This window comes from Delftia sp. PE138 (assembly GCF_018320755.1).
Lineage (GTDB): Bacteria > Pseudomonadota > Gammaproteobacteria > Burkholderiales > Burkholderiaceae_C > Comamonas > Comamonas tsuruhatensis.
The window spans coordinates 170,066-264,300 of sequence record NZ_JABEPN010000009.1 but is presented as its reverse complement, the minus strand read 5'-3'; the positions used below and the strand labels follow the sequence as shown (position 1 = coordinate 264,300).

Annotated in this window: 76 protein-coding genes, 4 tRNA genes and 1 riboswitch (1 of these 81 cut by a window edge); of the genes, 34 read left to right on the top strand and 46 right to left on the bottom strand. The window is 66.0% G+C overall.

Translation table 11 applies throughout. The features are described from left to right. From HFGMBDPB_RS30100 to rpsB, 21 genes are all read right to left on the bottom strand, one after another. A partial coding sequence (locus HFGMBDPB_RS30100) for a helix-turn-helix domain-containing protein (protein WP_502757481.1) occupies positions 1-154 on the bottom strand: 154 nt, incomplete at its 3' end. 191 nt (positions 155-345) lie between these two features. After that, positions 346-789, bottom strand: a complete 444-nt coding sequence (locus tag HFGMBDPB_RS25775; RefSeq protein WP_016447472.1) for a DUF4149 domain-containing protein — start codon at positions 787-789, stop codon at positions 346-348. 44 nt (positions 790-833) lie between these two features. Next, positions 834-1,310 carry a transcription elongation factor GreA gene (gene greA, locus HFGMBDPB_RS25770; RefSeq protein ID WP_016447473.1) on the bottom strand — a complete coding sequence of 159 codons (477 nt, stop codon included), beginning with the start codon at positions 1,308-1,310 and terminating at the stop codon, positions 834-836. Between the two features lie 251 nt (positions 1,311-1,561). Next, the gene (gene carB, locus HFGMBDPB_RS25765) at positions 1,562-4,810 is read right to left on the bottom strand and encodes a carbamoyl-phosphate synthase large subunit (protein ID WP_016447474.1); all 3,249 of its coding nucleotides are present in this window, start codon (positions 4,808-4,810) and stop codon (positions 1,562-1,564) included. Next, positions 4,803-5,975 carry a glutamine-hydrolyzing carbamoyl-phosphate synthase small subunit gene (carA, locus tag HFGMBDPB_RS25760; RefSeq protein WP_016447475.1) on the bottom strand — a complete coding sequence of 391 codons (1,173 nt, stop codon included), beginning with the start codon at positions 5,973-5,975 and terminating at the stop codon, positions 4,803-4,805. Before carA ends, carB begins: the two co-directional genes overlap by 8 nt. Positions 5,976-6,149: 174 nt before the next feature. Then, positions 6,150-6,941 carry a TrmH family RNA methyltransferase gene (locus HFGMBDPB_RS25755; RefSeq protein ID WP_046238473.1) on the bottom strand — a complete coding sequence of 264 codons (792 nt, stop codon included), beginning with the start codon at positions 6,939-6,941 and terminating at the stop codon, positions 6,150-6,152. Positions 6,942-7,005: 64 nt separating this feature from the next. Then, entirely contained in the window at positions 7,006-7,713 is a 708-nt protein-coding gene (gene rnhB / locus HFGMBDPB_RS25750) for a ribonuclease HII (RefSeq protein WP_016447477.1), read from the bottom strand. After that, entirely contained in the window at positions 7,676-8,866 is a 1,191-nt protein-coding gene (gene lpxB, locus HFGMBDPB_RS25745) for a lipid-A-disaccharide synthase (protein WP_016447478.1), read from the bottom strand. The genes rnhB and lpxB overlap by 38 nt, the downstream gene beginning before the upstream one ends. 21 nt (positions 8,867-8,887) lie before the next feature. Continuing rightward, the gene (gene lpxA / locus HFGMBDPB_RS25740) at positions 8,888-9,685 is read right to left on the bottom strand and encodes an acyl-ACP--UDP-N-acetylglucosamine O-acyltransferase (RefSeq protein WP_016447479.1); all 798 of its coding nucleotides are present in this window, start codon (positions 9,683-9,685) and stop codon (positions 8,888-8,890) included. A 7-nt stretch (positions 9,686-9,692) separates the two neighbouring features. Next, on the bottom strand, positions 9,693-10,133 hold the full coding sequence (gene fabZ / locus HFGMBDPB_RS25735) for a 3-hydroxyacyl-ACP dehydratase FabZ (protein ID WP_012206736.1): 441 nt from the start codon (positions 10,131-10,133) through the stop codon (positions 9,693-9,695). Then, positions 10,130-11,137, bottom strand: a complete 1,008-nt coding sequence (gene lpxD / locus HFGMBDPB_RS25730) for a UDP-3-O-(3-hydroxymyristoyl)glucosamine N-acyltransferase (RefSeq protein WP_016451336.1) — start codon at positions 11,135-11,137, stop codon at positions 10,130-10,132. Before lpxD ends, fabZ begins: the two co-directional genes overlap by 4 nt. 24 nt (positions 11,138-11,161) lie before the next feature. Then, a complete protein-coding gene (locus HFGMBDPB_RS25725; RefSeq protein ID WP_016447481.1) occupies positions 11,162-11,671 on the bottom strand; it encodes an OmpH/Skp family outer membrane protein in 510 nt (169 codons plus the stop codon). Beyond that, positions 11,671-13,968, bottom strand: a complete 2,298-nt coding sequence (gene bamA, locus HFGMBDPB_RS25720; protein ID WP_016447482.1) for an outer membrane protein assembly factor BamA — start codon at positions 13,966-13,968, stop codon at positions 11,671-11,673. The genes HFGMBDPB_RS25725 and bamA overlap by 1 nt, the downstream gene beginning before the upstream one ends. 45 nt (positions 13,969-14,013) lie before the next feature. Next, positions 14,014-15,384: an RIP metalloprotease RseP gene (gene rseP, locus HFGMBDPB_RS25715; RefSeq protein ID WP_047470468.1), complete on the bottom strand. Its 1,371-nt coding sequence runs from the start codon at positions 15,382-15,384 to the stop codon at positions 14,014-14,016. An 82-nt stretch (positions 15,385-15,466) separates the two neighbouring features. Continuing rightward, positions 15,467-16,645 carry a 1-deoxy-D-xylulose-5-phosphate reductoisomerase gene (ispC, locus tag HFGMBDPB_RS25710; RefSeq protein ID WP_212646540.1) on the bottom strand — a complete coding sequence of 393 codons (1,179 nt, stop codon included), beginning with the start codon at positions 16,643-16,645 and terminating at the stop codon, positions 15,467-15,469. Then, on the bottom strand, positions 16,642-17,496 hold the full coding sequence (locus tag HFGMBDPB_RS25705) for a phosphatidate cytidylyltransferase (RefSeq protein WP_034365565.1): 855 nt from the start codon (positions 17,494-17,496) through the stop codon (positions 16,642-16,644). The genes ispC and HFGMBDPB_RS25705 overlap by 4 nt, the downstream gene beginning before the upstream one ends. 13 nt (positions 17,497-17,509) lie before the next feature. Beyond that, on the bottom strand, positions 17,510-18,256 hold the full coding sequence (gene uppS / locus HFGMBDPB_RS25700) for a polyprenyl diphosphate synthase (RefSeq protein WP_016447486.1): 747 nt from the start codon (positions 18,254-18,256) through the stop codon (positions 17,510-17,512). A 35-nt stretch (positions 18,257-18,291) separates the two neighbouring features. After that, on the bottom strand, positions 18,292-18,852 hold the full coding sequence (gene frr, locus HFGMBDPB_RS25695) for a ribosome recycling factor (RefSeq protein ID WP_016447487.1): 561 nt from the start codon (positions 18,850-18,852) through the stop codon (positions 18,292-18,294). Positions 18,853-18,895: 43 nt separating this feature from the next. Continuing rightward, complete coding sequence (gene pyrH, locus HFGMBDPB_RS25690) at positions 18,896-19,618, bottom strand: UMP kinase (RefSeq protein ID WP_016447488.1); 723 nt, start codon at positions 19,616-19,618, stop codon at positions 18,896-18,898. Between the two features lie 65 nt (positions 19,619-19,683). After that, positions 19,684-20,580 (bottom strand): translation elongation factor Ts, encoded by an 897-nt coding sequence (tsf, locus tag HFGMBDPB_RS25685; protein ID WP_016447489.1) that lies wholly within the window; start codon positions 20,578-20,580, stop codon positions 19,684-19,686. 114 nt (positions 20,581-20,694) lie between these two features. Beyond that, positions 20,695-21,447, bottom strand: coding sequence for a 30S ribosomal protein S2 (gene rpsB, locus HFGMBDPB_RS25680; protein WP_016447490.1), 753 nt, complete (start codon positions 21,445-21,447; stop codon positions 20,695-20,697). 367 nt (positions 21,448-21,814) lie between these two features. On the opposite strand from rpsB, the gene HFGMBDPB_RS25675 reads away from it, so the two are divergent. Beyond that, on the top strand, positions 21,815-23,086 hold the full coding sequence (locus HFGMBDPB_RS25675; protein WP_212646539.1) for an FAD-dependent oxidoreductase: 1,272 nt from the start codon (positions 21,815-21,817) through the stop codon (positions 23,084-23,086). A 45-nt stretch (positions 23,087-23,131) separates the two neighbouring features. Next, the gene (locus tag HFGMBDPB_RS25670) at positions 23,132-24,712 is read left to right on the top strand and encodes an NAD(P)H-hydrate dehydratase (protein WP_212646538.1); all 1,581 of its coding nucleotides are present in this window, start codon (positions 23,132-23,134) and stop codon (positions 24,710-24,712) included. Positions 24,713-24,718: 6 nt separating this feature from the next. Here HFGMBDPB_RS25670 and rnr read toward each other — a convergent pair whose 3' ends face one another. After that, positions 24,719-27,286, bottom strand: coding sequence for a ribonuclease R (gene rnr, locus HFGMBDPB_RS25665; protein WP_016451334.1), 2,568 nt, complete (start codon positions 27,284-27,286; stop codon positions 24,719-24,721). 34 nt (positions 27,287-27,320) lie between these two features. On the opposite strand from rnr, the gene HFGMBDPB_RS25660 reads away from it, so the two are divergent. From HFGMBDPB_RS25660 to HFGMBDPB_RS25645, 4 genes are all read left to right on the top strand, one after another. Continuing rightward, positions 27,321-27,405 (top strand) — tRNA-Leu (locus HFGMBDPB_RS25660). Between the two features lie 160 nt (positions 27,406-27,565). Then, positions 27,566-27,650: transfer RNA gene (locus tag HFGMBDPB_RS25655), tRNA-Leu, on the top strand. A 154-nt stretch (positions 27,651-27,804) separates the two neighbouring features. Next, positions 27,805-27,889 (top strand) — tRNA-Leu (locus HFGMBDPB_RS25650). A gap of 155 nt (positions 27,890-28,044) precedes the next feature. Beyond that, positions 28,045-28,129: transfer RNA gene (locus HFGMBDPB_RS25645), tRNA-Leu, on the top strand. A gap of 151 nt (positions 28,130-28,280) precedes the next feature. Here the strand turns inward: HFGMBDPB_RS25645 and HFGMBDPB_RS25640 are convergent. Continuing rightward, positions 28,281-30,905, bottom strand: coding sequence for a DUF349 domain-containing protein (locus tag HFGMBDPB_RS25640; protein WP_212646545.1), 2,625 nt, complete (start codon positions 30,903-30,905; stop codon positions 28,281-28,283). Positions 30,906-31,059: 154 nt separating this feature from the next. Further along, positions 31,060-34,878, bottom strand: coding sequence for a DUF748 domain-containing protein (locus tag HFGMBDPB_RS25635; RefSeq protein ID WP_212646537.1), 3,819 nt, complete (start codon positions 34,876-34,878; stop codon positions 31,060-31,062). A gap of 767 nt (positions 34,879-35,645) precedes the next feature. Between HFGMBDPB_RS25635 and HFGMBDPB_RS25630 the strand changes: the two genes are divergently transcribed. The 3 genes from HFGMBDPB_RS25630 to nrdR all read left to right on the top strand — a co-directional run bounded on the left by HFGMBDPB_RS25630 (position 35,646) and on the right by nrdR (position 38,638). Beyond that, positions 35,646-36,566 carry a lytic transglycosylase domain-containing protein gene (locus HFGMBDPB_RS25630; protein WP_016447496.1) on the top strand — a complete coding sequence of 307 codons (921 nt, stop codon included), beginning with the start codon at positions 35,646-35,648 and terminating at the stop codon, positions 36,564-36,566. A gap of 136 nt (positions 36,567-36,702) precedes the next feature. Further along, positions 36,703-36,878, top strand: a riboswitch (ZMP/ZTP riboswitch). 34 nt (positions 36,879-36,912) lie between these two features. Beyond that, positions 36,913-38,160: a serine hydroxymethyltransferase gene (glyA, locus tag HFGMBDPB_RS25625; protein WP_016447497.1), complete on the top strand. Its 1,248-nt coding sequence runs from the start codon at positions 36,913-36,915 to the stop codon at positions 38,158-38,160. Between the two features lie 22 nt (positions 38,161-38,182). Then, the gene (nrdR, locus tag HFGMBDPB_RS25620) at positions 38,183-38,638 is read left to right on the top strand and encodes a transcriptional regulator NrdR (protein ID WP_012206755.1); all 456 of its coding nucleotides are present in this window, start codon (positions 38,183-38,185) and stop codon (positions 38,636-38,638) included. 66 nt (positions 38,639-38,704) lie between these two features. Here nrdR and aroC read toward each other — a convergent pair whose 3' ends face one another. After that, on the bottom strand, positions 38,705-39,802 hold the full coding sequence (gene aroC / locus HFGMBDPB_RS25615; RefSeq protein WP_016447498.1) for a chorismate synthase: 1,098 nt from the start codon (positions 39,800-39,802) through the stop codon (positions 38,705-38,707). Between the two features lie 319 nt (positions 39,803-40,121). Between aroC and HFGMBDPB_RS25610 the strand changes: the two genes are divergently transcribed. After that, positions 40,122-40,499: a helix-turn-helix domain-containing protein gene (locus tag HFGMBDPB_RS25610; protein ID WP_223275132.1), complete on the top strand. Its 378-nt coding sequence runs from the start codon at positions 40,122-40,124 to the stop codon at positions 40,497-40,499. Positions 40,500-40,599: 100 nt separating this feature from the next. Here the strand turns inward: HFGMBDPB_RS25610 and HFGMBDPB_RS25605 are convergent, their stop codons facing one another. Next, positions 40,600-41,052 (bottom strand): CBS domain-containing protein, encoded by a 453-nt coding sequence (locus HFGMBDPB_RS25605; RefSeq protein WP_212646536.1) that lies wholly within the window; start codon positions 41,050-41,052, stop codon positions 40,600-40,602. 106 nt (positions 41,053-41,158) lie between these two features. On the opposite strand from HFGMBDPB_RS25605, the gene HFGMBDPB_RS25600 reads away from it, so the two are divergent. Continuing rightward, a complete protein-coding gene (locus HFGMBDPB_RS25600; RefSeq protein WP_017406117.1) occupies positions 41,159-42,457 on the top strand; it encodes an O-acetylhomoserine aminocarboxypropyltransferase in 1,299 nt (432 codons plus the stop codon). 22 nt (positions 42,458-42,479) lie between these two features. Then, complete coding sequence (locus tag HFGMBDPB_RS25595; RefSeq protein ID WP_126310643.1) at positions 42,480-43,289, top strand: alpha/beta fold hydrolase; 810 nt, start codon at positions 42,480-42,482, stop codon at positions 43,287-43,289. 48 nt (positions 43,290-43,337) lie between these two features. Here the strand turns inward: HFGMBDPB_RS25595 and HFGMBDPB_RS25590 are convergent, their stop codons facing one another. Continuing rightward, positions 43,338-44,813, bottom strand: a complete 1,476-nt coding sequence (locus tag HFGMBDPB_RS25590; protein WP_034367320.1) for an acetamidase/formamidase family protein — start codon at positions 44,811-44,813, stop codon at positions 43,338-43,340. Positions 44,814-44,973: 160 nt separating this feature from the next. On the opposite strand from HFGMBDPB_RS25590, the gene HFGMBDPB_RS25585 reads away from it, so the two are divergent. Next, the gene (locus HFGMBDPB_RS25585) at positions 44,974-47,406 is read left to right on the top strand and encodes an acetamidase/formamidase family protein (RefSeq protein WP_212646535.1); all 2,433 of its coding nucleotides are present in this window, start codon (positions 44,974-44,976) and stop codon (positions 47,404-47,406) included. Between the two features lie 13 nt (positions 47,407-47,419). Here HFGMBDPB_RS25585 and HFGMBDPB_RS25580 read toward each other — a convergent pair whose 3' ends face one another. Continuing rightward, positions 47,420-48,241 carry an alpha/beta fold hydrolase gene (locus HFGMBDPB_RS25580; protein WP_016451331.1) on the bottom strand — a complete coding sequence of 274 codons (822 nt, stop codon included), beginning with the start codon at positions 48,239-48,241 and terminating at the stop codon, positions 47,420-47,422. 216 nt (positions 48,242-48,457) lie between these two features. Between HFGMBDPB_RS25580 and HFGMBDPB_RS25575 the strand changes: the two genes are divergently transcribed. Beyond that, positions 48,458-48,811, top strand: a complete 354-nt coding sequence (locus tag HFGMBDPB_RS25575) for an Mpo1-like protein (protein WP_016447505.1) — start codon at positions 48,458-48,460, stop codon at positions 48,809-48,811. Here HFGMBDPB_RS25575 and HFGMBDPB_RS25570 read toward each other — a convergent pair. Then, complete coding sequence (locus HFGMBDPB_RS25570; protein ID WP_061287463.1) at positions 48,808-50,160, bottom strand: YihY family inner membrane protein; 1,353 nt, start codon at positions 50,158-50,160, stop codon at positions 48,808-48,810. The genes HFGMBDPB_RS25575 and HFGMBDPB_RS25570 overlap by 4 nt on opposite strands. A 101-nt stretch (positions 50,161-50,261) precedes the next feature. On the opposite strand from HFGMBDPB_RS25570, the gene HFGMBDPB_RS25565 reads away from it, so the two are divergent. Beyond that, a complete protein-coding gene (locus tag HFGMBDPB_RS25565; protein ID WP_016451330.1) occupies positions 50,262-50,660 on the top strand; it encodes a DUF2069 domain-containing protein in 399 nt (132 codons plus the stop codon). A gap of 44 nt (positions 50,661-50,704) precedes the next feature. Beyond that, positions 50,705-52,135 carry an FAD-binding oxidoreductase gene (locus tag HFGMBDPB_RS25560; protein ID WP_016447508.1) on the top strand — a complete coding sequence of 477 codons (1,431 nt, stop codon included), beginning with the start codon at positions 50,705-50,707 and terminating at the stop codon, positions 52,133-52,135. 78 nt (positions 52,136-52,213) lie between these two features. Here the strand turns inward: HFGMBDPB_RS25560 and HFGMBDPB_RS25555 are convergent, their stop codons facing one another. After that, on the bottom strand, positions 52,214-52,795 hold the full coding sequence (locus HFGMBDPB_RS25555) for an Ivy family c-type lysozyme inhibitor (protein ID WP_016447509.1): 582 nt from the start codon (positions 52,793-52,795) through the stop codon (positions 52,214-52,216). 176 nt (positions 52,796-52,971) lie between these two features. Here HFGMBDPB_RS25555 and HFGMBDPB_RS25550 point away from each other — a divergent pair, with 176 nt between their 5' ends. The 3 genes from HFGMBDPB_RS25550 to HFGMBDPB_RS25540 all read left to right on the top strand — a co-directional run bounded on the left by HFGMBDPB_RS25550 (position 52,972) and on the right by HFGMBDPB_RS25540 (position 55,496). Further along, on the top strand, positions 52,972-53,796 hold the full coding sequence (locus HFGMBDPB_RS25550; protein ID WP_034400291.1) for a thymidylate synthase: 825 nt from the start codon (positions 52,972-52,974) through the stop codon (positions 53,794-53,796). Between the two features lie 21 nt (positions 53,797-53,817). Next, positions 53,818-54,318, top strand: coding sequence for a dihydrofolate reductase (locus HFGMBDPB_RS25545; protein ID WP_016447511.1), 501 nt, complete (start codon positions 53,818-53,820; stop codon positions 54,316-54,318). 95 nt (positions 54,319-54,413) lie between these two features. Further along, complete coding sequence (locus HFGMBDPB_RS25540) at positions 54,414-55,496, top strand: metallophosphoesterase (protein ID WP_016447512.1); 1,083 nt, start codon at positions 54,414-54,416, stop codon at positions 55,494-55,496. 196 nt (positions 55,497-55,692) lie between these two features. Here the strand turns inward: HFGMBDPB_RS25540 and HFGMBDPB_RS25535 are convergent, their stop codons facing one another. The 4 genes from HFGMBDPB_RS25535 to hxpB form a co-directional block, all read right to left on the bottom strand. Continuing rightward, positions 55,693-58,308: a TonB-dependent siderophore receptor gene (locus HFGMBDPB_RS25535; protein ID WP_212646534.1), complete on the bottom strand. Its 2,616-nt coding sequence runs from the start codon at positions 58,306-58,308 to the stop codon at positions 55,693-55,695. A gap of 276 nt (positions 58,309-58,584) precedes the next feature. After that, the gene (locus HFGMBDPB_RS25530) at positions 58,585-59,619 is read right to left on the bottom strand and encodes a FecR family protein (RefSeq protein WP_212646533.1); all 1,035 of its coding nucleotides are present in this window, start codon (positions 59,617-59,619) and stop codon (positions 58,585-58,587) included. Further along, positions 59,616-60,236 carry an RNA polymerase sigma factor gene (locus HFGMBDPB_RS25525; RefSeq protein WP_016451324.1) on the bottom strand — a complete coding sequence of 207 codons (621 nt, stop codon included), beginning with the start codon at positions 60,234-60,236 and terminating at the stop codon, positions 59,616-59,618. The genes HFGMBDPB_RS25530 and HFGMBDPB_RS25525 overlap by 4 nt, the downstream gene beginning before the upstream one ends. Positions 60,237-60,398: 162 nt before the next feature. Continuing rightward, a complete protein-coding gene (gene hxpB / locus HFGMBDPB_RS25520; protein WP_249343692.1) occupies positions 60,399-61,094 on the bottom strand; it encodes a hexitol phosphatase HxpB in 696 nt (231 codons plus the stop codon). A gap of 116 nt (positions 61,095-61,210) precedes the next feature. Between hxpB and HFGMBDPB_RS25515 the strand changes: the two genes are divergently transcribed. After that, entirely contained in the window at positions 61,211-61,720 is a 510-nt protein-coding gene (locus tag HFGMBDPB_RS25515; RefSeq protein WP_016447516.1) for a DUF1993 domain-containing protein, read from the top strand. Between the two features lie 28 nt (positions 61,721-61,748). Here HFGMBDPB_RS25515 and HFGMBDPB_RS25510 read toward each other — a convergent pair whose 3' ends face one another. From HFGMBDPB_RS25510 to HFGMBDPB_RS25500, 3 genes are all read right to left on the bottom strand, one after another. Continuing rightward, entirely contained in the window at positions 61,749-63,038 is a 1,290-nt protein-coding gene (locus HFGMBDPB_RS25510; RefSeq protein WP_212646531.1) for an MFS transporter, read from the bottom strand. 124 nt (positions 63,039-63,162) lie between these two features. Then, positions 63,163-66,795, bottom strand: coding sequence for a hydantoinase B/oxoprolinase family protein (locus HFGMBDPB_RS25505; RefSeq protein WP_212646530.1), 3,633 nt, complete (start codon positions 66,793-66,795; stop codon positions 63,163-63,165). Positions 66,796-67,040: 245 nt separating this feature from the next. After that, positions 67,041-67,823, bottom strand: a complete 783-nt coding sequence (locus HFGMBDPB_RS25500) for a putative hydro-lyase (protein ID WP_034367286.1) — start codon at positions 67,821-67,823, stop codon at positions 67,041-67,043. A gap of 126 nt (positions 67,824-67,949) precedes the next feature. On the opposite strand from HFGMBDPB_RS25500, the gene HFGMBDPB_RS25495 reads away from it, so the two are divergent. Further along, positions 67,950-68,879 carry a LysR family transcriptional regulator gene (locus HFGMBDPB_RS25495; protein WP_016447520.1) on the top strand — a complete coding sequence of 310 codons (930 nt, stop codon included), beginning with the start codon at positions 67,950-67,952 and terminating at the stop codon, positions 68,877-68,879. Here the strand turns inward: HFGMBDPB_RS25495 and HFGMBDPB_RS25490 are convergent. Further along, positions 68,876-69,832, bottom strand: a complete 957-nt coding sequence (locus HFGMBDPB_RS25490) for a LysR family transcriptional regulator (protein ID WP_047473884.1) — start codon at positions 69,830-69,832, stop codon at positions 68,876-68,878. The genes HFGMBDPB_RS25495 and HFGMBDPB_RS25490 overlap by 4 nt on opposite strands. 114 nt (positions 69,833-69,946) lie before the next feature. Between HFGMBDPB_RS25490 and HFGMBDPB_RS25485 the strand changes: the two genes are divergently transcribed. The 6 genes from HFGMBDPB_RS25485 (at position 69,947) to HFGMBDPB_RS25460 (ending at position 75,064) form a co-directional block, all read left to right on the top strand. Continuing rightward, complete coding sequence (locus HFGMBDPB_RS25485) at positions 69,947-70,918, top strand: Bug family tripartite tricarboxylate transporter substrate binding protein (RefSeq protein WP_212646529.1); 972 nt, start codon at positions 69,947-69,949, stop codon at positions 70,916-70,918. Between the two features lie 7 nt (positions 70,919-70,925). Continuing rightward, a complete protein-coding gene (locus tag HFGMBDPB_RS25480; RefSeq protein WP_212646528.1) occupies positions 70,926-71,954 on the top strand; it encodes a 4-hydroxythreonine-4-phosphate dehydrogenase PdxA in 1,029 nt (342 codons plus the stop codon). Between the two features lie 28 nt (positions 71,955-71,982). After that, complete coding sequence (locus HFGMBDPB_RS25475; protein WP_123690827.1) at positions 71,983-73,155, top strand: L-rhamnonate dehydratase; 1,173 nt, start codon at positions 71,983-71,985, stop codon at positions 73,153-73,155. Positions 73,156-73,166: 11 nt separating this feature from the next. Continuing rightward, on the top strand, positions 73,167-74,096 hold the full coding sequence (locus HFGMBDPB_RS25470; protein ID WP_212646527.1) for a dihydrodipicolinate synthase family protein: 930 nt from the start codon (positions 73,167-73,169) through the stop codon (positions 74,094-74,096). A 94-nt stretch (positions 74,097-74,190) separates the two neighbouring features. Beyond that, positions 74,191-74,550, top strand: coding sequence for a DUF6916 family protein (locus HFGMBDPB_RS25465; RefSeq protein ID WP_212646526.1), 360 nt, complete (start codon positions 74,191-74,193; stop codon positions 74,548-74,550). After that, positions 74,540-75,064: a GNAT family N-acetyltransferase gene (locus HFGMBDPB_RS25460; protein WP_212646525.1), complete on the top strand. Its 525-nt coding sequence runs from the start codon at positions 74,540-74,542 to the stop codon at positions 75,062-75,064. Before HFGMBDPB_RS25465 ends, HFGMBDPB_RS25460 begins: the two co-directional genes overlap by 11 nt. On the opposite strand, the gene HFGMBDPB_RS25455 is transcribed toward HFGMBDPB_RS25460, so the two are convergent. Then, positions 75,051-75,422 (bottom strand): DUF6916 family protein, encoded by a 372-nt coding sequence (locus HFGMBDPB_RS25455; RefSeq protein ID WP_016447528.1) that lies wholly within the window; start codon positions 75,420-75,422, stop codon positions 75,051-75,053. The genes HFGMBDPB_RS25460 and HFGMBDPB_RS25455 overlap by 14 nt on opposite strands. Before the next feature lie 137 nt (positions 75,423-75,559). Between HFGMBDPB_RS25455 and HFGMBDPB_RS25450 the strand changes: the two genes are divergently transcribed. From HFGMBDPB_RS25450 to HFGMBDPB_RS25435, 4 genes are read left to right on the top strand one after another with little or no spacing between them, the layout of a single operon-like run. Next, a complete protein-coding gene (locus HFGMBDPB_RS25450) occupies positions 75,560-76,033 on the top strand; it encodes a phage tail protein (protein WP_016447529.1) in 474 nt (157 codons plus the stop codon). Then, positions 76,033-76,524 carry a phage tail protein gene (locus tag HFGMBDPB_RS25445; RefSeq protein WP_016447530.1) on the top strand — a complete coding sequence of 164 codons (492 nt, stop codon included), beginning with the start codon at positions 76,033-76,035 and terminating at the stop codon, positions 76,522-76,524. The genes HFGMBDPB_RS25450 and HFGMBDPB_RS25445 overlap by 1 nt, the downstream gene beginning before the upstream one ends. 5 nt (positions 76,525-76,529) lie before the next feature. Further along, positions 76,530-77,051, top strand: a complete 522-nt coding sequence (locus tag HFGMBDPB_RS25440; protein WP_043790765.1) for a phage tail protein — start codon at positions 76,530-76,532, stop codon at positions 77,049-77,051. Positions 77,052-77,059: 8 nt separating this feature from the next. Next, positions 77,060-81,658, top strand: a complete 4,599-nt coding sequence (locus tag HFGMBDPB_RS25435; protein ID WP_212646524.1) for an IPTL-CTERM sorting domain-containing protein — start codon at positions 77,060-77,062, stop codon at positions 81,656-81,658. A gap of 47 nt (positions 81,659-81,705) precedes the next feature. Here HFGMBDPB_RS25435 and HFGMBDPB_RS25430 read toward each other — a convergent pair whose 3' ends face one another. Beyond that, entirely contained in the window at positions 81,706-82,998 is a 1,293-nt protein-coding gene (locus HFGMBDPB_RS25430) for a hypothetical protein (protein ID WP_212646523.1), read from the bottom strand. After that, entirely contained in the window at positions 82,995-83,996 is a 1,002-nt protein-coding gene (locus HFGMBDPB_RS25425) for a Bug family tripartite tricarboxylate transporter substrate binding protein (RefSeq protein ID WP_016451306.1), read from the bottom strand. Before HFGMBDPB_RS25425 ends, HFGMBDPB_RS25430 begins: the two co-directional genes overlap by 4 nt. Before the next feature lie 151 nt (positions 83,997-84,147). Between HFGMBDPB_RS25425 and HFGMBDPB_RS25420 the strand changes: the two genes are divergently transcribed. After that, a complete protein-coding gene (locus HFGMBDPB_RS25420; protein ID WP_212646522.1) occupies positions 84,148-85,059 on the top strand; it encodes a LysR family transcriptional regulator in 912 nt (303 codons plus the stop codon). A gap of 51 nt (positions 85,060-85,110) precedes the next feature. Beyond that, positions 85,111-85,830, top strand: a complete 720-nt coding sequence (locus HFGMBDPB_RS25415; protein ID WP_016451304.1) for a Crp/Fnr family transcriptional regulator — start codon at positions 85,111-85,113, stop codon at positions 85,828-85,830. Between the two features lie 24 nt (positions 85,831-85,854). Here HFGMBDPB_RS25415 and HFGMBDPB_RS25410 read toward each other — a convergent pair whose 3' ends face one another. The 3 genes from HFGMBDPB_RS25410 to HFGMBDPB_RS25400 form a co-directional block, all read right to left on the bottom strand. Next, positions 85,855-87,126, bottom strand: a complete 1,272-nt coding sequence (locus tag HFGMBDPB_RS25410) for an amidohydrolase family protein (protein ID WP_012206794.1) — start codon at positions 87,124-87,126, stop codon at positions 85,855-85,857. A gap of 100 nt (positions 87,127-87,226) precedes the next feature. After that, entirely contained in the window at positions 87,227-88,312 is a 1,086-nt protein-coding gene (locus HFGMBDPB_RS25405) for a fimbrial protein (protein WP_212646521.1), read from the bottom strand. A gap of 256 nt (positions 88,313-88,568) precedes the next feature. Beyond that, positions 88,569-91,415, bottom strand: coding sequence for a site-2 protease family protein (locus HFGMBDPB_RS25400; RefSeq protein ID WP_249343690.1), 2,847 nt, complete (start codon positions 91,413-91,415; stop codon positions 88,569-88,571). A gap of 132 nt (positions 91,416-91,547) precedes the next feature. Between HFGMBDPB_RS25400 and xth the strand changes: the two genes are divergently transcribed. Further along, complete coding sequence (gene xth / locus HFGMBDPB_RS25395) at positions 91,548-92,324, top strand: exodeoxyribonuclease III (RefSeq protein WP_016451300.1); 777 nt, start codon at positions 91,548-91,550, stop codon at positions 92,322-92,324. 15 nt (positions 92,325-92,339) lie between these two features. Here xth and HFGMBDPB_RS25390 read toward each other — a convergent pair whose 3' ends face one another. Then, complete coding sequence (locus HFGMBDPB_RS25390) at positions 92,340-93,152, bottom strand: hypothetical protein (protein WP_239009652.1); 813 nt, start codon at positions 93,150-93,152, stop codon at positions 92,340-92,342. Positions 93,153-93,295: 143 nt separating this feature from the next. After that, positions 93,296-94,235 carry the 3' portion of a nitrogen regulation protein NR(I) gene (ntrC, locus tag HFGMBDPB_RS25385; RefSeq protein WP_160851831.1) on the bottom strand. 629 nt of this gene lie beyond the right edge of the window, so only the last 940 of its 1,569 coding nucleotides appear in the window; the start codon falls outside the window, past its right edge; it ends in the stop codon at positions 93,296-93,298.

Here is a 94,235-nt window from a genome sequence, read left to right as displayed (position 1 = left end):
CGGCCACTTGCGTTTGCGATAACCCCTGCTGCTTCATGCGTTGCAGCACCGAGATCTTGAACTGCGCGCTGTACTCGCTGCGCTTCTTGCGCAACGCGCTCTCGCCGTGCTCCCGGTAGGCGTTGACCCATCCGCGCAGGCAGGAGCGGCTCACACCTTACTGCTGCGCCAGCGTCCTGTAACCGGCCGACCCCGATAAATATTTCTGAACAACTTCGAGCTTCAAGCGCTCATCGTGCTTCGCCATGAAAAACACCCCATAGGTTGGACTGGTGTCCAACTTTTGGGGTGCAGTTCATTGCGGGCGTTTTTGTTTGGCATGGTGCTGAACCGGCAGGACCGGGATCAGGCCGTGGCCCGGGTGTTCGCTTGAGACGAACGGCCTATGCGCCACAGCACGACGAGCGCACACAGCCACTGCAGCGCATACATCACCGTGCCCACGCTGTGCCACAGCTTGAGGTTGTCGCGTGCAACGATGCGCGGCGACACGCCGTACTGGACGACAAATGCCAGCAGCATGCCTGCGATCACAAAGCCCAGGCAGGCCTTGGCCCAGGGCTGCAGGACCGACTCCTTGCTGCGCCGGGACAGGACCAGCAGCACGGCCGCGCAGGCGATGGACACCCAGGTCTGCGCGGCAAATAGCTTGGCAGCCATGAAGCCCGCGACAGCCGGCGTGGGCAAGTGGGCGAACAGCATGGGCACGGCCATGAAGCCGATGGCCGACAGGCTACCCCACCACAGGGCAGCAGCCAGCAGGGGAACGCGCTCGTACAGGTTGCTCATGGGCTTAGGCCTTCCTCAACGATCGAGGCACAGGCACCGACTCATCAGAGGTAGCGCACCGACACCACTTCATAGCGGCGCTCGCCGCCCGGTGCCTGCACGACAGCGGTATCGCCTTCTTCCTTGCCGATCAGCGCGCGTGCGATGGGGCTGGAGACGTTGATCAGGCCCAGCTTGAGATCGGCTTCGTCCTCGCCGACGATCTGGTACTTGACCGTGTCGCCGCTGTCCTCGTCTTCGAGTTCAACCGTTGCACCGAAGACCACGCGGCCGCCGGCATCCACGGCGGAGGGATCAATGATCTGGGCTGCGGACAGCTTGCTCTCTACCTCGGCAATGCGGCCCTCGATGAAGCCTTGGCGGTCCTTGGCGGCCTCGTACTCGGCGTTTTCGCTCAGGTCGCCCTGGGCACGGGCCTCGGCGATGGCCTGGATGATGGAAGGACGCTCCACGGTCTTCAGACGGTGCAGCTCGTCCTTGAGTTTCTCGGCTCCGCGCTTGGTGATGGGAATGGTGGCCATTGAAAAGTCTCCATGTGCAGCAAACGCCGCGCGTTGCGCGGCTTCTTTGGCACAGGCGGGCCGGCAGTATGGCGGCAGGGCCTGCGCCCCAAAAGCAAACCGCCGCACGTTGCCGCGCGGCGGTTTCATCAAGTCATGTGGTCCATTATGCCGCGTTTGACCACCAGCTTCGGTGGGAAAACCCGGCGGCACTGTCGGACAGTGCCGCCGGCTGCACCTCGTCAGAAACGAGGGGCGGCAGCGCGCATGGATCAGGCCGTTTGCAGCTGGGCGTGCAGTTCCTGGACGGAGTGCACATCCATGTTGCCCATGGACTTCATGCCTTCGACGGCGGCTTCGGCACCGAAGATGGTGGTGAAGGTGGTCACGCGCGCCAGCAGGGCGCTGGTGCGGATGGCTCGCGAGTCGGCGATGGCGTTGCGGCGCTCTTCCACCGTGTTGATGACCATGGCGATCTCGCCGTTCTTGATCATGTCCACGATGTGGGGACGGCCCTCGGTCACCTTGTTGACGAGCTGCACCTCGATACCTGCCTCGGAGATGGCCGCTGCCGTGCCGCGCGTGGCGCACAGCACGAAGCCCATGGCAGCCAGTTCCTTGGCCACGGCCACGGCGCGCGGCTTGTCGGCGTTCTTCACGGTCAGGAAGACCTTGCCCTGGGTGGGCAGTGCCACGCCGGCGCCCAGCTGGCTCTTGACGAAGGCTTCGCCAAAGGTCTTGCCCACGCCCATGACTTCGCCGGTGGACTTCATCTCGGGGCCGAGGATGGTGTCCACGCCCGGGAACTTCACGAACGGGAAGACGGCTTCCTTGACGCTGAAGTACGGCGGCGTGACTTCCTTGGTGATGCCTTGCTGGGCCAGCGTGTCGCCGGCCATGCAGCGCGCAGCCACCTTGGCCAGCTGGATGCCCGTGGCCTTGGAGACGAAGGGCACGGTGCGCGAGGCACGCGGATTGACTTCCAGCACGTAGATCACGTCGCCATCTGCCGTTTCCTTGATGGCGAACTGCACGTTCATCAGGCCGACCACGCTCAGCGCGTTGGCCATGGCAGCCGTCTGGCGCTTGATCTCGGCCACGGTCTCGGGCTTGAGGTAGTAAGGCGGCAGCGAGCAGGCGGAATCGCCCGAATGCACGCCGGCCTGCTCGATGTGCTCCATCACGCCGCCGATGAAGACGGCGCCTTCGCGGTCACGCACGCAGTCCACATCGCACTCGATGGCGTTGGACAGGAAGTGGTCCAGCAGCACGGGCGAGTCATTGCTGACCTTGACGGCTTCGCGCATGTAGCGCTCCAGGTCGCGCTGCTCATGCACGATTTCCATGGCACGGCCACCCAGCACATAGCTGGGACGCACGACCAGGGGGTAGCCCAGGCCGGCCGCCTTTTCCAGCGCTTCGGGCTCGGTACGGGCCGTGGCATTGGGCGGCTGGCGCAGGCCCAGCTCATGCAGCAGCTTCTGGAAGCGCTCGCGGTCTTCGGCCGCGTCGATCATGTCGGGCGTGGTGCCGATGATGGGCACGCCTTCCTTTTCCAGGCCCAGGGCGAGCTTCAGGGGCGTCTGGCCACCGTACTGCACGATGACGCCGACCGGCTTCTCGACAGCCACGACTTCGAGCACGTCTTCCAGCGTCAGCGGCTCGAAATACAGGCGGTCCGAGGTGTCGTAGTCGGTGGACACGGTTTCGGGGTTGCAGTTGACCATGATGGTTTCATAGCCGTCCTCGCGCATGGCGAGCGCGGCATGCACGCAGCAGTAGTCGAACTCGATGCCCTGGCCGATGCGGTTCGGGCCACCGCCCAGCACCATGATCTTTTTCTTGTCCGTCGGCTCGGCTTCGCACTCCTCGTCATAGGTGGAGTACATGTAGGCCGTGTCGGTGGCGAACTCGGCAGCGCAGGTGTCCACGCGCTTGAACACGGGGCGCACGCCCAGTGCCTTGCGCGCCTCGCGCACGGCCTTGTCGGTGCTGTGCAGCAGCTTGGCAAGGCGGCGGTCGGAGAAGCCCTTTTGCTTGAGCGTGCGCAGCGTGGTGGCGTCCAGTGCAGCCAGCGCGGCATCGCCCTTTTCCTCGTAGACCTTGTCCAGTTCGAGTTCGATCTTGACGATCTCTTCGATCTGCACGAGGAACCACTTGTCGATCTTGGTGATGTTGTGCACTTCGTCCAGCGTCCAGCCGGCAGCAAAGGCGTCACCCACATACCAGATGCGGTCCGGACCTGGTTCACCGAGTTCCTTTTCGAGGATCTCGCGGTCCTGGGTCTTTTCGTTCATGCCGTCCACGCCGACTTCCAAGCCGCGCAGCGCCTTCTGGAAGGATTCCTGGAAGGTGCGGCCAATGGCCATGACCTCGCCCACGGACTTCATCTGCGTGGTCAGGCGGTTGTCGGCAGCCGGGAACTTCTCGAACGCGAAACGCGGGATCTTGGTGACCACGTAGTCGATCGAGGGCTCGAACGACGCAGGCGTCTTGCCGCCCGTGATGTCGTTCTTGAGTTCGTCCAGCGTATAGCCCACGGCCAGCTTGGCAGCGACCTTGGCGATGGGGAAGCCCGTGGCCTTGGAGGCCAGCGCCGAGGAACGCGACACGCGCGGGTTCATCTCGATGACGATCATGCGACCGTCCTTCGGATTCACCGAGAACTGCACGTTGGAGCCACCCGTGTCCACACCGATCTCGCGCAGCACCGCCAGCGAGGCGTTGCGCATGATCTGGTATTCCTTGTCGGTCAGCGTCTGCGCGGGCGCCACGGTGATCGAGTCGCCGGTGTGCACGCCCATGGGGTCCAGGTTCTCGATGGAGCAGATGATGATGCAGTTGTCCGCCTTGTCGCGGACGACTTCCATCTCATACTCCTTCCAGCCGAGCAGCGATTCCTCGATCAGCAGCTCATTGGTCGGCGACGCTTCCAGGCCGCGCTTGCAGATGGTCTCGAACTCTTCGGGGTTGTAGGCAATGCCGCCGCCCGTGCCGCCCAGCGTGAAGCTGGGGCGGATGACGGTGGGAAAGCCCATCTCCTTTTGCACGGCCCAGGCTTCGTCCATCGAATGGGCGATGCCCGAGCGTGCCGAACCCAGGCCGATGCGCGTCATCGCATCCTTGAACTTGAGGCGGTCCTCGGCCTTGTCGATGGCCTCGGGAGTTGCGCCGATCAGCTCGACCTTGTATTTGTGCAGCACGCCGTTGCGCCACAGGTCCAGCGCGCAGTTCAGCGCGGTCTGGCCGCCCATGGTCGGCAGGATGGCGTCGGGACGCTCCTTGGCGATGATCTTCTCGACCGTCTGCCAGGTAATGGGCTCGATGTAGGTGACGTCGGCCGTGGCCGGGTCGGTCATGATCGTGGCAGGGTTGCTGTTGATCAGGATGACCTTGTAGCCCTCTTCGCGCAACGCCTTGCAGGCCTGCACGCCGGAGTAGTCAAACTCGCAGGCCTGGCCGATGACGATGGGACCGGCGCCAATGATCAGAATGCTTTTGAGGTCGGTGCGCTTAGGCATTTTTGTGTTTCTCCATCAGCGCCGTGAAGCGGTCAAACAGGTAGGCGATATCGTGCGGGCCGGGGGAGGCCTCGGGGTGGCCCTGGAAGCAGAACGCAGGCTTGTCCTTGTGCTCAAGGCCTTGCAGCGTGCCGTCGAACAAGCTGATGTGCGTGGCGCGCAGCGTGTCGGGCAGGGACTCCATCTCCACGGCAAAACCGTGGTTCTGGCTGGTGATGCTGACCCGGCCGTTGTCCAGGTCCTTGACGGGATGGTTGGCGCCGTGGTGGCTGTTGGCCATCTTGAAGGTCTTGGCGCCAGCGGCCAGGGCCATGATCTGATGACCCAGGCAGATGCCGAAGACGGGCTTGCCGGACTCCACCAGTTCCTTGGTCGCGGCAATGGCGTAGTCGCAGGGCTCCGGGTCGCCAGGGCCGTTGGACAGGAAAACGCCGTCGGGGTTGAGTGCCAGCACATCCTTGGCGGGCGTCTTGGCCGGCACCACGGTCAGCTTGCAGCCGCGCTCGGCCAGCATGCGCAGGATGTTGAACTTCACGCCGAAGTCATAGGCCACCACATGGAAACGCGGGGCCTGCTGCTGGCCGTAGCCTTCGCCCAGCTTCCACTCGGTTTCCGTCCATTCGTACTGTTGGGCGGCGCTCACCACCTGGGCCAGATCCAGGCCCTTCATGCTGGGGGCCGCCTTGGCCGCAGCCAGTGCCTCGTCGATGCGCGCCTGGGTCACTTCTTCGCCAGCGGCCAAACCGACGATGGCGCCGTTTTGTGCGCCCTTGTCGCGCAGCAGCCGTGTGAGCTTGCGCGTGTCGATGTTGGCAATCGCCACCGTGCCGCTGCGCGTGAGGTAGTCGGGCAGGGTCTCGGACTTGCGGAAGTTGCTGGCCAGCAGCGGAAGGTTCTTGATGATCAGGCCCGCCGCATGGACCTTGCCAGCCTCGACATCCTCTGCGTTGACGCCGTAGTTGCCGATGTGCGGATACGTGAGCGTCACGATCTGCTGGCAGTAGCTGGGGTCGGTGAGGATTTCCTGGTAGCCGGTGATCGCCGTGTTGAAAACGACTTCACCAACCGTGGTGCCTTGCGCACCGATCGAGTTGCCAACAAAGACCGTGCCGTCTGCGAGCGCCAGGATGGCGGATGGGAATGCTCCCTTGAGAGACAAAAGCACTGGGTTCTCCGGTTCTAATTACGGTTACGCCCAGCGTGCCGCACGGACGGGTCCGTGCGGTTTACAGCTTGTCTGCAGGGGGTGGCGAGGAAGCGTCGCTAGGCGTATTGTGGAATGCTTGAAAGCCGCCCATTATAGGCTGGTCGCGCTTCAGCCTCCTGACAGGAGGCGGGATTACCCTTGACGTGAGCCGGCACTCACGCTGCTTGCGTGCAGGCATATCGCCGCTGCCGCAGCCACGTTCAGAGACTCTTCACCACCCGGCTGGCCGATGCGCACATGCTGCGCCGCCTGCTGCATCAGCGCCTCGCCAACGCCCTGCCCTTCATGGCCCATGGCCCAGGCGCACGGCCAGGGCAGAGCGGCGCTCTGGATCAGTTCACCTTGATGGGAACTGGTCACGATCAGGGGCAAGCCAAGCGCACTCAGATCCTCGGGTGACGCCGACTCCACCAGGTGCAGCCCGAAATGCGCGCCCATTCCGGCGCGCAGCACCTTCTGGCTCCACAGCGCAGCCGTGCCCTTCAAGGCCACGATCTGGCCGAAGCCGAAAGCGGCCGCACTGCGAAGAATGGAGCCCACGTTGCCTGCGTCCTGCACACGGTCGAGCACCACGGTGGCCACGCCGGCACGCACGGCCGCCGACGCCTGCCAGTCCATCAGAAAGCCGATGCGCGCCGGAGACTCCAGTCCGCTGACCTCGGCAAACACGGCATCGGACAGCACCACGCACTTGCCTGCGCCCTGCACCCACTCCAGCGGCACCTGAGGCCAGAAGGACTCGGCCACCACGGCCACGGCGGGCTGCATGCCGCGCGCCAGGGCAGCACGGCACAGATGGTCCCCCTCCAGCCAGACACGTCCTTGTTTGCGGTAGGCCCCGCTGTCCTGGGCAAGCCTTCGCAAATCCTTGACCAGGGCGTTGTCACGGGACTGGATCGATGTAGCGGCAGGTTGTCGGCTCATGGCAAGGCTTCCGGGCAAAGAGAACAGCGAAGAACAGCGCCACGGGCGCAGAAAGCGAAGGCGCTCAGGCCGACAGCAGCAAGGCCTGCGCGCCCTGCGCCGCAGCGGCCACGCGGGCGGCTGCCAGCGGCTCGGCCCTGCGGGCAATGCTCACGACATGGGCCACGGGCGCGAAGGTTCGTCGGTGCTCCTGGCAGGCGCCATGCAGGCGCAGCGCGGCAAGATGGGCCGCCGTGCCATAGCCCTTGTGGCCGTCGAAGCCGTATTCCGGGTATTGCTCATGCAGGCGCTGGCACCACCGATCCCGCGTGACCTTGGCAAGAATGGAGGCCGCCGAGATGGACTGCACCAGGGCGTCGCCCTTGACGATGGCCTCGGCCTGCACATCCAGCACGGGCAACTGGTTGCCATCCACCAGAACCAGTACCGGCTTCAATCGCAGGCCCAGCACCGCGCGGCGCATGGCCAGCAGCGTGGCCTGCAGGATGTTCAGGCGATCGATCTCTTCGACCGAGGCCTCGGCAATGCTGCAGCACAGCGCCTTGGCACGGATCTCGTCATAGAGTGCCTCGCGGCGCGCAGCCGTGAGCTTCTTGGAATCGTTCAGGCCCTCGATGGGATGGAGATCGTCAAGAATGACAGCGGCGGCCACCACGGGGCCGGCCAACGGGCCGCGGCCCGCTTCGTCCACGCCCGCAACCAACCCCGGCGGATGCCAGGGCAGGCACGCCTGTTCAGGCGGCAGTGGGGGCAATGATTTTCTCGATCGCATGGGCGGCCAGTTCGGCAGTATCGCGCCGCAATTCATGGTGCAGCGCTGTGAAGCGCTGTACCAGCGCTTCGACGGTTGAAGGGGAATGCTCGCAGGCCTGCAGCCATTGCAGCACGGCCGCGCTCAGCGCCTGGGGCGTTGCCGCATCCTGGATCAGCTCGGGCACGACGAAATCGCCGCACAGGATGTTGGGCAGGCCCACCCAGGGCTGCAGCTGCTTGCCACGCATCAGACGCCAGCTCCACGGGTGCATGTTGTAGCCGATCACCATGGGCCGCTTGTACAAGGCGGCTTCCAGCGTGGCCGTGCCGCTGGCTATCAGCGTCACGTCACAGGCTGCCAATGCGTCATGGGACTGGCCGCGCACGATGTGCAGCGACGAAGCCATGCCGGCTTGCGCGGCAATGCGCTGCAGCTCGTCGAATTGCGAAGGCACAGCAGGCACTACTATTTTAATAGCTGGCAGCGCCTTCCGAACCAAAGCTGCCGCCTGAAAGAAGCGGGCAGCCAGGTAACGTATTTCAGAGCGCCGACTGCCGGGCAGCACGGCCAGCACCAGACCATCTTCGGGCAGCCCTAACCGGCGGCGCGCAGCTGCGCGGTCGGGCTGCAGCGGAATCACGCTGGCCAGGGGATGGCCCACGTAGGTCGCGTCTATGCCATGGCGGGCCAGCAACTCGGGCTCAAAGGGGAAGATGCACAGGACATGATCGGCCGCGCGGCGGATCTTGTCGACGCGATCGGCACGCCAGGCCCAGATCGAAGGACAGACGAAATGCACGGTCTTGATGCCCGCAGCACGCAGATCGGTTTCCAGCCCCAGGTTGAAGTCCGGCGCGTCGATGCCGACAAAGACGGCCGGCCGCTGCTGGAGCAGTCGCTGACGCAGCTGGCGTCGGATATTCAGAATCTCGGCCAGCCGGCGAAACACTTCCCAGCTGTATCCATGCACGGCCAAGCGCTCGCTGGACCACCAGGCTTCAAAGCCGCGCTGCTGCATCTGCAGCCCGCCGATGCCAAAGGCCGAGGCCTCTGGCCAGCGGGACTGCAGCCCCCCCAGGAGCAAGGACGCCAGCAGGTCGCCAGAGGTTTCTCCGGCGACCATGGCAATCGATGGACTCAGGCGCGCCGATGGCGCCGCGTTCTCTGTCATGCCGTCCTTTCGCGCGCCAGATCAGCGCGCAATGCCCCGGGTCGAAGCCGCCAGGAAATCCAGCATCAGCGATACATCGGCCGCGGCCTCGGGCAGTTCACCCTCCAGCGAAGCAATGGCTTCTCGCGCAGCTTCAAGGGTCAGTCCCTGGCGGTACAGCAGACGATGCATCTGCTTGACGGCCTGAATGCGCTGCGACCCGAAGCCGCGACGGCGCAAGCCTTCGATATTGAAGCCGCGCACGGCCAGCGGATTGCCATCCACCATCATGAAGGGCGGTACATCCTGCGAGATATGGCTGGCAAAGCCGGCCATGGCATGGGCACCCACCTTGGTGAACTGGTGCACACCCGTCAGGCCGCCCAGGATGACATGGTCGCCCACGTGCACGTGGCCGGCCAGGGTAGCGTTGTTGGCCAGGATGGTGTGGCTGCCGACAACGCAGTCATGAGCCACATGCACATAGGCCATGATCCAGTTGTCGTCGCCGATGGCCGTGACGCCCTGGTCCTGCACGGTACCGGTGTTGAAGGTGCAGAACTCCCGCACCGTGTTGCGGTCACCGATAACCAGCCGGGTAGGCTCGCCTGCGTACTTCTTGTCCTGGGGCTGCGCGCCCAGGGACGCGAACTGGAAAATCCGGTTGTCGCAGCCAATGCGGGTATGGCCTTCAACAACGCAATGCGCGCCGATGGTGGTGCCGGCGCCGATTTCCACATGCGGTCCGATGACGGCATAGGCGCCGACCGACACCGACGAATCCAGCTGCGCAGCGGAATCTATCAGTGCCGTGGGATGGATGCGTTCAATGCCAGCCATGCGCCCGTCAGCCCACGTTGCGCATGGTGCACATCAGCTCGGCTTCGCAGGCCACTTCGTCCTCGACGCGGGCCACGCCCTTGAACTTCCAGATGCCGCCGCGCACACGGTCGATGGTGATCTCCAGCACCAGCTGGTCGCCCGGCTCCACGGGACGCTTGAAGCGCGCCCCGTCGATGCCCACGAAGTAGTAGATGTTGTTCTCATCCGGAACCTGGCCCATCGCATCGAAGGCCAGAAGGCCGGCCGCCTGCGCCAGCGCCTCCAGGATGAGCACGCCAGGCATGACAGGGCGGCCCGGGAAATGGCCCATGAAATAGGGCTCGTTGAACGTGACGTTCTTGATCGCCTTGATGCGTGTATTGCGCTCAAGCTCCGTGACCTTGTCCACCAGCAGGAAGGGGTAGCGGTGGGGCAGTTGCTTGAGAATTGCGTGAATATCCATCATTGCGTTCCGTTATGGCCTTGATCCGCCGATTGCTGCAGTTGCCGCTCCAGGGCCTTGATGCGATCGCGCATGGAGTGCAGCTGCTTCAGCGTCGCAGCATTTTTTTCCCATTTGGCGTTTTCATCCACGGGAAACATGCCCGTGTAAACACCTGATTGTGTCAGCGAACGGGTCACTACCGTCGCTGCCGAAATATGCACCCGGTCAGCCAGCTGCAGATGGCCCAGCACGATGGCCCCGCCTCCCACGGTGCAATGCGCGCCAATGCGCGCGCTGCCGGCCACCCCCACGCAGCCGGCCATGGCCGTATGCCTGCCGACGTGCACGTTGTGACCGATCTGGATCAGGTTGTCGAGCTTGACCCCATCCTCGATCACCGTGTCGTCCAGCGCACCCCGGTCTATGCAGGTATTGGCGCCGATTTCCACATCGTCGCCGATCCGCACGCCGCCGAGCTGCTCGATCTTCACCCATGCGCCGTTCTCGGGCGCGAACCCAAAGCCGTCCGCCCCCAGCACCACGCCGGAATGCAGCAGACAGCGCGCGCCCACATGGCAGTTCTCGCCAATGGTGACGCGCGACTTGAGCACGGTGTGGGCACCGATCGTGGCACCCTCCTCGACCACGCACAGCGGGCCAATGGTGGCCGATGCATCAACGATGGCGCTCTCGTGCACCACGGCGCTCGGATGGATACCGGCCGGCGCCACGGGCCTGCAGTTTCGCTTCCACCACTGCGTGGCCCTGGCGAAATACGCATACGGATCAGGGACCACGATGCAGGCACCCCGCTGCTGCGCCAGCTCACGCATGGCGGGCGCCACAATAACGCAGGCCGCCTCGGAGGCGGCCAGTTGCTGGCGGTAGCGGGGGTTGCTCAGAAAACTGAGATCCCCGGCCCCGGCAGAGTCCAGCGGTGCGATGCGGGAGATGGACATCTCCCTTTCGCCACCGACCAACTCGCCACCGAGTGCATCGAGGATCTGGCCCAACAATACGCTCACGGCATGCAGCCCTGGACAGCTGGCTTACTTGCCGCCGCCGTTCAGCGCCTTGATCACCTTGTCAGTGATGTCGTACTTGGGGTTGATGTAGACGGCTTCCTGAAGGATGACGTCGTACTTCTCGGATTCGGCCACTTGCTTGACCACCTTGTTGGCGCGTTCCAGCACCTGGGCCAGTTCTTCGTTCTTGCGGGAGTTCAGGTCTTCCTGGAACTCACGGCGCTTGCGCTGGAACTCGCGGTCCTGATCCACCAGCTGGCGCTGGCGCGAGACGCGCTGGCTTTCGGCCATGGTGGGAGCTTCACGCTCGAACTTCTCCGAAGCGCTCTTGAGCGAGTTGCCCTGGTCAATCAGCTCCTTCTCACGCTTGGAGAATTCCTGCTCCAGCTTGGACTGCGCAGCCTTGGCAGTCGATGCTTCACGGAAGATGCGATCCGTATTCACAAAGCCGGCCTTGAACTCCTGGGCGTGCGCGGAAACGGCCATGGCGCCAAGCAGCACAGCCAGGGAAAAATGGCTAGATAGAGATTTCATTAGAAAGAGGTTCCGATTTGGAATTGCAGTCGCTGGATTTTATCCCCGGTCTGCTTGCGGATGGGTTGAGCAAAGGCCAGGCGCAGGGGACCCAGCGGGGAAATCCAGCTGATGCCCAGGCCCGTGGATGCCCGCAGCTCCCCGAGATCGAAGTTCTCGTTGGCTCCGTAGACATTGCCCACATCGAGGAATGTAAAAAGACGCAAAGTCCTGTCATTGCCGGCACCAGGGAACGGAACCATGAACTCGGCGTTCAATGTCACCTTCTTGGAGCCGCCAAGCGCCAGGTTTTCCTTGGTGTCGCGCGGACCCAGCGAGCCCTGCTCGAAGCCACGCACCGAGCCCAGGCCACCCGAGAAGAAGTTCTTGAACAGCGGGAACGGACGGCCATTGAGGCCCTTGCCGTAGCCCAGTTCACCGTTCAGTGCCAGCGTGTACTTCTTGCTCAGCGGGATGTACTGCTGGATCTGGTAGTTGGCTCGCACATACCGGGCCTCGCCACCCACCGACCATTCGGTGTTCAGGCGCTGGTAGAGACCGGAGTTGGGCGCCAGCGCGCTGTCGCGGCTGTCGCGCGACCAGCCCAGGGTCAGCGGTATGCCCGTGTTGGAGTAGCCGTACTTGTCGGCATAGTCCTTGTACGCCTGGGGCAGGTAGGTGCCGGGCTTGATTTCGGAGCGTTCAACGCCGCCGCCGAAGTAAACGGTGTCGATCTCGCTGAAGGGAACGCCAAAGCGGACGCTGCCGCCCGAGGTGACGATCTTGTAGGCCGCATCGTCGTAGTAGGGACGGTCAGTGCGGTAGTACAGGTCGTAGGTGCGCGAGATGCCGGTGTCCGTGAAGTACGGGTCCGTGGTCGACAGCACCATGGTGCGGCGATACTTGCTGGTGTTCACGTCCACGCCCAGGTAGTTGCCTGAACCGAACACGTTTTCCTGCTTGATGCCGAAGGACAGCGAAACCTTTTCAGCGCTGGAAAAACCAGCGCCCAGCTGCAGCGAGCCGGTGGGCTTTTCAGCCACCGAGATGACCAGATCCACCTGATCAGGCGAACCCGGCACTTCCTGGGTTTCGACGTTGACTTCGGTGAAGAAGCCCAGACGGTCCACCCGGTCGCGCGACAGGCGAATCTTGTCGCCGTCGTACCAGGAAGCCTCGTACTGGCGGAATTCGCGGCGGATCACTTCGTCGCGCGTGCGGTTGTTGCCGCTGAGATTGATGCGTCGCACATAGGCGCGGCGAGAAGGCTCGGCGTGTAGCACCAGGGCCACCCGGTTGGTCGCACGGTCGATGTCCGGCACGGCCTCGACGCGCGCGAAGGCAAAGCCGAAGTTGCCGAAGTGCTCGGTGAAGGCCTTGGTCGTTGCCGTGACCTGATCGGCGTTGTAGGGCTCGCCGGGCTTGATCTTGACCAGGGACTTGAATTCGTCGTCGCGGTCCAGGTAGTTGCCTTCCAGCTTGACGCCGGAGACCACGAAACGCTCGCCTTCATGGATGTTCAGGGTCAGCGAGATGGTCTGCTTGTCGGGCGAGATCGCCACCTGGGTGGAGTCCACGCGGAATTCCAGGTAGCCACGCTGCAGGTAGTAGGAGCGCAGCGTTTCCAGGTCGGCGTTGAGCTTGTTGCGCGCATAGCGGTCCGACTTGGTGTACCAGCTCATCCAGTTGCCGGTGTCCTGGTCAAAAAGGTCCTTGAGCGTGGATTCGCTGAAGGCCTTGTTACCGACGATATGGATCTCGTTGATACGGGCGGGATCACCTTCGGTCACCGTGAAGGTCAGGTTGACGCGGTTGCGCTCGATGGGCGTGACCGTCGTGACGACTTCGGCGCCATACAGGCTGCGGTTGATGTACTGGCGCTTGAGCTCCTGCTCCGCGCGGTCGGCAAGTGCCTTGTCGAACGGACGCCCCTCGGCCAGGCCCACATCGCGCATGGCCTTTTGCAGGGTTTCCTTGTCGAATTCCTTGGTGCCGGCGAAGTTCACTTCGGCGATGGTCGGGCGTTCTTCGACCACGACAACGAGCACGTTGCCGTTGGCTTCCAGGCGGATGTCCTTGAACAGGCCCAATGCGAACAGCGAGCGGATGGCGGCTGCACCCTTGTCGTCGTCATACTGGTCACCGACGCGCAGGGGGATGGAAGCGAAGACCGTGCCCGGCTCCACGCGCTGAAGACCTTCGATGCGGATGTCCTGTACGCGGAAGGGCTCCAGTGCCCAGGCTGCATTGGCAGCCAAAACCATGGCAGCCAGGGTCGATGCAGCGCGCACGCCCAGGCGATTGATACGTTTAGTCATGAATGGATTTGCCGCCGCTGCGGCTTGCCGAAAACGGCTGAAAAGTTAGCCCCAAAGCCGGTTGATATCGTTGAAAAAGGCGACGGACATCATCATCATCAAAACCGCCACGCCTGCACGCTGCAAGCGTCCGGCCCAGACTTCCGACACGCTTCGGCCAGTCACGCCCTCCCAAAGATAATACATCAGGTGCCCACCATCGAGCACCGGCAGGGGGAGCAAGTTGAGAACCCCCAGGCTGATGCTGATCAGCGCCAGGAACGAGAGATATTGGACCAGGCCCATGCTGGCCGAACGCCCCGCGTAGTCGGCAATGGTCAGGGGCCCGCTGATGTTCTTGAGCGAGGCCTCGCCGATCACCATGCGGCCCATCATGCGCAGTGTCAGCGACGACAGCTCCCAGGTGCGCTGCACGCCGGCCCACAGGCCCTCCAGCGGACCGCGCTGCACCAGCGCCATTTCCGGGGCGCTGCCGATATAGGCGCCGATGCGGGCGATGCTTTCCTTGCCGTCTTCCGATCGGCCCAGGTCGGGCAGCACCGGGATCTGCAACTGCCGCCCCTCGCGCTCCACCAGCCAGATCTGCTGCTGGACCTGGCCCGATGCGCCCATCTTGCGGATGAGATTGCGCAGCTGCGTGCCATCGTCCACCGAGGTGCCACCCACGCGCAAAACCAGATCGCCCGGGCGCAGGCCCGCCTTCTCGGCGGCACCACCGGCAATCACCTTGTCCAGCACAGGCTGCGTCCAAGGACCAAGCAAGCCCAGGCGCTCGAAGAAGGCGGCATCGGGCTCGCCCTGAACCTGCCCAGCCAGCGCGAGCCGCAGTTCGGACGGGGCGGTGCGGCGAGCCTGGAGCACCTCCATGCGCACGGACTCGTCATCGAGCGCTGCACGGGTCAGCGTCCAGCGCAGATCATTGATGGAGCGGACCTCTTCCCATTCCTGGTCACCCAAAGCCATGCGCAGCACACGATCGCCGCCTTGAACACCCGCCATCTGCAGCACCGTGCCTGCTGGCGGTGTTGCCAGCCGTGCAACAGGCTCCTGCATGCCGACCCAATTGACGATGGCCAGCAGCGCAATGGCCAGCACGAGATTGGCCACAGGACCTGCGGCCACGATGGCTGCACGCGCACGCAGCGGCTGGGTGTTGAATGCCAGATGGCGCTGGTCGGCAGGCACCTCGCCCTCACGCTCATCGAGCATGCGCACATAGCCGCCAAGGGGCAGTGCACCGATGACAAATTCCGTGTCCGAACCCTTGCGCTTCCATCGCAGGATGGGGCGGCCGAATCCGACGGAAAAGCGAAGCACCTTCACGCCGCAAGCCACGGCGACGCGGTAGTGGCCCCACTCATGCACGGCAATCAGCAAGCCCAGTGCGACCACGAATGCGACAACGGTCAGCAACAATTGATACTCCTTTGAATCCAATGCGCCTCTGGATTCCGCCGCAGGCCCATCAAGAAAACCCTCCTGACCTGCGAAGCCGGCATCACAGCTGCCACTGCCGCGCCACGGTCTGCGCGATTTCGCGCGCCTGCGCGTCCAGGGCCAGCAGGTCTTCCAGGCTGCCCAGTGTAGGCGGCAGCACGGTCTCGAGCGTGCGCAAATTCACAGCGTGGATACGGTCAAATGCCAGGCGCCGCTCCAGGAAGGCGGCAACGGCGACTTCGTTGGAAGCGTTGAGAACCGCCGTGGTTCCCTCGCTGGCGTGCAGCGCCTGCCAGGAAAGGTGCAGGCCCGGAAAGCGCACGGCATCCGCCTCCTCGAAGGTCAGGGCCGACAGCTTGGCGAAATCCAGGGGTGCCGCACCGCTGGCGATGCGGCGGGGCCAGGCCAGGCCGCAGGCGATGGGCACGCGCATGTCGGGCGTACCCAGTTGCGCGAGCACCGAAGCATCCTTGAACTGCACCATGGAGTGCACGATCTGCTGCGGATGGATGACGACCTTGATCTTGTCAGGCGCCATGTCGAACAGCCAGCGGGCCTCGATCACCTCCAGCGCCTTGTTCATCATGGTGGCCGAGTCCACGGAGATCTTGCGCCCCATGGAGAAATTCGGGTGCGCGCAGGCCTGCTCCGGCGTGATCCCGGACAGGGTGGACGGATCGCGCAGGCGAAAAGGCCCGCCCGAGGCTGTGAGCAGCAGACTGTCCACGCGATCGGGCCAACTGGTGCGGTCTTCGGGCAGGCACTGGAAGATGGCCGAGTGCTCACTGTCAATGGGCAGCAGCGTTGCGCCGTGGCGCTTGACGGTGTCCATGAACAGTGCACCGCCAACCACCAGCGCCTCCTTGTTGGCCAGCAGCAGGCGCTTGCCGGCGCGTGCGGCGGCCAGGCAAGGCGCCAGGCCCGCCGCACCGACGATGGCCGCCATGACGGCATCGGCTTCAGGATGCGAGGCGATCTGCTCCAGCGCGTCAGGCGACTGCAGCACTTCGGTGGCCAATCCATTGCTGCGCAACTGCTCAGCCAGCAGCCTTGCATGCGGCGCGCTGGCCATGACGGCGTAGCGGGGCTTGAATTCGGCACACTGGCGCAGCATCAGGTCCACCTGCGTGGCCGCGCTGAGCGCAAAGACTTCGTAGTGATCGCGGTGGCGCGCCACCACATCCAGCGTATTGGTACCGATGGAGCCTGTGGAGCCCAGGACGGTGATTTTCTGCTTCATGAATGCGCGAAAGAGGAAAGCATCAGGGCCAGCGGCAGGGTCGGCAGCAGGGCATCGACGCGGTCGAGGACGCCGCCATGACCGGGTAGCAGGCCACTGCTGTCCTTGACGCCGACGCTGCGCTTGACCAGGGATTCGACCAGGTCGCCGACCACGCTCATCGCGGCCATGAAAACAACCGCCAGCAGCAGGAACCAGGCCCCGCGCGCCAGCAGCAATGAATAGAAACTGGGCACGGCCACCGCGTAGTGGCGGTCGGCCCAGACCCAGACCAAGGCCAGCACCAGAACGCCTGCCATGCCGCCCCATACGCCTTCCCAGCTCTTGCCGGGGCTGATCGTGGGAGCCAGCTTGGATTTGGTGAATTTCAGGCCCAGGGTCCGTCCTGCGAAATACGCGAACACATCGGCCACCCAGACCAGCACCAGCACCGACAGCAGGAAGTTGATGCCCATCATGCGCGCCTGCACCACGGCGACCCAGGCCAGCCACAAGGCAAGCACTCCACCGACCAGGCGCACAGGCGCTGCAATGCGAGGCCAGCCAGCCACGCCGGCACGCAGCAGCGCCCCGCCACCCAGCACCCAGGCAGCACCGGCAACAATCCAGAGCGCTGACAGCGGACGCTCCAGCCAGCCGGCAGCCCAGGCGCCCAGGCACATCGCCGTGCAGATGGCGCCTATGCCGATGGCGCCCGCGGTGCCAAAGCCGTTGAGACGCCCCCATTCCCAGGCACCTGCCGCCATGAGCACGAGCACGACCACGGCGAACGGAATGCCCGTGGGGTAGAACAGCGCAGGCAACAGGATGGCCAGCAGGATCAGGGCGGTGATGACTCGCTGCTTGAGCATGGCTCCCCCTTGTTCAGGACGTCTGCGGATGGGACGACGTCGGTTGTGATTGTTGTACTTGCGCGGAAGTCTGGCCGAAGCGCCGCTCGCGTGAAGCGAAAGCCGCGATGGCCTCGTCCAGGCAGGCCTCATCGAAATCAGGCCACAAGCTGTCACTGAAGAAAAGCTCGGAATACGCAGCCTGCCACAGCAGGAAGTTGCTGATGCGCATTTCCCCGCCGGTACGGATCAGCAGATCCGGGTCGGGCACATGGGCCAGCGCGAGCGCGCGGTCCAGGCTCTGTGGGGTGATGGGCTCGCCCTTCTCTGCCAGCCGGGCAGCTGCCTGTGCAATGTCCCAGCGTCCGCCGTAGTTGAAGCAGACGTTGAGAACCAGGCGATTGTTGTGCGCAGTGACGGTCTCGGCCTGCGCAAGGCCCGCGCACACTTTATCGCCCAGGCCACTGCGGTCACCGATGAAATGCAGGCGCACGCCGTCGCGGCTCAGTTGCTGCACTTCCTTGGCAAGCGCATTGGCCAGCAGGCCCATGAGACCGGAAACCTCCTCTTCGGGACGGTTCCAGTTCTCGGAAGAGAAAGCGAAGACGGTCAGGACCTGCACGCCGCGCTGGACGCAGGCGCGGGCGCAGCGGCGCAGTGATTCCACGCCCTGCTTGTGGCCGGCCAGTCGCGGCAGAAAGCGGCGATTGGCCCAGCGTCCATTGCCGTCCATGATGACGGCAATATGGCGCGGCACCGCGCCGGAGTCTTGTTTGGTCAAAGGTACGGACCCTGAGGCAAATGAGGCAAGAAGCCTCAGACCGCCATGATGTCTTGTTCCTTGGCCGCCACCAGCGTATCGATCTCGGCGATGTGCTTGTCGGTCATCTTCTGGACATCGGCTTCGCAACGCTTTTGATCGTCTTCCGAGGCTTCCTTGTCCTTGACCAGCTTCTTGACGGCTTCGTTGGCATCGCGGCGCAGGTTGCGCACGGCGACCTTGGAAGCTTCGCCTTCATTGCGCGCCAGCTTGGTCATTTCCTTGCGGCGCTCCTCGCTCATGGGAGGCATGGGCACGCGGATCAGGTCGCCCAGCGAGGCGGGGTTCAGGCCCAGATCGCTTTCGCGGATGGCCTTCTCCACCTTGGCCGACATGCTCTTTTCCCAGGGCTGGACGCTGATGGTGCGCGCGTCAAGCAGGGTGACGTTGGCCACCTGGGACAGCGGCACCATGGAGCCGTAGTACTCCACATGGATGGAGTCCAGCAGCGATGGATTGGCACGACCGGTGCGCACGCGCGCAAGATTGTTCTTGAGCGCTTCGATGGACTGGCCCATCTTGGACTCGGTGGTCTTCTTGATGTCTGCAATCGTCATGTTCTTGTTCCTTGAAGAGCTGTGTAACGCGGTATCAAAACGCTCAAGCGTACACCAGCGTGCCCTCGTCCTCGCCCATGACCACGCGCTTGAGCGCGCCGGGCTTGACGATGGAGAACACCCGGATCGGCAGCTTCTGATCGCGGCACAGCGCAAAGGCGGTGGCGTCCATGATGCCCAGGTTGCGCGAGATGGCCTCGTCGAAAGCCAGCTTGTGGTAGCGGGTCGCGTCGGGGTTCTTCATCGGGTCGTCGGTGTAGACACCGTCGACCTTGGTGGCCTTGAGCACCACCTCGGCGCCGATTTCAGCGCCACGCAGCGCGGCGGCCGTGTCGGTCGTGAAGAACGGGTTGCCGGTGCCGGCAGCGAACACCACCACCTTGCCCTCCTCGAGGTACTGCAGGGCCTTGGGGCGCACATAGGGCTCCACGACCTGCTCGATGGCAATGGCCGACATCACGCGGGCTGTCAGCCCCTGCTTGTCCATGGCATCAGCCAGGGCCAGGGCATTCATGACCGTGGCCAGCATGCCCATGTAGTCGGCGGTGGCACGGTCCATGCCGACCGAGCCGCCAGCCACGCCGCGAAAGATGTTCCCCCCACCGATCACCACCGCCACCTGGACACCAACCTTGGTGACCTCGGCAATTTCGGAAACCATGCGCTCGATGGTCGCACGGTTGATGCCGAACGAGTCATCCCCCATGAGTGCCTCACCGGACAGCTTGAGCAGGATGCGCTTGTGGGCCGGTGTGGCGTGGGTCATGGTGTTTCTCCGAAGTGGTGGATGATGATGGATGGTGAAGGGAACGGTTCGGTCGCCCGGAAGGATCAGGCGCCGGCCTTGGCGGCAGCCACCTGGGCAGCCACTTCGGCAGCGAAGTCGTCGACCTTCTTTTCAATGCCTTCGCCGACCACGTACAGGGTGAAGCCCTTGACGTTGGTGTTGGCGGCCTTGAGCATCTGGGCCACGGTCTGCTTGCCGTCGGCAGCCTTCACGAAGACCTGGTCGGCCAGCGAGACTTCCTTCAGGTACTTCTGCACCGAGCCTTCGACCATCTTGGCGACGATGTCGGCAGGCTTGCCGGACTCGGCAGCCTTGGCGGCAGCAACGGTACGCTCCTTCTCGATCAGCTCGGCGGGCACGTCGGCGCTGGTCACGGACACGGGCTTCATGGCGGCCACGTGCATGGCGACATCCTTGGCAGCCGTGGCATCGCCGTCGAACTCGACGACCACGCCGATGCGCGAGCCGTGCAGGTAGGAAGCCAGGCTGGAGCCTTCGAAGCGCTTGAAGCGGCGGAAGGACATGTTTTCGCCGATCTTGCCGATCAGGCCCTTGCGCACGTCTTCCAGCGTGGGACCGAAGCCGTCCTGCTCATAGGCCAGTGCGCTCAGCGCGGCCACGTCGGCGGGGTTTTGCTCGGCGACCAGCTTGGCGGCGGCGTTGGCCATCGCGATGAAGCTGTCGTTCTTGGACACGAAGTCGGTTTCGCTGTTGACTTCGATCATGGCACCCTGGTTGCCATTGATGAAGGCGGCGATCACGCCTTCGGCGGTCACGCGCGAGGCAGCCTTGCCAGCCTTGGTGCCGAGCTTGACGCGCAGCAGCTCTTCCGCCTTGACCAGGTCGCCTTCGGCTTCGGTCAGAGCCTTCTTGCACTCCATCATGGGCGCGTCAGTCTTTGCGCGCAGTTCAGCCACCATGCTTGCGGTAATTGCAGCCATCGTATTTCTCCAATGTCAGTTCGATTCGTTACAGGATTTCGGCTTAAAAAAACGGGGCTACCCTGAGCCCCGCTTTTTATTCGGCGACGAGGTCGCTCAGCCGGACAAGCTCAATCAGGCAGCGGATTCTTCCACTTCCACGAACTCGTCACCGCTCTCGCCGGATGCGGCCTTGACCACGTCGGTCAGTGCAGCAGCACGGCCTTCCAGGATCGCGTCGGCGATGCCTTGGGCGTACAGTTGCACGGCCTTGGCAGAGTCGTCGTTACCGGGGATGACATAGTCGATGCCTTCGGGATTGTGGTTGGAGTCAACCACGCCGACCAGGGGGATGCCCAGCTTCTTGGCTTCGGCCACGGCAATCTTGTGGAAGCCCACGTCGATCACGAAGATGGCGTCGGGCAGGCTGTTCATGTCCTGAATGCCGCCGATGTCCTTTTCCAGCTTTTCCAGTTCGCGAACGAACATCAGCTGTTCCTTCTTGCTCATGGCTTCCAGACCGGCTTCCTGCTGGGCCTTCATTTCCTTCAGACGCTTGATGGACGTCTTGACGGTCTTGAAGTTGGTCAGCATGCCGCCCAGCCAGCGCTGGTCAACGAAAGGAACGCCAGCGCGCTGGGCTTCGGCAGCCACCAGCTCGCGGGCCTGGCGCTTGGTGCCGACCATCAGGATGGTGCCGCCGTTGGAAGCCAGCTGCTTCACGAACTTCTGGGCGTCCTGGAACATCGGCAGCGACTTTTCCAGGTTGATGATGTGGATCTTGTTGCGGTGGCCGAAGATGAAGGGGGCCATCTTGGGGTTCCAGAAACGGGTCTGGTGACCGAAGTGGACGCCTGCTTCCAGCATATCGCGCATAGTGACGGACATATGAATACCTCAAAGGTTAGGTCTAAAATCCAGCCCGACAATTGCCCCCTGGATACAGGAAGCAACACCTTGAAGGGACTGGTTTGCGATTGACTTTGCAACGGGGGTTGCAAGCATGGGCAGGCATTCATGACGAACACCTCGCACCCCAAAGCCATCACCTGATCTCCGGCAATTCCGAAGAAAATCAGGGTGAACCCCTAGCAAAGCCGCAAGATTCTAGCATACGCCATCCCAAGACTGAGGCTTCGCACCCAACGCGCGCTCACACCCCGCATAGCCACGGCTGCCGCATCCGCCACACACTCCTGTAGTGATAGCTACATCCGCTTGATAATTCAGGCACTTCAGCAGATTCCACCCCAAAATGAACATCGCGATTGTGGGCGCCGGCAGCATTGGCGTTGCGACAGCCCACGCACTGGCCCAGGTCGGGCACGAGGTCACCGTCTACGAGCGCCATGGCACGGTGGCCGAGGAAGCCAGCTTCGGACATGCCGGCTGGCTGGGCCCCAGTCTGCTCCAACCGTGGAGCGTCCCCGGCCTCTCCACCATAGAACGCTCACCCACGCTTCCCGGCCGGCAGGCTTTGCCACGCCCCGGCTCCGGAAACCTCGCAGCCCAGCTGCGCTGGCTATGGCAATGGCGCCAGGCTGGGCGGCGCCTGCGCAAAGCCGGCGAACCCACAGCCACGATGGCGGCACTGGAGACACTCACCCAGCGCAGCCAGCAGTTCCAGCAATCGCTGTGGCGGCAGTGGGAGCTGGACCCGGAATATGTCTCCGGCAGCCTGGTGCTGCTGGGCAGCGAGGCCGACCATGAGCAACTGAAACCTGCACTTGCAGCGCTGGCCGAGGCCGGCACGCGCTGCGAGGCACTGGATGCCGCCCAGACCCGCCTGCGTGAGCCCGCGCTGGGCGAGGAGACCGCACTCGCAGGCTCCTTGTATTTCCCGCAGGCTGGCGCCGCCAACGGCCGCCTGGCCACGCTGATGCAAAGGCAGGCCGCACAGTCCACAGGAGCACGATTCGAGACGCAACGCCTTGTGCAGCGACTGCAGCCCGGCGGCGCTGGGCGCACCGCTCGCCTGCAGCTGCAAGGCGAAGACACGCCCCGGTCGCACGATGCCATCGTCGTCTGCGCTGGCGCCGAGGCCGCAAACCTGCTCGCGCCGCTGAGCCTGCGCCTGCCCATGATCGCCCTGCGCGGCTATGGCATCAGTGCTCCGCTGCGCGAACAAGGCTACGCGCCCCGCCACGCCATCGTCGACTGGAGCGAGCAGATGACCCTGGTGCGCCTTGGCCAGCGCATGCGGGTCGTGGCCGGCGCTGAACTGGGCAGCCACGGCCCCATGCACGAGGCCACGCTGCAGCGCATGTACCACCGACTCAACATGGTCTTTCCCGGCAGCGCCGTGCTGACCTCGGGCGTTCAGATCTGGCATGGCACACGCATGTGCACAGCCGATGGACTGCCGTTGCTGGGCGCCAGCGGTTTGCCCGGCATCTGGCTCAACCTGGGCCATGGCAGCTGTGGTGCTGCCATTGCCCAAGGCTGCGCCAGCATGCTGAGCGACCTGATGGACAACCGCACCAGTTTCCTGGACAGCGCATTGCTGGATCCGCGCCGCTTCGGCTGACCGCTGCGGACACCCCGCCCTGCGGCTGGCGGCTATGCTCAGGCTATGCTGCGCATTCCCACATCCACCGCATTGCCACTGTTCGATACAGTGGCCACACGCACCCTGGAACAGCAGGCCGCGGCCCGACTGCCCGAACACTGCCTCATGCAGCGCGCAGGCATGGGGCTGGCACGCCTGGCACGCGCCATCGCCCCTCACGCCCGCCGCATCTGGATCGCCTGCGGCCCTGGGAACAACGGCGGAGACGGCTTGCAGGCAGCCGCCTGGCTTCAACAGCACCTGAACACGATGCCGGCACGATCCTGCAATTGCCGCATCCTGGTCAGCTGCGTGCGCGAACGCGACCGCATGCCCGCCGACGCGCGTGCCGCATGGGATGCGGCCCACAAGGCCGGCGTGCAATGGATCGCCCACATGCCCCCTGACATGGGGCCTCAGGATCTGTGCATTGATGCCTTGCTCGGCATCGGCCTGCGCCGACCCGACACGGCAAGCCCACCCACCCGAAAAGATGACCGATTGCTGCCGCTGCTGCGCAGCCTGCAGTCCGGCATCAGCCCCGTCCTTTGCGTGGACATCGCATCCGGCCTGGATGCCGACACCGGGCAATACCTGCCTGGATTCGAGCCCATGAACCTCCCGGTCAGCGCACGGCATACGCTGGCTCTGCTGACACTGCAACCCGGCCTGTTCACAGGAAGCGGCCGCGACGCCTGCGGCCAGATATGGTGGGACGATCTGGACACAGGACTGGCAAGCAGCGCGCCACCCTTCGCCATCTCACCGTGCGCACAACTTTTCTCCCCGGAAGCCCGCGCCCCGCGTCCGCATGCCAGCCATAAGGGGAGCTTTGGCGACGTGGCCATTCTGGGCGGAGAGGGGCTGGAACACCGCGGCCTGTCCATGACCGGCGCCGCCTGGCTGGCCGCACTGGCAGCCTTGCACGGCGGGGCGGGACGCGTGATGCTGGCACTGCTCGATGCCTCGCACGGGTCAGACCAGGCCATCTCCCCCTGGCCCGAAATCATGTTGCGCAGCCCCGAAGCACAAGACTGGCGCGGCGCCACCGTCGTGTGCGGATGTGGCGGCGGCATGGCGGTGCGCGCCTGGCTGCCCCAAATTCTGGATCAGGCGCCCAGGCTGGTACTGGACGCAGACGCACTGAACGCGGTTGCCGAAGATGAGTCGCTGGCCCTGCTTCTGAAAGAACGCAGCCGACGCAGCCAGCACACGGTGCTGACACCGCACCCGCTGGAGGCCGCCCGCCTGCTGAACATGAGCACTGCCCAGGTCCAGGCCCAGCGACTTTCAGCAGCCAGGCAACTGGCGCTGCAATTCAACTGCACTGCGTTGCTGAAGGGCTCGGGCACCGTGATCGCCGGACCGCAGGGCGACGGCAATGCATCGCCGCCCTGCTGGATCAACCCCACAGGCAACGCCCGGCTGTCCACCGGAGGAACCGGAGATGTTCTCGCCGGGCTGATTGCCGCGCTATGGGCGCAAGGGCTGGACCCCGCGCAGGCCGCAACACTGGCGGCTTGGCGCCACGGCCATGCAGCAGACCAATGGCCCGCGCAAATGCCGTTCAGCGCCAGCGCGCTGGCCCAGCGGCTGGGCCAATAGACGCCCTCAGGGCTTGCGACGGGGCTTGGATGTCTTGCCTGCCACCTTGGACTTGACGGCCCCCAAGGCCTTCTTACCCAAGGCGCGCAGCGCCTGCACCGGCGATGGCGGCGGCAACTGCGGCAGACCGTGGTCAGCATCGACGGCGACAGACTGGCGCGCTTCAGCCGCCCTGCCCCTGCGGGAAGCGCGTGCCGCAGGTGCGGACGAACCCGGCACCACGGCCGGCTCACTCACGTCGCTTTGACGCACTGGCGCGGCCGGGCGGGACTGGGCACTCGCATATTCAGCCTCCAGCGCGGCCAGGTTCACGCCCTTGACCATGGCCTTCTTGGACGCCTTGCGCCCCTGCTTGCCGGAAGACACCGCGCCGTCGGATTCAGACCGGGCTCCGCCGACACCGCCGGAGTTACGCTGCGCACGCTTTTCCTTGGCGTCGCGGCGCCCCCATTTTTCGCCCTGATGGGCTTCCGTGCGCGCCGGCACCCTGCCGGAACGACCCGAAGCCGGCTGCTCTTCGCCGTCGCGCACCAGGCGGAAATCGATGCGCCGGCCATCCAGGTCCACACGGCTGACCTGAACGCGCAGCCGCGTACCTATGCCGTAGCGAATGCCCGAGCGCTCGCCCCGCAGTTCCTGGCGCGCCTCATCAAAGCGGAAGTAGTCCCCTCCCAGCTCGGTGATGTGGACCAGACCCTCCACATACATGGCATCGAGCGTGACGAAGATGCCGAAGGTGGTGACCGCAGAGACCACGCCTGCGAACTCCTCCCCCAGATGCTCACGCATGTACTTGCACTTGAGCCAGGCCTCGACATCTCGGCTGGCCTCATCGGCGCGGCGCTCGTTCGCGCTGCAGTGCAGGCCTGCAGCCTCCCAGGCCTGGACCTCGGCGGCAGGCGCGCGCTTGCGCGGCTTCTGGCCGGGTGCACTGACACGCGAGGCCAGACGCTTGGCCAACTTGGCTTCGGCCTCTCCAGGCGTGGGCAGCTCGGGCAGGCGATAGTGCGTGCCTTCAAGCTCGGCCTTGATCACGCGGTGCACGAGCAAGTCGGGATAGCGGCGAATCGGACTGGTGAAGTGCGTATAGGCATCGAAGGCCAGCCCGAAGTGGCCCGAATTTTCAGGCGTGTAGAAGGCCTGCATCATCGAGCGCAGCAGCATGGTGTGGATCTGCTGGGCATCAGGCCGATCCTTGGTGGCATTGGCAATGGCCTGGAATTCGGACGTGGCCGGATTCTCGCCAAGCGCCATACCCACTCCCATGGCCTTGAGGTAGTTGCGCAGGATGTCCTGCTTCTCCAGCGAGGGCTTGTCGTGCACGCGGAACAGGCCAACGCGGCCGCTGTGCTCGATGAAGTCCGCGCTGCAGACGTTGGCGGCCAGCATGGCCTCCTCGATCAGCTTGTGCGCCTCGTTGCGCGTGCGCGGCACGATCTTCTCGATGCGGCCGTTCTCGTCACAGACGATCTGCGTCTCCGTGGTCTCGAAGTCCACGGCGCCGCGTGCTTCGCGCGACTTGAGCAGCGCCTGGTACACCCCATGCAGATTCAGCAAGTCGCCCACGCGATCGGAGCGCTTGGCAGCCTCCGGGCCACGCGTATTGGCCAGGATGGCAGCCACCTCGTTATAGGTGAAGCGCGCATGGCTGTGCATCACCGCGGGGTAGAACTGATAGGCATGGATATCGCCCTTTGCAGTGATCAGCATGTCGCAGACCATGCACAGGCGATCCACATCGGGATTGAGCGAGCACAGGCCATTGCTGAGCTTCTCGGGCAGCATGGGGATCACGCGGCGCGGGAAATAGACGCTGGTGGCACGGTCATAGGCATCGATATCGATGGCACTGCCCGTGGTCACGTAGTGACTCACATCGGCAATCGCCACCAGCAGGCGCCAGCCCTTGCCGCGCCCGACCTTGGCAGGCTCGCAGTAGACGGCGTCGTCGAAGTCGCGCGCATCCTCGCCATCGATGGTGACCAGGGGCACATCGGTCAGATCGATGCGATTCTTGCGATCGGCAGGCCGCACCCTGTCCGGCAGGGCCTTGGCCTGTGCCAGGCAGGCATCGGAAAACACATGGGGCACGCCGTACTTGCGCACCGCAATCTCGATCTCCATGCCGGGATCGTCGACCTCACCGAGCACTTCAATGATGCGCCCCACGGGCTGGCCGAACAGTGCAGGCGCCTCGGTCAACTCCACCACGACCACCTGCCCGATCTTGGCCGAACCCGTCGCGTTGGCAGGGATCAGGATGTCCTGGCCATAGCGCTTGTCTTCGGGAGCGACCAGATACACGCCGCTTTCCTGCAAGAAGCGGCCAATGATGTTGTGCGCAGGCCGCTCGATGATCTCGACCACGCGGCCTTCAGGCCTGCCGCGGCGGTCCTGCCGCACGATGCGAACCTTGACACGGTCCTTGTGCAGCACCGCACGCATTTCATTGGGAGGAAGGAAGATGTCGCCTTCGCCGTCATCACGGATGACGAAGCCATGTCCGTCGCGGTGCCCCTGCACACTGCCCCCGATTTCGTCGTTCGCGTCGGCACTTTTTGCGTGAGGGTTCATTTTCTTGGTATACAATCTAAATCTTTCCTGAGATGCCCAGGTGGCGGAATTGGTAGACGCACTAGTTTCAGGTACTAGCGGGTAACTCCGTGGAGGTTCGAGTCCTCTCCTGGGCACCAAGTTTAACGACAACCTGCAGAGGTTGCGGTGAACTGAGGAACTATCTTCACAAGAAGGTGGCTCCCTGGCTTCATGACTTGGCCGATCACAGTCTCAAGAAAAAAATCGAAGATCAGGACTTCGCTGCAAAAAAATGCAGTAGAATTTCAGCTTCAGCAAGCCCAGGTGGCGGAATTGGTAGACGCACTAGTTTCAGGTACTAGCGGGTAACTCCGTGGAGGTTCGAGTCCTCTCCTGGGCACCAAACATGAAAAGGCCGTTGCACATGCAACGGCCTTTTTCTTTGCCGTTTCCGAAAAGCGACGTCACGCGCCTCTCGCCAGAAAAATTTCACGAAAATCTTTGCAAGCCTGCCCGGCACATCGCTTTCGCGCTATATAATTTGCGTACTCTGAAATGCCCAGGTGGCGGAATTGGTAGACGCACTAGTTTCAGGTACTAGCGGGTAACTCCGTGGAGGTTCGAGTCCTCTCCTGGGCACCAAACATGAAAAGGCCGTTGCACATGCAACGGCCTTTTTCTTTTTCGATCCCGATAGTCGACGGACCCGCGCTTCACACCGCAAAAAGTTCACGAAAATCTTTGCAAGCCGGCCCGGCACGTCGCTTTCGCGCTATATAATTTGCGTACTCTGAAATGCCCAGGTGGCGGAATTGGTAGACGCACTAGTTTCAGGTACTAGCGGGTAACTCCGTGGAGGTTCGAGTCCTCTCCTGGGCACCAAACATGAAAAGGCCGTTGCACATGCAACGGCCTTTTTGCTTGGGTGCGCACACGGATGCCTACATCCCAAGCACCATCAGGTATCGGCAGGGTCAAAAAAAGGGAGCCGACGGCTCCCTTTCTTGACGATGAGGGTCTCAACCCCACCCCGTCACTTGCGCAGCAGTTGCTTGAGCACGTTCTGCAGGCGGCGTGCGGTGGCGTCATCGCGTGCCGATGCCAGCACCCGCGCGGCATCGCTGCCCCAGGTTTCCTGCGGGGCCGGATCGTTGCGGCGCGTCAGCAGTTGCAGCTGCAGGGCACGGCGGGCGCTCAGATGCTCTGCAGGCGTGGGCACGTCGGCAGCCATTTCAAGGCGCAGCAGGGCTTCACCCGCATCACCCTTGGGCGCCTGGGCCAGTGCCTGCGACCAGGCGCTGCGCACTTGCGCAGACACGCGACCGCCGAGCTGCTGGGCCGCCGGAATCTGCGTAGCGTCACGCGATTCCCAGGCTGCCATCAGCTGGGTCAGCGCTTCGCCATGGGCCTGGGCCGCGAGCTTGCGCAGAGCGTCCTGCGCATGCTCCATGGCTTCACGCTGGGCACGGAAGGCCGGATCGGCCAGGCGCGGACCGCGCTCTTCACGCGGTTCGCGGCCAAAGCGGCCATTGTCACGGTTGTCGCGTCCGTCCCTTCCATCGCGGCCACGGCCACCGTCGCGGCGGTCGCCAGGACGGGCAGCGCGCGCACCACCCTCTTCCTTCTTCATGCCGGGACGATCATCCCCGCGCACGGCAACCACGGGGCGCGCCGGCGCCGTCTTCGCTTGCGATTCTTCCGAGCCGGCCGCAGCCACTGGCGCCTGTTCCGGCTGGGCAGCGTTGACGGAGGCATCTGCACGGCCGCGCAGCGCCTGCTCCAGAGCCTCCACCGCAGCGCGGATTTGCTGCACGTCGCCCGATGTGTTGGCAGCTTCCACGGCCTGCGAAGCCTCCAGTACGCGGCGGTCATGGTCGCTGAGCTGCACGGCTGCGGCCCGGGAACCACGCTCGCTGCCCTTGCGGTTGAAAGCCTCGTCCAGGGGCTTGCGGAAGGCATCCCACAGCTTTTGCTCGTGCTTGCGATCCAGCGGCACGGCCTGCGCCTCGGCCTGCCAGCGCTGCTGCAGTGCCTTGACGGCATCGATGCGCAGGCTGGGTGCGGCGCCCAGCGCCGTGGCCTCGTCGATCATGGCGTGGCGGCGCTGCAGGCTGGCCTTTTGCGCAGCATGCAACGGAGCCTCGGCCAGGGCCATGGCCTGCTTGAACTGGGGCTGCAGCTCGGCAAACAGTTTTTCACCGATATGACCGCTCTCGCGCCAGCGTTCAGCGAACTGGCGCAATGCGCGGGCCGCACCCTTGAGATCTTCGCTGGCGGCCTGCTGCGCTGCCCAGACCTTGATCTCTTCGATCAGCGCCAGGCGCTGTGCCTTGGACTGGGTGGTTTCCGTGCGCAGCTTGTCGTGCCAGGACTCGACCACCTTGTGGGCCGCGTTGCAGGCTTCGTCAAACTTCTTCCAGAGAGCGTGGTTGGCCGCGCTGCCCTGGTCGGCCAGCTTCCACTGCTCACGCAGGCTGCGCAGGGATTCCTGGATCTTGCGACCGCCCAGCGCCTGGCCTTCAGGACGGTTCAGCAGAGCTTCCGCCTTGGCAACCAGCTCCTCACGCAGCTTGTCTGCGTTCTGGCGCGGCCAGCCTTCGGCTTCGCCTGCTGCCAAGAGGGCCTCGTGCACCTTGGTGACCAGTGCGTCGTCCACCAGACGACCATGGGCCTTGATGGCGGCACGCACGGCTTGCACGGCAGCGGAGCCAGCCTTGCTTTCGCCAGCAGCCGTCTCGGCCTGGAGCTGTTCCAGCGCCTGGGTCAGGGCAGCGCTGGCGGCAGCCACCTGCTCAGGCGACGTCTTGGCCTTGGGCTGCGCTGCGCTGCGGCCGGCAGGCGCTGGCTTGGACGGCTCGGCGGCCGCTGCCTCGGGAGGCAGGCCACGCGCCACACGCAGTTCATCGGCCCACACGGGCACGGTGGGCAGCGGGGCTGCTTCGTCCGCTGCGGCTACCTCGGTCAGCGCAAGGGCAGACTGGAAGGCATCCCAGACAAGGATCAGCTGTGCGCTGGCGGCTTCCAGCTGGGGCGGGAAGCGTCCATCCACGCTGGCCCAGTTGGCATCGCCGGTGAGCTCGCCGGCCTGCTCCTGCCAGCGGGCCACGTCGGCGCGCAGGTTGTCGAGCACAGCCTGGGCGTCGCGCCATGGCTTGGTGGACAGGACTTCGATGCGCTGGGCCAGCAAGACAGCCACTTCGCGCTGGACCTGCACGCGATGCTGCAGTTCCTCGATGGCCTTGACGCGCTCGGCCAGTTGGGCCTTGTACTGCGACAGCGGCTCACGCGACAGCGGGGCGCCTGCCTTGGCGGCGTCGCGCTGCCAGGCGATGGCGTCGGCGGCATTGAAGGGCGATGCGACCAGCAGTGCCTGGGCCTTTTCGGCCCATTCCACTGCGATCTTTTCCTGGTCCTTGGTGCGGCGGATTTCATCCAGACGCTCACGCACGGCGCGGGCCGCGCTCTTGTCGCGCGCGCTCAGCTCCTTGAGGACGTCCTGCAATTGCTCGACCGAAGGCTGGGTTGCCAGCCAGTCGCGGATGCGCGAGGCGCGATCACCCGAGGTTTCGGCGGAGAAGGCACCGCCCGTGAGCACATCCAAGGGGTGTTGTTCAGGATTCTTGGCAGAAGCAGGGCTCACTTCAGGTGCATCGGACATGGTGCTGCGGGGGGAAAGAGAAGACATGAATCAATCGTTGAATGCCTGGCTGCCGCGGGCCGCCAGACGCGGCCGGCCGGGCTGCATGCGGGCATGCTAGCCGGGCCGGGAAAACCATATTCTCGCCGTTATTTGAAGCGGAGCCAAAACCGGGCTACTGTGCGGACAGGCTGAGCTGGGCGCGCGGGCTCCATTCCTGGTCGTCGGAATCCAGTTTCGGGGCCCCGAGAAACAGGCGCTCGAGCGGCAACTGCTGCTGCGCCAGATAGTCGCGAACGGCCACGCCGCGCGCCAGCGCCAGCTCGCGCATGGCATCGTCGGGCACGGTGATCTGCTCCAGCAGCAGGCTGCGCATCTGGTCGGTGGGCAAGTCCTTGGCCATGCCGATGACATTGCGCGGCTTGGCAAAGTCGGCACGGCCGTAAAGCGCCTTGGTCAAAGCCGGCACTTCGGCAGCAGACAACTCGGTCACCGATTCTGCCGATTTGCCCTCGCGCAGCACCTGGCGGCGTTTCTGGGCCAGCAACAGGCGGTCGAGTTCGGCCTGCTTCCAGGCCTCCTTGTCCTGGGCCTCGCGCGCCTCGCCGATCACGGTGAGCCTGAGGGCCGGGCGCTCCTTGAGGGAGGCGACCACCTTGTCCAGGCTTTCGCGGGCCTTGGCATCGATCTGGGATCGGCCCGGCGCAAAGGCCACCACGCCCGACTCGCCGCTGCCGCCAAATGCGCCCGACAGCAGCGAGAACGGCGAGGTGACGGCCTTCATGATCAGGTTGCCGATGATCTTGAAGATGACTGGCGCCAACCTGAATTGCGGGTCGTTGAGCGAGCCGCTGACCGGCAGGTCCAGGTCGATGACGCCGTTGCGGTCGGCCAGCAATGCCACGGCCAGGCGCACGGGCAGCGAGGCCGGCGCACCTTCGACGGCTTCGCCGAAGGTGAGCTGGTGCAGCACCAGCTTGTTGCGCGCCGTGAGCTGGCCATCGGGCTCGATCTTGTAGCTGACATCCATGCTGAGCTTGCCGCGCTCGATGCCATGGCCCGCGTACTTGATGGAGTACGGCGACAGCGGCGGCAGCTCCAGATCGCGCATCTGGGCGCGTATGTCCAGGGCCAGCGGCTTGGCCAGCGGATTGACCTGGCCGGTGATCTCCAGCGAAGCCGTGCCCTGGGCGCGGCCGCGCAGCTCCACATCCGCCAGTTGCGGCCCCTGCTCCCCGGCCGGCTGTTCGGACGAGAAGGCGCTCAGGCGGCCGGCCAGCTCGCTGAGGTCAGCCGAGTAGTTGGGCTGGATGAAGTAGTCGGAGAACTGCACCTTGCCGCCCGTCAGCACGATGGGGCCGATCTTGATGACCGGTGCAGGCCCGGAAGCGGCCTTCGGCGGGACGGGCTCGGCAGGAGCCGCCGCGCCATCCGCAGCCGGCGCGGTGTTTTGCTCCAGGGACTGCCGAGACTGGGCCGACTTGACGATGTCCTGCAGATTGATGCGGCCATTGCGCTGCACGATCACGCGTGCAAAGAAGTCGCTGAGCGCCGTCTCGCGCACGCTCAGGCGCAGTGGCTGGGCGGGCTGCATCTGCAGGTCCAGGCCACGCACGGCCAAGGTTTTCCAGGCGACGAGTTCATCGCGCAGGCCCAGGCCCAAGGCAACCGATCGAGCCTTGGCCCGGTCGGCCGTGGATTCGCTGAGCACGGCTGCCACGGCGCCTGCGGCCGTGCTGGGTGCGCCCTGCCCCGCAGCCTCACCCCCGGCTTGCACGGGCGAGGCCAGCGCGGAACGCATGCGCAGATCCACCAGTTCGACATCGCCCTGCACCATCAGCTCGGGGCCGGCAGGCTGGCTGGCAAAGCGCAGCTGACCCAGGAAATTGCCATCGGCGCGCACCAGCTCCACATTGAGCATGTCGGCAAAGTAGGGCTCCAGCGCGTGCAGCGGCAGGCTGCGCGCCTGCAGCCTGCCCTGAAGCGACAGTGGCGCCAGTCCCAGATCGCCGCGCAGGCTCAGCGATCCTGCCTGGACACGCCGGCCCGAGCCGACCTGGGCGGACAGCTCCAGCGGCGTGGGGGGGGACTTGGCCGCCAGCGGCTCGATGGCGCCCAAGCGCAGGCGCAGTGAACTCAGATCCAGGGACACGGTGCGCGCCGAATCGGCGTTGCGCACGGGCGCTTCGTCACGCAGCGCAACGGCGCCACCGTCCACTTCCACGGCCTGCAGCCTCAGACCCCAGGGCCTGGGCTTGTCCTTGGCGGGGTCCGGCGTCGCAGGTGCCGAGGATGCGGGTGGCAGCCATTGCTCATACATCCACCGGCCCTGGGCGTCGCGCGACACGCCCAGCTGCGGCTTTTGCAGCGCCAGGCGCCCCACGGAAACCTGCTGGCTGGCCAGATTGACCTGCACCTGCTCCAGCTGCAGGCGCGCGATGTCGACCGGCGCGGCCTTGTCCTTGAGACTCAACTGCTCCACGCCCAGCTCGGCCACCTGCACCACCATGGCGGAGCCGCTCCAGCCCAGGCCGGCGTCGGTGCTCAGCAGACCGGTCAGCTCCGGCTTGAGATGGGCAGTCAGATACGGCGCCGCCAGTTGCAGAGGCAATTGCCGCGCGGAGACGGCCAGTTGCCCCTGCCTGTCGGTCATGGCGCCGCTCAGCCTCAGTTCGGCAGGTTTTGCGCCCTCTCCTGCCGCTGCAGACTGCACCTGCATGCCGGCATCAAATTGCAAAGGCTGCTCCAGCGGCCAGCGGACATCACGCACTTCCAATGACAGCTGGCGCGCCTGCAGCGCCGCACCCGACTGGCCTGCGCCGGGCGACGCATCGCGCCAATGCACCGTGGCATCGGAAATGGCCAGCCTGTCCAGGCTCACCCTCCAGGGCTGGGGCTGGGGCGCATCGGAGGCAGGCTTTTCCACTGCCGGCCTGGAATCGGAGGCAGAGCGACTGCCCATCGCCATCCAGTTGATGCGGCCTTGCGCATCACGGGCCGCGAAAATCTCTGGAGAGCTCCACTGCACGGACTCCAGCTCCACCACCGACTGCAGGGGCTGCACGTTCTTGAGCACGGCCGCCAGGCGCTCGAAACGCAGCAGGGGCGCCTCATCGCGGTCAAGCAACTCGGCACCGGACAGGCTGACCTCGCCGGTGATCCGCACCACGGCCTGCTCGGCCTGCTCAAAGGAGATGTGCAGATTGGTATCCAGCACGCCGGAGCGCGGCTTGACGGGGGCATTGGCGGGCACATAGCCCAGGTAAGGCGTCAGGTCCACGCCCTGCCAGCTCAGATCGACGGCCGTCTGGCGCTGGTCGGTGAAAGGCGTGCTCTGGGCACTGGATTCAAAGCGGCTGCCATTGAGCGCGAAGGACAGGTGCGGCAGCACCTTGATCTCGCGCTTGGACTCCAGATTACTGATGAACGGCAGCTTCAGCTGCAGCTGATCCAGCATGTGCTCACGCTGCTGGACATCGTCCTGCAATTGCACGCGGCCGTCGCGCAGCGCAATGTTGTACAGCGCAAAGCCCAAGGGCTTGGCCGGCGGCGTATCGCTGGGCTCGGCCAGGCGGGCCAGCACATCATCCACATCGAAGTGCCCCAGGCTCTGCTGCGTGAGGCGCAGCACCGGCGCATCGACCTCGATGGCATCCAGGACAGGCGCCAGCCTGAAGAGGGACTGGATACTGGCATTCACATAGATGCGGTCGACCTGCAGCTGTGGCGACGACGGCGCGGGTTCTGCCTGCCCTGCGCCCGCCTGCTGGCTTTTGGCAATGCGCAGATCACGCAGGGTCAGCTCCAGCGACCAGGGCCGGAACTCCACTGCCCCCACATGGACCTGGCGACCCAGCTTGGCCGATGCCTGCTTTTCCAGCTGGCTTTTGGCGACAACGGGCACCAGCGCCCACAGCAGCAGCCACAGCAAAAGAAACGCTGCAAAGGCGATGGCCAGCCTGCGCAGCCAGCGGTGCTTGAAGAGAAATTGCATGGGGCTCTAATAACTAGTACGGCGCCATCCTGGACAGAGGACGCAGCGGTGGCTGCATTGCATCAGAAATTGGGCTGGCAGCAAGACCTCAACCCGCATCACCGCACATTTCTTGACGTTGCAGTCACCCTGGAACGACAAAGCCCGGAAGCCTTGAACCGGCTTCCGGGCTTTACGGCAGGCACAAGTCCTGGCCGTTTTCCGCAGTCAAGGAGAGGATGGTCCTTGCTGCTCGGAAGCAAGAGATTGCTTCCAGGAAGGCCGCGGAAGAAGACTTGAACGACTGTGCCCGAACCATCGAACACCACTTTTACCCGTCTTCCACCTTGGCGAGACGACTGCAGGAGCAGTCGCCTCCAATATAGAAGGACGCAGGCCAGGCCTGCCAGTGCTTTTGCATTTCATTGCAATTTCATGAAGCCCTGTACAACCGCCGCAAGCGCCCCACATCGGTAGCACGCAACCTGCTCTCAAACACTCAGAAACTGTGTTTGCATCCATGGTTTGTTATTATTCATCGATCTAACAAACGCACTTCATAGTGTTGACCGTGTATTTGGTGAACTCCTAGAATCCGCCAGCGCTCGAATAGAGCGTTTTTTGTTTCTGCTGCCTCACGACTGAGCAGATCCCGCAGGCCTACAACGCAACGGTGCACCAAGCGCCAGCCTCCCGGATCCGCAGCACCCAATCCAGGGTGTCAGCCTCACCGGCCTTCGCTTCGGCGAAGGCCGTTTCGGGTTGGTGCCCCTAGAAAGGAAAAAGCTATGCCAGCGTCAGGAAAATTTTTCGCCGCCGCGCGAACGTTCGCCATCGATGTGGCCAACGGTTTTCTTGCCATCATCCACAACAGCTTCGCCCTTCTGGGCTTGGCTGTGGCCTTCCTGGCCATTACCTTGTTCGCCCGTCCCGACCTGCGCGATGCCGGAGAGAGCCAGCTGCGCTCCTGGCTGACCGCTCGCCAGATGGCCGAGCTGGGTGCGCCCGTCGAACTCGCGGCCAGCGACCGCGCGACGGCGACCAACCCGAAGAACCTGCCCAAGGATCAGGCGGCCGTGGCCTTCTGGCTCAGCAAGAAGTACCGCGTGGCGCCCGAGCCCATCGCGGCACTGGTCAGCGAGGCCTACGACCTGGGCAAGGTCAACCGCCTGGACCCGACGCTGATCCTGGCCATCATGGCCATCGAATCCAGCTTCAATCCGTTCGCACAAAGCGCTGTCGGCGCGCAGGGCCTGATGCAGGTGATGACCACGGTGCATACCGACAAGTACGAGAACTTCGGCGGCCAGAACGCCGCGTTCGACCCCGTCAGCAATCTGCGCGTGGGCGTGCGCGTGCTCAAGGAGTGCATTGAGCGCGCCGGCTCCATCGAAGGTGGCCTGCGCTACTACGTGGGCGCGGCCAACCTGCCCACCGACGGCGGCTATGCCGCCAAGGTGCTGGCCGAGCACCAGCGCCTGCGCATGGCCGCCGGCCTGCGTGCCGTGCCGCTGATGACCGCCAAGATCGAGCAGCCCAAGCAGGCCGTCCAGATAGCAGCCACCAAGCCGGCCACATCCACGGCCGAGGCAGCCGGACCTGCGGCCTCGGCAGCGTCCGCTGGCACCCCGGCAGTGCCGGTCAGCTCGAGCAGCATGTCCGCGCGCACCGAACAGGTGGCCCTGCAGACACAGGAGCCGGCGCTGTAACCGGAACCACCGACATGGCGCACGAAGCTGGCTAAGGCCAGCTTTTTTCATTCCTGCCTGTACCCGCTGATCTGCCAGGCAGGCGGCTTTGCCAACGCCCCTCGCCTGTCTTCGGCTCCATCAGCTCAGCTACACTAGCGGGGTACGCAACTGGCGATAGGCGCAGCCGCTTCACGCACCGCTGCCGCTGACGTGGAAACCAGCAGAAGGCCTGAAAAGAACCACCTTCTGTGAACCACCGGGGAGCGTACCGCCCAGCCTCCATGCGCACGCGGGATCTGGAGTGTTCCGCCGTTCGCCTGGGCAGCCCTTGGCCTCAAGGGAATTTCAAGTTCACAGGACTGCCATGTTTCAACGCACCAATACCGTCGAGAAGGTCGACGCCGAAGTCTTTGCCGCCATCCAGGCCGAGAACCTGCGTCAACAAGAACATATCGAGCTGATCGCCAGCGAGAACTACTGCTCGCCCGCCGTGATGGAAGCCCAAGGCTCCCAGCTCACCAACAAGTACGCCGAAGGCTACCCGGGCAAGCGCTACTACGGTGGCTGCGAGAACGTCGATGTGGTCGAGCAGCTTGCCATCGACCGTGTCAAGAAGCTGTTCGGCGCCGAAGCCGCCAACGTTCAGCCCAACTCCGGCTCCCAGGCCAACCAGGCCGTGCTGATGGCCTTTGCCAAGCCCGGCGACACCATCATGGGCATGAGCCTGGCCGAAGGCGGCCACCTGACGCACGGCATGCCGCTGAACATGTCGGGCAAGTGGTTCAACGTGGTCTCCTACGGCCTGAACGCCGAAGAAGCCATCGACTACGACAAGATGGAAGCGCTGGCGCGCGAGCACAAGCCCCGCATCATCGTGGCCGGCGCATCGGCCTACGCCCTGGCCATCGACTTCGAGCGCTTCGCCAAGATCGCAAAGGAAGTCGGCGCCATCTTCTGGGTGGACATGGCCCACTACGCCGGCCTGATCGCCGCGGGCGTGTACCCCAACCCCGTGCCCCACGCCGACGTGGTCACCACCACCACGCACAAGAGCCTGCGCGGCCCGCGCGGCGGCGTGATCCTGATGAAGGCCGAGCATGAGAAGGCCATCAACAGCGCCATCTTCCCCGGCCTGCAAGGCGGCCCGCTGATGCACGTCATCGCCGGCAAGGCCGTGGCCTTCAAGGAAGCACTGTCTCCCGAGTTCAAGGCCTACCAGGAGCAGGTCGTGAAGAATGCCAAGGTCGTCGCCGAAACGCTGACGGCCCGCGGCCTGCGCATCGTCTCCGGCCGCACGGAAAGCCACGTCATGCTGGTGGACCTGCGCGCCAAGGGCATCACCGGCAAGGCGGCAGAAGCCGCACTGGGTGCCGCCCACATGACGATCAACAAGAACTCCATCCCCAACGACCCCGAAAAGCCTATGGTGACCAGCGGCATCCGCGTGGGCACGCCCGCCATGACCACGCGCGGCTTCAAGGAAGAGGAAGCCCGCCTGACGGCCAACCTGCTGGCCGACGTGCTGGAGAACCCCAGCGACGAAGCCAACCTGGCCCGCGTGCGCGCCCAGGTGGCCGAGCTGACGGCCCGCTTCCCGGTCTACGGCGCCTGATTTGAGCGCATAGAGGCCTGCCATGAAGTGCCCGTTCTGCAGCCACCCGGACACCCAGGTCGTGGAGACCCGTGAGGCCGAGGATGGGGGCTTCATCCGCCGCCGCCGCCAATGCGGCGGCTGCGACAAGCGCTTCACCACCTATGAGCGGCCCGAGGTCAGCTTCCCCGCCATCGTCAAGAAGGACGGGCGGCGCATCGAGTACGAGCGCGCCAAGCTGCTGGGTTCGTTCAAGATTGCGCTGCGCAAGCGTCCCGTGAGCACGGAGCAGATCGATGCCGCCATCGAGCGCATCGAGGAACGGCTGCGCAACCTGGGCGAGCGCGAAGTGCTCTCCAGCCGCCTGGGCGAGATGGTGATGCGCGAGCTCAAGCTGCTCGACAAGGTCGGCTACATCCGCTACGCCAGCGTCTACCGCAGCTTCGAGGACGTGGACGACTTCAAGAACGTCATGGATGAAGTCCGCAATCCCGGCTGATCAGGCCGGCAGGACACAAGAAAGCCGCCCTTGGGCGGCTTTCTCTTTGGCGTCCTGGCAGCGCTTTCAGGGCGCCGCGGCAGGAATCGGCGCCAGGCCTGAATCGACGTCGCCGCACTGGGCGCGGTGGCGCAGGGCGTGGTCCATCACCACCAGGGCCAGCAACGCTTCGGCGATGGGCGCGGCGCGGATGCCCACGCAGGGGTCATGGCGACCCTTGGTGATGACTTCGGTGCTCTGGCCCTGGGTGTCGATGGACTCGCGCGGCGTGATGATGGAGCTGGTGGGCTTGATGGCGATGCGCACCTCCAGATCCTGGCCCGTGCTGATGCCGCCCACGATGCCACCGGCGTTGTTGCTGCGAAAACCTTCAGGACTCAGCGAGTCGCCGTGCGTGGTGCCGCGCTGGACCACGCTGTCGAAGCCCGCGCCGATCTCCACGGCCTTGACGGCGTTCAGGCCCATCATGGCGTAGGCGACGTCGGCATCGAGGCGGTCATACAGCGGCTGGCCCAGGCCCACCGGCATGCCACTGGCCTGCACGCGCAGCGCGGCGCCGCAGGAGTCGCCCGACTTGCGCAGCGCATCCATGTATTCCTCGTAGCGGGACACATCGGCCACCGGCGCAAAGAAGGGATTGTTGCGCACATGCTCCCAGCTCTCGAAGGGCAGCGACAGCTCGCCCACCTGGGTCATGCAGGCGCGGAACTCGGTGCCGAATTTTTCCTTGAGCCACTTCTTGGCCACGGCGCCGGCCGCCACCGTGGGCGCCGTCAGCCGTGCGGAGGAGCGGCCGCCGCCGCGCGGATCACGGATGCCGTACTTCTGGAAGTAGGCGTAGTCGGCATGGCCGGGACGAAAGCTTTGCGCAATGTTGGAGTAGTCCTTGCTGCGCTGGTCGGTATTGCGGATCAGCAAAGCGATCGGCGTGCCCGTGGTACGGCCTTCGTAGACGCCCGAGAGGATTTCCACCGCGTCCGGCTCGTTGCGCTGCGTCACGAACTTGCTGGTGCCGGGGCGGCGGCGGTCCAGGTCGTGCTGGATGTCCGCCTCGCTCAGTGCCATGCCAGGCGGGCAACCGTCGATGACGCAGCCGATGGCCGGGCCATGCGATTCGCCGAAGTTGGTGACAGTGAATAGGGTTCCGAAGGTGTTGCCGCTCATAGGCCGATGATTATGCCCGGGTCGCCCCCAGGCGCCGCTCCCGCTGCAGCGGTGCATTGCGCAGGCAGCCATCTCCCGCAAAGAAACAATAAAACTATCAAATTACAAATATTGATAGCTAGAATTACAGAACATTGTTCTTCAACCGCCTGCGGACCATCCCTCAGGCACCAGCCGCAACTTGCGGGAGATTCGTGAAATGCAGACCTCTTCCGGCTCAACGCAACGCCAGGATCGCAGCGATCCTGCGAGCAGCACTCCACCGCCCTCACCCATCCTTCAACAGGATGCCGGTGACCAGAATCTTCACCCCACCCTGATGACCATGCTGCTGGTCTCAGCCAGGCCCGATGATTTCAGAACCCGCAACCGGCTTGCCCAGGCCAAGCAGTACATGCGGGCCCGGCTGGATGACCCCGAGCTCAAGCCCCTGCAGGTGGCCCAGGGCCTGGGCATGTCGCTGCGCAGCCTGGCGCGCCTGTTCGCCACCGAGGGACTGACTCCCAGCCGCTGGCTCTGGAACGAGCGCCTGGCCCAGGCCCACCTGCTGCTGCAGGCCGACAATGCGCGGCGCGTGACCGATGTGGCGATGGCCTGCGGCTTCACCAGTTTCTCGCACTTCAGCCGCGTCTTCAGGCAGGCCTATGCCGTGCCGCCCAGCGCCTTGCTCAAGCCCCGGCGCAGCAGCGTGCATTGAACGGGCTTGCGCCCGGCCGTAAAAAACCAAGGCCTGCGCCGCGTTCTGCGGTCGCAGGCCTTGCTGCATGGGCAGGGACGGTCTTGCCGCGACCGGATGATCAGTCCGTGCCCTGGCGCTCGCCTTCGGGCCAGTCGCGGATATAGGCCTTGAGCATGCGGTTCTCGAAGTTCTGGCTGTCCACCACGGCCTTGGCCACGTCGTACAGGCTGATCACGCCCATCAGCATGCGCTTGTCCATCACCGGCATGTAGCGCGCATGGCGGTCCAGCATCATGCGGCGCACCTCGTCCATGTCGGTTTCCATGGTGCAGGTCATGGGAGCGTCGTCCATGGCCGAGCGCACCAGCGTCTCGCCCACGCCGCCGTGCTTGACAAAGCCCTGGATCACTTCGCGGAAGGTCAGCATGCCGACCACGTCGCCGTGCTCCATGACCACGAGGGAGCCTATATCGCGCTCGGACATCACCTGCACCGCGCTGGCCAGGCTTTCGTCCGGCGACACCGTGTAGAGGGTGTTGCCCTTGACGCGCAGGATGTCACTTACTTTCATGCCGTATCTCCAAGATTGTCTGTGTCGCCGTGGTTGCGGCAAGCCCATGTCTGTCGGGAAATATAGCCCACAATGCCCGCTTGCCTTGACAACCATGGAGACAGGAATGCCCGGCTACTCGGATCCCGGCTTTGACACTCTGGCGCTGCACGCGGGCGCACAGCCCGACCCCGCCACCGGTGCGCGCGCGACGCCCATCCACCTCACGACCTCGTTCGTCTTCGAGTCCAGCGACCATGCGGCCTCTTTGTTCAATCTGGAGCGCCCCGGCCACGTCTACAGCCGCATCTCCAATCCCACGAACGCCGTACTGGAGCAGCGCGTCTCGGCCCTGGAAGGGGGCGTGGGCGCCATCGCCGTGGCCAGCGGCCAGGCGGCGCTGCACCTGTCGGTGGCCACGCTCATGGGCGCGGGCAGCCACATCGTGGCCAGCACGGCGCTGTACGGCGGCTCGCAGAACCTGCTGCACTACACGCTGGCGCGCTTCGGCATAGAGACCACCTTCGTCAAGCCCGGCGACATCGACGGCTGGCGCGCCGCCGTGCGGCCCAATACCAAGCTGTTCTTCGGCGAGACCGTGGGCAACCCGGGCCTGGATGTGCTCGACATTCCCACCATCAGCGCCATCGCGCATGAGGCCGGCGTGCCGCTGCTGGTGGACTCCACGCTGACATCGCCCTGGCTGATGAAGCCGTTGGAGCATGGCGCGGACATCGTCTACCACTCGGCCACCAAGTTCCTGTCGGGCCACGGCACCGTGGTCGGGGGCATCGTGGTGGATGGCGGCAGCTTCGACTGGGAAAAGTCGGGACGCTTCCCGGAGCTGACCGAGCCCTACGACGGCTTCCACAACATGGTGTTCAGCGAGGAAAGCAGCACTGGCGCCTTCCTTCTGCGCGCACGCCGCGAAGGCCTGCGCGACTTCGGCGCCTGCATGAGCCCGCACACGGCCTGGCTGATCCTGCAGGGCATAGAGACGCTGCCGCTGCGCATGGAGCGCCATATCCGCAACACCGAGAAGGTGGTGCAATTCCTGGCCAGCCATCCGCTGGTGGGCCGCGTGGGCCACCCGCTGCTCGATACCCATCCCTCGCACCAGCTCGCCAAGAAGCTGCTGCCGCGCGGCGCAGGCTCGGTGTTCAGCTTCGACATCAAGGGCAACCGCAACCAGGGCCGCAAGTTCATCGAGACGCTCAAGGTCTTCAGCCACCTGGCCAACGTGGGCGACTGCCGCAGCCTGGTCATCCACCCTGCCAGCACCACGCACTTCCGCATGAGCGACGAGGCGCTGGCCCAGGCCGGCATCGGCCAGGGCACGATCCGCCTGTCCATCGGGCTGGAAGACGCAGACGACCTGATCGACGACCTCAAGCGCGCCCTCAAGGCGGCCGAGAAGGCCGCGTGAATCGGCAAGGGAGACACCAACAATGAAGATCGATGTTCACGGCCATGCCATCTACGCCTATACCGGCGGCAAGGCCTTCAATCCCGCACAGCCGACGGCCATCCTCATCCACGGCGTGCTGTGCGACCACAGCGTCTGGGCACTGCAAAGCCGTTACCTGGCCAACCACGGCTGGAACGTGCTGGCCATAGACCTGCCGGGCCACTGCCGCAGCGCAGGCGATGCGCCGGCCAGCGTGGAGGCGGCGGCGGATTTCATCGGCCAGCTCATGGATGCGGCAGGCATCGAGAAGGCCGCGCTGGTAGGCCACAGCTGGGGCAGCCTGATCGCCATGGAAGCGGCCGCGCGGCTAGGCGCGCGCGTCAGCCACCTGGTGCTGGTGGGCACGGCCTATCCGATGAAGGTCTCGCCCGCCCTGCTGGACTCCGCACTGAGCACGCCAGAGCAGGCCATCCGCATGGTCAATGTGTTCTCGCGCGCCACGCTGGCGCCACCCAGCGGCGCAGGCAGCTGGGTGTTCGGCGCCGGCATGGCGCTGGGCCGGCGCGTGCTGGCCAGCAATGACCGCACCAACCTGCTGCACGCCGGCTTCAAGGCCTGCGACAGCTACGCGGGCGGCGAGGCGGCCATGGCGGCGCTGCAATGCCCGGTCCTGTTCGCCCTGGGCGAGCAGGACCAGATGACGCCGCCCAAGGCCGCCAAGGGCCTGATCGAGGCGGCCCGGGGCGCGCAGCGCCAGGTCAGCATCGTGCACCTGCCCAGCGGCCACAACCAGATGACCGAGGCGCCCGACCAGACGCTGTTCGCCATCCGGGATTTCCTGGCGCGCTGAGACCGGCCGGGTCCTGCCCGCAGGGCAGGCACGCACTCACTCACGCACTCACGCCCCGCGCGCGGGGAAGATGCTCTTTTTCACGAGCGCGTGCACGCCCCAGTTGCCATCCACCACCTGGGTGATGCCGAAGTCCACGGCGATCGACATCAGCGAGATGGCCTCGTCCTCTCCCAGCCCCTGGGTGGTCATGAGGAAGTGGCGCATCTTGTGATAGGCGTCGCGCAGAGCCAGGTCCACGGAAGACTTCTTGAAGATCTGGTTTTGCGCATCCGGCCCCAGCTCCGCCAGGTAGTTGGCGTAGCTGAAGCCGTGCAGCAGCCATTCGTCCTGGGTTTCGAGCAGCGGATACGCCAGTTCGGCCAGCGGCGTTCCAGGCAGGTCCGCCTTCTTGTGCAGGATCAACTGGAAGGTGCCGGTCAGCGAGCACTCGATGGCCGTGCCGCACAGCTCGGAGTCCCCCTGCGAGGCATGCGGATCGCCCACGGTGAAGTTGGCCCCTGGCACGGCCACGGGGAAATACATGGTCGCCCCCTTGCCGATGCGCCAGTTGTCGATGTTGCCGCCCGTGTGGTTGGGCGGAATGGAGCTGGCCATCTCCACCTCGGCCGGCGCCACGCCGATGGTGCCGAAATGCGGGCGCACGGGAACGCGGATATTGCGCAGCACGTTTTCGTTCTTGCTGATCGTGCGGTGGTCCACGGGCACGCCCGGATAGTCGATGGTCGGGTGGACCACGCCGAAGGGGTCGGTCTGCGGCGTCCAGCGGTAGTTGTAGACGGCGCGGGCCCAGTTGCGCTCGCCGGTCGCATCCACCTCGTAGATGGTGACCACCTCGCGCTTTCGGGGCTCGGTAAGCGTGTCGCCATAGTGAAAGCCCCAGTTCGCCGCCGCATTGCTGCCGAAGGTCCGGCCCTTGAACTGCGGGTTGCCCGAGGGGCGTGGCACCACATCAATGATGCGCACTTCCAGCACATCGCCGGGCTGGGCGCCCTTGATGCGTACCGGCCCCGTGCAGATGTGCACGCCCTGGCCGCCACCTGCGCCGTTCTTGGCATCCATGGGACCGGCGCCCCGGCGATCGACGTTCTTGCGCTGGCTGTCCCAGTGGAACACGCTCTCGGCGCCAGGGTCGCCCCGGACCATGCGTTCGGCATCGTCATTGGCATGGTGGGTCAGCGTCTCCATGGTCACGTAGTCGCCCGATTCGACTTCGACCACCGGCTTGGCCGATCTGCTGAAGTAGCCCCAGAGCACGGTGCTGGCAGAGGCGGGAATGTAGTAGTGGCTGGCCATGCCCTGGCCGGCCCGGGCGCCAGGCGCACCCTGGGCAAAGGCCCGGGACGGTGCCATCGCACCGCTGATGGCGCCGGCCGAGACCGCGCCGCCACCGACCACCATGGCGTCGCGCAGGAAGGAACGGCGTGCAACCTGGAATTCCTCGCGGATCAGCGTCTCATCGGCTGGCGAAGCACCGTGCTGGCAGCCCGGGCCGCAGATATGTTCTTGGTGGGGGATGGTCATCGAAAATACTCCTGCTGTTGTGGATCGGTGCCGGCAGCGCCAGTGTCCAGGCGAGCATGTCCAGGCCGGTTGTTCCTGCGCGCACAAAAACTTGTCGCGGCTGCCATCCGGTGCGCCGGGCTTGGACAGGCAGTACGCGGCAGTTCATAGTTCGCCCCTGATGCACGACGATCCAAGACGCTTTTCCACCCACGCATTTCCCGATGCCTTGCGGCAGGCTGCGCTCAATGAGGCGCTGTCCAGGGCAGACATCCATGGCGAAGCGCCCACGCCGCCGGCCACCCACCTGGCGCTGCGCAGCTCGCCACTGGGATCGGTATTCATTACGCTGGCCACCTCGCCACTGACGCTGCGGGCCGTGACCAAGCGGCTGCGCGGCCCGGGCCTGCTGCTGTGCGCCTTGCTGCAAGGCAGCGCCGATGCGGTGGTCGAGGACGCCGCGTTCCCGCTCAAGGCCGGCTCCGCGCTGCTGCTGGAGTCAGACCGGGACTGGCAGCTGCAGTTGCCAGGTGACGGCCGCCTGCTGCTTGCGCGGCTGGAGTCCTCGAGCTTTCTGCTGCGCCTGCTGCGCTCGTGCCCGCCCGAGGCCAGGCACATCGGCGGGACAGGCGGTGTGGGGGCCATGTGCATGGCGATGGCGGCCTCACTGGCAGAGCAGATCGACACACTGGCACAGGACGATCTGCTGTCGGTGGAGGCCACGCTCACCGACATGCTGGTCACCTGCCTGACACCGCGCGCCGGCAATCCCGACCAGGAGCAGGCCGAGGCGACCGAGCCGCCCAGCGCCGTGCAGCTTGGCCATCTGCGCCGCATCTGCCGCGCCATCGAAACCCGGCTGGGCGATGCCGAGCTGTCCATCGATGCCATCGCCGAATCCGAGGGGCTGTCCACGCGCTATCTGCAAAAGCTGTTCAAGGGAGCGGCCACCAGCTTCAGCACCTACCTGCGCGAACGCCGGCTGGAGCGCTGCCGCATGGACCTGAGCAACCGCTCGCTGCAGCATTTCTCCATCGCCGAGCTGTGCTTTCGCTGGGGCTTTGGCGATGCCGCCAACTTCAGCCGTGCCTTCGCGGCCCGCTATGGGCTGTCTCCCAAGGCCTATCGCGCCAGTCCGGCGCGCGTGCAGGATGCGCCGCCCGGCCAGCGCGGACGCCCCTCGCCCGCCGAGAGCGCTGCGCAGGGTGCAGAACCGGCCGCAGCGCGCCTGGCACACAGCCCGTTCCAGGCCCTGCTGCGCGACCATGCACGCTACGCCCAGGCGCTGGCCCTTGTGCCCAAGCGCTCGGCGCACGCAGACAATGGTGGTGCGTCGCCCCAGCACTACTACCTTCCGGTCTCCGACAAGACCGTGCACTGGGGCTACCTGAGCCGTTCACTCAAGCCCGTGCTTTCGGTGCGCTCGGGTGACGTGGTGACCATGGAGACGCTGACCCAGCATGCCTCGGACGACTGGGAACGCATGATCGAAGGCGATCCGGGCGCCGAAAGCGTGTTCCACTGGACCGCAGCCCAGAAGGCCGTGGACCGGCGCGGCGCGGGCCCGATGGATGCCTCGATCTACGGCCGCGGCGCAGGCGAGGGCTTCGGCGTGCACATCTGCACCGGCCCCGTCTATGTGCATGAGGCCGAACCTGGCGACCTGCTGGAGATACGCATCCTCGACGTGCAGCCACGCCTCAGCTGCAGCCCCGCCCACCACGGCCGTGTCTTCGGCAGCAACGCCGCCGCCTGGTGGGGCTTTCACTACCGCGACCAGATCACGGAGCCCCGCCAGCGCGAAGTGGTCACCATCTACGAAATCGACCACGCACTGCCCGAGGAGCCCACAGCCCGCGCCGTCTACAACTACCGCTGGACGCCGCAGACCGACCCCTTCGGCGTGGTCCATCCGACCATCGACTACCCGGGCGTGCCCGTGGACCCCGGCAGCATCACCCGGCGCTTTGGTGTGCTGGACAAGGCACGCGTGCCGCTGCGTCCGCATTTCGGCATGCTGGCCGTGGCACCGCGAGAGGCCGGCCTGATCGACTCCATACCGCCGAGCTACTTCGGCGGCAACCTGGATAACTGGCGCGCCGGCAAGGGCGCGACGCTCTTCCTGCCCGTATCGGTGCCAGGCGCGCTGTTTTCGGTGGGAGACCCGCATGCATCCCAAGGCGACTCGGAACTGTGCGGCACGGCCATCGAATGCTCGCTGACCGGCAGCTTCGAGCTGCGGGTGCACAAGCGCGCCGCGCTGGACAACCGCTTCCTTGCAGAGCTGGACCACCCTTTCCTGGAGACCGGCTCCGAGTGGGTGATACAGGGCTTCAGCTTCACCGACCACCTGGCCGAACTGGGCAGCCAGGCGCAGTCCCAGGTCTATCGCAAATCATCGCTGGAAGGCGCCATGCGTGACGCTTTCCACAAGGCAAGGCGCTATCTGATGCTGGCCCACGGGCTGGACGAGGACGAGGCCGTATCACTGATCTCCGTGGCCGTGGACTTCGCCGTGACGCAGGTGGTGGACGGCAACTGGGGCGTGCACGCCGTGATCAAGAAGAAGCTGTTTCCGCCGGAGCTCTCGGCGTCCGCCCAGGCGGGCCACTGAAGCCCACCCGGGATCAGACCCGTGCCAGGAAGCGGGCGATGCGCTGGGCGATGCGCTCGGGCTGCTCGCGGTGGGGGACGTGGCCGCCACCGGCCACGATCTCCACCTCCACAGGGCCGCGCGCCCGGTCGCGGATGCGCTCGGGGTGGACCAGGGAGCCGAACTCGTCATGCTCGCCGTGGATGGCCAGCACCGGGCAGCGCACGCGCTCCAGCGCCTCGTCCAGCCGGTAGTCGGCAAATGGCTGCGACAGCCAGGTATCGACCCAGGCAGACAGCACCCAGGCGGCCTTGTCGCCGTGGTATTTCTCCAGGCGCGCCAGCTGGCCGGGCCGGGCGAAATCCTGTTGGGCCGCACGAATGCCCTGCAAGGTGCGATCTTCCACGAAGGCCTGGGCGGACTCCGTGACCACCGCCTTGCACTGCGCGCCGTATCGGGCCGCCACCATGGCGGCCATGCCGCCGCCCACGCTGTGGCCCAGCACGATGAAATCCCCAAGGCCCAGCCCCTGGTGCACTGCCGGAAACACGGTCTCTGCCTCCCGGGCCACAAAGCCCGGCCCCAGCGTGCCCGGATAGGGGTCGGACTGGCCAAAGCCCAGCCGGTCGTAGGCCAGCACATCGCGGCGCGTGGCCTCGGCCAGTTGCTGCGGGAAATCACGCCACAGCGCCACCGAACCCAGCGAGTCGTGCAGCAGCACGATGGGCGCGCGGGCCAGGGACTCTTCGCCGGCCGCCGGCGCCTGCCAGCGCCTGACGTAGATGCTGCCCTGGGGCGTGGAAATGCGGGTTTCGCTCAGGGATGCGGGGATGTCGGTCATGCAGGAGGAAGGCATCGAAAAACTCCATGCCGGTCAGCGCCGGCCCGGCAGACATCATGCGCCCGCATGCCGCCGGAGGGCGACACCGTGGCGACGCGCAGGGCGGAATGCGGCAGCTTTTGTCTCTCTCGGGGCAGCTTTTGCGAATCTGGGCGCGCGGGTTCCTCCGATGGTGAGCGGCAAGGCAGCAGCGTATAAGTTGACCCTACCCCATGCTTGCGAAGGCCTGCCATGTCACACGCTTCCGCTCCCCTGCCCGGCGCCGCACAGGCTGCCGTGGACCCGCGCCAGTTCAAGAGCTTTGCCGAGTTCTATCCGTTCTACCTGCAGGAGCACAGCAACCGCACCTGCCGGCGCCTGCACTTCGTGGGCTCCACGCTGGCGCTGCTGTGCCTGTTCGCGCTGTTCCTGACCGGCAATTTCTGGTTCCTGCTGGGCGGCCTGCTGTTTGGCTACGGCTTTGCCTGGATAGGGCATTTCGGCTTCGAGAAGAACCGGCCCGCCAGCTTCAAGCGCCCGCTCTACAGCTTTCGCGGCGACTGGGTGATGTGGCGCGACATCCTGACGGGCCGCATCCCGCTCTAGACCGGAGCCTGCGGCCTTTGCTCCAGCAGATCGGCCAGCGTCATGCCTGCCAGCCCCGTGCGATCCCACAGCGGCTGCACGGCCGGCGACGGCGCCAGCAGCAGACGCTGCACCAGCGGCTGCAGCGGCGTGCGATGGGGCTCCACCAGCAGCATGTAGCGGGGCTCGGGGCCTTCGCTGGCCGCCACAGTGCCGGGGGCCTGCACCGTGCCCACCCAGTCCAGCACCGACAGCGCCTGCAGCACCGGATCGATCTGCTGCCAGTCCACACGCAGGCGCCGCGCCAGATCGCTGGCGTACAAGCCCTTGGCGGGCGACTCGCGCTCCTGTGCGAGGTACTGCAGGATCTCCACGGCCATCTCGAACTGCCAGCCCTGCTGGCCCGGCATGCGCTGCACACCCGCCATCACGATGGGCAGGTAGGCCGTGACCACGGCGCCCAGCAGCACGATGACCCAGGCCATGTAGATCCAGATCAGCAGGATGGGCAGCGTGGCGAAGGTGCCGTAGATGACCGAATAGGTAGGCACCGAGGCCAGGTACAGGCCCAGCGCCTTCTTCGCCAGCTCCATGCAGGTGGCCACGAACAGGCCGCCCACCCAGGCATGGCGCCAGCGCACCGCCGTGTTGGGCACGTAGTGGTACAGGCCCGCCATGCCAGCGGCCAGCGCCAGGTACTCGATGGAATCGAAGATGAAGCGCAAGCCTTCGGGCAGCGCATTGACCAGCCCGCGCGAGGCCGACATCACATAGGACGACAGCACCAGGCTCAGGCCCAGCACCAGGGGGCCCAGCGTGATCGCCGCCCAGTAGATCAGCACGCGCTGGCCCAGCGGCCGCAACTGGCGCACGCGCCAGATGTTGTTGAGCGTGCGGTCTATGGTGAGGATCAGCGCGACCGCCGTGATCACCAGAATGGAAAAACCGGCCATGCCCAGCTGGCTGGCCTTGGAGGCGAACTGCGTCAGATAGCCCAGCACCTGGCGCGCGATGGTCTCGGGGATCAGGCTGTCGATCAGCCAGCGCTCCAGCACGATCTGCACGCGGGAGAAGATGGGAAACGCCGTGAACAGCGCCAGCGCCACCGTGAAGAACGGCACCAGGGCCAGCACCGTGGTGAAGGTCAGGCTGCTGGCGGTGACGCCCAGCCGGTCCTCGCGAAAGCGTTCGCGCAGCGTGTGTGCGGTATTGCGCCATGGAAAGCAGCGCCAGCGTTCGCGCCACGATCGCGGCACCGCAGGCTCGGGCGGCTCGGCCAGGGACAGGCTGCGCTCCCGGGCAGGAACGGGCAGCGCCAGGGAGCCATCCTCCAGGCCATCGACGGGCTCCTTTTCGGGGCCGCCGCTCATCGCCCCATCTCCGCCGCAAGGCGCATGTCTGCAGCGGGCGCGGCCATCCAAGCAATCACATGTTCAAAGGTCAAGACCATGGCCGATATGATGCCACCCCGATGACTGATTCCATTTCTCGCCCCGGCGCCGATGTCGCCGCCACCCGCTGGCTGGCGGTCTCCAGCCTCATGGGCCTGATCGTGCTGAGCCTGGCCTGGGAACTGTGGCTGGCGCCCATGCGGCCCGGGGGCTCCTGGCTTGTGCTCAAGGCCCTGCCGCTGGCGATTCCGCTGATCGGCCTGCTCAAGCACCGCATGTACACCTACCGCTGGGTCAGCCTGCTGGTGTGGATCTATTTCACCGAGGGCGTGGTGCGCGCCTGGAGCGACCCCGCGCCCGGGCGCTGGCTGGCGCTGCTCGAAGTTTTCCTGTGCCTGATGCTGTTCACCGCCTGCGCCCTGCATGTGCGCTGGCGCCAGCGCAGCGCGCGCCGCGCGGCCCAGGCGGCCGGCGGCTGAGCCCCCCGTTTTCATGCCTTCACGTCTTTGAAAGAAGTTGCAACATGACTGCACTGCTTGAACGCCTGCGCCAGATCGTCGGCGAAGCCCATGTCCTCACCGAGGGCGACCTTGTGGCCTACGAACAGGATTGGCGCCGCCGCGTGCGCGGCAAGTCCCTGGCCGTGGTACGCCCGGCCAGCACGGCCGAGGTGGCCGCCGTGGTGCGCGAATGCGCGGCCGCAGGCACCAGCATCATCCCGCAGGGCGGAAACACCGGCCTGTCGGTGGGCTCCACGCCGGACGACAGCGGCACGCAGGTCGTGCTCAGCCTCACGCGCATGAATGCCGTGCGCCACATCGACCGCGACAACCTGAGCTTCACCGTCGAGGCCGGCTGCATCCTGCAAAGCCTGCAGGAGCTTGCCGAGAAAGAGGGCCTGCTGTTCCCGCTGTCGCTGGCCGCCGAAGGCAGCTGCACCATTGGCGGCAACCTGGGCACGAACGCGGGCGGCACCCAGGTGGTGCGCTACGGCAACACGCGCGAACTGTGCCTGGGCCTGGAAGTGGTCACCCCGCAGGGCGAGATCTGGGACGGCCTCAAGGGCCTGCGCAAGGACAACACCGGCTACGACCTGCGCGACCTGTTCATCGGCAGCGAAGGCACGCTGGGCATCATCACCGCCGCCACCATGAAGCTGTTCCCCCAGCCTGCGGCCCAGCTCACGGCCTTCGCCGCCGTGCCCTCCATGGAAGCGGCCGTGCGCCTGCTGGGCATGGCGCACCAGTACCTGGGCGCGGGCCTGACGGGCTTCGAGGTCATGGGCCAGTTCGCTCTGTCGCTGGTGATCAAGCACATGCCCCAGCTGCGCGTGCCCTTTGCCGGGCTGATCGGCGCGCCGCCCTACTACGTGCTGGTCGAGAATTCGGACAGCGAGTCCGAGCAGCATGCGCGCGAGCGTTTCGAGGCGCTGCTGGAGCTGGCCTTCGAGGACGGCTGCGTGCTCGACGCCGTGGTGGCCGAAAGCCTGTCGCAGGCCCATGAGCTGTGGCACATCCGCGAAAGCATTCCGCTGGCCCAGGCCGAGGAAGGCCTGAACATCAAGCACGACATCTCCATCGCCGCATCGCGCATCCCCGCCTTCGTCGAGCACACCGATGCCGTGCTGCAGCGCGAGATCCCTGGCGTGCGCCTGGTCAACTTCGGCCACCTGGGCGACGGCAACCTGCACTACAACGTGCAGGCGCCCGAGGGCGGTGACGCCAAGGCCTTCCTCAACGAGCGAGAGCACCTGGTCAACCACCTCGTCTATGAAGCCGTGGCCGAATTCGGCGGCTCGTTCTCGGCCGAGCACGGCGTGGGTGCGCTCAAGGTGGACAAGCTGCAGAAGTACCAGTCCCCCGTGGCGCTGGGCATGATGCGCGCCATCAAGCAGGCGCTGGACCCGCAGGGACTGATGAACCCGGGCTGCATCCTGCCAAGGCAAGCCTCCTGAGCGCAACGCCGCCCCTTCTGGGGCAGCGCCGGGTTTGCACGCGCCGTCCTGAGCCAGGAGCGGCCCGTGCCTGCCTTGTCAGGAAACCGGTTTGGCCTCGATATTGGCCATCGTCTTGTTGACCTGTTCGGGCCAGGCGATGTCGGCGCCGGCCGCATCGGAGAAGTCGGACTGTTTGCCGCCGGTGAGCAGCCACACGCGCAGGGCATTGCGGGCGGGATCGATCACGATGGCGCCCATTTCCTCGCCGCCCTGGTGCGGGCGCAGGCCGACGATGCTCCAGACATCTCCTTCCTTGGTCAGCGGGCCCACGGTACGCATATTGCTCAGCAGGGTCGGGTAGCTGGTGCCCAGCAGCGCCTTGAGCCGGTCGGCCAGCACGCCCTGCTCCAGGTAGTTGGTGCCGTCGTAGGGATACTTGCCCACGTACTCGGCCAGGCTGTCCAGGCCGGGCTCCCCCGCCTTGGCGGTGGAGGGCATGCGCGTGCGCGCGGGAAACGCCAGCACCAATTCCGGGGCTGGCGCAGCCACATCGAGTGCGACGGACTGCGCGGCCTTGGGAGTCGGGACGGAGGGAGAACGCGGATCGCAGGCTGTCAGCGCCAGCATGGCGACACCCAATGCAACGGCGGCCTGCCAGGGGGAGAGCATGGAAGACATGCGCAAGCTCCTTGTCAAAGCGGATGCGAAAAAAGCGGTGACGCCGGTGCGAAAGCCTGGGCAATGCACCGGCACCAGTCTGCGGGCATTTTCGCACCCGGGGCGCCAGACCTTGTTTCAAGGGGCATGGATACCGTCGGACAAGGCGCCGTATTCATCAAGGGATAATCCGGAAGATGAACACGACTCCTGCGCCCCGCCCAGCCCGCTCCCAGTACGAAGATTTCATGCGCCATGTGTACGAGCACGGCGTGTCCAAGACCGACCGTACCGGCACGGGCACGCGCAGCGTGTTCGGCCACCAGATGCGCTTCGACCTGTCCGAAGGCTTTCCGCTGGTCACCACCAAGAAGGTGCACCTCAAGTCCATCATCCTGGAACTGCTGTGGTTCCTGCGCGGCGACAGCAATGTGCGCTGGCTGCAGGAGCGCGGCTGCACCATCTGGGACGAATGGGCCCGTGAGGACGGCGACCTGGGCCCGGTCTATGGCGTGCAATGGCGCAACTGGCCGACGCCGGACGGCGGCCACATCGACCAGATCGCCGAAGTGGTCAAGCAGCTCAAGAGCAACCCGGACAGCCGCCGCATCATCGTCAGCGCCTGGAACGTGGCCGACCTGCCGCAGATGGCGCTCATGCCCTGCCACGCCTTCTTCCAGTTCTACGTGGCCGACGGCAAGCTCAGCTGCCAGCTATACCAGCGCAGCGCGGACATCTTCCTGGGCGTTCCCTTCAACATCGCCAGCTACGCGCTGCTGACCCACATGCTGGCCCAGCAATGCGACCTGGAGGTGGGCGACTTCGTCTGGACCGGTGGCGACTGCCACATCTACAACAACCACTTCACCCAGGTCGAGACCCAGCTGGCGCGCCAGCCCTTCGCCTACCCGACGCTGCAGATCAAGCGCCGGCCCGACTCCATCTTCGGCTACGAGTACGAGGACTTCGAGGTCGTCGGCTACCAGCACCACGAGCCCATCAAGGCCCCCGTGGCCGTCTGAGGCAGCAGAAAGACCCGCCCGATGGCCATCCATCTCATCTACGCACGCGCCGCCAACGGCGTCATCGGCAAGGACAATGCCATGCCCTGGCACCTGCCCGAGGACCTGGCGCACTTCAAGCAATTGACCCAGGGCTCGGCCGTGGTCATGGGCCGCAAGACCTGGGACTCGCTGCCGGCCCGCTTCAGGCCGCTGCCCGGGCGCACCAACATCGTGGTCACGCGCCAGGCGGACTGGGCACCCGAGCCAGCCGCCCCCGGCGTGCTGCATGCCACCAGCCTGGAGCAGGCCCTGGCGCTGGGCCGCCAGGCATCCGCCGACGTGTGGGTCATGGGCGGTGCCCAGATCTACGCCCAGGCCCTGCCGCTGGCCGACAGCATCGAGGTGACTGAAATCGAACGCGACTACGAAGGCGACGCCTTCGCACCCACGCCGGGCCCCGAGTGGCAGGAAGTCTCGCGCAGCCGCCATGTGGCAGCCAATGGCCTGCCCTACAGCTTTGTGCGCCTGCAACGGCGCTGACACGGTCCTGTCGCAAACGGGGCTGGCGGGCACGGCGGGTCTGTGCAAATAATGTCGGTTTTCCAAGCCTGCGCCGTCTTTTGCATCTTTCCGCCATGAGCCTCGTCCAGCCCCTGCCCCCCGGTCCGCTCGACATCGTCGGCGACATCCATGGCGAAGCCGAAGCGCTGGAGCATCTGCTGGGGCATCTGGGCTACGACGCGCTGGGCCGCCATCCCCAGGGCAGGCGTCTGGTCTTCGTGGGCGACTTCTGCGACCGGGGTCCAGACAGCCCGGGCGTGCTGGCCCGCGTGGTGCCCATGCTGGAGTCGGGCCATGCGCTGGCCGTGCTCGGCAACCACGAAATCAACCTGCTGCGCGAGGATGCCAAGGACGGCTCCGGCTGGTTCTTCGACAGCCGCGTGGCCTCCGACACACCCAAGTACGCCCCGTTCGCACGCATGCCGCTGTGCGATATCCCCGACACCCTGGCCCTGCTGGAACGCCTGCCGATCGCCATGGAGCGCGAGGACCTGCGCGTGGTCCATGCGGCCTGGCGCCCGCAGCAGATCGCCATGGCGCGCGAGCTGCCACCGGGCAGCGCGCGCAGCGCCTATGACCACTTCGAGGCCGTGGCCGCCCAGCAGGCCCAGGTCAACAAGGTGGCCGAGCGCATGCGCGCCGAGCGCCGGCAATGGCCGCACGACCTGGAAGACCGCAACTGGCTGCCGCCCTTCCTGCCCGCACACAGCGAAAGCGAACTGGCCAAGGCCATGGTCAATCCGCTGAAGGTGCTGACCTCGGGCGTGGAGCGCGAATGCCGCAATCCCTTCTACGCGGGTGGCAAGTGGCGCTTCGTCGAGCGCGTGGCCTGGTGGAACGAATACGAGGATGCCCAGGCCGTGGTCGTGGGCCACTACTGGCGGCGCCTGAATCGCGGCGGCCCGTCCTTCCACGGCGCCCAGGCCGAGAACCTGTTCGGCCAGACCGGTCCGCTGTCCTGGCATGGCCGGCGCGGCAATGTGTTCTGCGTGGACTACTCGGTCGGTGGCCGCTGGAATGCCCGCCTGGCGGGCGAGGACCCGCAGCAGCGCTTCAAGCTTGCCGCCATGCGCTGGCCTGAGCGCCGCCTGGTGTTCGACGACGGTGCCCAGGCGGACAGCGAGGAGTTCGGCGTTGCGGCGGCCGCTGCCGCATAGCACGCGCCAGATACGCGGCGCTTAGCGTCAGCAGCAGCGAGCGCGGTGCGCCGTAGCAGTTGTTGCCCGACACCGTGTTGAACGAAGGCACGTAGCAGCGCCTGTCCAGCAGGTTGCTGGCGTTGGGCGCCACGCCCAGAGGGTGTCCGCCCCCCTCCGAAGAGAGGGGGAAGCGGCGCAGCCGCTCAGGGGTGCCTCAGAACGTTCCGCGCAGCGTCAGCATCACATTGCGTGGCTCGCCATACCAGTTGTTGCCGCCGCTGGTGCCCACTGTGCGGTAGTAGACCTTGTCGAACAGGTTGTTCAGGTTGAGCACGGCCTGCCAGTTGCGGTTGATGCGGTACTGCACGCTGGCATTCCACACGGCATAGCCGCCCTGGCTGAACTTGAAGGGCACGGCCGCGCCGTCGAACTTGCCCGTGTCAGGATTGAAGGCATTGGCCGAGCCGCTGACGAAATGCGCGCTCTGGATATTGGCGCCGCCGCCAATCGTCCATTGCGACAGCTCGCCCGGCAGGCGGTAGGTGCTCCACAGCTTGAACAGATGCTTGGGCGTGACGGAGTGGTAGATGCCTTCGATGCCCGGCGTCTTGTTGTGGTTGCGGTTGAAGGTGTAGCCGGCAAACAGCTGCCAGCCGCGCGCCAGCTCGCCCGAGATCTCGCCTTCCACGCCCTGGCTGACCACCTTGCCCTTGCTCAGCCAGCAGCAGTTCAGGCCCGCGTCCCCGATGTCGGTGTTGGGGTAGGAGGGATCGGCCACGGCCTCGCCATTGCGCTCTATGCGGTACAGGGCCATGGAGGCCATCAGCCGGCCCTCGTTGAACTCGCCCTTGGCGCCCAGCTCGAAATTGCGGCCCTTGATGGGGTCCAGCGGCGTGCCTGGCAAGGGCCCACCCAGCTTGTCGGCCTGGGACTTGTGGATCTCGGCGACGCTGCCGTAGGCCGTCCAGCGGTCGTCAATGTCGTAGACCAGGCCGCCATAGGGCGTGAAGATACCGCTCTCGCTATTGGACGACACGATGCGGCTGGTGAGATTGCCGGCCTGGTCGAAGCGCAGCCAGGGTGTCTGCGTTGCATAGCTGGCGCGGCGCGCGCCGACGATGGCGGTCAGGCGGTCCGTCAGGCTCAGGTTGAGCCGGCCGTACAGGCCCTTCTGCGTGGCGCCATAGCCCGCGAAGCTGCGCGTCTTCCAGACGAAGCTGGGCAGGGGAATGGCGCCCGGGTCGAAGCCGAACACGTTGATGCCCCCCGGCATGTCCACCTCGGACAGAAAGGTGTCCTGCGTGTCACGGATCTTGGCCCAGTCCGCGCCCAGCAGCAGCCGGTGCCTGCGCCCCAGCAGGGAGAACGTTCCGCTGACGTTGGCATCCAGCGCCTTCTTGGTGGAATAGAAGTCGTTGGAGAAGCCGTTGAGCGTGGCTCCCAGGCCCGTCGTCGGATCGACCGCGCCGGTGACGTCGGCCAACCGGCTGTCGCTGTCCACCTTGACATAGTTGGCATGGGCGCGGACTCGCCAGTCGCCCTCCAGCTTCTGTTCCAGCTGGGCAAACAGCTCCTTGTTGGTCCTGTCGTAATGGCCCCAGCCCGCCATGAGTGCCGTATGGCGCGGCAGGTGCAGATCGTCGCCATTGGCCGCGCGCGGCAGGCCACCGCGCCAAGGCAGGCTGGCCGACTTGTCGTAGCTGCCGCCCAGGGTCAGCTTGGTCGCAGGCGTGAGATCGGCTTCCACGATGCCGTAGAGCAAGGTGTTGCGCGCATCGGCGTAGTCATAGAAGAACTCGCGGTCGCTGTGCGCCAGCACGGCGCGGCCGCGCACCCGGCCATCGGCAGCCAGGGGGCCCGCCACATCAAGTTCTGCACGGCGCTGGTTCCAGCTGCCCACCGAGGCCGAGGCCAGCACCTGCGGCTGTGCCGTGGGGCGCTTTCTCACCAGGTTGATGGAGCCGCCGGGCTCGCCATTGCCGCTGTACAGGCCGTCCGCGCCGCGGATCACCTGCACGCTGTCGTACATGGCCATGTTGGGGTCGAAGGTGCCCTGGCTGAAGGCGTCCACCGCCGCTCCGTCGATCTGGACATTGCTGATCTGGAAGCCCCGCGCGTAGAAGCTGTTGGCCGTGCCGCCCAGGCCGCCCGAGCCCGCGTAGTCCACCGTCACGCCCGTGGTCTGCTGCATCACGTCGCCCACGGAGACCAAGCCCTGGTCCTCAATGCGCTGGCGTGTGACCACGGAGATGGACTGCGGCGTCTCGCGCACGCTCTGCCCCTTGCCCAGCGACACGCGCGAGGCCGCATAGGAGCCCGAACCCTCCGTGGTATCGCCAGCGTGTGCCTGGGCCGTGACCAGCACCGTGCCCAGCGCAGCATCGGCTGCCGGCGACGGCTCCCTGAGCGGCGCCTTCAGCGTGTAGGCGCCCGGTACGGCGTCGATCACGGTCACGCCCGTGCCGGCCAGCAGCCGGTCCAGCGCCTGGCGCGGCGTGAAGCGGCCCTGCAAGGCCAGCGAAGTGCGGCCTGCAACGATCTGCGGATCGAACAGCACCTGGTGCTGGGCCTGCTGCGTGAACTGGCGCAGCGCGCCGGCCAGCGGCTGGGGCGCGATGCTGAAGGCCAGCTCCCCTGCCTGGCCCGCCTGCCCCGCCTGCACGGACGATGGCTGCTGCGCCTGCACCGCAGGCTGCGCCAGCGCAACCAGGGCTGCGGCCACCAGCGACGGCATCCTTGCCCGCCGCCATGGCCTGCCCCTGTGCTGAAACCCTCCTCCCCAAATGCCCGCGCCCATGGCGGCGCTGCCGTGTTCTTTTCCTGCTTGCATCCCTGCTCCTGCTGCACTGTGTCCATTGCCCGCTGTCGCGGTGTGCGCGGTGGGTGGCAGGCAGACAGTTGAGCGTCCACCCGCCACGCGCGTGCGCGGCCGTCGCGGTTGTTGGCTGAGCTGTGCACTGGGCAGCGGCCTGGCTGGCAACCATGGAGGCGCGAGAAAACCCGGCCTCCATGAAGGTAAAACCCGCCTTCGCGCCAAAGTGGGAATGTGGCGAGACCAGGAAAACGGGTAATTTACATTTATTTACAAAAAGAAGAGAAAGAGCACTCAGTGCGCCGAGATCCGCCAGCCGCCTTGCGCATCGCCCTGCACACGCACCGGCAACAAGTGCGGCAGCGAGCGCAGAAACACCTCGGGCTTGCCGGTCAGCGCCACGCCGGACACGGACAGCGCGGCCAGCCGCGCATCGCCATCCACCCGTACGGGCCGGCCCAGGTAGCGGGCCAGATCGGCTGCCACCTGGGTCAGCGGCGCCTGCTGGAACACCAGCTGGCCGCTGCGCCAGTCACCCACGGTGTCCGCGCCCGCGGCCAGCGGCTGCCGTGTGCCGTCGCGGGCATCGACGGACATGCCGGCACCCGCGCCCAGCAGCAGGCGCCGGTCGTCCGCCGCATGGCGATCGGGGCGCAGCTCCACCTTGCCCTCCAGCACCTTGACCACCAGCGCTGGCGGCCCGGCGCGCACATTGAAGGCCGTGCCCACCACGCGGACCTGGCTGGCGCCGCTGTCCACGGTGAAGGGCCGCGACCGGTCGGCGGCGACCTGGAAGAAGGCCTCGCCCTGGTCCAGCACCGTCTCGCGGCGGCGCGGGTAGTAGCGCACCTGCAGCCTGGAGGAAAAATTCAGCGTGACCCGCGTGCCATCGGGCAGTTCGGCCTCGCGCACCTCGCCGGGGCCGGTGGCCATCTCGATCACATGGCTTGCGTGGTTGTCCCAGGCATACCAGCCCCCGCCCACGGCCAGCGTCGTGACCAGAGCCACCGACAACAACGCAGGCATCAGGCCGCGGCGTGTGCGCTGACGCGCCGGCGCGGGCAAGTGGCCCTGTGTCTGCGCACGCGGCCCGCTGGCCCTGGCTTGCGGCGCAGCCGCCGCGTCGCAGGCCAGCGCCGGCCTGCGCAACTGCTGCAGGTCCAGCACCGTGCGCCCCAGGCTCTCGAAGATGCTGCGGTGCTGCGGGTCGGCGGCCAGCCAGGCGTCGAGTTCGCGCTCGTCGGCGCCGGTCCAGTCGGCTTCGCGGCGGCGGGCGAAGTAGTCGGCAGCGCGGGCGTGCAGTTGCAGGCGTTGCGGGGTCAGCGTCATTCCCGGCCCTCCCCGTCCGTCGCGGCCTGCGCCAGCAGGCCCTGCATCAGGCGCATGTCTTCGGCGCTGCCGTACTGCACGCGCAGCTCGCAATAGGCCATGGCCAGCGTCACATGGTTGTGCACCATGCGGCGCGAAATGCCCATGCGCTGCGCCACCTCGGTCTGCGTGAGCCCGTCGATGCTGTGCAGCACGAAGGCCTCGCGGCGACGCTCGGGCAGCTCGGCCATGGCCTGCTCCAGCCGGCACAGGCGCTCGCGGTGGTGCGCCGCCTGCAGGGGGTCCGAGCCTTCGCCGGCCGGCAGTTGCTGCGCCAGCTCCATGTGTTCATCCAGCGAGACCGATTCGCGCCCCGGCGCGCCCTCCGAGCGGCGCCAGGCATCGTGCGATACATGGCGGGCGATCACGCGCAGATAGGGCTCCTGCTCCTCGGGCGGCAGGGCCTTGCCCGAGGCCGCATAGCGCACGAAGACCTCCTGCACCGCATCCTCGGCATCCTCGCGGTTGCGCATCTGCCGGCCCAGCAGGCGGCGCAGAGGCTGGTGCCAGCGCGCATACACGCGGGCCAGCAGCGAGGGGGCGGCATCATCGTCCGCGCCTGGCACGCGCGCGCTCACGGGCAGGCTCCCGGCACAGCGGTCAGGACGCAGGCAGGCACGCCAGCATGGGAAACGGACAGGACGAAGAAGAACGGCACGGGCGGCGATTGTACTGAGAATGGTTCTCATCAACACCCTTGCGGCCGACACGCGCCATGCGATGCGGGTGCTGCGGATGCCTTACCGGCCCGCTGCCCCATGCAGCGCCACCAGCGTGGGCACCACCCAGTTCGGCGCAGGCTGCGCCCCGTCGAAGCACTGGTCCTCGGACGGCACGGCGATGACGGTCATGCCGGCCTGCCGCGCCGCATGTGTTCCCGAGACCGAGTCCTCGAACACCAGGCAGCGCCCGGCCGGCACGCCCAGGCGTTGCGCCGCGAAGTAATAGATGTCGGGCGCGGGCTTGCCGCGCACCACCTGCTCGGCCGAGACGATGGCGTCGAACGCCGGCCGCAGGCCCAGCGCATCCAGGGTGTGGTGGCACAAAGACAAAGGAGAGTTCGAAGCCAGCGCCACGCGCCAGCCCAGGGCGCGGCAGGCGCCCAGTGTTTCGCGCACGCCGGGCAGGGCCTGTCCATGCGCGCTGACCAGGGCCGCCACGCACGCGACCACGCGGCTCTCCAGCTCGCGCTGGCTGGGCCCCTGCCAGGGCCGGTGGGCATACCAGTGCGCGGCGACCTGCGCCGTGGTCATAGGCGCCGTCACGCGGGACATCTCGGCCGTGATGTCGATGCCGACCTCGGCAAAGGACTCGCGCTCGGCACGCTTCCAGAAGGGCTCGGAGTCTATGAGCAGGCCGTCCATGTCGAAGATGGCGGCGCCGAATCCGGCCTGGCCAAGGCCTGCGAACGAGGGAGCGGCTTCAGGGATTTGCATGGCGCGCATGCTAGCGCAGGCGGCAAGTGAAAGCAGTTGCTGTTAGCCTGTGCCCGCTGGCGATGGATGCAGATGCATGCGATTGCCAGCCCTTCACAATCCTTAGCGAGCCCGTAATGACCAGCCCCCTGTACACCGCCTCCATTCCCGTCCTGCAGCAGATGCTGAAGGCCCTGTCCGACGTGCTCAAAAAGGCCGAGGAACACGCCGCGCAGAAGAACATCGATCCCGACGCCCTGCTGCAGGCCCGCCTGTTCCCCGACATGTTCCCGCTGGTGCGCCAGGTGCAGATTGCTGCGGACTTCGCCAAGGGCATCGCCTCGCGCCTGGCCGGCGCCGAGGTGCCTTCGTGGCCCGACACGCAGACCAGCTTTGCCGACCTGCAGGCGCTGATCACCAAGGCGCTGGACCATGTGGGCTCGTTCGCGCCCGAGCAGTTCGCGCAAAGCGAGTCCCGCGAGATCGTGCTGCGCCCCGGCACGCCCAAGGAAAAGAAGCTGACCGCCAGCGCCTACCTGCTGCACTACGGCCTGCCGCAGTTCTTCTTCCATGTGACCACCGCCTATGCCCTGCTGCGCCACAACGGCGTCGAGGTCGGCAAGCGCGACTACATGGGCAGCTACTGAGCGTGCCGGGGCCGGTCTGGCCAGCGCTTCACTGCGCGGCCAGATCCCGGCCTCGCGTCTCCGGCAGGCACATGGCGAACAACACCACCATCACGTAGCCCGCCGTGGCGCAGATGCCGATGGCCATGCCCAGCGACAGGCCCAGCCGGTCGCTGAACACGCCCACCAGCGCAGGGAAGGTGGCCCCGATGCCGCGGCCGAAGTTGTAGCAAAAGCCCTGGCCGGAGCCGCGCAGTTCGTTGGGGAACAGCTCGGCCAGGAAGGCTCCGGCGCCGCTGAAGATGCCCGACATGAAAAAGCCCAGCGGAAAGCCCAGCACCAGCATCCAGGCATCGGTGATGGGCAGCAGCGTATAGGCATAGGCCAGGCTGCCGGCGCCGATGGCGAACAGCGTGAAGGCCAGGCGCCGGCCCAGCCGGTCGGAGGCGTAGGCACCGCACAGGTAGCCTGCAAAGGCGCCGAAGATGAACATGAACTGGTAGCCGCCCGAGCCCAGCACCGTCAGGTGGCGCTCGTTCTTCAGGAAGGTGGGCAGCCACACGGCAATGGCGTAGTAGCCGCCCTGCATGCCGGTGAACATCAGGCTGGCCAGCACCGTGGTCTTGAGCATGCCGCCCTTGAAGATGTCCAGGAAGTGCCCGCTGCGCTCGCCCCGGCCCACGGCGGCACGGGTCTTCAGGTAGACCTCGGGGTCCTTGACGGTGCGGCGTATGTACAGGATCAGCAGGGCCGGCAGCAGGCCCAGCAGGAACATGGCCCGCCATGAGATCTCGGGCGGCAGAAACGAGAACAGCGCCATGGACACCAGCACGGCCGCGCCCCAGCCTATGGACCAGCTGCTTTGCACCAGGCCCACCGCCTTGCCCCTGAAGGCCGGCCGTATGGTCTCGGCGATCAGCACCGAGCCCACGGCCCACTCGCCGCCAAAGCCCAGGCCCTGCAGCGTGCGGGCCAGCAGCAGTTGGCCCGGTGTCTGCGCCAGGCCGCAGGCGAAGGTGAAAAGAGCGAATACGAGGATGGTCCACTGCAGCACACGCACGCGCCCGTAGCGGTCCGCCAGGATGCCGGCCATCCAGCCGCCGATGGCCGAGGCCACCAGCGTCGAGGTGCCGATCAGGCCGACCTCGGTCTTGCTCATGCCCCACAGCGACAGCAGGATCGGGGTGACCAGGGGCAGCGTGTAGTAGTCGAAGGCGTCCACGGCATAGCCGCCGAACGAGGCCGTCAGCGCCCGCTTTTCCTTGGGCTCGAGCTGGCCCAGCCAGTGGCCCCGGTGCTGCTCTGCGGCCAGGGTCCTTGCGTTGTCAAGGCTTGTCATTTGTTGTCTCCTTGCACTTCAGCTGCGCGAAGCGTCTTGCATTCAATGGCACTCCATCGGTTGTGATCCGGGCCTGGCCGGGCGGCCCTCCCCCGCCCGCGCCATGCCCCCTGCTGGCGGCGTGTCAGGCCGCCGTTCCGTAGCCGCCGCCCCCCGGCGTGCAGACTTCGAAGATGTCGCCCGGCTGCATGTGCACGGCGCCGATGTGGTCCAGTTCCTCCACCTGACCATCGGCACGCAGCACACGGTTGATGCCCGGCTGCCCCGGCTGGCCACCTGCCATGCCGAAGGCCGGATTCAGGCGCCCGTTGGACAGGATGCTGGCCGTCATGGGCTCCAGGAAGCGCACGCGCCGCACGCCGCCGTTGCCGCCGTGCCAGCGCCCGCCGCCGCCCGAGCCGTCGCGAATCTCATAGCTGTCCAGCATCACGGGGAAGCGGAACTCCAGCACCTCCGGATCGGTCAGGCGCGAATTGGTCATGTGCGTCTGGACGACGCTGGTGCCGTTGAAGCCGCGCTCCACCCGGCCCTCGGCGTCCAGCACCGCGCCTGCGCCGCTGCCGCCGGCAATGGTTTCGTAGTACTGGTGGTGCGCATTGCCGAAGGTGAAGTTGTTCATGGTGGGCTGGCTGCCCGCCATCACGCCCAGCGCGCCGAACAGCGCGTTGGTGATGCAGGTGGAGGTCTCCACATTGCCCGCGACCACCGAAGCGGGCGGGTTGGGGTTGAGCATGCAGCCCTGGGGGATGATGACTTTCAAAGGCTTGAGGCAGCCCGCGTTGAGCGGGATGTCGTCGTCCACCAGCGTGCGGAACACATAGAGCACGGCCGCCATGCACACGGCGCGCGGCGCATTGAAGTTGTTGGTCTGCTGGACGCTGGTGCCCGAGAAATCGATGACGGCACTGCGCTCGGCCGTATCGACGGTGACGGCCACGCGGATCTGCGCGCCATTGTCCAGTTCCAGCGTGAACTGCCCGTCCCTGAGCCGCGTGATGACGCGGCGCACCGACTCCTCGGCGTTGTCCTGCACATGGCCCATGTAGGCCTGCACCACGGGCAGGCCGAACTGGGCCACCATCTTGTGCAGCTCCTGCACGCCTTTTTCATTGGCCGCGATCTGGGCCTTCAGGTCGGCCAGGTTCTGCTGCGGGTTGCGGCTTGGGTACTCGCCGCTTTGCAGCAGCTCGACCATCTCCTGGGCGCGCAGCACGCCGCGATCGACCAGCTTGAAGTTGTCGATCTGCACGCCCTCTTCCTCGATGCGCGTGGAAAACGGCGGCATGGAGCCCGGCGTGATGCCGCCCACATCGGCATGGTGGCCCCGGCTGCCGACGTAGAAGGTCGGAGATGCCTCGCCGGCGATATGGACCGGCGTGATGACGGTGATGTCCGGCAGATGGGTGCCACCCTGGTAGGGGTCGTTGAGCACGTAGACATCGCCCTGGGCCATGCGTCCGGCATTCTTGCGGATCACCGTCTGGATGCTCTCGCCCATGGAGCCCAGGTGCACGGGCATGTGCGGCGCATTGGCGATGAGGTGGCCCTCGGCGTCGAACAGCGCGCAGCTGAAGTCCAGCCGTTCCTTGATGTTCACCGAGTAGGCCGTGTTCTGCAGCTGCAGGCCCATCTGCTCGGCGATGTTCATGAACAGGTTGTTGAAGACCTCCAGCAGCACAGGGTCCACCGTCGTGCCGGCCGCGTACTCGACCTTGCGCGGCACCACCCGGTCCAGCACCAGGTGATCCAGCCCGGTGAGCCTGGCCGACCAGCCAGGCTCGATCACGGTGGTGGCGTTGCGCTCGGCGATGATGGCCGGGCCGGCAATGACGTCGCCGGGCCGCAGGTCCTCGCGCACCACCAGGGCCGCGCCATGCCAGGCGCCGCCGGAGTACATGCGCACGGTTTCGCGGCGCGGATGCTCGCGCGGCGGATTCTCCGGCTGCAGCGGCTCGCCGGGCGCATCGCCCGCAATCACGGCTTCGACCGACACGGCTTCCACCACCAGCCCCTTGCCCGCCATCAGAAAGGCGAAACGCTGGCGGTAGGCCGACTCGAAAGCCGACTGAATGCCCGGCAGGGAGCCAAAGGGCACGACCAAGGCGGAATCGGAGCCCTCGTAGCGCACATGCACGTTGTGCCGCACCTGCACAGGGCCTGCGCCGACCTGCCGGCGCTCCAGCTCCGCCTGCGCGCCCGTGCCCAGCGCATCCAGGCATTCGGCGATCAGCGGCAGGGCCTCGGCAGTCAGCGCCAGCTCCATGGCCTGCTCGCGGATCACGGTCTGGTCCGCCAGGCCCATGCCATAGGCGCTGAGCACGCCGGCCAGCGGATGCACGAACACGCGGGACATGCCCAGCGCATCGGCCACCAGGCAGGCATGCTGGCCGCCCGCGCCGCCGAAGCACTGCAGCGTATAGCGCGTGACGTCATAGCCGCGCGCCACGCTGATCTTCTTGATGGCGTTGGCCATCTGCTGCACGGCGATGCGGATGAAGCCCTCGGCCACGTCCTCGGGAGTGCGCCCCGTCTGCCGCGCCAGTTCCTCGAAGCGGACACGCACGGCCTCGCCGTCCAGTCGCTCGTTGGCGGCAGGCCCGAACACGCTGGGAAAGTAGCGCGGCTGGACCTTGCCGACCATCACGTTCGCATCGGTCACGGCCAGGGGGCCGCTGCGGCGATAGCTCGCCGGGCCGGGATGGGCACCCGCGCTCTCGGGTCCCACGCGAAAGCGCGAGCCGTCGTAGGCCAGCACCGAGCCGCCGCCGGCGGCCACGGTGTGGATGCTCATCATCGGCGCGCGCATGCGCACGCCGGCCACCTGGGTCTCGAACTCGCGCTCGAAGGCGCCTGCATAGTGGCTGACGTCGGTGGATGTGCCACCCATGTCGAAACCGATGACCCTGTCGTGCCCGGCCAGGCCCGCCGTGCGCGCCATGCCCACGATGCCTCCGGCCGGCCCGCTCAGGATGGCGTCCTTGCCCTGAAAACTGCCCGCGTCGGACAGCCCTCCGCAAGACTGCATGAAGAACAGCCGCACTCCCGGCATCTCTGCAGCCACCTGCTGCACATAGCGGCGCAGGATGGGAGACAGGTAGGCATCGACCACCGTGGTATCGCCCCGGCTCACGAACTTCATCAGCGGACTGGTCTCGTGCGAAGTGCTGACCTGCGTGAAACCCAACTGCCGCGCAATGCGCGCCGCCATCTGCTCATGCCGCGTATGGCGGTAGCCATGCATGAAGACGATGGCCACGCTGCGCAAGCCGCGCGCATGGGCTGCGGCCAACGCCGTGTGCAGGTGCAGCCCGTCCAGCTCGCGCAGCACCTTCCCATGGGCATCCACACGTTCCACGGCCTCGACCACCTCGCTGTAGAGCAGTTCGGGCAACTGGATATGGCGGTCGAACAGTCGCGGACGGTTCTGGTAGGCGATGCGCAGCGCATCGCGAAAGCCCCGCGTGGTCACCAGCAGCGTGGGCTCGCCCTTGCGCTCCAGCAGCGCATTGGTGGCCACCGTGGTGCCCATCTTCACGCACTCCACCTGATCGGCGGGGACCGGCTCGCCCGGCGCCAGCCCCAGCAGGTGGCGGATGCCGGCCACGGCCGCGTCCCGGTACTGCTCGGGGTTCTCCGACAGCAGCTTGTGCGTGACCAGGCTGCCATCGGGCCGCTTGCCCACGATGTCGGTGAATGTACCGCCACGGTCTATCCAGAATTGCCAGCGCCTGTCATGGGGAGTGGAGCGTTCTTGCATGGTGTCGGAACCCGTTTGTCTCGAAGTTGAAGTCAGGAAAACCGTGGCCTGGAGCACGGCCCTCCGCCGGTGCCCACCACTGGCGTCCAATCTAAAAGTGCCCCTGGACCGCGTCCATCGAGAAGTTTTCGCCCCCTCTGTTCACGAAAACTGAACAGGAGCGCCCCCTTGCCGGCCGGCGACGCAAAGAAAAAGGCCCGCCGAAGCGGGCCGCAAGCCAAGCAGCCAGGCAGGCAGGCAGGCCGTCAGAACGCGGCCAGATGGCTGTTGCGCAACTCCGTCACCAGCATGTGGCCCGGCTCGTGCGTGATGGCGAATGGCAGGGCCGCCGAGCGTATGGCCTGCTGGGGCGTCACGCCGCAGGCCCAGAACACGGGAATCTCTCCCGGCCTGAGCGCCATGGGCTCGCCGAAGTCCGGCCTGTCGATGTCGGCAATGCCTATCTGCGCGGGATCGCCCAGGTGCACGGGCGCCCCATGCACGCTGGGAAAGCGCGAAGTGACCTGGATGGCGCGGATGGCGTGGGCCGCCGTCATGGGCCGCATGCTGACCACCATGCTGCCGCCGAAGCGGCCGGCCCGGCCGTTGGGAATACTGGAGATGAACATGGGCGCGCCCCGGCCTTCATCGATGTGGCGCACGGGCACGCCCGCCTCGCGCAGCGCGTCCTCGAAGGAGTAGGAGCAGCCGATGACAAAGCCCACCAGGTCGTCGCGCCACAGCTCCGTGAGGTCATTCACCTGCTCGGCCCTGTGACCATCGCGAAACACCCAGTACGAGGGCAGGTCGGTCTTCAGATCGATATCGCCCAGTTCGGGCACGCGGCTGCTGCCGGGCTCGGTCACGCCGATCAGCGGGCAGGACTTGGGGTTGAGGCGAGCAAACCGCAGGAACTCCTCGCTGCACTCGCGCGGCAATATCGCCAGGTTGCCCTGGGTGTAGCCGGGGCACTGCCCTGCCGTCTGCCCGCGAAAGCGGCCGGCGCGCACCTCCTGTCGGAACTCGGTCGGATGGGTCCAGTGCGTCATGGGTGAGCCTCTATTGAGTGGAGATGCCTCCCAATGTAAAAAGCAGCAGGCCACCGGTCCACTCAGGAATTGTGCGCAGCCTCTCCCAGAAAAACTGAACAGCCACCACAGCCCGCGCAGACCCCCATGAACATCCGCTTTCTGGAAACCTTTGTGCTGCTGGCACGCATCGGCAGCGTGCGCCGCGTGGCCGAACTGGTGCATGCCAGCCCCGGCGCCGTCTCCATGCGCATACGCGGGCTGGAGTCGGACCTGGGCGTGACCCTGTTCCACTGGGACCGCAAGACGCTGCAGATCACCGACGCCGGCGCCCGCTTGCTGCGGCATGCGGAGGCCGTCATTGAAGCCGCACGCACCCTGGAGCGTGCCGCCAGGTCCGACGACGCCATCGGCTGCCGCCTGCGGGTCGGCGTGCTGGAGACGGCGGTACACACCTTCCTGCCCGAATTCGTCAAGGCGATGGGCGCCAGCCTGCCGCACATCGAGCTGGACCTGACCGTCGATCTGAGCACCCACCTGTCGGAGCAGATGATGCGGCGCGACCTGGACCTGATCGTGCGCACCGGCAGCGGCGTGGACCCCCAGTTCGCCGTGGTCGAGAACCTGCTGGAGGTGCCCGTGCACTGGATTGCCAGGCGGGGCCTGGTGCCCAGGAAGGATGGACTGCACAAGGCGCTGGGCAAGCAATTGCTGACACAGATGCGCGGCACCGGCCCCTACGAGCAGGCCGTGGCCATGGCACAGCAACTGGCCGTGCAAAGCGGCATGGTCTCCAGCGATCTGCGCATCTCGGGATCGCCCTCGCTGGCGGCGCTGGTCTCGCTGGTGCGCGAGGGCCTGGGCGTCGCCATCATGCACGGCATGCTGGTGGCGCCGCAGCTGGCAAGCGGGGAGCTGGTGGAGCTGGATCTGCCCACGCCACCCTCCTTTCGCATCACCACCTGGTACCCCAAGAGCCCGCCGCCCGGCGTCACCGACACCGCCCAGGTGCTGCGCCGCGTCTGCAAGAGCTACTGCAAGCGGGTCAGCCCGCATCTGGTGCGGTACATCGGCTAGGGCGCGGATGCCGGCGGCGGCTCCTGCCCGTGCAACAGCGCCAGAAAGCTGGCGGCCGCCTGGCTCAGCGGCCGGTCGCGGCGCACCAGGCTGCCGTAGGACTGCAGGTTGCGGCGCATGCGGTAGGGCAGGATGCGGACCATGCCGTGCTCGGCATGGTCGCGGGCCACGGCCTGCGGTATCACGGCCACCAGATCGGAGTTGCGCACCAGGTTCATGGTGGTGAGGATGGAGCCCGTCTCGATCAGGCCGCGCGGCAGCGGCAGGCCGTGGGCCTGGAACTCCTGGTCGATCAGCGCGCGCATGGGACTGCCCGGCGGCTGCAGCACCCAGCCATGGGCCTGCAGCTGCGCAAAGCTCACGCTGCGGGCACGCGCCAGCGGATGGCCGCAGCCCGCGATGATGGACAGGGCCTCATCATCGAGCGAGCAAAACCGGTGATCCGCGTCGGACGGCCCGGCCGGACGGCCCACCACCACCTCCAGCACCCCGTCCTGCAACTGCGCCAGCAGCCGGTCGCTGGTGTCCACGGCCACCTCGATGGACAACAGCGGCCACTGGCGCTTGAGCGCCAGCAGCGCCTGCGTGAGGCGGCCCGGCGACGCCGCCATGATGCTGCCCACGGCCAGCCGCCCCGCGCTGCCTTCGCGCAGTTCCTGCAGCTCGCGGTTCAGCGCCTCCATGCCGCCGCGCAGGTGGCGGAAGTAGCCCGTCACGCGTTCGCCGGCGGCGTTCAGTTGCAGGCCGCGGCCCACGCGCTCGAACAGCGGCAGGCCCAGCGCGCCTTCCAGCTCATGCAGCATCTTGGTGGCCGCCGGCTGGCTCAGGCCCAGCCGGGCTGCAGCGCCGCGCAGCGTGCCCTGCTCCTCTATGGCCAGCATCAGCGCCACCTGCCGCATGCGCAGGCGGTTGAGCAGTTGCGGCGTGCTGTCCCTGCGGTCGATGGAGCCCATGGAAGTCCCTTTGAATTGATTGCCTGGAGTTATCCATTCATCAGCAATTTTCAGTTTACGGCAATCAATTGCCTGCCTAGCATGGGCCCACAACAAAAGCACCGGAGACAAGACATGCAACGCCGCATCCTGCTGGCCGCAGCCGCCCTGCTGCCCTCGCTCGCCACCGCTCAAACCCCGCCAACCCCGCCCGACTGGCCCGCGCGGCCCGTGCGCATGCTGGTGGGCTCGGCCCCGGGCGGCGGCACGGATGCCATGGCACGCGCCGTGGCCGACCGGCTCGCGCCGCTGCTGCGCCAGCCCGTGATCGTGGAAAACCGCCCCGGCGTCTCCAACACCCTGGCCGTGGACATGACGGCCAAGTCCACGGACGGGCACACCATGGTGATGGGCGTGGTCACGGCCCATGCCATTGCCCCGCACCTGCTCAAGCTGGGCTACGACAGCAACCGCGACCTGGTGCCCGTGGCCTATGTGGGCGCAGTGCCCAATGTGCTGGTGGTGGGAAACAGCCTGCCCGCGAACTCGGTGCAGGAACTGGTCGCCCTGGCCCGCAAGGAGCCCGGCAGGATCAACTTCGCCAGCAGCGGCACGGGCAGCACCCAGCACATCGCGGCCGAGATGTTCAAGGACGCGGCCGGCATTGAACTGACCCACGTGCCCTACAAGGGCAGCGCCGCCGCCCTGGTGGACCTGGTCAGCGGCCAGGTGCAGATGAGCTTCGACACCATGCCTTCGGTGATCGGCCAGATCAAGGCCGGCAAGCTGCGCCCGCTGGGCGTGACGTCACCGCGCCGCAACGCCCAGCTGCCCCAGGTGCCGACGCTGGCCGAGGCCGGCCTGCCGGGCGTGGAGATAGGCGCCTGGTACGGCATCTACATGCCAGCGGCCACACCCCGCGCCGTGCAGGCACGGGTGCACGACGAGGTCAACAAGGTGCTGGCCATGCCCGAGACGCGCACGCGCCTGGAGGCCGTGGGCGCCGAGCTGCAGCCCATGGGCCAGGCGGAGTTCATTGCCTTGCACAACGCCGAGTACCAGCGCTTTGGCGAAATCATCCGCAAGAACCACATCAAGATCGACTGAGCCGCACATGCCCGCATCCGAACTTCCCGTCGTCGCCCTGACCCTGGGCGATCCCGCCGGCATAGGCGCCGAACTGATCGCACGCCTGCTGGCGCGGCCCGAGGCCATGCAAAAGGCCAACATCGTGCTGGCCGGCGACCCCTGGCTGTGGCAGCAGGGCCAGCGCATCGCGGGCCTGCAGGTGTCCACCGCGCCCATCGCCAGCATGGCCCATGCACGGGGCCGCACCGACACAGCCCTGCCCGCCTTCCTGGCCATGGACACGGTGGCCCCCGATGCCGTGCACCAGGGCCGTGCCGAAGCCGCAGGCGGGCGCTCGGTGCTGCAGGTGCTGGACCTGTGCATGGACGCGGCCCAGGCCGGCCAGATCGACGCCATCTGCTTTGCGCCGCTCAACAAGCAGGCCATGAAGCTGGGCGGCCTGCGCCATGAGGACGAGCTGCACCACTTTGCCGAGTACCTGGGTGTGAGCGGCTATTTCTGCGAATTCAATACGCTGGGCGATCTGTGGACCTCGCGCATTTCGTCCCATGTGCCGCTCAGGGACGTGGCCGGCTATCTGAGCCAGGAGCGCATCGCGCAGGCGGCCGAGCTGATCTACCGCGCGCTGCTGGCCAGCGGCATGGCCACCCCCAAGGTGGCGATTGCGGGCTTCAACCCGCACAACGGCGACGGCGGCACCTGCGGGCGCGAGGAGATCGACATCATCGCGCCGGCCGTGCGCGCGCTGCAGGCCCGCGACTGGCCCACGCCCGATCCGTTCCACGGCCCCTTCCCGGCCGACACCATCTTCCTGAAGGCCCAGGCCGGCGAGTACCAGGCCATCGTGACCATGTACCACGACCAGGGCCAGATCGCCATCAAGCTGCTGGGCTTCTCGCGCGGCGTGACCGTGCAGGGCGGCCTGCCGATCCCCATCACCACGCCGGCCCACGGCACGGCCTATGACATCGCGGGCCAGGGCCGGGCCAGCGTGGAGGCCACCTGGCAGGCCTTTCTGATCGCCTGCCGCATGGGCGCCGCGCGCCTGTGCTGACTGACTTCACTCCCTCGCCATCACCATCATGAAAATCAAATCCGTCCGCGCCCGCGTCTACGAATGGCAAGGCAAGACCGTGCCGCCCCAGGGCAACTTCTGCTCCAACGCCATGGACCTGCTCTATGCGCCGCAGGAGACCATGTCCACCTTCCGCTTCCATTCCTGGACGGTGGTGGAGATCGAGACCGACGACGGCATCGTCGGCCTGGGCAACGTGGCGCTGGCGCCGCGCATCGCCAAGGCCATCATCGACGAGTACCTGGCGCCCCTGGTCATCGGCCAGGACCCGTGGGACTACGAGTACCTGTGGCAGCGCATGTACCGCGCCACGCACGCCTGGGGCCGCAAGGGCGTGACCATGGCCGCCATCTCGGCCGTGGACCTGGCCATCTGGGACATCCTGGGCAAGAGCGTGAACAAGCCTGTGTTCAAGCTGCTGGGCGGGCGCACCAAGGAAAGGATTCCCTGCTACTACAGCAAGCTCTACCGCACCGACCTCAAGGCCATGCAGGAAGAGGCGCAAAAATTCCTGGACCAGGGCTTCAAGGCCTTCAAGATGCGCTTCGGCTACGGCCCGGCCCATCTGCAGGAAGGCGTGCGCGAGAACCTGCGCTCGGTCGAGGCCGTGCGCGAGGTCATAGGCTACGACTGCGACCTGATGCTGGAGTGCTACATGGGCTGGAACCTGGAGTACGCCAGGCGCATGCTGCCCAAGCTGGAGAAGTTCGAGCCGCGCTGGCTGGAGGAGCCCGTGATCGCCGACGACATCGACGGCTACGCCGAACTCAGCCGCCTCACCAGCATTCCGATCTCGGGCGGCGAGCACGAGTTCAGCCTCTACGGCTTCAAGCAGCTGCTCGACAAGAAGGCCGTCAGCGTCGTGCAGTACGACACCAACCGCGTGGGCGGCATCACGGCCGCGCACAAGATCAATGCGCTGTGCGAGGCGTTCAGCGTGCCCGTCATCCCGCATGCGGGCCAGATGCACAACTACCACCTGACCATGAGCACGCTGGCCTCGCCCATGGCCGAGTACTTCCCCATCTTCGACGTGGAGGTGGGCAATGAGCTGTTCTGGTACATCTTCGACGGCGAGCCCGTGGCCGAGAACGGCTTCCTGCAGCTCAGGGACGATGTGCCGGGCCTGGGCCTCACGCTCAAGACCGAGTACCTGGACCAGTTCCGCATCGTCGAATGAGGGAGCACGCCATGCCCGGAATTTCTCGGCCGCGCTACAGCGGCATCTTCCCCGTGGTACCCACCACCTTCCACGAGGACGGCACGCTGGACCTGGCCAGCCAGAGGCGCTGCCTGGACTTCATGATCGACTCGGGCGTGGACGGCCTGTGCATCCTGGCCAACTTCTCCGAGCAGTTCCTGCTGGCCGATGACGAGCGCGAGACCCTCACGCGCACGGCGCTGGAACATGTGGCGGGCCGCGTGCCCGTGATCGTCACCACCACGCACACCTCATCGCGCGTGTGCTCCGAGCGAAGCCGCCGCGCGCAGGACATGGGTGCGGCCATGGTGATGGTCATGCCGCCCTACCACGGCGCCACCTTCCGCTTCGGCGAGGCCCAGATCCAGGGCTTCTTCCAGGCCGTGTCCGATGCCATCGCCATTCCCATCATGGTGCAGGACGCGCCCGCCGCAGGCACGCCGCTGTCCCCCGCCTTCCTCGCGCGCATGGCCCGCGAGATCGAGCAGGTCTGCTACTTCAAGATGGAAACCGCAGGCGCCGCCGGCAAGCTGCGCGAACTCATCGCCCTGGGTGGCGAGGCCATCGAAGGCCCCTGGGACGGCGAGGAAGCCATCACCCTGCTGGCCGACCTGCAGGCCGGCGCCACGGGCTCCATGACGGGCGGCGGCTTTGCCGACGGCATACGCCCCATCATCGAAGCGCACAGAAACGGCGACCCCGACACCGCATTCGCCCTCTACCAGCGCTGGCTGCCCCTGATCAACCACGAAAACCGCCAGGCCGGCTTCCTGGCCGCCAAGGCGCTGATGAAGGCCGGCGGCGTGATCGCCTGCGACGCGCCGCGCGCGCCCTGGCCGCCCATGCACCCCGAGGTGCGCCGCCAGTTGTTGGACATTGCACGGCGGCTCGATCCGCTGGTGCTGCGCTGGGGGGGTTGAGGCAGTTGAGGTCTCAGCAGAAGAAAACCGCCGCCTGTGCATGGGCTATGCTGCCGCTCTGTGCCTGCCAGCCCCACCGATCAGACTGCCGCCCATGTCCGCAACCTCTTTGTCCCCGTCCAACGTCGAACTGGACGACGCGCTGTATGCCAGAGCCCTGTCCTGGAACGACGCCCAGTCCCTGGCCCAGCAGACCGTGAGCTTCTTCATGGCGGAGGCCGAGCACACCATCGGCATCGACATGCAAGTGCTCAGCGCAATGCAGACATCGGCCGACACGCCCGGCATGCTGCAGTTCTCCCTGGTGTTTCGCGGTCCGCGCCAGCCGCAGCTGCCGCAGCGCACTTACCGCGTGCGCCATGCGCAGCTCGGTGACTACGCCATCTTCATCACGCCCATTGCGCAGTCGGCAGGCCATGTCGATTACGAGGCCTGCTTTTCCCATGCCGTCTGAGCCGTTCGTGCCCGAGCTGCCGCCGCTGTATCTGGAGGATGTGCAGTTGCGCCTGGCCGAAGAAGCCGACTACGCTTTTCTCCGCGCCCTGTACCGCCAGGTACGCGCTGCCGAACTGGCGCCCGTGCCCTGGAGCGAAGCCGAAAAGCATGCCTTCTGCGATTCGCAGTTCGCTTTGCAGGATCAGCACTACCGCAAGCACTACGCACACGGTGCGTTTTTCGTGATCGAGAGGGCAGGTCTGCCTATAGGCCGGCTCTACCTCAATCTCGCACCCGGGCCGCTGGGAGTGATGGACATCTCGCTCGACGCCGCTGTTCAAGGCCAGGGACTGGGCACGGCCCTCATGCAATGGCTGGCCGGCTGGGCAGATCAAGAAGGGCGCGACATGCAGCTGTTCGTGGAAGCCAACAATCCAGCCCGGCGCCTGTATAAGCGCCTGGGCTTTGTCGAGCAGGACCAGGAAGGCATCTACCTGCGCATGCGCAGGACCGCGGCGCTCAGCCGCGGTTGAACACGGCTTCCAGCAGACCGCCTCGCGCGTCGCTGGGGCTCAGGAAGACGGCGTGGCTTCCCAGAGCCGGATGAGAGATTTCCCAGGTGTCCTGCAGCAACGCGCCAGGGCGGGACAACTCGAACAGTGCGCTGAAAGAGCGGTCGCCGTGCAGTGTGTGCGGCAGCGCTGCCAACGAAACCAAACGTAACTCGGAAACTTCTCCTGCTACCGAGAAGCTATGGCCCAGCAGCGGCTGAAAGTGGCTGCGGCGCAACTCCATGCCAGCCGCACAGGCGATCACTGGAATCCCGGAAACGGCCGCTGCAGCGGGAAAGGCCCCTGCAACCTGCATGAAAGCACGGCGTCCTGTCTTCATCGTGGCCCTTCCTGCCCAAGCAACAGAAGCAAAATATTTTTGCTGCGAAACAGGTTGCCATACTAAACTATTTTGCAATTATTAACGTTTACTAACCCCACCCTGTCATGGCTCAACCCTTTGTTGGGGAAATCCGCATGTTTGCCGGCAACTTCGCGCCGGCAGGCTGGATGTTCTGCGAAGGGCAGCAAATGCCCATCTCGGAATACGAAACCCTTTTCACTCTGATCGGCACGACATACGGCGGTGATGGCCAAAGCACCTTCGCCCTGCCAGACATGCGTGGCCGCATCCCCCTGCACGCAGGCAACGGATTCCCGCTGGCTCAGGCCGCTGGAGTCGAAGACGTCACGCTGACCGTCAATCAGATTCCAGCCCACACGCACGGCGTTCCCGCGTCCTCGGGCACAGGCTTTCTGGCCTCGCCCGCCGACGCAGTGTTTGCCAAGCACAGGGATCACAAGGCCTTTGTGAACGGCGTCCCCGCCACGCCCATGGCTGCATCGATGGTGAGTTCGGTAGGAGGGTCGCAGCCGCATACCAATATGCCGCCCTTCCTTTGCGTGAACTTCATCATCTCGCTGTTCGGCATCTATCCCTCCCCCACCTGATGTCTACCCCCTTTCTCGGAGAGGTTCGCGTCTTCTCCTTCAACTTCGCCCCCAAAGGCTGGGCTCTTTGCAATGGGCAGTTGCTGCCCATCAACCAGAACCAGGCACTGTTCTCGCTGCTGGGCACCACCTATGGTGGCAACGGGCAGACCACCTTTGCACTGCCCGACCTGCGCGGCCGCATGCCCATGCACATGGGAGCCGGCCATACGCAGGGAGAGAGAGCAGGCGAGCAAACCCACACCCTGACCCTGTCAGAGATACCGCAGCACAGCCACGCCATGGCCGCTTCCGGCACTACGGGCCAGGCGACATCGGGCAACGGCAACCTGCCTGCAGCGGCGCGCGGCCACTATGCGCAAAGCGGTGATACGACCATGCCAGCCCTGCTGGCCAATGTGGGCGGCGGCCAGCCACACCTCAATATGCCGCCCTATCTGGCACTGAGCTTTTGCATGGCCATGCAAGGCCTCTTTCCTTCTCCGACCTGAAGACCATGTCCGATCCCTTCGTCGCCGAAATCCGCATTGGCGGATTCAACTTCGCACCCCAGGGCTGGGCCTTTTGCGATGGTCAGCTCATGCCGATTTCTCAGAGCACGGCGCTGTTTTCCCTGCTGGGAACGACATACGGTGGAAATGGCAAGTCCAACTTCGCGCTTCCCGACTTGCAGGGCCGCATGCCCATGCACCCGGGCCAAGGACCTGGACTGTCACTGCGCGATCTGGGCGAATCCGGCGGTGTTGAAACCGTGGAGCTGCAGGCATCGGAAATTCCCGTCCACAGCCATCTGGCCCGAGCGGGCACGCCTGCGGATCCCGCTGTAGCAAGCCCGGCAGGCGCCGTCCTGGGCACCGCACCGACGCGCCCGTACATCGCGCCAGCCTCCAACACCTCTGCGGTCACCATGGCTCCCCCTCAACCTGCGGGCGACAGCCAGCCACACAACAATCTTCCGCCCTACCTGGTCATGAACTTCATCATCGCCTTGCAGGGCATCTTCCCCGCACGGAGCTGAGTACACCTATGCGCAGTTCCATTGCGGCCTTGACCCTGTTGACCTTGACCACGGGGGCTCAGGCCGATCCTCTGGTGCAACGCGAGTTCTCTGGCAGGGACAACCGCTTCATAGAAATGCCCGGGGCCGGCTTTCGCGCCATGGCCTCAGGCAAGCGCATCAGTTTCGACGCGCAAGGCATGAGCATCGACCTGCCCGGCCGGGCCACCAGCGTGCAAGGCCGGTCGGTGGCCGCATCCGGCGTGGCCCGGAGCCTGAGCCTGCGCCCGGATTCGCGCCTGCGCTACAGCTTCGAGAACGCATCGATGTCGGCCCCGCAGGGCCTGCACCCTTCGCCCACGCTCTACCACTGGCTGGTCGGCGAAGCCGCGCAATGGCGCACGGGCCTGCGCAGCTTCGGTGCCTTGGGCTACCGCAGTGTCTGGCCCGGCATTGATGCCGTTTTCCAGGGCGAGCCCGGCGGTCTGAAGTACCAGTTTGAACTGGCTCCTGGTGCCGATGCCGCACAGGTCTGGCTGCGCGTGGAAGGTGCGACGGATGCACGCATCCTGCCCACGGGAGCGCTGCAGTGGAGCATAGGCAACGACCTTTTCACCGACGATGCACCGCTGGTCTACCAACCCCGGGGCAATGGCCGCGTGGACGTGCCCGCCCGCTATCGGCTGGAGCAGGTGGACGCCACCACCTGGCGCGTGGGCTTTGAGCTGGGCAGCCATGACAAAGGCCTGCCGCTGGTCATCGATCCGGCCTGGACCGGCTACTCGGGCCTGGTCGGAGGCAACTCGGCCGACCAGGTCAACGCCGTGGCGCGAGACAGCGACGGCAACACCTACGCCTGTGGCGTGACGCAATCGTCCGACCTGCCCAACGCAGGCAGCAGCAAAGGTGGCGAGGATGCCTTCGTCGTCAGATTCGATCCCAAGGGTGTCCCCTTGAGCGTGACTTATGTGGGCGGATCGGGAGACGACGCCTGCAACGGCCTGGCCGTGGACATACAAAACCGCATCCACCTGGCGGGCAGCACGGAATCCACCGGCTTCCCCCTGCTTGGCACAGATGCCAACCAACGCTTTCGGCGCAGCAAGAGCACGACGGATAGGGACGCCTTCGTCATGCGCCTGGCACCAGACGGTGCCGGCATTCTGTATTCGGGCCTGATTGGTGGAACGGGTGACGATCAGGCCAATGCCCTGGCTCTGGACACCCTTGGCCGGGTCTATGTGACCGGATTCACGGAAGGCAAAGGCTTTCCTGCCGTGAACGGGCCGCAGCTCAACCACGGCTTTGGCCCTGCGCAGTCAGAAATGCGGGATGCCTTCGTGGCCCGCATCGACGCTTCAGGCAGCGGGCTGGAGTACGCCGGATACATCGGCGGCGACGGCGGCGCCGACATCGGATATGCCATTGCCGTGGACGGCACCGGCGCGGCCTATGTGGCTGGCGCTACCGACTCTGTCTCGGGGATGCCGGGCGCCACGGGCCTCAGGACACAAATCAATTCGCGCGCCATCGATGGATCAGACGGCTTCGTCGCCAAGATCCGGGCCGACGGCAGCGCCTTCGACTACTTCACGCTGCTGACAGGCTCGGGCGCCGGTGCGGACCGTGCACTGGCACTGAACCTGATGTATGACGGCTCACTGCTCGTGGGCGGGGAGACCGGGTCAGACAACTTTCCTGCCGACAACGGCGGACTGCGCAAGGGCCTAGGGCCGCAGACCGCGCGCAGCACCGGCATGGACGGCTTTGTGCTGCGTCTGAATGCATCAGGAGACCAGGTGCTGGACGCCACCTACCTGGGTGGCAATGGCTACGACAGCGTGGAAGGGCTGGCCGGCGACGGCGTGCAGTGGTTCGCCACGGGCAGCACCAGCAATGGCGCAGGCTTTCCCGTCAAGGCACAAAGCGGCCTGTCCACCACTCCAGGAGGCAAGCAGGACGGCTTCCTGGTCAGCATCGCAACCAGCGATCCGAACAACTGGAACTATGCAGGGTTCCTGGGCACCTCGGAAAACGAGGCCATGCGCAGCCTGGCCGCAACCAATGTGCAGGGCAGGACCCTTCTTTCCGTGGGCGGCGCCACCACCACATCGGGCACCAACGGCCTGACCAACCCTGCGAACAGCGCCCTCAGCGCAAACGAGAGCCTTTCGAATGGTCTGGTATTTCGCATCGATCCTTTCGGCCCACCTGCGGCCATGGCGGTGCTCACTGGCTCTCAACAGTCCACCCGCATCCAGCAGCCTTTTGCCACGCCGTTGTCGGTCAAGGTCACCGACATCGACGACCAGCCGCTTGCCGGCATCATGGTGGACTTCAATGCGCCTGCCGCATCGGGGCCATCCACCACCTTTGCCACAAGAACCTCGGTCACGACCAACGACCAGGGCATCGCATCGCTGAGTGCCACAGCCAACCTGTTCGCCGGCAGCTATACCGTGACGGCGCAGGCAGGGGCGGCCAGCACCTCGTTCTCGCTGACCAATGACAAGAGCCCGCAGGCTGCACTGACGGCAAGTGCAGCACTGCAGACCCTGCCCTATGCCGGCACCACCACGCTGAGCGCCAACGGCGGCTCTGGCGCAGGCGCCATCAGCTACGCCGTAACTGCAGGCGCGGCCTATTGCACCCTGACAGGCAACACGGTCACAGCCACGGCTGTGGGCGATTGCACCGTGACGGCGACCAAGGCGGGAGACGCCAGCTACCTGGCCGCCACGACCACCGTGGACATCTCGGTGATCAAGGCCCAGCAGCCTGCGCTGACGGCGACGGCAACACCCAGCACGCTGGCGGCCTTCAGCACGGCCGCGCTGTCAACCAGTGGCGGCGCAGGGTCCGGCGCCGTGGGCTTTTCCATCACGGATGGAGCCGCCTTTTGCTCCGTCAACGGCAACACGCTCACTGCGGAAGGCACGGGCTCCTGCACAGTGACCGCCACCAAGCTGGGCGATGCCAACTACCAGGACACGCTGGCCACCACCGTGGTGACCGTGACCCCTGCAGCCCAGGTCACCCTGAGCGTGCAGTCCACGCCTTCGACCCTGACCTTCGGCGCCACGGCAACCCTGGCGACCACTGGGGGTTCGGGCAGCGGCGCCGTCACCTACGCCGTGACGGGTGGTGCCCAGTTCTGCGCGGTGACGGGCAACCAGTTGAGTGCCATTGGCGCCGGCAGTTGCACCATCACGGCCACCAAGGCTGGCGACATCAACCACCAGGCCATCAGCGCCAGCACCACCGTCATCGTGGCCAAGGCTGGACAGACAGCACTGTCGGTGCAGGCCAGTCCTGCAGCCATCAGCTTTGGCGGCATTTCGCAACTGAGCACCACGGGCGGCTCGGGCACCGGCGCCATCGGCTTGAGCGTCGCGGGCCCCTGCAGCATCGCGGGCTCCACGCTCACCGGCCTGGGTGTCGGAACCTGTACGGTCACGGCCACCAAGGCAGCGGATGCCGACCATGAAGAGGCCACGGCCAGCACTTCGGTGACGGTGTCACAGGCAAGCCAGGTGGCCCTGTCCGTGGTGGCATCACCCGCCAGCATTCCCAAAGGCGACTCCAGCACGGTCACCGTCACTGGCGGCAGCGGCAGCGGTGTGCTCACGCTGGCGCTGACGGCAGGCGCTGGCAACTGCACGCTGTTCGGCAACACCGTCACCGGCACGGCCGTAGGCAGCTGCACGGTGACGGCGACCAAGGCGGCCGATGCCAACCATGCACAGGCCACCGGCTCGGTACAGATTGCAGTCGGCAAGGCAATCCAGAACATCACCTTCGATTTCTCGTCCCTGCGTTATCTGAGCCCCCAGGCCCTGTCGCTGGCAAACGCCGCCGCAACCAACTCCAACCTGCCGATCAGCTTCAGCAGCCTCACTCCTCAGACCTGTGTGGTCACGGGCACCTCGCTGCGGCTGATGCGCACGGGAGATTGCACGCTGCAGGCCAGCCAGGCCGGCGATGCCGAGTACGCCGCGGCAACGCCCGTGAACCAGACCTTCACGATCACCCTGCCCCCCCACTCTCTGAGCACCATCACCGGTACCGTGGGCGGAACGACGGTCTCAGCAGAGATTGCTGCGGGAAGCCCATGGGTCTTCACACCCATGGGAACAGGCCCGGCGCAGACTGCGGGCTTCATCCCGCTGCAGGGGCACATCAGGTCACCTGCCGACGCACCGCCTGCCAATCTTCAGTTCCCGCTGGGCCTGTTCGATTTCGCTGTCCACAACGGTGCGCCGGGATCCACGGTGAGCATCAAGCTCACGTTCCCGAACAATCTGCCCCGCAATGCACAGTACTGGAAGTACGGCCCCACGTCCGACAACGCAACGCCGCACTGGTATCACTTCACCGGCGCGCAGTTCAACGCCAGCGACAACAGCGTGACGCTGACGATTGAGGACGGCAGGAACGGCGATGACGACCTGGATGTGAACGCCTTCATCAGTGACCCGGGTGGCGTGGCCGTGCTGGCCGCCGCTGCCGGCGGCAGCCCCGCGGCCATTCCCACGCTTTCGCAATGGGGCCAGTGGACGCTGGCAGCGCTGATGCTGGGCGTCGCAGCCCTGGCCGGACGCCGCACGCGAATGCGCAAGCCGCGCTGAGTCGTACGCTGTAGCCGGGGCTGCTCACGCGCCCCCGACTACCCGAGTCAAGCCTCCACGATCCCCGACACATCCAGCACATACATCTGCCGCTGGTGCTCGTGCACGGAGTCGATGCAGACCTGGCGCCCGTCACGGCTCCAGCGCGGGTGCAGGTCGCAGCGGTTTTCCTTGCTGAGATCGGGCGAGGCGTAGAAGCTGCCCAGGTCGTGGCGCTCGCCCGTGTGCATGTCGTACAGGAAAAGGAAGCGCTCGTGCGTTCGGTCGTCGGGATAGGTGTCGCTGAGCAGCCAGCGCGTGTCCACGGGCGAGAAGCTCATGTGGCCGTTCTCCACCAGCACGCCTGCGCCCACCACCTGCACGTCACCGCCGTCCACATCGTCATAGAGGTGATAGTGGATCTCCCCGGCATGCGGGCCCCACACAATGATGTGGCTGTCGTCCTGCCATAGCGGATGCGAGATCTGGTATTCGGACTTTTCGTAGTCGAACGTGCCCACGGCCATCGGGTCGAAGTCGTCGGCCAGCTGGGGCAGCGGATGGTCCGAGCATTCGAGCAGGCGCATGTCGGAGCCGTCGGGCGCCATGGTGATGAGGCGGTGCAGAAAGCAGGTTTCGTCCTTGACGCGTTCGGTCCAGCGGTGCAGGAAAAGAATGCGCGAGGAAGACGGGTTGACCTCGATATGGCTGACCCAGTGGATGGCCTTGTCCATCGATGTGCGGTGATGAAATGCCTTGAGGCGCGCATAGCTGGCCAGCAGCCTTGCCTCGCCCGTCGCGACCTCCATGCGCCAGATGCCGTCGTCCTCGGGCGCCAGGGGCAAGGCGAAGGGACCACCCTCTTCGCTATAGCCGATGGTTTCGTGCGTGACGTACAGACGACGGTAGTCCACGCACAGCGCCCAGGCACTGCTGGGCGCCACCACATACACAGGCATGGGCAGGGTGCGCCGCGCGCCGCTGTCCACATCGATGACCACGGAGCCGAACCCCGGATAGCGCCCCCCGGATTCTGCCGTCCTGTCGTTGTGGATCAGTTGGCGGCCCGCCAGCCCGTCAAGCCACTGCAGTTGGCTGCCCATCTGCCAGTTCCAGGCGCCGGTCTCGCCCACGGCGTGGAAGCGGTCGCCGTTTTCGGTATCGAAGTAGCCGATGGACGCCCGCGCCTGGGGCGTGAGGTACTGGTCCATCCACGGCGTTTGCTGCGCCAGCACCAGGCGATTGCTGCGGTCCCAGCTGGACTTGTTGTAGTAGCCGAAGAAGTGGTGCTGGCGGCCATCGCCCAGGCGGCGGCAGGGGACGAAGGATGCGGGGGTGTTCGAAGTCATGGAGCGTTTCATTGGGCGGAGATGTGGCCTTCGGCGATCACGCGGTCCCAGCGCTGCTTTTCGCGGGCAACGAAGGATTGCGCCTCAGGCAGGCTGTTGGCGACGGCGCTCATGCCCTGCTCTTGCAGGCCCTTGCGGAACTCGGGTGTGGCCACGACCTTTCGGATGTCGTCATTGAGCTTTTTGACGATGGCCTCGGGCACCTTGGAGGAGACGGCCACCGTGGTCCAGGAGGTGGCCACAAAGTCCTTGAGCCCGGACTCGGCCGCCGTGGGCACGTCCGGCAGGGCCGGCAGTCGCTGGCTGCCCGTGACGGCCAGCGCCTTGAGCTTGCCGCCGCGTATGTGCGACAGCACCGTGGGCGGGTTCTCGAACATGAGCTGGATCTGGCCGCCCAGCAGGTCGTTGATCGCGGCCGAGCTGCCGCGATAAGGCACGTGCACGATGGGCGCGCCCGCCTGCAGCTTGTACAGCTCACCCATCATGTGCACGGACGAGCCCACGCCGGCCGAGCCGAAGTTGACCGTGCCAGGCGCCTTTTTGGCCAGCGCCGTCAGCTCGGCCAGGTTGCTGGCGGCAAGGCTGGGCGTGGCCACCACCACATGCGGCATCTCGGCCAGCACGGTCACCACGCGCAGATCCTTTGCGGGGTCATAGGCCAGCTTGCTGTATACGCCATAGGCGGCATGCAGGCCGATGGAGCCCACCATCAGCGTGTAGCCGTCGGCCGGCTGATCGGCCACATATCGGCCTCCCAGATGACCGCCCGCGCCGGGCTTGTTTTCCACCACCACCGGCTGGCCCCAGAGCCGGCTCAGGCGGTCGGCCAGCATGCGTGCCTGCACGTCAGAGCTGCCGCCTGCAGTGAACGGCACGATGATGCGCAGCTGGCGCCCCGGCTGGGGAAAGCCATCCTGCGCGATGGCGGCGACTGGTGCCGTGCCAGCCAACGAGGCGGAGATGGCCACAGCGAGCATGGCGGCTTTGCGGCCTGCGCTTGTCTTGATCATGGAATCCTTTCGATGGCGCTGCTGCGCCTGGGCAAACGATGCAATGAGGCCAGTGTAGAAAGCCGGGCATCTTTGGAAAAATGCATTTTTCCGTGGCCTCTATACAGAAAAGATATACATTGCCAGCCACCCCGAGCAGGACCGAATCGCCATGTCCAGACCCCTGAGCGCCCGAGAGATCGAGGCCTTCCGCGCCGTCATGCAGACCGGCACCACCACGGCCGCCGCGCGGCTGCTGCACACCACGCAGCCTTCGGTCAGCCGGCTGCTGGCCCAGATGCAGGCGGCCGCAGGGCTCAAGCTGTTCGACATGCACAAGGGCCGGCTGCGCCCCACGGCCGAGGCCGTGGAACTGTTCGCCACCGTGCAGCAGCATTTCCTGGGGCGCGAACGCATAGAGCGCGACCTGGCCGCACTGCGCCAGTCCGGCGCCGGCACGCTGCGCATAGGCTGCACGCCGGCCCTGGGCCTGAGCGTGATCCCGGCCGTGGTGCGCAGCTTCGCGCAGCGCTACCCGGGCACCCACATCAGCCTGCAGACCCTGGGCTCCACGCCCTTGCGCGAGGGCCTGCTGCATGGCCACTTCGACCTGGTGGTCAGCACCATGGCGCTGAGCACGCCCGAGCTGGATGCCACCGTGCTGCACCGCAGCCGCGCCGTCTGCGTCATGCACCCGGACCATGCATTGGCCACGCGCACACGGCTGCACGTGCGCGACCTGCAGGGCCAGCTGCTGCTGACCCTCAACGCCGATGACGACATCTGCCTGCAACTGCGCCACACCATGCAGGAACACGGAATAGAAGCCGGCTCCACCATGGAGACCACCTACTCCTCCACCATCTGCACCCTGGCCGCCCAAGGGCTGGGGCTGGGCGTGGTCAACCCCTACGTGGCCTCGGTGTTCGCGCGCGACCTGCGTGTGCAGCCACTGCTTCCAGCCTGCGCGGTGGAGGTGGTGCTGGCCCTGCCGCCCCAATACGCGCCCACCGAAAGGGCTGACTGCTTCGTGCAGTTGCTGCGAGAGCAATTGCACGCCTATCCGCAGGCTCGCACGCCCTAAAATTGCGGCCGATTGGAGACAAGCGGTTTGCAAACGAGTACCCACGAGCCCATGCTCACCCCTGCCGAGCGCGAGGCCATCAATTCCGGCCAGTGGTTCTGCAGCCTTTCGCCCTCGCTGCGCCATGACATCCTGCGCCAGACCACGGTCCGGCGGCTCAAGGACGGGGCACTGATCTATGCACGCGGCGATGTGCCGCACAGGTGGTATGCCTGTGCGCAGGGCGCCGTGCGCATGAGCTCGACCAGCCTGTCGGGTCGGCAGACCACGCTGGCCTATGTGGAGCCGGGTGCCTGGTTCGGCGCCATGTCCACCTTCCTGGATGAGCCGCGCACGCGCGATGCCTATGCCCATGGCGACACCACGCTGCTGTGCGTGGACAAGGAGAGCTTTCACGCCATCCTGGCCACGCATGTGGAGTTCTACGACGCCCTGCTGCGCCTGCAGGCCCACCGCATACGCCAGACCTACGGGCTGGTGGAAGACCTCAACACCCTGCCCCTGCGCGCACGCCTGGCCAAGCAGCTGCTGCACCTGTCGCGCAGCTACGGCACACAGGTGCTGGACGACCCGCGCGAGCTGCGCATAGGCCTGCAACTGGTGCAGGAGGAGCTGGCCCAGTTGCTGGGCGCCTCGCGCCAGCGCGTGAACCAGGAGCTCAAGCGCATGGAGCGCGACGCCTGCATTCGCGTGGAAGCCCAGGGCCTGGTGGTCAGGGACCTGGTGGCCCTGCAGACCATCGTGCGCGAGGCCAGCCTGGCCGGCGCCTGAGGCCGGCGCCGGTTCAGCTGCGGTTCAGCGCCGCCAGTCGATTCTTGCCGGGCGGCCCGGCAGATGCAGCGCAGCCGTTGCAGCAGGCGCCTCGGCCAGCAACCGGCCCTTGCGGAACACCTTCAGGCGCGTGGCGCGCAGCCGTATCGCCTCGGCCGCATCGCGCGCCTGCAGCAGCACGAAGCTGGCATCGCAGCCGGCCTCGATGCCATAGCCGTCCAGGTGCATCACACGCGCCGCGCGCGTGGTCACGGCGTCGAAGCAGTCGCGCATGCCGTCCTGGCTGGTCATCTGCGCCACATGCAGGCCCATGTGGGCGACCTCCAGCATGTCGCCCGAGCCCATGCCGTACCAGGGGTCCATCACGCAGTCATGGCCGAAGGCCACGTTGACGCCTGCGGCCAGCAGCTCGGGCACGCGCGTCATGCCGCGGCGCTTGGGATAGCTGTCCTGGCGGCCCTGCAGCGTGATGTTGATCAGCGGATTGGCAATCACGGCCACGCCGCTTTCTGCGATCAGCGGCAGCAGCTTGCTCACGTAGTAGTTGTCCATGCTGTGCATGGAGGTGCAGTGCGAGCCCGTGACGCGGCCCTGCAGGCCCAGGCGCTGCGCCTCGAAGGCCAGGGTTTCGATGTGGCGCGACAGCGGGTCGTCGGACTCGTCGCAGTGCATGTCCACCAGCAGGCCGCGCTCGGCCGCCAGCTCGCACAGCAGCCTGACGCTGTCGGCACCCTCGGCCATGGTGCGCTCGAAGTGGGGAATGCCACCCACCACGTCCACGCCTTTGTCCAGCGCCCGCCGCAGGTTGGCGACGCCGCCGGGCGAGCGCAGCACGCCGTCCTGCGGAAACGCCACCAGCTGCAGGTCGATATAGGGAGCCACCTGGCGCTTGACCTCCAGCAACGCATCGACGGCCAGCAGGCGGGCATCGCTGGTATCCACATGGCTGCGGATGGCCTGCAGCCCCTTGGCCGCCGCCCAGTCGCAATACTCCAGCGCGCGCGAGATCAGCGCCTCGGCCGTGAGCAGCGGCTTGAGCTCGCCCCACAGCGCTATGCCCTCCAGCAGCGTGCCGCTGCGGTTGACGCGCGGCAGACCGTGGCTCAGCGTGGCATCCATATGGAAATGCGGATCGACGAAGGGCGGCGAGACCAGCTGGTGCTGCGCATCGACCACTTGGTGGGCTGGCGCCGAAAGACCGGCCGCGACCTCGACGATGCGCCCGCCCTGCACGGCGATGGACATGTCCTGGCGGCCGTCGGGCAGCGTGGCGTGAATGACGAGTAGATCAAGCATCTGCGTATTCTGCGGGCATGGCCGCACACCCGCAGACTTGCCTGACCACGCTGAATGGCCTGCCAGCGGTCAGACCGAAAGCGCAAGGGATCAGGGGGAACTACTGGTAGCTGATGGTGAAGGTCGCCGCCGCATTGGCACTGCCTATGGTCACTTTCTCTTCGGTCTTGACATAGCGCGCCGTCAGCGGGATATCCAACCGCTCCTGCCCGTAGGCAACAGACCCTGCAAACCATTGATTCCTGTTGCCGGCGGCATTGGAGTCCGGGCCAAAGCCCAGTATCTGGTCATCCTTGCGGATCTGCACACCCACACCTTTTGCCACCGAGGTTTTCGACAGGGTCAGAGCATTCCCGATATTTCCAGGATTTGCCACATCCGTCAGGGTGACATAGGCGTTGGTCAACGAACCTGGAATGCCGCCCTTGCACAACAACGAGATGAGGAAGGAGCGGGGAGCACCGGTTGAGCCGATTGAGGTGAGTTTTTGAGCGACAGTCTGGGCCATGCGCACGGGCTCCGGCGCCTGTGGGGTACAAGTGGGCACCCTGGGCCGGAGGACGACGGGCGAGGAAAAGCTGTATTGAGCGAGAATCTGGCCAGATGCATCAGTCGCGCGTTCGTACAGGAAATCGCTGTTCAGCACGCCACCTGCAGTGATATCGCCATCTGCGGTCTTGATCAACTCAACTTTGACATCGGAAAATTGATATGCAAAAGATCCGGGGTGATCGGAATGCTCCGAAGTACTTACAGGCGCAGCACCATGTATAGTCGAAACCCTCATTCCAATACCCTCGACTGTCGTCGGGTATATATTATTGACTGGTGTAGATTTACCTACGCTATAGCCCATGACCCGTTGCTTACAATTCATCAATCTCTTGCCAACCCCATTACTCAGTACCGCCACAGCGGCTTTTGAGTAAATCACCGTGTTCTTGGCCACAGTGGGATTGAATTCTGGGGGATTGAAATTACTGAACACATACTTGTAATAGCCTGCCCCATCACTTGTATCTTTAATTTCGCATTGGGACCATGCGGAGGTGGCCATCATTGCAAAAATAAGTATCATGACAGCCTTGTTTATTCTGCAAAAAGCACCTATGAATATATGCATTCTGAATACCTCCGAATAATAAAAAATTCCAAGGCCGCATTTCCTTGGTAAATTTTCAATCATAGGCACCTTTCATCCGAGATGAAATCAGATCAATCTGATTCAAGGTCTGCCCGGTGCCATGAAGGTCGTGGCGAGGCAGGCGATGGACATGTCCTGGCGGCCATCGGGCAGCGTGGCGTGAATGACGAGTAGATCAAGCATTTGCGTATGCTGCGGGCAGGGCCTGGCGCTCTCTCTTTCGGTAGGGTTTCATCAGGGCCTGCGGATAGCTGGCCCTGCGCTGCCGGCATGCGCGCGCCCTCCCCGACGATACCTATCAGGGGCACAGTCCTGCGGCCTGCGCAGACTCGTGCTGGAGCCTGCGCTCCAGGTTTTGCCAGTCGCTATGAAGGTCGCGCGCCACGCGCGGGCGCCTGCAAAGCGCAACGTGGTGCGCCTGGGACAGCGGTTGCAGCGCGGCCAGTGCCTGCAGGCGCAGGGCATCGTCGTTCAGCAGTTGCGCGGCGGCCAGCCGGGCCTGGGCGATTCCGATTTCGGCATATGCACGGGGTGCAGGCAGCTGTTGCGCCTGGGCCTGGCGCACTTCAGCGGCATCACCCATGCCTATGGCAATCCAGAGCCAGGCGATCCAGCTGTCCTGGGAGGCGTAGTGGCCGGCCTTCTTCGGCGGGGTGCGCTCCACGCTTTGGCGGGCCAGTGCCACGGCAGCGCCAGTCTGGCCGTGCTCGGCCATGAACCGGGCATGCAGGGTTTCGGCCTGCATCAATGAGAAGATTTTCCATTCACGGCGCTGAGCCGAATCCGCAGTCACGGCATGTGCAGCTTGCGGCGCTGCCTGAAGCGCGGCCTGGAGCGCGATCACATTGGCCTGCAACTGGGCTTGCGCCGCTTCGGGGTGGCCGCTGGCATCCAGCAACCGGGCGAGCTTGATGCGCGCGTGCAGCAGCAGGAAATCGTCCGGCGCATCGGCGTCGGCGCGGCGGATCTCCACGGCTTGCACCATCCGATCAAGCCTTTGCGCCACGGTCTGATCAGGCGGTCCCCAGAACGCAAGAACTTCCTGCACGCTGGCCAGCACCCGGCGTGCAGGGCCTGGCACGTCCTGCAGGTCGGCCACCAGTCGCTGGCGCAAATTCGTTGCCTGCTCGGCGGTATCCGCCGTGTCGGCCATGCCTTTCAATGCAAGGGCACGCTGCAGATCACTCTGTGCCCGGGACTGCGTCATCGCCCAGGCCGATTGGTAAAGTGCTTTGGCGCGCGCCTCGGCCAGAGGATGGTCGTCCATGAGTTGCAGTTCCCCGGCGGCTTCCAGGTAGATCTCCACCCGTTGCTCTTGGGCAGACGGGGGCAGTTGGTCGGCCTGGGCCAGGCGGGCCTCGATCGCGGCCAGGTGCTGCTCCGGTACGTAATCACGGCGGGCAGACAGCTCCACATCCCACAGCGCAGCAAGAACCTGCCGCCCCTGCGGCGCAGCTTGATGAATGCCCATGACCATGGCCACCGGCAGCAGCAGGCAGGCCAGGTAGATTGCCAGGCCCGCTGCGCCTTCGGCCCAACCGGGCGCACGCGATTGCAAGGAGGGCAGCAGTGCGCCTGCAGCGGCCGCGCGCCGGACAAAGGGCCAGCGCGCAAAAGCGGGTTGCTGCAGCACGCCGAATGCGCGGTGTACGGCATCGGCCTCACTGACCGGGGCCTGGCATGCCTCCTGTTGAGGAAGCGTGTGCAGGGTGCGATGCACGGCCCGCTCCAGTTGCATCACACGCCATTGCCACGGCAGCCCCATCAGCAGCACGCCGGTGAGGATGGAGATCAAGGGGTCCCGGCTGAACCAGGCCAGCCCACCCAGCGCGGCCATGCCCGCCAGTGCAAACACCAGCCGCATTGCGGGCAGGCGAGCGAACAGCAGGCTCTCCACCACGCGGCCGCCATCCAAAGGCGTGAGGGGCAACAGGTTGAATGCGTTGACGACCAGGGTCAGCAGCAGCAATTGCATGGTCCAGGCGGGTGGCTGCGGGAGCAGGCCCCAGCCTACGGCAGCCAGCGCTCCCACAGCCAGCAACAGCCCAGGCATGGGACCGGCCAGATAGACGCCCACTTTTTGCAGCGGCGTGGCATCCGCCTTTTCTCCGGTGGCCATGCCGCCCAGGCCAGGAATGAAGAAGACGGATTGCCGCTGGTAGCCCGCCCAGCGCATGGCCAGCCAATGCCCTCCTTCATGCACGGCGATCACCACCAGAAGCATCCACGCCATGTCCCATGAAAACAGCACGGCGCCTGCTGCCAGGAACAGCGCCGCCGTGATCCAGAAACTGCGGTGGCGGTTGTGCGCCATGCCCAGCCCGCGCTGCACGGCTTTCTGGTAGCGAAAGCGCAGCGCCTCGGACACTTGCCGGACCTGCGGCCCATGAAGGCATGCGTCGGCAGATGGGCTGGCGGGCCCCGCCCTGTCTTCCTTGCGCACCTGGCGCAAGGCGCGCCAGGCCAGCCGCAGCGACTCGCGCCAGCTGAGCCGCCAGAACCCGGGCCCGGCAGGCAGCGCACGGCCCTGGGCCACCAGTGCAGGGACTTGGCTCCGGCCCCACTCATCCAGGCGCTGTACCGCCTGGTCAAGGCCCTGGACCACGGGAGCCCGGTCGCCGGACAGGCGCTCGGCGTAGGCGGCCCAGGCCGATGCGGTATCGGGCTGGGCATCGTCCAGGTAGGTCCAGCCGGGCGGCGCAGGCAGGCTTGTCTGAGGCAGGCCATTGAAGCCCATCCAATTGCGCCCGTCGGCAAAGAATGTGAGCCAGGTCACGGAGCCCACGGTGCGGCCATGCCTGGCGCTTCCCGCCTGTTCGGCCTGGACCATCGCCCAGGCCCGCCCGTCGGCATGGACGAACAAGTCCACCTCCAGAGGAAGGTCGGGATCCATGGCCTGCGGATGCGTGCCCTGCAGGCTGGCACACCAGGTGAAGCCCAAGGCTTGCAACTCCGGCCGCATGGCATCCAGCACCGCCCGTGAGTCGGGCTCCAGTGCCTGGCGCTCCACCACGGCCATGGGCGCAGCACGCAGGCGCAGGCGCATGCAGTTCAAAGTGGCCAGCAGCAGCGAGAGCGCATACAGCAAGGGAATCGCGCCCAGCAGCGCCAGCCAGGGCGCGGCTTGTGAGAGCCAGTTCATCATCTTGAATAGTCTTGTCGATGGAGTGTGACGGTTCTGATGTGCCCTCCCAAAAGCTCCTCCAGGCAGATCAGCATCGGGATCGTAGCCTTGCCACCCGTGATGCGACAATCAAATCAAAGGACCATTCTTCAAATGAAAATCGCCACCTGGAACGTCAATTCCCTGTCCGTGCGCCTGCCGCAGGTGCTGGCCTGGCTGCAGGCCAACCCTGTCGATGCGCTGGCGCTGCAGGAGCTCAAGCTCACCGACGACAAGTTTCCGCTGCAGGCGCTGCAGGAGGCCGGCTACCACGCGGTCAGCCATGGACAGAAGACCTACAACGGCGTGGCCTGGCTGACGCGCACGCCGGTGCACGACGTGGTGCGCAATATCCCGGGCCTGGATGACGAGCAGGCCCGCATCATTGCCGCCACCCTCGATGCCGAAGGCGGCCCGGTGCGCCTGATCAACGGCTACTTCGTCAATGGACAGGCGCCGGGCACCGACAAGTTCGCCTACAAGATGCGCTGGCTGCAGGCGCTGCAGGACTGGGTGAAAAGCGAGATGGCAGCCCATCCGCGCCTGGTGCTGGTGGGCGACTTCAACGTGGCCCCCGAGGACCGCGACTCCTACGATCCCATCGGCCTGAAGGACACGATCCACCACACGGTGGAAGAGCGCACGCATTTCCAGGCGCTGCTGCAGCTGGGCCTGACCGATGCCTTCCGCATGTTCGACCAGCCCGAGAAAAGCTATTCGTGGTGGGACTACCGGATGCTGGGTTTCCAGAAGAACCGGGGCCTGCGCATTGACCATATCCTGGTCAGCGAGGCCTTGCGTCCCAGCGTCACCGCCTGCATCGTGGACCGCGCGCCGCGCAAGAACCCTCAGCCCAGCGACCATGCGCCGGTCGTCGTGACATTGGGCTAGGTTTTCAGACTTGCGCTACAGCATGTACCGGCGCAGCCAGTGGATGGCCTCGATCTGCCCGCGCAGCATCAGGGACTGGCGATGCAGAACTTCGCTGAGTGGCGCCGGCAGACGGGACTGCTCAGCAGCCTCATAGGCGCTCAGCCATTGCTGCTGGCAGGACTCGGCCTGGTCCAGCACGTAGTCCGCGCCCTCTTCCCTGCCCAGCAGCCCGTCCCAGAAGGCGTTGCGACGCAGTGCGGCACGGCTGTCGCGCACGGGCAGCACCACGCCGCCGTTGGCGTCGATGGCGCGTTCCAGGTCATCGACCAGGACCTGGCTGGCATTGAAGTGGCGCGCCAGTACCTGGCCTATCAGTCCCTGGGGCATGGGATCCATGCATTCGCCCAACCGGACATGGGCCTGGCGACCCAGGGCCAGCACGGCATTGAGCAGCGCCGTGGTCTGCAGTTCCAGCGTGGAAGCCGCAGGCTGTGCGGGCGTGCGCCGGCGCGCCTGCAGCCAGGAGGCCTCCACGGCCTCACGCACCTGGTTCCAGTGCAGCAGGCTGCCGCCCCGTTCCTGCTCCCAGCGTTCTTCCAGCCGGGCTTCTGCGGACTCGAAATCCTGCTGCGCGTGTTCCGGCGACAGGGAAGCCTTCCAGCCCAGTGCATAGGCGGGCCGGTATTGGTCGTAGCCGCGCCCCGGCACGAAGTACGGCTCCAGGAAATAGCGGTCATGCCAGTACGCATCGACCGGCTCGCCGAGCTTGCGCGGTGTCGATGGGCACATCACGCCCGGGCGGGCGGGTTTGGCCTTTTGCCAGAGGTTGGAGAGGACTGTGGGCACGATAGGTCGGGACGTAGGCCGTTCCAGCGAAGAGGACTCCATTGTCCCCAGCCCGGGCGGCACGGCCCGTCAGCACCCCGGGCGCCGGCCTGTAGGAGTCGGACCCTTGCCAAGGCAAGGGCCCAGCCGCCCGCCGGCTTGCCTTACTCGAAGGCGTCCTCGTCCATGCCCAGCTCCTGCAACTTGCGGGTGATGGTGTTGCGGCCTATGCCCAGGCGCTGGGCGGCCTCGACCCGGCGGCCGTGGGTGACGGCCAGGGCCGAGCGGATCAGCTGCGCCTCGAAGCGGCGGGACAGCTGGTCCCAGACCTCGCCATGCCCCTGGGCATGGGTGTGCTCCAGCAGCTGGCGCGCCTGCTGCCCCAGCAGATGCACCCAGTCCAGGTCGGACGTGGCCAGTCCCCCGTCATGCGGCTGGGCCAGCGACGGGGCTGGCATGGCGATGCGGCCCACTCCCTCTTCCGCCACGGCCGGCGCATGCGACAGCACCACCGGTGCGGGCACGCCGGCACTGCCGCCGCCCACGGGTGGCGCGGCCTCGCCCAGCACCTCGGGAGGCAGGTCCTTGACCGAGATGACCTGGGCTGGCGCCATGACGGTCAGCCAGTGGCAGATGTTCTCCAGCTGGCGCACGTTGCCGGGAAAGGCGAACGACTGCAGCCGCTGCATGGCATCGACCCCCATGCGCTTGGGCTCCACGCCCAGCTGCCGCGCGCTTTGCTGCAGGAAGTGGCGTGCCAGCATGGGCACGTCTTCGTTGCGCTCGCGCAGCGCGGGCAGGCGCAGGCGGATGACGTTGAGGCGGTGGAACAGATCCTCGCGGAAGGCGCCGTTGCGCACGCGCTGCTCCAGGTCCTGGTGGGTGGCGGCGATGACGCGCACATGTGCCTTGACGGCCTGGTGGCCGCCCACGCGGTAGAAATGCCCGTCCGACAGCACACGCAGCAGGCGCGTCTGCAGGTCGAAAGGCATGTCGCCGATTTCATCGAGAAAGAGCGTGCCGCCCTCGGCCTGCTCGAAGCGGCCGCGCCGCTGGGTCTGTGCGCCCGTGAAGGCGCCGCGCTCGTGGCCGAACAGCTCGGAC

Coding starts and splice junctions, on each gene's coding strand:
- HFGMBDPB_RS25775 (WP_016447472.1), bottom strand. CDS start 789: ATGAGCAACCTGTACGAGCGCGTTCCCCTGCTGGCTGCTGCCCTGTGG.
- greA (WP_016447473.1), bottom strand. CDS start 1,310: ATGGCCACCATTCCCATCACCAAGCGCGGAGCCGAGAAACTCAAGGAC.
- carB (WP_016447474.1), bottom strand. CDS start 4,810: ATGCCTAAGCGCACCGACCTCAAAAGCATTCTGATCATTGGCGCCGGT.
- HFGMBDPB_RS25755 (WP_046238473.1), bottom strand. CDS start 6,941: ATGAGCCGACAACCTGCCGCTACATCGATCCAGTCCCGTGACAACGCC.
- rnhB (WP_016447477.1), bottom strand. CDS start 7,713: ATGCGATCGAGAAAATCATTGCCCCCACTGCCGCCTGAACAGGCGTGC.
- lpxB (WP_016447478.1), bottom strand. CDS start 8,866: ATGACAGAGAACGCGGCGCCATCGGCGCGCCTGAGTCCATCGATTGCC.
- lpxA (WP_016447479.1), bottom strand. CDS start 9,685: ATGGCTGGCATTGAACGCATCCATCCCACGGCACTGATAGATTCCGCT.
- fabZ (WP_012206736.1), bottom strand. CDS start 10,133: ATGATGGATATTCACGCAATTCTCAAGCAACTGCCCCACCGCTACCCC.
- HFGMBDPB_RS25725 (WP_016447481.1), bottom strand. CDS start 11,671: ATGAAATCTCTATCTAGCCATTTTTCCCTGGCTGTGCTGCTTGGCGCC.
- bamA (WP_016447482.1), bottom strand. CDS start 13,968: ATGACTAAACGTATCAATCGCCTGGGCGTGCGCGCTGCATCGACCCTG.
- ispC (WP_212646540.1), bottom strand. CDS start 16,645: ATGAAGCAGAAAATCACCGTCCTGGGCTCCACAGGCTCCATCGGTACC.
- HFGMBDPB_RS25705 (WP_034365565.1), bottom strand. CDS start 17,496: ATGCTCAAGCAGCGAGTCATCACCGCCCTGATCCTGCTGGCCATCCTG.
- frr (WP_016447487.1), bottom strand. CDS start 18,852: ATGACGATTGCAGACATCAAGAAGACCACCGAGTCCAAGATGGGCCAG.
- pyrH (WP_016447488.1), bottom strand. CDS start 19,618: ATGACCCACGCCACACCGGCCCACAAGCGCATCCTGCTCAAGCTGTCC.
- tsf (WP_016447489.1), bottom strand. CDS start 20,580: ATGGCTGCAATTACCGCAAGCATGGTGGCTGAACTGCGCGCAAAGACT.
- rpsB (WP_016447490.1), bottom strand. CDS start 21,447: ATGTCCGTCACTATGCGCGATATGCTGGAAGCAGGCGTCCACTTCGGT.
- HFGMBDPB_RS25675 (WP_212646539.1), top strand. CDS start 21,815: ATGAACATCGCGATTGTGGGCGCCGGCAGCATTGGCGTTGCGACAGCC.
- HFGMBDPB_RS25670 (WP_212646538.1), top strand. CDS start 23,132: ATGCTGCGCATTCCCACATCCACCGCATTGCCACTGTTCGATACAGTG.
- rnr (WP_016451334.1), bottom strand. CDS start 27,286: ATGAACCCTCACGCAAAAAGTGCCGACGCGAACGACGAAATCGGGGGC.
- HFGMBDPB_RS25640 (WP_212646545.1), bottom strand. CDS start 30,905: ATGTCCGATGCACCTGAAGTGAGCCCTGCTTCTGCCAAGAATCCTGAA.
- HFGMBDPB_RS25635 (WP_212646537.1), bottom strand. CDS start 34,878: ATGCAATTTCTCTTCAAGCACCGCTGGCTGCGCAGGCTGGCCATCGCC.
- HFGMBDPB_RS25630 (WP_016447496.1), top strand. CDS start 35,646: ATGCCAGCGTCAGGAAAATTTTTCGCCGCCGCGCGAACGTTCGCCATC.
- glyA (WP_016447497.1), top strand. CDS start 36,913: ATGTTTCAACGCACCAATACCGTCGAGAAGGTCGACGCCGAAGTCTTT.
- nrdR (WP_012206755.1), top strand. CDS start 38,183: ATGAAGTGCCCGTTCTGCAGCCACCCGGACACCCAGGTCGTGGAGACC.
- aroC (WP_016447498.1), bottom strand. CDS start 39,802: ATGAGCGGCAACACCTTCGGAACCCTATTCACTGTCACCAACTTCGGC.
- HFGMBDPB_RS25610 (WP_223275132.1), top strand. CDS start 40,122: ATGACCATGCTGCTGGTCTCAGCCAGGCCCGATGATTTCAGAACCCGC.
- HFGMBDPB_RS25605 (WP_212646536.1), bottom strand. CDS start 41,052: ATGAAAGTAAGTGACATCCTGCGCGTCAAGGGCAACACCCTCTACACG.
- HFGMBDPB_RS25600 (WP_017406117.1), top strand. CDS start 41,159: ATGCCCGGCTACTCGGATCCCGGCTTTGACACTCTGGCGCTGCACGCG.
- HFGMBDPB_RS25595 (WP_126310643.1), top strand. CDS start 42,480: ATGAAGATCGATGTTCACGGCCATGCCATCTACGCCTATACCGGCGGC.
- HFGMBDPB_RS25590 (WP_034367320.1), bottom strand. CDS start 44,813: ATGACCATCCCCCACCAAGAACATATCTGCGGCCCGGGCTGCCAGCAC.
- HFGMBDPB_RS25585 (WP_212646535.1), top strand. CDS start 44,974: ATGCACGACGATCCAAGACGCTTTTCCACCCACGCATTTCCCGATGCC.
- HFGMBDPB_RS25580 (WP_016451331.1), bottom strand. CDS start 48,241: ATGCCTTCCTCCTGCATGACCGACATCCCCGCATCCCTGAGCGAAACC.
- HFGMBDPB_RS25575 (WP_016447505.1), top strand. CDS start 48,458: ATGTCACACGCTTCCGCTCCCCTGCCCGGCGCCGCACAGGCTGCCGTG.
- HFGMBDPB_RS25570 (WP_061287463.1), bottom strand. CDS start 50,160: ATGAGCGGCGGCCCCGAAAAGGAGCCCGTCGATGGCCTGGAGGATGGC.
- HFGMBDPB_RS25565 (WP_016451330.1), top strand. CDS start 50,262: ATGACTGATTCCATTTCTCGCCCCGGCGCCGATGTCGCCGCCACCCGC.
- HFGMBDPB_RS25560 (WP_016447508.1), top strand. CDS start 50,705: ATGACTGCACTGCTTGAACGCCTGCGCCAGATCGTCGGCGAAGCCCAT.
- HFGMBDPB_RS25555 (WP_016447509.1), bottom strand. CDS start 52,795: ATGTCTTCCATGCTCTCCCCCTGGCAGGCCGCCGTTGCATTGGGTGTC.
- HFGMBDPB_RS25550 (WP_034400291.1), top strand. CDS start 52,972: ATGAACACGACTCCTGCGCCCCGCCCAGCCCGCTCCCAGTACGAAGAT.
- HFGMBDPB_RS25545 (WP_016447511.1), top strand. CDS start 53,818: ATGGCCATCCATCTCATCTACGCACGCGCCGCCAACGGCGTCATCGGC.
- HFGMBDPB_RS25540 (WP_016447512.1), top strand. CDS start 54,414: ATGAGCCTCGTCCAGCCCCTGCCCCCCGGTCCGCTCGACATCGTCGGC.
- HFGMBDPB_RS25535 (WP_212646534.1), bottom strand. CDS start 58,308: ATGCAAGCAGGAAAAGAACACGGCAGCGCCGCCATGGGCGCGGGCATT.
- HFGMBDPB_RS25530 (WP_212646533.1), bottom strand. CDS start 59,619: ATGACGCTGACCCCGCAACGCCTGCAACTGCACGCCCGCGCTGCCGAC.
- hxpB (WP_249343692.1), bottom strand. CDS start 61,094: ATGCAAATCCCTGAAGCCGCTCCCTCGTTCGCAGGCCTTGGCCAGGCC.
- HFGMBDPB_RS25515 (WP_016447516.1), top strand. CDS start 61,211: ATGACCAGCCCCCTGTACACCGCCTCCATTCCCGTCCTGCAGCAGATG.
- HFGMBDPB_RS25510 (WP_212646531.1), bottom strand. CDS start 63,038: ATGACAAGCCTTGACAACGCAAGGACCCTGGCCGCAGAGCAGCACCGG.
- HFGMBDPB_RS25505 (WP_212646530.1), bottom strand. CDS start 66,795: ATGCAAGAACGCTCCACTCCCCATGACAGGCGCTGGCAATTCTGGATA.
- HFGMBDPB_RS25500 (WP_034367286.1), bottom strand. CDS start 67,823: ATGACGCACTGGACCCATCCGACCGAGTTCCGACAGGAGGTGCGCGCC.
- HFGMBDPB_RS25495 (WP_016447520.1), top strand. CDS start 67,950: ATGAACATCCGCTTTCTGGAAACCTTTGTGCTGCTGGCACGCATCGGC.
- HFGMBDPB_RS25490 (WP_047473884.1), bottom strand. CDS start 69,832: ATGGGCTCCATCGACCGCAGGGACAGCACGCCGCAACTGCTCAACCGC.
- HFGMBDPB_RS25485 (WP_212646529.1), top strand. CDS start 69,947: ATGCAACGCCGCATCCTGCTGGCCGCAGCCGCCCTGCTGCCCTCGCTC.
- HFGMBDPB_RS25480 (WP_212646528.1), top strand. CDS start 70,926: ATGCCCGCATCCGAACTTCCCGTCGTCGCCCTGACCCTGGGCGATCCC.
- HFGMBDPB_RS25475 (WP_123690827.1), top strand. CDS start 71,983: ATGAAAATCAAATCCGTCCGCGCCCGCGTCTACGAATGGCAAGGCAAG.
- HFGMBDPB_RS25470 (WP_212646527.1), top strand. CDS start 73,167: ATGCCCGGAATTTCTCGGCCGCGCTACAGCGGCATCTTCCCCGTGGTA.
- HFGMBDPB_RS25465 (WP_212646526.1), top strand. CDS start 74,191: ATGTCCGCAACCTCTTTGTCCCCGTCCAACGTCGAACTGGACGACGCG.
- HFGMBDPB_RS25460 (WP_212646525.1), top strand. CDS start 74,540: ATGCCGTCTGAGCCGTTCGTGCCCGAGCTGCCGCCGCTGTATCTGGAG.
- HFGMBDPB_RS25455 (WP_016447528.1), bottom strand. CDS start 75,422: ATGAAGACAGGACGCCGTGCTTTCATGCAGGTTGCAGGGGCCTTTCCC.
- HFGMBDPB_RS25450 (WP_016447529.1), top strand. CDS start 75,560: ATGTTTGCCGGCAACTTCGCGCCGGCAGGCTGGATGTTCTGCGAAGGG.
- HFGMBDPB_RS25445 (WP_016447530.1), top strand. CDS start 76,033: ATGTCTACCCCCTTTCTCGGAGAGGTTCGCGTCTTCTCCTTCAACTTC.
- HFGMBDPB_RS25440 (WP_043790765.1), top strand. CDS start 76,530: ATGTCCGATCCCTTCGTCGCCGAAATCCGCATTGGCGGATTCAACTTC.
- HFGMBDPB_RS25435 (WP_212646524.1), top strand. CDS start 77,060: ATGCGCAGTTCCATTGCGGCCTTGACCCTGTTGACCTTGACCACGGGG.
- HFGMBDPB_RS25430 (WP_212646523.1), bottom strand. CDS start 82,998: ATGAAACGCTCCATGACTTCGAACACCCCCGCATCCTTCGTCCCCTGC.
- HFGMBDPB_RS25425 (WP_016451306.1), bottom strand. CDS start 83,996: ATGATCAAGACAAGCGCAGGCCGCAAAGCCGCCATGCTCGCTGTGGCC.
- HFGMBDPB_RS25420 (WP_212646522.1), top strand. CDS start 84,148: ATGTCCAGACCCCTGAGCGCCCGAGAGATCGAGGCCTTCCGCGCCGTC.
- HFGMBDPB_RS25415 (WP_016451304.1), top strand. CDS start 85,111: ATGCTCACCCCTGCCGAGCGCGAGGCCATCAATTCCGGCCAGTGGTTC.
- HFGMBDPB_RS25410 (WP_012206794.1), bottom strand. CDS start 87,126: ATGCTTGATCTACTCGTCATTCACGCCACGCTGCCCGACGGCCGCCAG.
- HFGMBDPB_RS25405 (WP_212646521.1), bottom strand. CDS start 88,312: ATGATTGAAAATTTACCAAGGAAATGCGGCCTTGGAATTTTTTATTAT.
- HFGMBDPB_RS25400 (WP_249343690.1), bottom strand. CDS start 91,415: ATGATGAACTGGCTCTCACAAGCCGCGCCCTGGCTGGCGCTGCTGGGC.
- xth (WP_016451300.1), top strand. CDS start 91,548: ATGAAAATCGCCACCTGGAACGTCAATTCCCTGTCCGTGCGCCTGCCG.